The 115,343-nt window shown below is 62.2% G+C and carries 93 protein-coding genes, 1 tRNA gene and 3 pseudogenes (1 of these 97 running past the window's edge); 48 read left to right on the plus strand and 49 right to left on the minus strand.

Going from position 1 to position 115,343, the window contains the following annotated elements:
- Positions 1 to 85 precede the first annotated feature (85 nt).
- Entirely contained in the window at positions 86 to 454 is a 369-nt protein-coding gene (locus NKH05_RS00005; RefSeq protein WP_023719407.1) for a four helix bundle protein, read from the minus strand.
- Positions 455 to 513: 59 nt separating this feature from the next.
- Complete coding sequence (locus NKH05_RS00010; protein ID WP_023719406.1) at positions 514 to 1,947, minus strand: glutamine synthetase family protein; 1,434 nt, start codon at positions 1,945 to 1,947, stop codon at positions 514 to 516.
- Between the two features lie 168 nt (positions 1,948 to 2,115).
- Between NKH05_RS00010 and NKH05_RS00015 the strand changes: the two genes are divergently transcribed.
- Positions 2,116 to 2,832 (plus strand): HAD family hydrolase, encoded by a 717-nt coding sequence (locus tag NKH05_RS00015; RefSeq protein WP_352493833.1) that lies wholly within the window; start codon positions 2,116 to 2,118, stop codon positions 2,830 to 2,832.
- A gap of 32 nt (positions 2,833 to 2,864) precedes the next feature.
- On the opposite strand, the gene NKH05_RS00020 is transcribed toward NKH05_RS00015, so the two are convergent.
- The gene (locus NKH05_RS00020) at positions 2,865 to 3,254 is read right to left on the minus strand and encodes a response regulator (RefSeq protein ID WP_353024833.1); all 390 of its coding nucleotides are present in this window, start codon (positions 3,252 to 3,254) and stop codon (positions 2,865 to 2,867) included.
- A 431-nt stretch (positions 3,255 to 3,685) separates the two neighbouring features.
- Between NKH05_RS00020 and NKH05_RS00025 the strand changes: the two genes are divergently transcribed.
- Positions 3,686 to 4,147 carry a RidA family protein gene (locus NKH05_RS00025; RefSeq protein ID WP_023719403.1) on the plus strand — a complete coding sequence of 154 codons (462 nt, stop codon included), beginning with the start codon at positions 3,686 to 3,688 and terminating at the stop codon, positions 4,145 to 4,147.
- Positions 4,148 to 4,211: 64 nt separating this feature from the next.
- On the opposite strand, the gene NKH05_RS00030 is transcribed toward NKH05_RS00025, so the two are convergent.
- Positions 4,212 to 4,454, minus strand: coding sequence for an SMc00767 family acetate metabolism repressor (locus NKH05_RS00030; protein WP_023719402.1), 243 nt, complete (start codon positions 4,452 to 4,454; stop codon positions 4,212 to 4,214).
- Positions 4,455 to 4,515: 61 nt separating this feature from the next.
- Entirely contained in the window at positions 4,516 to 5,805 is a 1,290-nt protein-coding gene (aceA, locus tag NKH05_RS00035) for an isocitrate lyase (protein WP_023719401.1), read from the minus strand.
- A 238-nt stretch (positions 5,806 to 6,043) separates the two neighbouring features.
- Here aceA and NKH05_RS00040 point away from each other — a divergent pair, with 238 nt between their 5' ends.
- Entirely contained in the window at positions 6,044 to 7,495 is a 1,452-nt protein-coding gene (locus NKH05_RS00040; protein WP_352547849.1) for a helix-turn-helix domain-containing protein, read from the plus strand.
- Positions 7,496 to 7,536: 41 nt separating this feature from the next.
- On the opposite strand, the gene NKH05_RS00045 is transcribed toward NKH05_RS00040, so the two are convergent.
- A complete protein-coding gene (locus tag NKH05_RS00045) occupies positions 7,537 to 8,328 on the minus strand; it encodes a class I SAM-dependent methyltransferase (RefSeq protein WP_352547848.1) in 792 nt (263 codons plus the stop codon).
- Positions 8,329 to 8,529: 201 nt separating this feature from the next.
- Here NKH05_RS00045 and NKH05_RS00050 point away from each other — a divergent pair, with 201 nt between their 5' ends.
- The 5 genes from NKH05_RS00050 to NKH05_RS00070 all read left to right on the plus strand — a co-directional run bounded on the left by NKH05_RS00050 (position 8,530) and on the right by NKH05_RS00070 (position 13,939).
- Positions 8,530 to 9,477, plus strand: a complete 948-nt coding sequence (locus tag NKH05_RS00050; RefSeq protein ID WP_352482382.1) for a DMT family transporter — start codon at positions 8,530 to 8,532, stop codon at positions 9,475 to 9,477.
- Positions 9,478 to 9,833: 356 nt separating this feature from the next.
- Positions 9,834 to 10,934, plus strand: coding sequence for a polyamine ABC transporter substrate-binding protein (locus tag NKH05_RS00055; protein ID WP_353006862.1), 1,101 nt, complete (start codon positions 9,834 to 9,836; stop codon positions 10,932 to 10,934).
- A gap of 72 nt (positions 10,935 to 11,006) precedes the next feature.
- Positions 11,007 to 12,146, plus strand: coding sequence for an ABC transporter ATP-binding protein (locus NKH05_RS00060; RefSeq protein ID WP_023719395.1), 1,140 nt, complete (start codon positions 11,007 to 11,009; stop codon positions 12,144 to 12,146).
- 9 nt (positions 12,147 to 12,155) lie between these two features.
- Positions 12,156 to 13,124, plus strand: a complete 969-nt coding sequence (locus tag NKH05_RS00065) for an ABC transporter permease subunit (protein WP_352547847.1) — start codon at positions 12,156 to 12,158, stop codon at positions 13,122 to 13,124.
- The gene (locus NKH05_RS00070) at positions 13,121 to 13,939 is read left to right on the plus strand and encodes an ABC transporter permease (protein WP_023719393.1); all 819 of its coding nucleotides are present in this window, start codon (positions 13,121 to 13,123) and stop codon (positions 13,937 to 13,939) included. Before NKH05_RS00065 ends, NKH05_RS00070 begins: the two co-directional genes overlap by 4 nt.
- 11 nt (positions 13,940 to 13,950) lie before the next feature.
- Here NKH05_RS00070 and NKH05_RS00075 read toward each other — a convergent pair whose 3' ends face one another.
- The gene (locus tag NKH05_RS00075; RefSeq protein WP_352547846.1) at positions 13,951 to 15,801 is read right to left on the minus strand and encodes an AsmA family protein; all 1,851 of its coding nucleotides are present in this window, start codon (positions 15,799 to 15,801) and stop codon (positions 13,951 to 13,953) included.
- 182 nt (positions 15,802 to 15,983) lie between these two features.
- Between NKH05_RS00075 and NKH05_RS00080 the strand changes: the two genes are divergently transcribed.
- Positions 15,984 to 17,942 carry an acetoacetate--CoA ligase gene (locus NKH05_RS00080; RefSeq protein ID WP_352493839.1) on the plus strand — a complete coding sequence of 653 codons (1,959 nt, stop codon included), beginning with the start codon at positions 15,984 to 15,986 and terminating at the stop codon, positions 17,940 to 17,942.
- A 273-nt stretch (positions 17,943 to 18,215) separates the two neighbouring features.
- Here NKH05_RS00080 and NKH05_RS00085 read toward each other — a convergent pair whose 3' ends face one another.
- Positions 18,216 to 22,016: a PAS domain S-box protein gene (locus NKH05_RS00085; RefSeq protein WP_353024835.1), complete on the minus strand. Its 3,801-nt coding sequence runs from the start codon at positions 22,014 to 22,016 to the stop codon at positions 18,216 to 18,218.
- Between the two features lie 253 nt (positions 22,017 to 22,269).
- Here NKH05_RS00085 and NKH05_RS00090 point away from each other — a divergent pair, with 253 nt between their 5' ends.
- Together NKH05_RS00090 and NKH05_RS00095 are read left to right on the plus strand one after the other, a co-directional pair.
- Positions 22,270 to 22,728, plus strand: a complete 459-nt coding sequence (locus NKH05_RS00090; RefSeq protein WP_352482378.1) for a phasin — start codon at positions 22,270 to 22,272, stop codon at positions 22,726 to 22,728.
- 345 nt (positions 22,729 to 23,073) lie between these two features.
- Positions 23,074 to 23,150: transfer RNA gene (locus tag NKH05_RS00095), tRNA-His, on the plus strand.
- A 44-nt stretch (positions 23,151 to 23,194) separates the two neighbouring features.
- On the opposite strand, the gene NKH05_RS00100 is transcribed toward NKH05_RS00095, so the two are convergent.
- Positions 23,195 to 24,118, minus strand: coding sequence for a LysR family transcriptional regulator (locus NKH05_RS00100; protein ID WP_352547841.1), 924 nt, complete (start codon positions 24,116 to 24,118; stop codon positions 23,195 to 23,197).
- Between the two features lie 137 nt (positions 24,119 to 24,255).
- Between NKH05_RS00100 and NKH05_RS00105 the strand changes: the two genes are divergently transcribed.
- The 4 genes from NKH05_RS00105 to NKH05_RS00120 all read left to right on the plus strand — a co-directional run bounded on the left by NKH05_RS00105 (position 24,256) and on the right by NKH05_RS00120 (position 26,936).
- Positions 24,256 to 25,008 carry an SDR family NAD(P)-dependent oxidoreductase gene (locus NKH05_RS00105; RefSeq protein ID WP_023719387.1) on the plus strand — a complete coding sequence of 251 codons (753 nt, stop codon included), beginning with the start codon at positions 24,256 to 24,258 and terminating at the stop codon, positions 25,006 to 25,008.
- Between the two features lie 90 nt (positions 25,009 to 25,098).
- The gene (locus NKH05_RS00110) at positions 25,099 to 25,827 is read left to right on the plus strand and encodes an SDR family oxidoreductase (RefSeq protein WP_023719386.1); all 729 of its coding nucleotides are present in this window, start codon (positions 25,099 to 25,101) and stop codon (positions 25,825 to 25,827) included.
- Complete coding sequence (locus tag NKH05_RS00115; protein WP_084642712.1) at positions 25,827 to 26,171, plus strand: Atu4866 domain-containing protein; 345 nt, start codon at positions 25,827 to 25,829, stop codon at positions 26,169 to 26,171. Before NKH05_RS00110 ends, NKH05_RS00115 begins: the two co-directional genes overlap by 1 nt.
- Before the next feature lie 510 nt (positions 26,172 to 26,681).
- A complete protein-coding gene (locus NKH05_RS00120) occupies positions 26,682 to 26,936 on the plus strand; it encodes a DUF768 domain-containing protein (protein ID WP_023719384.1) in 255 nt (84 codons plus the stop codon).
- Between the two features lie 61 nt (positions 26,937 to 26,997).
- Here NKH05_RS00120 and NKH05_RS00125 read toward each other — a convergent pair whose 3' ends face one another.
- The 3 genes from NKH05_RS00125 to NKH05_RS00135 form a co-directional block, all read right to left on the minus strand.
- Positions 26,998 to 28,125: a DmpA family aminopeptidase gene (locus tag NKH05_RS00125; RefSeq protein ID WP_023719383.1), complete on the minus strand. Its 1,128-nt coding sequence runs from the start codon at positions 28,123 to 28,125 to the stop codon at positions 26,998 to 27,000.
- 7 nt (positions 28,126 to 28,132) lie between these two features.
- On the minus strand, positions 28,133 to 29,698 hold the full coding sequence (gene xseA / locus NKH05_RS00130; RefSeq protein WP_352682817.1) for an exodeoxyribonuclease VII large subunit: 1,566 nt from the start codon (positions 29,696 to 29,698) through the stop codon (positions 28,133 to 28,135).
- Positions 29,699 to 29,771: 73 nt separating this feature from the next.
- The gene (locus tag NKH05_RS00135; protein ID WP_023716457.1) at positions 29,772 to 30,674 is read right to left on the minus strand and encodes a LysR substrate-binding domain-containing protein; all 903 of its coding nucleotides are present in this window, start codon (positions 30,672 to 30,674) and stop codon (positions 29,772 to 29,774) included.
- 133 nt (positions 30,675 to 30,807) lie between these two features.
- Here NKH05_RS00135 and NKH05_RS00140 point away from each other — a divergent pair, with 133 nt between their 5' ends.
- The gene (locus NKH05_RS00140) at positions 30,808 to 32,235 is read left to right on the plus strand and encodes an MFS transporter (RefSeq protein ID WP_198030444.1); all 1,428 of its coding nucleotides are present in this window, start codon (positions 30,808 to 30,810) and stop codon (positions 32,233 to 32,235) included.
- Positions 32,236 to 32,294: 59 nt separating this feature from the next.
- On the opposite strand, the gene NKH05_RS00145 is transcribed toward NKH05_RS00140, so the two are convergent.
- Positions 32,295 to 33,251: a LysR substrate-binding domain-containing protein gene (locus tag NKH05_RS00145; RefSeq protein WP_023716458.1), complete on the minus strand. Its 957-nt coding sequence runs from the start codon at positions 33,249 to 33,251 to the stop codon at positions 32,295 to 32,297.
- A 178-nt stretch (positions 33,252 to 33,429) separates the two neighbouring features.
- Between NKH05_RS00145 and NKH05_RS00150 the strand changes: the two genes are divergently transcribed.
- Positions 33,430 to 33,720, plus strand: a complete 291-nt coding sequence (locus NKH05_RS00150; RefSeq protein ID WP_023716459.1) for a DUF1127 domain-containing protein — start codon at positions 33,430 to 33,432, stop codon at positions 33,718 to 33,720.
- 176 nt (positions 33,721 to 33,896) lie between these two features.
- On the opposite strand, the gene NKH05_RS00155 is transcribed toward NKH05_RS00150, so the two are convergent.
- The 4 genes from NKH05_RS00155 to NKH05_RS00170 form a co-directional block, all read right to left on the minus strand.
- The gene (locus NKH05_RS00155) at positions 33,897 to 34,946 is read right to left on the minus strand and encodes a DUF937 domain-containing protein (protein WP_352914708.1); all 1,050 of its coding nucleotides are present in this window, start codon (positions 34,944 to 34,946) and stop codon (positions 33,897 to 33,899) included.
- A gap of 103 nt (positions 34,947 to 35,049) precedes the next feature.
- A complete protein-coding gene (locus tag NKH05_RS00160; RefSeq protein WP_353024837.1) occupies positions 35,050 to 36,423 on the minus strand; it encodes a glutamate--cysteine ligase in 1,374 nt (457 codons plus the stop codon).
- Positions 36,424 to 36,627: 204 nt separating this feature from the next.
- On the minus strand, positions 36,628 to 37,362 hold the full coding sequence (locus NKH05_RS00165; protein ID WP_353024983.1) for a 16S rRNA (uracil(1498)-N(3))-methyltransferase: 735 nt from the start codon (positions 37,360 to 37,362) through the stop codon (positions 36,628 to 36,630).
- A gap of 32 nt (positions 37,363 to 37,394) precedes the next feature.
- Positions 37,395 to 38,057: a hypothetical protein gene (locus NKH05_RS00170; RefSeq protein ID WP_353024838.1), complete on the minus strand. Its 663-nt coding sequence runs from the start codon at positions 38,055 to 38,057 to the stop codon at positions 37,395 to 37,397.
- A 74-nt stretch (positions 38,058 to 38,131) separates the two neighbouring features.
- Here NKH05_RS00170 and NKH05_RS00175 point away from each other — a divergent pair, with 74 nt between their 5' ends.
- Together NKH05_RS00175 and NKH05_RS00180 are read left to right on the plus strand one after the other, a co-directional pair.
- The gene (locus NKH05_RS00175; RefSeq protein ID WP_023716464.1) at positions 38,132 to 38,830 is read left to right on the plus strand and encodes a type 1 glutamine amidotransferase; all 699 of its coding nucleotides are present in this window, start codon (positions 38,132 to 38,134) and stop codon (positions 38,828 to 38,830) included.
- A 291-nt stretch (positions 38,831 to 39,121) separates the two neighbouring features.
- Positions 39,122 to 39,262 (plus strand): hypothetical protein, encoded by a 141-nt coding sequence (locus tag NKH05_RS00180; protein WP_023716466.1) that lies wholly within the window; start codon positions 39,122 to 39,124, stop codon positions 39,260 to 39,262.
- A gap of 28 nt (positions 39,263 to 39,290) precedes the next feature.
- Here NKH05_RS00180 and NKH05_RS00185 read toward each other — a convergent pair.
- The 3 genes and pseudogenes from NKH05_RS00185 to NKH05_RS00195 all read right to left on the minus strand — a co-directional run bounded on the left by NKH05_RS00185 (position 39,291) and on the right by NKH05_RS00195 (position 42,094).
- A pseudogene (locus NKH05_RS00185) lies at positions 39,291 to 40,060 on the minus strand (metallophosphoesterase).
- 38 nt (positions 40,061 to 40,098) lie between these two features.
- Entirely contained in the window at positions 40,099 to 41,235 is a 1,137-nt protein-coding gene (locus NKH05_RS00190; RefSeq protein ID WP_023716468.1) for an alpha-hydroxy acid oxidase, read from the minus strand.
- A gap of 55 nt (positions 41,236 to 41,290) precedes the next feature.
- Positions 41,291 to 42,094 (minus strand): FadR/GntR family transcriptional regulator, encoded by an 804-nt coding sequence (locus NKH05_RS00195; protein WP_352482361.1) that lies wholly within the window; start codon positions 42,092 to 42,094, stop codon positions 41,291 to 41,293.
- A 364-nt stretch (positions 42,095 to 42,458) separates the two neighbouring features.
- Here NKH05_RS00195 and NKH05_RS00200 point away from each other — a divergent pair, with 364 nt between their 5' ends.
- From NKH05_RS00200 to glcF, 5 genes are all read left to right on the plus strand, one after another.
- Entirely contained in the window at positions 42,459 to 43,742 is a 1,284-nt protein-coding gene (locus tag NKH05_RS00200) for a DUF3422 family protein (RefSeq protein ID WP_023716470.1), read from the plus strand.
- 138 nt (positions 43,743 to 43,880) lie between these two features.
- Positions 43,881 to 45,377 carry an FAD-linked oxidase C-terminal domain-containing protein gene (locus tag NKH05_RS00205; RefSeq protein WP_352493848.1) on the plus strand — a complete coding sequence of 499 codons (1,497 nt, stop codon included), beginning with the start codon at positions 43,881 to 43,883 and terminating at the stop codon, positions 45,375 to 45,377.
- A gap of 223 nt (positions 45,378 to 45,600) precedes the next feature.
- Positions 45,601 to 46,857 (plus strand): FAD-binding protein, encoded by a 1,257-nt coding sequence (locus NKH05_RS00210; protein WP_352493849.1) that lies wholly within the window; start codon positions 45,601 to 45,603, stop codon positions 46,855 to 46,857.
- A complete protein-coding gene (locus tag NKH05_RS00215) occupies positions 46,854 to 47,243 on the plus strand; it encodes a DUF4870 family protein (protein WP_352493850.1) in 390 nt (129 codons plus the stop codon). The genes NKH05_RS00210 and NKH05_RS00215 overlap by 4 nt, the downstream gene beginning before the upstream one ends.
- A 62-nt stretch (positions 47,244 to 47,305) precedes the next feature.
- On the plus strand, positions 47,306 to 48,637 hold the full coding sequence (glcF, locus tag NKH05_RS00220) for a glycolate oxidase subunit GlcF (protein WP_353024839.1): 1,332 nt from the start codon (positions 47,306 to 47,308) through the stop codon (positions 48,635 to 48,637).
- Between the two features lie 12 nt (positions 48,638 to 48,649).
- On the opposite strand, the gene NKH05_RS00225 is transcribed toward glcF, so the two are convergent.
- Together NKH05_RS00225 and NKH05_RS00230 are read right to left on the minus strand one after the other, a co-directional pair.
- Positions 48,650 to 49,570 (minus strand): bifunctional 5,10-methylenetetrahydrofolate dehydrogenase/5,10-methenyltetrahydrofolate cyclohydrolase, encoded by a 921-nt coding sequence (locus NKH05_RS00225; RefSeq protein WP_352493852.1) that lies wholly within the window; start codon positions 49,568 to 49,570, stop codon positions 48,650 to 48,652.
- Between the two features lie 273 nt (positions 49,571 to 49,843).
- A complete protein-coding gene (locus NKH05_RS00230; protein ID WP_352482354.1) occupies positions 49,844 to 50,578 on the minus strand; it encodes a L,D-transpeptidase in 735 nt (244 codons plus the stop codon).
- Between the two features lie 222 nt (positions 50,579 to 50,800).
- On the opposite strand from NKH05_RS00230, the gene NKH05_RS00235 reads away from it, so the two are divergent.
- Positions 50,801 to 51,436 carry a DNA-3-methyladenine glycosylase I gene (locus NKH05_RS00235; protein ID WP_352482353.1) on the plus strand — a complete coding sequence of 212 codons (636 nt, stop codon included), beginning with the start codon at positions 50,801 to 50,803 and terminating at the stop codon, positions 51,434 to 51,436.
- Positions 51,437 to 51,440: 4 nt separating this feature from the next.
- Here the strand turns inward: NKH05_RS00235 and NKH05_RS00240 are convergent, their stop codons facing one another.
- Positions 51,441 to 51,695, minus strand: a complete 255-nt coding sequence (locus NKH05_RS00240) for a hypothetical protein (RefSeq protein WP_352493854.1) — start codon at positions 51,693 to 51,695, stop codon at positions 51,441 to 51,443.
- A 210-nt stretch (positions 51,696 to 51,905) separates the two neighbouring features.
- Between NKH05_RS00240 and hisS the strand changes: the two genes are divergently transcribed.
- From hisS to NKH05_RS00270, 6 genes and pseudogenes are all read left to right on the plus strand, one after another.
- A complete protein-coding gene (gene hisS, locus NKH05_RS00245) occupies positions 51,906 to 53,468 on the plus strand; it encodes a histidine--tRNA ligase (protein ID WP_352482351.1) in 1,563 nt (520 codons plus the stop codon).
- A gap of 178 nt (positions 53,469 to 53,646) precedes the next feature.
- Entirely contained in the window at positions 53,647 to 54,762 is a 1,116-nt protein-coding gene (locus NKH05_RS00250; protein ID WP_353024840.1) for an ATP phosphoribosyltransferase regulatory subunit, read from the plus strand.
- The gene (gene hisG / locus NKH05_RS00255; protein ID WP_353024841.1) at positions 54,759 to 55,460 is read left to right on the plus strand and encodes an ATP phosphoribosyltransferase; all 702 of its coding nucleotides are present in this window, start codon (positions 54,759 to 54,761) and stop codon (positions 55,458 to 55,460) included. Before NKH05_RS00250 ends, hisG begins: the two co-directional genes overlap by 4 nt.
- 498 nt (positions 55,461 to 55,958) lie before the next feature.
- Entirely contained in the window at positions 55,959 to 57,725 is a 1,767-nt protein-coding gene (locus tag NKH05_RS00260; protein WP_352852443.1) for an AMP-binding protein, read from the plus strand.
- A gap of 82 nt (positions 57,726 to 57,807) precedes the next feature.
- Entirely contained in the window at positions 57,808 to 58,911 is a 1,104-nt protein-coding gene (locus NKH05_RS00265; protein ID WP_353024842.1) for a calcium:cation antiporter, read from the plus strand.
- A gap of 196 nt (positions 58,912 to 59,107) precedes the next feature.
- Positions 59,108 to 60,144: pseudogene (locus NKH05_RS00270) on the plus strand (IS110 family RNA-guided transposase).
- A 659-nt stretch (positions 60,145 to 60,803) separates the two neighbouring features.
- Here the strand turns inward: NKH05_RS00270 and NKH05_RS00275 are convergent.
- Positions 60,804 to 61,277, minus strand: a complete 474-nt coding sequence (locus NKH05_RS00275) for a methyltransferase family protein (RefSeq protein ID WP_353024843.1) — start codon at positions 61,275 to 61,277, stop codon at positions 60,804 to 60,806.
- 21 nt (positions 61,278 to 61,298) lie between these two features.
- Positions 61,299 to 62,192, minus strand: a complete 894-nt coding sequence (locus NKH05_RS00280; protein WP_023716485.1) for an NAD(P)/FAD-dependent oxidoreductase — start codon at positions 62,190 to 62,192, stop codon at positions 61,299 to 61,301.
- 114 nt (positions 62,193 to 62,306) lie between these two features.
- On the opposite strand from NKH05_RS00280, the gene NKH05_RS00285 reads away from it, so the two are divergent.
- Entirely contained in the window at positions 62,307 to 62,954 is a 648-nt protein-coding gene (locus NKH05_RS00285) for a TetR/AcrR family transcriptional regulator (RefSeq protein WP_023716486.1), read from the plus strand.
- Positions 62,955 to 63,275: 321 nt separating this feature from the next.
- The gene (locus tag NKH05_RS00290) at positions 63,276 to 63,878 is read left to right on the plus strand and encodes a cupin domain-containing protein (RefSeq protein WP_023716487.1); all 603 of its coding nucleotides are present in this window, start codon (positions 63,276 to 63,278) and stop codon (positions 63,876 to 63,878) included.
- 890 nt (positions 63,879 to 64,768) lie between these two features.
- On the opposite strand, the gene NKH05_RS00300 is transcribed toward NKH05_RS00290, so the two are convergent.
- Both NKH05_RS00300 and NKH05_RS00305 read right to left on the minus strand, forming a co-directional pair.
- On the minus strand, positions 64,769 to 66,025 hold the full coding sequence (locus tag NKH05_RS00300; protein WP_353024845.1) for a coiled-coil domain-containing protein: 1,257 nt from the start codon (positions 66,023 to 66,025) through the stop codon (positions 64,769 to 64,771).
- Positions 66,026 to 66,389: 364 nt separating this feature from the next.
- On the minus strand, positions 66,390 to 67,298 hold the full coding sequence (locus NKH05_RS00305) for a hydrogen peroxide-inducible genes activator (protein WP_353024846.1): 909 nt from the start codon (positions 67,296 to 67,298) through the stop codon (positions 66,390 to 66,392).
- 148 nt (positions 67,299 to 67,446) lie between these two features.
- On the opposite strand from NKH05_RS00305, the gene katG reads away from it, so the two are divergent.
- Positions 67,447 to 69,645 (plus strand): catalase/peroxidase HPI, encoded by a 2,199-nt coding sequence (gene katG, locus NKH05_RS00310; protein WP_353024848.1) that lies wholly within the window; start codon positions 67,447 to 67,449, stop codon positions 69,643 to 69,645.
- A gap of 77 nt (positions 69,646 to 69,722) precedes the next feature.
- On the opposite strand, the gene NKH05_RS00315 is transcribed toward katG, so the two are convergent.
- Complete coding sequence (locus NKH05_RS00315; protein ID WP_023677138.1) at positions 69,723 to 70,400, minus strand: MIP/aquaporin family protein; 678 nt, start codon at positions 70,398 to 70,400, stop codon at positions 69,723 to 69,725.
- A gap of 348 nt (positions 70,401 to 70,748) precedes the next feature.
- Here NKH05_RS00315 and NKH05_RS00320 point away from each other — a divergent pair, with 348 nt between their 5' ends.
- From NKH05_RS00320 to guaA, 4 genes are all read left to right on the plus strand, one after another.
- On the plus strand, positions 70,749 to 72,038 hold the full coding sequence (locus tag NKH05_RS00320) for an RsmB/NOP family class I SAM-dependent RNA methyltransferase (RefSeq protein WP_353024849.1): 1,290 nt from the start codon (positions 70,749 to 70,751) through the stop codon (positions 72,036 to 72,038).
- Positions 72,039 to 72,183: 145 nt separating this feature from the next.
- Positions 72,184 to 72,642: a PaaI family thioesterase gene (locus NKH05_RS00325; RefSeq protein ID WP_292654248.1), complete on the plus strand. Its 459-nt coding sequence runs from the start codon at positions 72,184 to 72,186 to the stop codon at positions 72,640 to 72,642.
- A gap of 27 nt (positions 72,643 to 72,669) precedes the next feature.
- Positions 72,670 to 73,320: a 5'-methylthioadenosine/S-adenosylhomocysteine nucleosidase gene (locus tag NKH05_RS00330; RefSeq protein WP_353024851.1), complete on the plus strand. Its 651-nt coding sequence runs from the start codon at positions 72,670 to 72,672 to the stop codon at positions 73,318 to 73,320.
- A gap of 86 nt (positions 73,321 to 73,406) precedes the next feature.
- Positions 73,407 to 74,969 (plus strand): glutamine-hydrolyzing GMP synthase, encoded by a 1,563-nt coding sequence (guaA, locus tag NKH05_RS00335; RefSeq protein WP_352482341.1) that lies wholly within the window; start codon positions 73,407 to 73,409, stop codon positions 74,967 to 74,969.
- A 262-nt stretch (positions 74,970 to 75,231) separates the two neighbouring features.
- Here guaA and NKH05_RS00340 read toward each other — a convergent pair whose 3' ends face one another.
- On the minus strand, positions 75,232 to 75,804 hold the full coding sequence (locus NKH05_RS00340; protein ID WP_352547813.1) for an NADPH-dependent F420 reductase: 573 nt from the start codon (positions 75,802 to 75,804) through the stop codon (positions 75,232 to 75,234).
- Positions 75,805 to 76,211: 407 nt separating this feature from the next.
- Between NKH05_RS00340 and NKH05_RS00345 the strand changes: the two genes are divergently transcribed.
- A complete protein-coding gene (locus NKH05_RS00345) occupies positions 76,212 to 76,445 on the plus strand; it encodes a hypothetical protein (RefSeq protein WP_023716496.1) in 234 nt (77 codons plus the stop codon).
- A gap of 159 nt (positions 76,446 to 76,604) precedes the next feature.
- Here the strand turns inward: NKH05_RS00345 and NKH05_RS00350 are convergent, their stop codons facing one another.
- Positions 76,605 to 77,735, minus strand: coding sequence for an aminopeptidase (locus tag NKH05_RS00350; RefSeq protein WP_352855335.1), 1,131 nt, complete (start codon positions 77,733 to 77,735; stop codon positions 76,605 to 76,607).
- A 264-nt stretch (positions 77,736 to 77,999) separates the two neighbouring features.
- Here NKH05_RS00350 and NKH05_RS00355 point away from each other — a divergent pair, with 264 nt between their 5' ends.
- The 3 genes and pseudogenes from NKH05_RS00355 to NKH05_RS00365 form a co-directional block, all read left to right on the plus strand.
- The gene (locus NKH05_RS00355) at positions 78,000 to 78,659 is read left to right on the plus strand and encodes a L,D-transpeptidase (RefSeq protein WP_352482339.1); all 660 of its coding nucleotides are present in this window, start codon (positions 78,000 to 78,002) and stop codon (positions 78,657 to 78,659) included.
- Positions 78,660 to 78,669: 10 nt separating this feature from the next.
- Positions 78,670 to 79,182 carry an OmpA family protein gene (locus NKH05_RS00360; protein WP_352482338.1) on the plus strand — a complete coding sequence of 171 codons (513 nt, stop codon included), beginning with the start codon at positions 78,670 to 78,672 and terminating at the stop codon, positions 79,180 to 79,182.
- A gap of 1,142 nt (positions 79,183 to 80,324) precedes the next feature.
- Positions 80,325 to 80,450: pseudogene (locus NKH05_RS00365) on the plus strand (LysR family transcriptional regulator); the annotation flags it as partial.
- A 106-nt stretch (positions 80,451 to 80,556) separates the two neighbouring features.
- On the opposite strand, the gene NKH05_RS00370 reads toward NKH05_RS00365, so the two are convergent.
- The 4 genes from NKH05_RS00370 to NKH05_RS00385 form a co-directional block, all read right to left on the minus strand.
- The gene (locus NKH05_RS00370; protein WP_023716502.1) at positions 80,557 to 81,369 is read right to left on the minus strand and encodes an SDR family NAD(P)-dependent oxidoreductase; all 813 of its coding nucleotides are present in this window, start codon (positions 81,367 to 81,369) and stop codon (positions 80,557 to 80,559) included.
- Between the two features lie 164 nt (positions 81,370 to 81,533).
- Positions 81,534 to 82,037: an SRPBCC domain-containing protein gene (locus NKH05_RS00375; protein ID WP_352547369.1), complete on the minus strand. Its 504-nt coding sequence runs from the start codon at positions 82,035 to 82,037 to the stop codon at positions 81,534 to 81,536.
- 3 nt (positions 82,038 to 82,040) lie between these two features.
- Positions 82,041 to 82,640: an NADPH-dependent F420 reductase gene (locus NKH05_RS00380; RefSeq protein WP_502913230.1), complete on the minus strand. Its 600-nt coding sequence runs from the start codon at positions 82,638 to 82,640 to the stop codon at positions 82,041 to 82,043.
- A gap of 158 nt (positions 82,641 to 82,798) precedes the next feature.
- The gene (locus NKH05_RS00385; RefSeq protein WP_292208972.1) at positions 82,799 to 83,533 is read right to left on the minus strand and encodes an SDR family NAD(P)-dependent oxidoreductase; all 735 of its coding nucleotides are present in this window, start codon (positions 83,531 to 83,533) and stop codon (positions 82,799 to 82,801) included.
- A 268-nt stretch (positions 83,534 to 83,801) separates the two neighbouring features.
- Between NKH05_RS00385 and NKH05_RS00390 the strand changes: the two genes are divergently transcribed.
- Complete coding sequence (locus NKH05_RS00390; protein WP_353024853.1) at positions 83,802 to 84,698, plus strand: LysR family transcriptional regulator; 897 nt, start codon at positions 83,802 to 83,804, stop codon at positions 84,696 to 84,698.
- Positions 84,699 to 84,900: 202 nt separating this feature from the next.
- Here NKH05_RS00390 and NKH05_RS00395 read toward each other — a convergent pair whose 3' ends face one another.
- The 5 genes from NKH05_RS00395 to NKH05_RS00415 all read right to left on the minus strand — a co-directional run bounded on the left by NKH05_RS00395 (position 84,901) and on the right by NKH05_RS00415 (position 92,473).
- Complete coding sequence (locus NKH05_RS00395; RefSeq protein WP_353024854.1) at positions 84,901 to 87,126, minus strand: mechanosensitive ion channel family protein; 2,226 nt, start codon at positions 87,124 to 87,126, stop codon at positions 84,901 to 84,903.
- A 422-nt stretch (positions 87,127 to 87,548) separates the two neighbouring features.
- On the minus strand, positions 87,549 to 88,631 hold the full coding sequence (locus tag NKH05_RS00400) for an adenylate/guanylate cyclase domain-containing protein (RefSeq protein ID WP_353024855.1): 1,083 nt from the start codon (positions 88,629 to 88,631) through the stop codon (positions 87,549 to 87,551).
- Between the two features lie 3 nt (positions 88,632 to 88,634).
- Entirely contained in the window at positions 88,635 to 89,126 is a 492-nt protein-coding gene (locus NKH05_RS00405) for a Rab family GTPase (protein ID WP_352482333.1), read from the minus strand.
- 16 nt (positions 89,127 to 89,142) lie between these two features.
- Positions 89,143 to 91,800 (minus strand): OmpA family protein, encoded by a 2,658-nt coding sequence (locus NKH05_RS00410; RefSeq protein WP_353024856.1) that lies wholly within the window; start codon positions 91,798 to 91,800, stop codon positions 89,143 to 89,145.
- 7 nt (positions 91,801 to 91,807) lie between these two features.
- Positions 91,808 to 92,473, minus strand: coding sequence for a DUF3450 domain-containing protein (locus tag NKH05_RS00415; RefSeq protein WP_352482331.1), 666 nt, complete (start codon positions 92,471 to 92,473; stop codon positions 91,808 to 91,810).
- Positions 92,474 to 92,883: 410 nt separating this feature from the next.
- Here NKH05_RS00415 and NKH05_RS00420 point away from each other — a divergent pair, with 410 nt between their 5' ends.
- The gene (locus NKH05_RS00420; protein ID WP_352482330.1) at positions 92,884 to 93,015 is read left to right on the plus strand and encodes a glycosyltransferase; all 132 of its coding nucleotides are present in this window, start codon (positions 92,884 to 92,886) and stop codon (positions 93,013 to 93,015) included.
- A gap of 78 nt (positions 93,016 to 93,093) precedes the next feature.
- Complete coding sequence (locus NKH05_RS00425) at positions 93,094 to 96,066, plus strand: trifunctional glycosyltransferase/class I SAM-dependent methyltransferase/polysaccharide deacetylase (protein WP_353024857.1); 2,973 nt, start codon at positions 93,094 to 93,096, stop codon at positions 96,064 to 96,066.
- A 304-nt stretch (positions 96,067 to 96,370) separates the two neighbouring features.
- On the opposite strand, the gene NKH05_RS00430 is transcribed toward NKH05_RS00425, so the two are convergent.
- Positions 96,371 to 97,051, minus strand: a complete 681-nt coding sequence (locus NKH05_RS00430) for a redoxin domain-containing protein (protein WP_023716514.1) — start codon at positions 97,049 to 97,051, stop codon at positions 96,371 to 96,373.
- Positions 97,052 to 97,070: 19 nt separating this feature from the next.
- On the minus strand, positions 97,071 to 100,370 hold the full coding sequence (locus NKH05_RS00435; RefSeq protein ID WP_353024858.1) for an ATP-binding protein: 3,300 nt from the start codon (positions 100,368 to 100,370) through the stop codon (positions 97,071 to 97,073).
- Positions 100,371 to 100,649: 279 nt separating this feature from the next.
- Here NKH05_RS00435 and NKH05_RS00440 point away from each other — a divergent pair, with 279 nt between their 5' ends.
- Entirely contained in the window at positions 100,650 to 101,744 is a 1,095-nt protein-coding gene (locus tag NKH05_RS00440; RefSeq protein WP_352482327.1) for a branched-chain amino acid ABC transporter substrate-binding protein, read from the plus strand.
- An 80-nt stretch (positions 101,745 to 101,824) separates the two neighbouring features.
- Positions 101,825 to 104,296, plus strand: a complete 2,472-nt coding sequence (locus tag NKH05_RS00445) for an adenylate/guanylate cyclase domain-containing protein (protein ID WP_352590478.1) — start codon at positions 101,825 to 101,827, stop codon at positions 104,294 to 104,296.
- Positions 104,297 to 104,845: 549 nt separating this feature from the next.
- On the opposite strand, the gene NKH05_RS00450 is transcribed toward NKH05_RS00445, so the two are convergent.
- The 3 genes from NKH05_RS00450 to NKH05_RS00460 form a co-directional block, all read right to left on the minus strand.
- Complete coding sequence (locus NKH05_RS00450; RefSeq protein WP_353024859.1) at positions 104,846 to 106,231, minus strand: hypothetical protein; 1,386 nt, start codon at positions 106,229 to 106,231, stop codon at positions 104,846 to 104,848.
- A 208-nt stretch (positions 106,232 to 106,439) separates the two neighbouring features.
- Entirely contained in the window at positions 106,440 to 106,964 is a 525-nt protein-coding gene (locus tag NKH05_RS00455) for a GNAT family N-acetyltransferase (RefSeq protein WP_023716519.1), read from the minus strand.
- Positions 106,965 to 107,038: 74 nt separating this feature from the next.
- Complete coding sequence (locus tag NKH05_RS00460) at positions 107,039 to 107,866, minus strand: hypothetical protein (RefSeq protein ID WP_353024860.1); 828 nt, start codon at positions 107,864 to 107,866, stop codon at positions 107,039 to 107,041.
- Positions 107,867 to 108,070: 204 nt separating this feature from the next.
- On the opposite strand from NKH05_RS00460, the gene NKH05_RS00465 reads away from it, so the two are divergent.
- The gene (locus NKH05_RS00465; protein WP_352493869.1) at positions 108,071 to 109,486 is read left to right on the plus strand and encodes an adenylate/guanylate cyclase domain-containing protein; all 1,416 of its coding nucleotides are present in this window, start codon (positions 108,071 to 108,073) and stop codon (positions 109,484 to 109,486) included.
- Between the two features lie 37 nt (positions 109,487 to 109,523).
- Here NKH05_RS00465 and NKH05_RS00470 read toward each other — a convergent pair whose 3' ends face one another.
- The 5 genes from NKH05_RS00470 to NKH05_RS00490 form a co-directional block, all read right to left on the minus strand.
- Entirely contained in the window at positions 109,524 to 110,003 is a 480-nt protein-coding gene (locus tag NKH05_RS00470) for a class I SAM-dependent methyltransferase (protein ID WP_352493870.1), read from the minus strand.
- A gap of 202 nt (positions 110,004 to 110,205) precedes the next feature.
- Positions 110,206 to 111,387 (minus strand): ABC transporter permease, encoded by a 1,182-nt coding sequence (locus NKH05_RS00475; protein ID WP_352482321.1) that lies wholly within the window; start codon positions 111,385 to 111,387, stop codon positions 110,206 to 110,208.
- Complete coding sequence (locus NKH05_RS00480) at positions 111,384 to 112,382, minus strand: ABC transporter permease (protein ID WP_023716523.1); 999 nt, start codon at positions 112,380 to 112,382, stop codon at positions 111,384 to 111,386. The genes NKH05_RS00475 and NKH05_RS00480 overlap by 4 nt, the downstream gene beginning before the upstream one ends.
- A gap of 2 nt (positions 112,383 to 112,384) precedes the next feature.
- A complete protein-coding gene (locus tag NKH05_RS00485; protein ID WP_023716524.1) occupies positions 112,385 to 114,283 on the minus strand; it encodes an ABC transporter substrate-binding protein in 1,899 nt (632 codons plus the stop codon).
- Positions 114,280 to 115,343, minus strand: the 3' portion of a protein-coding gene (locus tag NKH05_RS00490; protein WP_353024861.1) for an ABC transporter ATP-binding protein. The gene runs 832 nt beyond the window's last position; only the last 1,064 of its 1,896 coding nucleotides appear in the window; its start codon lies beyond the right edge, outside the window; its stop codon occupies positions 114,280 to 114,282. Before NKH05_RS00490 ends, NKH05_RS00485 begins: the two co-directional genes overlap by 4 nt.

Consider the following 115,343-nt stretch of genomic DNA (forward strand, 5'->3'; position numbering starts at 1 on the left):
GTATTTGCTGCTGAATGTGTAGTAGGGGAGTAGGGCAATATGGCAGTAGGGCAGTAGGGCAGTAGGGCAGTAGGGCAGTAGGTGTCTATTCAGCCGACAGCTTGCGGATGAGAAGCCGCAAGAGCTTTCCTACGCTCTCGCTGTGAGGCATTAATGATTCGACTGCCTCGCGAGAGGTAATTCCAACCCGTTGCGCGATTAGAAGGTGTGTCTCCAGTTCCTTGAGTGATCCCTGGGCGATCCTGAGAAACTGCTGGTAGGAAGCTCGGCTTTCTCGGCCGTAACCCTCGGCGATGTTGGCTGGCACAGACGTTGCTGCCCGACGCACCTGACCCGTCAGCCCGTAGAGCTCGTCCTTCGGCCAGGTCCTTGTGACTTGGGAGATTGCAACCGTTAGGTCCATGGCTTGCTGCCAGACGATCAGATCCCTGTACGATGCGATCTTGTCCGTCATCCTTGCCCTACTGCCCTACTGCCCTAACTGCCCTACTGCCATATTGCCCTACTCCCCTACTACACATTCAGCAGCAAATACTCCCGCTCCCATGGGCTGATCACTTCCATGAAGGTCTCGAATTCCGCCCGCTTGATCGCCGCATAAGTCGCTGCGAAGGATTTGCCGAGTAGGGCGCAGAGTTCCTCGTCGGCCTCGAACAGGTCGACGGCTTCGAGCAGGCCGCGCGGCAGGTCGATCTCATCCTCATTGGCGGTCGTCAGTACCGGCGGATCGGCCTTGATCTTATTGGTCATGCCGATCAGCCCGCAAGCGAGCGATGCGGCCAGCGCCAGATAGGGATTGGCGTCGGAGGAAGGAATGCGGTTTTCGACGCGCCGCGCTGCCGGGTCGGAGCGTGGCACGCGAAAGGCCGTGGTGCGGTTGTCGTAGCCCCATTTGTTGTTGACCGGCGCCGAGGCCGCCTGCGTCAGCCGCCGGTAGGAATTGACGTAGGGCGCAAACATCACCAGCGCGTTCGGCACATGTTTCTGCATGCCGCCGATGAAGTGGAAGAAGGCCTCGGTCTCCGAGCCGTCCTCCGCGGAAAAGACGTTCTTGCCGGTCTTCTTGTCGATGATCGACTGATGGATATGCATGGCCGAACCGGGCTGCCCCTGGATCGGCTTGGCCATGAACGTGGCATAGATCTCGTGCTTCAGCGCCGCCTCGCGGATGGTTCGCTTGAACATGAACACCTGGTCGGCGAGCTCGATCGGATCGCCGTGACGCAGATTGATTTCGAGTTGGCCGGCGCCCTCTTCGTGGATCAGCGTGTCGATCTCCAGGCCCTGGCTTTCGGAGAAATGATAGATGTCGTCGATCAGTTCGTCGAATTCGTTGACCCCGGCGATCGAATAGCCGGCGCCGCCGCCGATCGGCCGTCCGGAGCGCCCGACTGGCGGGGTCAGCGGGTAGTCCGGATCGGGGTTCTTGCGCACCAGGTAGAACTCGATCTCGGGCGCCACCACAGGTCTCAGCCCGCGTCTGTCATAGGCGGCAAGCACGCGCTTCAGAACGTTGCGCGGTGTGAACTCGACCGAGCGGCCGTCCTGGTGGACGAGGTCGCAGATGACCGCCGCCGTCGGGTCCTCCTCCCACGGCACCACCGTCAGCGTCGAGAGGTCAGGCATCAGCTTGAGGTCGCCATCGTCCTCCGGATAGTGGAAGCCGTTGCCGTCCTCCGGATAACCACCCGAGATCGTCGTCATGAACACCGCCGAAGGCAGGGCAAGCGAGGTGTTGGAGGTGAACTTCTTCGACGGCATCATTTTGCCGCGCGCAACCCCGGCCTGGTCGGGCGTGATGCATTCGATGTCTTCGATGCCGCGCCATTCCAGCCAGGCGCTGACTTCCTTCCAGTTCTTGACGCCACGTTGGTTTTTCACGAAGGCAGGCGTGCGGGCGCGTCCTCCGCGGCTCGACGGACGGACTTCCTTTTTTGCAGGCGGCATCAATCACCAGATTTGTTGCAGATTGTGGAGTATAGCCGTTGCCGGCGACCAAAGGGAAGGGGAGCCGGCTGGCGTGCGCCTCGATTACCGGGGGAACACAACGACTTCCGGATAAAAACATCCTGGTCTAGGGTCGGCGTCCCGCAACGCCGCAATTGAAGACGCCGAATGCAACACAGCCGCAAACTGACGACGATCGGCTTCGACGCCGACGACACGCTGTGGCAGAACGAACAGTTCTTCCGCATGACCGAGAAGCGCTTTGCCGCGCTGCTCGCCGACCACGCCGAGGAGGACTGGATTTCGGCAAGATTGCTGGAGGTCGAGAAGCGCAACCTCGCGGTCTACGGCTTCGGCATCAAGGGATTTACGCTGTCAATGATCGAGACGGCGATCGAGGTCACCGAAGGCCACGTGCCTGCCTCAACCATTGCCGAAATTCTCGCCGCGGGCCGCGAGATGCTCAGCCATCCGATCGAGCCGCTTCCCTATGCGCGCGAGACCGTGGAAAAGCTGGCCGGCGCCTACCGCCTGGTGCTGATCACCAAGGGCGACCTCTTCGACCAGGAACGCAAGCTCGCGCAATCCGGACTGGGCGAGCTGTTCCATGCGGTCGAAATCGTCAGCGACAAGAGCGCTGCCACCTATAGCCGGATCTTCAGCCGTTACGGCGATGGCCCGGAAAAGGGCATGATGGTCGGCAACTCGCTCAAATCGGACGTCGTGCCGGCAATCGAAGCCGGCAGTTGGGGCATCCACGTGCCGCATGAACTGACCTGGGTGCTGGAGCATGTCGAGCCGCCGGTCTCAGCACCGCGCTTTCGCCAGATAGCCAATCTCGGTGAACTGCCGGGCCTGATCGAGCGTATCGGCGAGATTGATTGATCAGGTCTGCAGTCGACGCGTCGCGATAGAGGTCAGTTGCGGCCGAGCCCGACCAGCCGGTCGATCACCGGCTGCAGCCGTTCGGTGGTGATCGGCTTGACGACCACCGCATCGATGACGCTCGACAGGCCCAGGGTCTCCGGAGTGCCGGCCTTGACTGAGAGCAGGATCACCAACGGAAGCGATTTGCCTGACGCCCTTCGCAGCGCATCGATGCCCGACAGCAAGGCGTCGCAGTCACCGTTCTCCGCTCCGCCGTCGAGAACGACAGTGCCGGGAATCAGCGCGTGCAAGGCCTTTGCCGCGGTTTCGGGAGTTTCCGAGATCGGTTTGAGGCCGGACCGCTCAACGATCTTTGAAACCACGACCCGGTTGATCGGTGATTTTCCGACCACCAGCACCCGCGAGAAATCTGGGAGCATCCGCGTCTCCACGCCCCGGCTAACGAACGCCGCCTGCTTTGCAGTCTCGATTTCGCGATTCGCTGGGCACATGGCGGGGCAGGCCGTTGTTCAGTGTTTCAATGCAGGGTTGAAACTTGAGAGGTAATTGGCGTGAGATCGCTGCTCATGTCAAGCTGAAATGGCATATCAGGAGAATATCGCAAGAAACATTAAAATTCAAAATAAGTGCTTTTCTTTGCCGCCGCTCGAAAGGAGAAGTCGCCATTACAACTGGGCAGGCTTCAGCGAAGTTTGGCTGTGCAGCGCGAACGCATCAACTCGCAGCCGTAGCCGGATTGAAGCAGGTTGGATGAAGGCGAGGCAAGTCTGTCGCGAGCTTGTCGCATCGCCTCGCTGGACTATCCTTCCTCGTTGGCTAAGCACGTCTCTTTGAGCGACGGGAGATGACAATGGAACTCGTGACTCATAAGAAATTTAAAAACGGCCGGTTGATGCCATGGGGAAAGGGTACGGTCGTTACCGGCGCAAAGGGGTTTGTCTACCTTTCCGGAAATACCGCGACGGCCGAGGACTACGATCCGATCGGCAAAAGCGGCGGCGGCGCCATTGGCGACGCGGCAGCACAGTGGCGCGCAGTTCTCACCAACATCAAATCAGATCTGGAGGAGCTTGGCAGCGCGCTCGAGCATCTCATCCGGCTGACCTTCTTTGTTAAGGGGCCATTTCCCGATGGCGGCGTTCTGAGCTCCCCCAATTTCCGCTTGGACGTCTTGGACGAATTCTTTGCGGTGCACTGCCCGAAGCACTGCAGCTACAACAACCCGCCGCCCTCGGAAGTTATTGGAGTTGCAGCGCTTGCTCAGTCTGATCTTGTCATTGAAATCGTTGCATTAGCAGCTCTGCCGGACTAGGCAGAGCCGCAGCCTGCGAGGTGCGATAGCATGCGTTCAAAAAGGCGCGGTGCGGTAGAATTCATTAGTCGTGGCTCCGCTGTGTGACGATGACCGGGATCAGCAGATCGCCCCAGTTGCCATCGCCGCCATGGTGACGTGCCGAGCGCACCAGTTCGACCGAGACGCCGGCCTCGACCGCCTTCATCACCGACTGATTGAGCCTGTGCAGATCGTTCGCCAACATGCGAATGGTCGCCTGCTGGTCGACATTCATGCTGGTGGCTTGCTCTTCGGCCCGTTCCTTGACGCGGCTTATCGATGCCATTGGTCTTCTCCTTGTGTTGTCATGCCCGTTTGGGCGTTCCCTCTGTTTGTCTGCTATTCCGCTATTCCGCTGCCGGCCTGAATTGGGCGTGCTCGGTCGATCCATGCATGGCCGTTGTCGAAGACTGGCCACCGGTGATCGCCATCGAGACGGCGTCGAAATAGCCGGTGCCGACCTCGCGTTGGTGCTTGGTGGCAGTGTAGCCATTGGCTTCCGCGGCGAATTCCGCCTGCTGCAGTTCCGAATAGGCAGCCATCTGCCGCTCCTTGTAGCCGCGGGCGAGCTCGAACATGCCGAAGTTGAGCTGGTGGAAACCGGCCAGCGTAATGAACTGGAACTTGTAACCCATGGCGCCGAGTTCCTTCTGGAACTTCGCAATCGTCGCGTCGTCGAGATTCTTCTTCCAGTTGAAAGACGGCGAGCAATTATAGGCAAGCAGCTTGCCGGGATGGTGCTTGCGCACACCCTCGGCAAACGTCCTGGCCTGCGCCAGATCGGGCTTGGAAGTCTCGCACCAGATCAGGTCCGCATAGGGCGCGTAGGCGACGGCGCGGGCGATGCAGGGCTCGATGCCATTGCTGACACGATAGAAGCCCTCCGCGGTGCGGCCGGCGCCATAATCGACGAAGGGCTGGTCGCGCTCATCGATGTCGGAGGTCAAGAGCTGTGCCGCTTCCGCATCGGTGCGGGCCACGACCAGCGTCGGCGTGCCCATGACGTCGGCGGCAAGCCGCGCAGCGTTGAGGTTGCGGATGTGTGCAGCGGTCGGGATCAGCACCTTGCCGCCGAGGTGGCCGCATTTCTTCTCCGAAGCCAGCTGGTCCTCGTAATGGACGCCGGCCGCACCCGCCTCGATGAATGCCTTCATGATCTCGAAGGCGTTGAGCGGCCCGCCGAAGCCGGCTTCGGCATCGGCGACGATCGGCGCGAACCAGGTGTCGACCGACAGCCCCTTGCCTTCGGAAGTCTCGATCTGGTCGGCGCGCTGCAAGGTGCGGTTTATGCGCTTGACCAGTTCGGGCGCCGCATTTGCGGGATAAAGCGACTGGTCCGGGTACATGGCGGAAGCGGTGTTGGCATCGGCGGCGACCTGCCATCCCGACAGATAGATCGCTTTCAGCCCGGCCCGCACCTGCTGCATTGCCTGGTTGCCCGACATGGCACCGAGCGCGTTGACGAAATCCTCTTCATGGATGAGCTGCCACAGCCGGTTTGCCCCCATTTCGGCGAGGCTCTGCCGAATCTGCACCGAGCCGCGCAGCCGTCTCACGTCCTCTGGCGAATACGGCCGTTCGATGCCATCGAAGCGCCCTTGGGGCGCCGACGGGACAAGGTTGTAAAAATCGGTCATTGGTCACTCCAGGCTGGCTTTAATGCCGGTTTCGGAAACGCCGTACAGAAGGAATATGTGCGCCGTGTGCGTGACATCATTTACATGTCGGCACTAGGCAAGCGAGACAAACTCCGAAATTGGCCATGAAATAAGAGAAAACCTGTGTTGTATTTGACTGATGAGAGCTGTAAATTTGTCATGATTGTAAACGCCGCCATGCCATCAGCGGATGTAAATTTTTGTCAAGGACAGTCGATTGGCCGACCATAAAATCTTTGCCGGGCCGCGCATTCGTCGCATCCGCAACGCCAAGGGCCTGACCCAGACGGCGATGGCCGAAGGGCTCGGCATCTCGCCGTCCTATCTCAATCTCATCGAGCGCAACCAACGGCCGTTGACGGTGCAACTGATCCTGAGACTGGCGTCCGTCTACAAGGTCGACCCACATGAATTGCAGGGCGAGGCGAGGGGTTCGGTCGCCGATTTGAAGGAAGTGTTTTCAGATCCGTTGCTGGCCGGCGAACTGCCAGGCGACCAGGAACTCATCGAGCTTGCCGAGGCGGCGCCCAACGCTTCCGCCGCTGTGATAAAGCTGTTTCGCGCCTATCGCGAGCAGGCCGCGCGGCTATCCGATCTCAACGAGCTGCTCGCGCGTGAGGGCAAAGCCACCGCACTCTCCGGCGCCCGGCTGCCGATCGACGAGGTGCATGAGATTTTCGAACGCCGGCCGAACCATTTTACCGCGCTCGAAGAGGAAGCCGAGGCATTCACGTCGGTGCTCGATCCCGGCGACGATCTGTTCAGTGCGTTGAAGGCTTGGCTGCGGCGTGAATTCGGCGTCGTCGTCAAGGTACTGCCGGTCGCCACCATGCCCAACTGGCGCCGTCGCTATGACCGTCACTCGCAGCGCCTGTTCCTGTCCGAGCGCCTGTCGCCATTCGATCAGTTGCGCGAGGTGGCGATGGAGGCCTGCCTGATCCGCATGAGCGTTGCTGTCGCTGCCGAAATCCAGGCGCTGAAGCTGACCACAGACGAAGCCCGCCGGCTCGCCCGTTTCGAACTCGGCCGCTATGCCGCGCACGCGCTGATGATGCCCTATCAGCCTTTTCACGCCGCTGCGGTCCGCGCCCGCTATGACATCGACATGTTGCGGTCGCGCTTCGGCGTTTCCTTCGAGCAAGCGGCGAACCGGCTGACCACGCTGCAGCGGCCGGGTGCGTCGGGCGTGCCATTCTTCATGCTCGAGGTCGACAGTGCCGGCAATCGCTTCCGCAAGGCGGGCAGCCACGGCTTTCCGCAAAGCCGCTTCGGCGGCGGCTGTCCGAAGCTGCCGGTCCATACCACCTTCGGCCAACCCGGCCAGATCCTGGTCGAGGCCGTGGAAATGCCAGATGGTGCGGCGTTCCTCTGCATCGCCCGCACGCTCGAAGGCCCGCAGGGCTCGTTTGCCGAGCGACCGCGCCGCACCGCGCTGCTGCTCGGCTGCGACATCGGTTTTCGCGATGAGATCGTCTATGGAGCAGCGTTGCCGGGGCCGGCCGCCATCGGCAAGGCCGGACAGAACGCCGCTGTGTCGGCTACGCCGGTCGGCGCTGCCTGCCGGCTGTGTGAACGCATCGGCTGCCTCGCCCGCGCCGAGCCACCGGTGACACGCCCGCTCGGCCTCGACGAAATGGTGACGGGACTGTCGGCGTTCGATTTTCAGTGACGGCAAATCAGAGTTGCCGGGGATCGTGCCGCGGGCGCATTCTATCGGCTACCGCTGCCTATCAGAACGTCCATTTCAATCGTCAGCGGCTCTCCAGGGCTCGGCGACGCTAGCCCGCGCCAGACCTCCTCGCGCACGATGTGCTTCATATCCGGAGGGAGCTGGACATACTCCTGACCGCTCAATGTTGCGCCCTTGGCGATGCCGCTGAAATAGTCGTCGAAGGACGAGAACTTGATGGGCCGCGTTTCGAGCTGGACGTCAATCTTTCGAAACCCGGCGCGATAGAGCAAATCATGCAAGCATGTGGCGTCGGGGACGGAGAAGAAGCGATTTAGCTTTTCAGCTTTCTCAGGGGCATGGCGGGCGATTACCGCACCTATTCTGGCGAACAACGAACGCTCTGGCGTCGTTGTCACGCTAACTGCAGTCCAGCCGTTGGGGCGCAGAACCCGGCGAAATTCCGAAAGCGCTCCAAGCTGGTCCGAGAAGAACATGAGCCCAAGCTGACAGGTCACTGTGTCGAACCGACGGTCCTCATAAGGAAGCGCGTGAGCGTCGAACGTAGCGAGGGTGATTGGCTGGTCTTTCAAATTGCGTTTGGCGGATTCGAGCATGGCCGGCGAGATGTCGCCGCCAATCACGGCGCCGGAAGGGCCTACAATGATGGCAGCGGCTTGCGCTGCCGCTCCGGTGCCCGTTGCGACGTCGAGCACGCGATGGCCAGGCGCAATCCGTGCTGCCTTCAGCAAGGACGGGATAAACGAGTTCGTCGCACGGGCGAACAACTCGTCATAGCCAATCGCCGCCGTTTTGTAGAATGGCTCATCCATGGGGGCGCCCTATACATTTGCACCGTACGTCGAGCATGGGGCGTCTGTCGATGATCGGGCATCTCTGTGCACCTGTCGGTGCGCCAAATGGAACACGATGCTGGATCACTCCCCATCCCCGTCTTTGCGTTACGCGATTAAGGCACGTTTCTGTCGTCCGCTTTGCATCGTGCCGCCTCGAAACCGCCGACAGTCGTAATCATGACCGACATATCATCACCGCAGATCGCCGTTTCGCCTCCGCGAAATGAGGAGCGTATCGGTTTCCTGCTGGTGTTCCTGTCGGCGCTGATGTGGAGCCTCGGCGGTACCATTGCCCGTTTCATCGATGCCGGCGACAGCTGGACGGTGGTGTTCTGGCGCTCGGTCTGGGCCGCCGCCTTCCTGCTCTGCTTCATGGTCTGGCGCGACGGCTGGCGTGGCACGCTGAAGCTGTTTCGCGGCATGGGCCTGGCCGGCCTTGCGGTGGCGTTTTGTTTCGCCACGGCGTCGACCTCTTTCGTCGTGGCGCTTGCATATACCACCGTCGCCAACATCCTGTTGATGCAGGCCGGTGTGCCGCTTCTGGCGGCGTTGTTTGCCTGGGCGCTGTTTCGCGAGCGGGTGGCCGTGGCGACCTGGCTGGCGATCGCCGCCGTCATTGCTGGCGTCGCCGTCATGGTCTCGGAATCGCTCGATGGCGCCGTATCGCCGATCGGCGATGGGCTGGCGCTGCTCATTGCCGTTATGTTCTCGATCGCAACCGTCATCACGCGCCGCTTTGCCCATGTGCGCATGACTCCGGCGACGTGCCTCGGGACGATGCTGGCGGCCGCCTTCGCGGCATCGCAGGCGTCGGCACTGGGCGTTTCCAGCCACGATATGGGCTTCCTTTTTGCCTTCGGCGTGGTCAATCTGGGGCTCGGCCTCGCCTTCTTCGCCACCGGCGCCCGGCTTGTTCCGGCCGCCGTGGCGGCGCTACTCGGCACGTTCGAGCCGATCCTAGGCCCGATCTGGGTTTGGCTCATTCATTCCGAGGTGCCGTCGGCGCGCACCATCGTCGGCGGTGCGGTCGTCATCACGGCGCTCCTCGTCCATATCGGGCTCGAATTCAAGCGCCAGACGCGGCCGCAGCGGGCGGGCGTCACCGGTGTGCCTTCGCCTAATTGATGCAGCGCGCGCGCCAAAGCGAGATGGACCATTGACAATGTCGCAGCCGCGCGGGCAGGCTGCGATCACGGCAACAACAAGACAGGCGTATCTTGCCAAGTCTCCATGCCGGCTGCATCGAGGCCGGACAACATCGTCGTCTCCCTGCGCGCGCCGTAGCGAAAGCTTCTGACGGCGCCGCAACACCACCAGCGCCACGCCAAGTCTTCACTGTCGCCTCGTCGCCGAACCATAATGGCGCCGGCAATTCGCGCTTGTCGCCTGCCTGCAAGCTCAATACCCTGAAGCAAATGCCCAGCCGGGCGCACGCCGCGACGAGCTGGCGACGGACGGAACACTCATGAAAGGAGAATAGCATGACCCGCAAAGCGCTCTGGCTTTCGGCGACTTCGGCGTTTCTGGCAGTTTTTACCTTGGGCGCGCATGCCGAGGACCGTGTCGTCAATGTCTTCAACTGGTCGGACTATATCGACAGTTCGATCATCGACGACTTCACCAAGGAAACCGGCATCAAGGTCGTCTACGACACCTATGATTCCAACGAAATTCTCGAAACCAAGCTGCTTGCCGGTGGTAGCGGCTACGATGTCGTGGTGCCGACGGCAAGCCCGTTCCTGGCCCGTCAAATCCAGGCCGGGGTATATCAGAAGCTGGACAAGTCGAAGCTGCCCAACCTTTCCAATATGTGGAACGTGGTGATGGAGCGGGTTGCGAAGTTCGACCCCGGCAACGAATACTCGGTCAACTACATGTGGGGGACCACAGGCATTGGCTACAACACCGAGAAAGTGAAGGAAGCCCTCGGCGTCGACAAGATCGACAGCTGGGATGCGGTCCTGAAGCCGGAGAATATCGCCAAGCTCGCCAATTGTGGCGTGTACTTCCTGGATTCGCCTACAGACATTTTTCCGACTGTGCTGAACTATCTTGGCCTCAAGCCTGACTCGACCTCTCCTGACGACCTTGCCAAGGCCACAGATCTCATGCTGAGCATCCGGCCATCTATCCGCAAATTCCATTCGTCGGAATACATCAACGCGCTCGCCAATGGCGACATCTGCGTGGCTGTCGGATTTTCGGGGGATCTCTTCCAGGCCCGCGACCGTGCGGCGGAAGCGAAAAAGGGGGTCGACATCGCCTACACGATTCCAAAGGAAGGTGCGGAAATGTGGTTCGACGAAATGGCGATCCCGGCCGATGCACCGCATGTCGCCGAGGCACACGAATTTCTGAACTACATGATGAGACCAGAAGTTATTGCCAAATCCACCAACTTTGTCTTCTACGCCAATGGCAACAAGGCCTCTCAGCCGCTCGTCAGCAAGGAGATCCTTGATGACCCGGGCATTTATCCGGATGACTCGACGCTGGCCAAGCTGTTCACTGTCGGTCCATATGACCCCAAGACGCAACGTCTCGTCACCAGATCGTGGACCAAGGTCATCACGGGACAATAGTGATCTGACGCGACCCCGGTGGCTGACTGCCGGGGTCGTTTTTCAGGGGCAGAATCAGGCACGGAGTGGGACATGAAATCGCTTGGCAGCATCCGCAGGGATTTCGCGCCATGGAACGATCCGAATGCCAAGCCATACATCCAGTTCGACAACGTCACCAAGAAGTTCGGCGACTTCACTGCCGTCAACAATCTGTCGCTGACCATCTTCGAACGCGAATTCTTTGCCCTGCTCGGGGCCTCGGGCTGCGGGAAATCGACGCTGCTCAGGATGCTTGCCGGCTTTGAGGAACCGACCGCCGGCCGTATCCTGCTCGATGGCCAGGATCTGCGCGGCATCCCGCCATATCGGCGGCCGGTCAACATGATGTTCCAGTCCTACGCCTTGTTTCCGCACATGACGGTCGAGAACAACATCGCGTTCGGCCTCAAGCAGGAAGGCATGGCCAAGGCCGATATCGACAAGCGCGTCGCCGACATGCTGAAGCTGGTCAAGCTCGAGCAGTTCGCCAAACGCAAGCCGCACCAATTGTCGGGCGGCCAGCGCCAGCGTGTCGCACTGGCCCGCTCGGTGGCCAAGCGGCCGAAAGTCCTGCTGCTCGATGAGCCGCTTGGCGCGCTGGACAAGAAGCTGCGCGAGGAAACGCAGTTCGAGCTGATGGACCTGCAGCAGAACCTTGGCCTCACCTTCGTCGTCGTCACCCATGACCAGGAAGAGGCGATGACGATGGCCGACCGCATCGCCATCATCGACAAGGGCGAGGTGATGCAGGTGGCGACGCCGGCCGAGGTCTACGAGGCGCCGGGTTCCCGCTTCGTCGCCGGCTTCGTCGGCAATGTGAATATGTTCGACGGCAAGATCGCGGCTGGCGAGGCCGGCAGCGCAAGCATCGACGCCGGCAACGGCATCACCATCCGCACCGAAAATGCCGGCCGTGCCGCCGCCGGAACGTCCGTTACCTTTGCTATCAGGCCGGAGAAGATCAAGGTTTCCTCCACGAAACCGGCTGGTGCCGTCAACGCCATCGAGGGCGAGGTCTACGACATCGCCTATCTCGGTGACATGACCATCTATCACGTCAGGCTGGATGACGGTCAGGTGGTGCGGGCGAGTACCATGAACGCGGCACGCATCACCGAGGATCCGCTGACCTGGAACGACCGCGCCTGGGTTTCCTTCCGACCCGACGCCGGCGTCGTGCTGACACGGTAGGGACTGATCATGTCCGCTGTCACTGCCGCAACAAGCTCCTCGGCAAGCGCTGCCGGCAAATCCGCCTTGGCCAGGCTGGGAGCGGCTTTGCTTAGCCGTCTCGTCATCATCATCCCCTACCTTTGGCTGCTGTTCTTCTTTCTCGTCCCCTTTATCATCGTCTTTAAGATTTCGCTGTCGCAGACCGCGATAGCCATGCCGCCCTACACGCCGGTGCTCGATTTCCGCGACGGCGTTTCCGGGGTTGTCGCGTGGTTTGGCGCGCTCAATTTTGACAACTACATCTGGCTGACGCAGGACGCGCTCTACTTCAACGCCTATGTGACGAGCGTCATCGTCGCCGCCATCTCGACGGTCCTGACGTTGGTGATCGGCTATCCCATCGCCTATGGCATGGCACGCGCTCCGGCGACGATCCGCCCGACCTTGCTGATGCTGGTGATCCTGCCGTTCTGGACCTCGTTCCTGATCCGTGTCTACGCCTGGATCGGCATTCTCAAGCCCGAGGGCCTGCTCAACGAGTTGCTGCTCGCCACTGGCATCATCAGCCATCGGCTGATCATCCTCAACACCTACACGGCGATCTTCATTGGCATCGTCTACTCCTATCTGCCGTTCATGGTCCTGCCGCTCTATTCGGCATTGGAGAAGATGGACAATTCGCTGATCGAGGCCGCCAAGGATCTCGGCTGCCCGCCGACCAGCGCCTTCTGGAAGATCACCTTCCCGCTGTCGCTGCCCGGCGTCATCGCCGGCTGCCTGCTGGTGTTCATTCCCGCCGTCGGCGAGTTCGTCATCCCCGATCTGCTCGGCGGCTCGCAGACACTGATGATCGGCAGGACGCTGTGGAGCGAATTCTTCGGCAACCGCGACTGGCCGGTGTCGTCTGCCGTTGCCGTCATCTTGCTGCTGCTGCTGATCGTGCCGATCATGCTCTTCCAGCGAGCCCAGGCGCGTGCCCAGGAGCAGGACCTATGAACGCTACCTGGAGCCGCTTCAACATCGTTTCGATCGTGCTCGGCTTTGCCTTTCTCTACCTGCCGATCGTCCTGCTCGTCGTGTTCTCTTTCAACGAGTCGAAGCTGGTCACCGTCTGGGGCGGCTTCTCGACGAAATGGTACGTGTCGCTGTTCCACAATCAGGGTCTGATGGACGCCACCTGGGTGACGGCGCGCGTCGGCGTCATCTCGGCCACCGTGGCGACCGTGCTCGGCACTCTGGCGGCGCTCACCCTGACGCGCTACACGCGCTTTCGCGGCCGGCTGCTGTTTTCCGGCATGGTGTTTGCGCCGCTGGTCATGCCGGAAGTCATCACCGGCCTGTCGCTATTGCTGCTCTTCGTCGCTGTCGGCTTCGACCGCGGCTTTCTCACGGTGACGCTTGCCCACACCACGCTGACCATGTGCTTCGTCGCTGTGGTGGTCCAATCGCGCCTGATCACGTTCGATCGTTCGCTGGAAGAAGCCGCGATGGATCTCGGTGCGCCGCCGGTAAGGACCTTCTTCCAGATCACGCTGCCGGTCATCATGCCGGCGATCGTCTCTGGCTGGATGCTGGCCTTCACGCTCTCGCTCGACGACCTGGTTATTGCCAGCTTCACCTCGGGGCCCGGCGCCACGACGCTGCCGATGAAGATCTACAGCCAGGTCCGCCTTGGCGTGACGCCGGAAATCAACGCGGCGTGCACCATTCTGATCGCGATCGTCGCAGTTGGCGTGATCATCGCTTCGCTCGCAAACAAACGCCGCGAGGTGCAGCGCCAGCGCGACGAGCAGGCGGCGCAGCGAGGTTGAGTTCCTGCTGCTTACTCGCCTGAAACACCGCGACTTATCGGCGAGATGAACGGCGTGCTCCAGGTGCCGCCGACGAAGAACGACGACTGCTTGGGCGCTTGGCCGTTCGTCTGCGTGGCAGCCGGGCTCGGCTGGACGATGCCGCCGGACAGCGCCAGCCCGCGTCCGGCATAGGATGCGATGCCGGAAAGCCAGATCTTGTATTGCGCGGAATTCACCTCGGCCTTGTCGATGCGCGCCACGCCGTTCGAAACGCTCGCCTTGAGCTCGGCCCCGTCGATCGGCAGCGTTCCGTCCGAGACGTCGTCAAGCGCAAAGAATCCACCCTGTTCGGTGTGCTTGAGGAACGCCGGCAGGTTAAGCCGGCTCAGCGCACCCGCGCCGAAGGTCGCGGACAGCGAGCCATTGGCGTTTTCGAAAATGGAGTCCCAGGTTCTGCCCGGCCCCTTGAGGATGACCGAAACGGTTCCGGTGCCGATCGGCACCAGCCGCGTCATCCCGGCCGCGGTGCCGAAAGCGCCGCCGTCGATGTCGGAAGCAAGCAGCCGGATCTCGACTTCCGTGCCGGCGGGCTTGCGGTCGAAACGGACGCTGCTTTGGACGTTGCCGCCAAAGGCGGATGCATCGGAGATGTCGAAGACGGCGAGGCCGTTCTTGACCTGGGCGGTGGCGGCGACGTCGGCAAGCTGGATTGCACCTGCCGTGGCATGCGCGGCGGACAGCCTGAGATCGAGATTGATCCGGTCGGCGAAGCTTGTGTCGATCTCGCCCGGGCCGGCGGCGCCGGCGGATGGTACGGGGGTAAAGGCGGAGAGAAACGATCTGAGGTCGAGCGTATCGAAGGCAAGTGTGCCGGAGATCACCGGCAGTGCCTCGCCGTAGGTGAAGTCCAGCGCGCCCATTCCGGGGTTGTTGTCGAGGGTCAGGGCCGTATTTTCGAATTTGATGCGCCCGGCCGTCGCCGTGATCTTGCTTGAAACCGAGATCGAGCCGATTGCCGCACCGGGCGCGATGCCGGCCTGCGACCATTCGAGCACGCGTCGCAGCGAAGGTGCGGCAAATTTTGCCTGGCCGTCGAAATAGCCGTTCTCCGACATGCTGGCCAGCCCGTCGAAGGAAAAGCTGGCCGGCGCCGCCTTGAAGGAAAGCGTGACCGGTGCTGCGCCGCCGCCAAACAGCACAAGCGGGTTCGGCGATGCGGCGTCGACGGAAACGCTTTCGCCGCGCCATATCCCGGTCGCCGACAGCGTCGCATTGCTGTTCATCGCGGCCCAATTCGCCTGGCCGCTCAGGCTGCTCAATATCTCCTGGTCCTTGCCGCCGATGGCGGCGACCACGCGGCCATCCCTGAACTCGACTGTGCCGAACGGATCTGCCGGCAGCTTGCCGAGATCCGGCTTGGCGGGATTTGTGTTGATCACCGCGCGGGCAGCATCGATCGAACGCGTAATGCGCCCGCCGCTCGGAATCGCAGGCAGGAAAAACCCGCTCGCGGTACGCTGAACCCTGATCGTCGGTCGCACCAGCCGCGCCGTCGAAAACACCACGTCGCCACGCAGCGCCGCCATGGCCGAGAGGTCGACCTCGACCCGTTCGGCCTCGATCACAGGCGGTGCATCCGTCTCTGTCCATTGCGACAGCGTCACGTCGCTCAGGATCGCCCGGAAATTCGGCCAGACCTCGATGCGCGGCGCGCCGTCGATGGTGACCCTGAAACCGCTCCAGGCGCTCATTTCCCACGCGATGCGGTCACGCACGATACGGGTCGAGGCGATCAACGGCAAGGCTGCAACGACCAGCGCGACGACGGTGACGGCTGCGCCGATCGCCCATATTCCGCGTCGGATCAAAGGTGATGGCATATCGCCCCGTATGCTTCCATTCCGACAAAATCGCCCGACGGGTGTAACCGACGGCTGACGCATTTCAAGTCTTTATGGCCCGGCGATGGCATTTGCGCACACCCTGACCGGCGCGGTCCAACAAAATCTTGCTCTGCTGCATCGCGATATGCATAAGCGATGCAGCCTGCGGAGGAACAATGATGGCCGACGACGCACCGCTCTGGATGCCGACGCAAGAGCAGATCGACGCAGCGCCGATGACCGCCTTCATGAACGCCGCGGCGAGCAGGGCCGGCAAGGCTTTCTCCTCCTATGCCGACCTGCATCGCTGGTCGATCGATGACCGCGAGACCTTCTGGAGCCTGGTCTGGGACTTTTGCGGCATCGTCGGCGACAAGGGCGAACGCGTGCTGGTCGATGGCGACAAGATGCCCGGCGCGACCTTCTTCCCTGACGCGAAGCTGAACTTCGCCGAGAATCTTCTGAAGAAAACCGGGCTTGGCGACGCAGTCGTCTTTCGCGGCGAGGACAAGGTCGAGCGGCGGCTGTCCTGGAACGAGCTGCATGCGCTGACCTCGCGCCTGCAACAGCTCTTCCTGTCGCTCAAGGTGAAGAAGGGCGACCGCATCGCCGCGATGATGCCGAACATGCCGGAGACCGTTGCGGCGATGCTGGCTGCCGCCTCGATCGGCGCCGTCTGGTCGTCCTGCTCCCCAGATTTCGGCGAGCAGGGTGTTCTCGACCGGTTCGGCCAGATCGAGCCTGTCGTCTTCATCGCGCCGGACGGCTACTGGTACAATGGCAAGGCGATCGAAGTCGCCGACAAGATCGCGGCTGTGGTGGCGAAGCTCGCCACCGTGCGCAAAGTCCTGATCGTCGATTATCTCGGCACGTCGACCGACGTCGCGGCAACCATCGGCAAGGCGGCTGCGCTGGAGGAGGCGCTGTCACCCTTTGCCGCCAGGCCTGTCAGTTACGAAAGGCTGCCGTTTTCGCATCCGCTCTACATCCTGTTTTCGTCAGGCACGACCGGCATCCCCAAATGCATCGTCCATTCAGCCGGCGGAACGCTGATCCAGCACGTCAAGGAAGAGCGGCTGCATGCCGGCCTGCTCGACGGCGATCGCTTCTTCTATTTCACCACCTGCGGCTGGATGATGTGGAACTGGCTGGTGTCGGGCCTGGCGTCGGGCGCCACCTTGCTGCTCTATGACGGCTCGCCTTTCTACCCGGACGGCAATGCGCTGTTCGACTTCGCCGATGCCGAGAAGATGACCTATTTCGGCACCTCGGCCAAATTCATCGATTCCGTGCGCAAGGCCGGCCTCAAGCCGATCCACACGCATGATCTTTCCAGTGTGCGCACCATCTCCTCGACCGGCTCGCCGCTGTCGCCGGAAGATTTCCGTTTCGTCTATGAAGGCATCAAGAAGGACGTGCATCTCGCCTCGATCTCCGGCGGCACCGATATCGTCTCCTGCTTCGTGCTCGGCGTGCCGATCGAACCGGTATGGCCCGGCGAGATCCAGGGACCCGGCCTCGGCCTTGCGGTCGACGTCTGGGACGATGATGGCCGTCCGCTTCGCAAGGAGAAGGGGGAGCTCGTCTGCACCAAGCCGTTTCCGGCAATGCCGATCGGCTTCTGGAACGACCCTGACGGCAAGAAATACGAGGCCGCCTATTTCGAGCGCTTCGACAATGTCTGGTGCCACGGCGATTTCGCCGAATGGACCGCCCATGGCGGGCTGATCATCCATGGCCGTTCCGACGCCACGCTCAATCCGGGCGGTGTTAGGATCGGCACGGCGGAGATCTACAATCAGGTCGAGCAGATGCCGGAAATCCTCGAAGCGCTATGCATCGGCCAGGATTTCGACAATGACGTGCGTGTCGTGCTGTTCGTACGGGTGGCGGCCGGCGTCGAACTCGATGCCGAGCTGGAAAAACGCATCCGCGCGAAAATCCGCACCGGGGCGAGCCCGCGCCACGTGCCGGCCAAGATCGTCGCCGTCGGCGATATACCGCGCACCAAATCGGGCAAGATTACCGAGCTCGCGGTCCGCGACATGGTGCATGGCCGCGCCATCAAGAACAAGGAAGCGCTCGCCAATCCCGAAGCGCTCGAGCTGTTCCGCAACCTGCCGCAGCTTGCCGACTGAGCATGGAGCCCGGGCTGGGAACCGGGGTCATGGTTAACGAAATGTCTCCGCGGAATTTACCTAGATTTCATGAGTGGTACACATTGGTAAATTTTCCGGCGTGCCGGTAAGGATTTGTTAAGGCCCGGCATCGATAGTCGTGCGTAACTTGAGGGAGAAATCCCGTTCCTCTTAGCCCCCAGAGGATCTGATTCGCTCAAGCCCCGTTGTGACAGCAATTCTATCATTCAAGGCGTCCCATTGGACGCCTTTTTTCTTTGCGCAGCCATAGACCTAACCGGCCAGCACGCGGGTCGAGGGGAAGGCGACTTCGACCAGGGTTCCCTCGCCGGGCGTCGAGTTGATGGTGAACCGGGCACGGTTCGCTTCAACCATCGCCTTCGTCAGCGGCAGCCCGAGACCGGTGCCGTCGCCGCGGCCGCGCTTCAGCGCGTTGATCTGCTTGAACGGCTTCAGCGCCTGCTCAATCTCGGACTGGCTCATGCCGATGCCCGTATCGCGCACGCGCATGACGACGTCGCCGGAAAGCTCATAGGCCGTCGACACGATCACCTGGCCGCCGGCCTGCGTGTAGCGGACGGCGTTCGACAGGATATTGAGCGCGATCTGCCGCACGCTGCGCAGATCGGCCACCACTTCCGGCAGCCGCGAGGCGAAGCTGGAGCGGATGATGACGCGTTCCCGGTTGGCTTGCGGCTGCATCATCGCAACGGTTTCGGCCAGCGTGTCGTTGAGCGACACCGCCTCGTAGGCCATCTCCTGCTGGCCGGCCTCGATTTTCGAAATGTCGAGCAGGTCGTTGACCAGATCGAGCACGTGGTTGCCCGAACGGTTGATGTCGCGCAGATAGTCGCGATAGCGATCATTGGCCACCGGCCCGAATTTCTCGTCCACCATCAGCTCGGAAAAGCCGATGATGGCGTTGAGCGGCGTGCGGATCTCGTGGCTGATGCGGGCCAGAAAATCGGTCTTCTGCGACGAGGCGCGTTCGGCGACCGCGCGCGCCTGGGTCAGGTCCTCTTCGGCGCGCTTCCACTGGGTAATGTCGCGCACCACCGCGCAGAAGCCGCTGTCGTTGGGCAGCCTGCCGATGGTCATGAACAGTGGGATGAAGCGCCCCTGCGCCTCGCGTCCGATCACCTCGCGGCCATCGTTCATCACGCTTGCAACGCCGGGCTCCGACAGCCCCTCGAGATAGTCACGCGCCGCGCGCTGGCTTTCGATCGCAAACAGCGAGACGAACGGTTTGCCGGTCACCTCGTCGCTGTCGAAGCCGAACAGCGCTTCCGCCGGACGGCTAATTGAACGGATCGTTCCGTTACGGCCGATCAGCACGACGCCGTCGGTGGCGGTGTCGATGATGGTGCGCATTTCGGCAATGCGTGCCTTGAGCTCGGAAACATCCGGCTGCGTTTGGTCGTCGGCGGCGCCATGTGGAATGGCTACTGCTTCGTCGCCGGAACGGCGTACGACCAGCATCAGCGCCTTGCCGTTTCCCCAGGGGACGGAGCGTAAAATCGCGTCGATCGGAAACTCCTGACCGTCGCGCGTCTTCAGCCGTAGAGCGCGGTCGCTGCCGTCGGAACTGCCGTCGTCGGCATAAGGGTCGGCAAACAGCGCGCCGAGCCCGCCGGCCTCGTCCAAGGCATTGAGCGTCGCATAGCCGGTCAGGCCGAGGAATTCGTCGTTCGCGTAGTGCAGCTGGTCGCCGGAATGGATAAGCACCGGCACTGGCAGCTTGCCGAGGATCGAGGTATCCGGCCCCTTGTTGTCCTCTCCGGCAAACGCCGACGGCACGAAGCCGTCGAGTTTGAGCGGTGGTGCCAGCGGCCGCCCGACGGGCGGCGCCGAGCCGGCATCGCCGGCTGCGGCTTCGTTGTCATCGGACCAATCTTCGCTGTCCTCGGCGTCGCGGAAGTCTTCCGCCGTCATGCTGTCGTCGTCTTCGCCATCCCGCGGCGCTTCGGCGCCGATCGTTCGACCTTTCGTGCTGGGCTCAACGCCTTCCTGCGCTTCATCGCTGGGTTCGCGGTCGGCATAGTCGAGCAGCGATCCGGAAACAGGGCGTGTGACGGGTTCGCCGGCTTGCGCCTCTGCTGCCGTCTCGTCGGGTTGCTCGCCGTCGAGCCGGGCAAGATCGTTCTGGTCCTCGGCATCGGCCTCGGGCGGTTCGGCCGCCTCGCTTTCCGGACTTGGCGCCGGCATTTCACCCTTGTCCGTCGGACCGGCTTTTTTCAGCTTTGGTTCGTCGGCCTTGCCGGCTGCCTCAACTTTGGTCGCGGTCTCCGCAGCCGGCTTTGGCTTCTCGGCGCTGGGCTGTTCGTCTACCGGCTTTTCGGCCGGGGTGCTGTCCTTCTTGAGACGCTCGCCAATCTCGCGAAACGCGCTGCGTTCCAGCGTCGACAGGCCCTTGTCGTTGGCCGGCTGCCGGTGCTCGGCCAGCCGGATCACCTTGTCGGCAAAGCGCCGCTCGGGCTTTGGCACGATGGTCAACGCCGGCACTTCGCCCCGGAACGGATCGGCGGCTTTCGGTGTCTCGGGGGCAGGTTCAACGGCTTCGGGCCCGACCGCGGCAGGCTTCTCCTCGGCGACAAGGGCCATGCCGGCCGCGTCGGGATCGATCACCGCATCGCTGCTGCGGGCGACGCCGAAACCGCGAAAACCTTCGAAAACGCGGCTGCGGCTGTAAACCGGGAGCGCCGCCAGATCGACGGGTATCTTCAGATCGGTGCCGGCGACCGGCCACAGCACGGAGCGGCCGGACCAGGTGTCGCGCCGTTCGAGCAGGCCGGCGATCTCGCCTGAAGCATCGAGGCCGTAGGCGGCCGAAACGTCGCCGAAGCGGCGGCCGATCACGTCGGCGGCGGGCTTGCCGACGAGTTCGGCAAATTCCGGCGACAGGGCACTGAACCGGCCCTCTGCGTCGGTACGCCAGACGAAACGCATGGGCGCGGCCGTACGATCGATCACGCGGCCGCGGCCCTGGGGCGGGGAAGCGGCTTTGATCGCTTGTGTGGCGCTTTCCTGCGGGGCGTCCAGACCGGCCTGCGAAGCGGCGGGGCTGGCTGGTGTCTCGACTTCGCCGGGCACACCTGCCCCGGGCGGGACCTGCGTGTCGTCGCCCGCATTGAAGTACCAATGGTCATGCTGCGTCGGCGTTTCGCCAGCCGTGTGCTGATTGTCGGCCCCCGAAACCTGCTTGGCTGTGTCGGCAGGCTCGTGCTCCGTCGATGCGGAGCTGCCTTCGATCGCGGCACGGTCGATCTCCGCCGCGCCGGTGTTGGTGATTGGCGGCTCGGCGATTGGCTGCTTGTTGTCCTGGTCCGTTGGCTGGGGAAGACCGCTCGGCGCCGCTGCTGCCTCGCTGCCGGGTTCCGCGACGGCGCGCTCGCCAACAGGGGCCCCGCCGTCAAGCCGGTCCTCGTCGATCACCACCAGCAGGTGCCGCTCGTCTGTCAGACGGGCAAGGCCTGCCGGATAGGAGCTGGATCCGCCGGGAACCAGGCGCTTGACGATGCGGTCGCTGTCGTTCGCCACGTCGGCGACAAGCGCGGCCAGCGTCTCAGGCCGGATGCCGAGCGACGAAAAGCCGTCCGACGCGGCGTCGATATTGCCCTTGGCATCGACAAAGGCGATGTAGTGGCCGTCTTCGGTAAAGCCGCTGATGGCGCGATCGGCGATCTCGGCCGCGCTGCGCGAGCCGGTCTGCGCCGCCGGCAACGCCAGCATGATTGCTTCCTCGCCATCGGGCATGGTCACCGCGCTGGCCAGGAAACCAACCGCCCGGCTGGTCAGCCCGGTAGCCAGGCGGACCGTGATGGCACGGTCGCGGCCGATCCGCGGAAAACCGCTGGTTGCCATGATCTGGCGCCTGGCGATCAGCGGCAATCCTGCCGAAGCGCCGATGATGGCTCCGATGTCCGGATAGCCGAATACCGCCGCGCCGGGGCCGTTGGCCCATATCACTTGCTCGAGATCTGCCGACAGAATGGCGATCGCGTCGCCGGCGGCGAACCGCAGGCGGACCGCGTCGAGCACGGCAACATCGAGGAAGGAGTAGTTTTCAGCCGGCATGCGCTTGGCGACCCTCACAGAGCGGGCAATTTGCGGTTAACGCTTTGTTAATAAAAGCCGACGGCGCGAAGGTCCACAAGTCATAGCGTGCAACCAGCGGAATCTCTAGGCGCGTGGTTAACGTCGCGAAACAAATAATCAATGGTGCGATGCAACAAACATGTTGCAATGCACAAAATTTGCCTTTATATTGCCACGATAGATGAACGAGACGGCTTTCTGTCAAAGCCGCTGCCGCTGAAAAGGATGGAAAATGTCCAGGACCAAGACCGCCGACACGATCGAAAACGTTGAATTCCCAAGCTTCGACGCTTCCAAGGCCACCGATCAGATCCGCGCCTTCGCCGAAAAGGGCGTCGAGCAGTCGAAAGAGGCCTATGCCAAGCTGAAGACCGGCGCCGAGGAGACCCAGAAGGCTCTGGAGTCGACCTACGAGACCGCCAAGACCGTTTCCAGCGACCTGTCGCTCAAGACCATCGCCGCCCTGCGCGCCAATGCCGAGGCCGGCTTCTCGCATTTCGAAGCCCTGATTGGCGCCAAGTCGCTGTCGGAAGTCGTCGAGCTGCAGACTGCGTTCCTGCGCAAGCGCGTCGAAATGACCGTTGAGCAGGCCAAGGACTTCCAGGCGGTTGCTGCCAAGGCGGCTGAGGACGTATCCAAGCCGATCAAGACCGCCTTCGAGAAGGCCGTGAAAGAAATTAAGATCGCCTAATATTTGCACACAGTTTGACGATGCATCAAAAGGTCGCATTTCGTCAGACAAATAGATGTGCGATATAGCGGTTTAAGCGAATACCCGGCGGGTGGAACCTCCTCCCTCTGCTCACTGGGATAACCAGCCAGCACCTCCTCCCGCTGGCTCGTAACAGGAAAAGGCCGGCACCTCCTCCCGCCGGCCTTTTCTTTGTCCGGCGAAAAATGACGCGATGCCGGAGCGATCTTTTGCTTTGCCAAAAGCCTTGAATTAAACTCCGATAGCCCGTATGGACGCATCGCCGAACGACAGAGCGGGTCCCGGAGAATGAACGTTCCGTCTGGATATCGCTCGGGCAAGCGTGCCGTTGTAGCTCAGATGGTTAGAGCGCCGGATTGTGGATCCGGAGGTCGCTGGTTCGATCCCAGCCAACGGTACCATTCAGCTTTCAGCCAGGTTTCTGACCAATAGCGCCAAGCGATCTCTACGACCCTGGCGCGGTCACCTGCGATCCCGCCTGACGCGCACCGCGCAGGTGATCCACAAGGGCTCTCAGCTTCGGCGCGATATTCCGTCGGCTGGGAAAATAAAGATAGAAGCCCGCAAACGGCGGAAAATAGTCGTCGAGGATTGGCACAAGCTCGCCGCGGTCGATCCAGGGGCGGAATGTGTCCGCCATGCCGAACGTGATTCCGGCGCCTGCAACGGCCAGCCGGATCATCAGCCACATGTCGTTAGTGGTGATCTCGGGCGCAACCGCCACGTCGAACTCGCGCCCGTCCTCGCCAAACTCCCACCGATAGGGCGAAACTCCCGGCGCCGGCCGCCAGCCGATACAACGATGAGCCACAAGCTCGCGCGGATGGGCGGGTGCTCCGAACTTTTCGAGATAGCGCGGGGCGCAGACGGCCATCTGTCGCTGATCGCCCGATACCGGCACGGCAATCATGTCCTGCTCGATCACTTCGCCGAGCCTCACGCCCGCATCATAACCTTCGGCAACGATGTCGAATTCCTCGTCGGTGACCACGATATCCAGATGCACCTCGGGAAATCTTTCTGCAAAGGACGCCAGCAACGGCCCTGACAGAAACGTCTCCGCGATCGACGAAACCGCGATCCGCAGCCGGCCGCGTGGGCGGTCCAGAAACTCCGTGGTGGCTTCGATTGCCGCGTTCACGTCGGCGATCGCCGGTGCGACGCTCGCCAGCAGGCGCTCGCCCGCCTCGGTCAGATTTACGCTGCGTGTCGTGCGCTGCAGCAATGCGATGCCAAGGCGCTGTTCAAGCCTGAGGACGCTCTGGCTGACCGCCGAGCGCGTCACGCCCAGCCGGTCTGCCGCAGCGCGGAAATTGCGTTCCTCGGCCACTGTGACGAAGACGGCAATTGCATTGAGATCGATGTCCATTAGTTAGCTAAACTTACCATCGAGGTTACCAGCGGGCGGGTTATCGCGACAATGCCATGGCTCTATCTCTGTCGCAATGGCAAGAAAGGCTTGATCCTCCCGATCAAGCCGATGCCGGATGACCAAGGAGATAACCCATGACATCACTGCCTTCCTCCTGGAACCTGGATGGAAAAGTCGCCCTCGTGACGGGCGCGGCACGCGGCATCGGCCGCTGCACGGCGGAGCTGCTGCGTGCCAGGGGTGCCCGGATCGTGGCAAGCGATCTCAGCGACACTGTACGTGAATTGGAAGCCGAGGATGTGGCAACCCTGGTCGGTGATGTCGCTGACGAGGCTCTGGCCAGACGCTCGGTCGAACTCGCGGCGAAGCGCTTCGGACGACTGGACATCGTCGTGAACAATGCCGGTCGCACGCTCAACAAACGCCTGACGGAGACCTCGGTCGACGACTATGACCGCATCCTGCAGATCAATGCGCGCGGCAGTTTTGTCACCGCCCGGGCTGCGGTGGAGTTGATGGCCGCCGGCGGTGGTGGCGCGATCGTCAATGTCTCGTCGATCTCGGCCGTCGCGGCCTTCGAGACGCAGGCGGCCTATGCATCCTCCAAGGCGGCAGTCGCACAGCTGACCAAGGTGATAGCGATCGAATACGGGCGCATGGGCATTCGCTGCAACGCCGTTGCCCCTGGCGTGATCGAAACCGACATCATGGAAGGCGTGGTGGAGAATGGCCGGGAGATGCTGCGCAGCTTCGGCGATGCGCATCCAATCGGCCGGATCGGCCAGCCGCAAGAAGTTGCCGAGGCCATCGCCTTTCTTGCCTCGCCGGCGTCCAGCTTCATCACCGGGGCCCTGCTTCTGGTCGATGGCGGCTACACCGCCCAGTGACCCCCAATAAAGCTAGCGCACTGCGGGAGCTCACCCGCACGCCATACTTCACATCGTGAAAATAATCACAGAACCAAAAGGATTATCTCGATGGCCATGAACAAAGTTGTTCTGATCACCGGTGCCTCCAGCGGCATCGGTGCTGGCATCGCCCGCGAACTTGGCGCGGCAGGTGCAAAGCTGATGCTTGGCGCACGGCGCACCGACCGCCTTGAAGTCCTCGCAGCCGAAATCGAGGCAGCTGGTGGAATCGTTCGCGTACGAGCGCTCGACGTCACCAAAAGGGCGGATGTCGCAGCATTCGCCGATGCTGCGCGGGCCGAATGGGGCCAGGTCGACGTCATCGTCAACAATGCGGGCATCATGCCGCTCTCGGCCATGGCAGCCATGAAGGTCGACGAGTGGGAGCTGATGGTGGACGTCAACATCAAAGGTGTTCTGTACGGCGTCGCGGCGGTGCTGCCGGAGATGACGGCACGCGGCTCCGGGCATATCATCAGTATCGGTTCCATCGGCGCACTGGCCGTCTCGCCCACGGCTGCCGTTTATTGCGCAACGAAATACGCTGTCCGCGCGATTTCCGATGGGCTCCGCCAGGAGAGTGACGATATCCGCGTAACCTGCATTCATCCTGGCGTGGTGGAAAGCGAGCTGGCCAACACGATCTCCGACGAAGCCGCTGCCGCCGCCATGAAAACCTGGCGTGCTATTGCCCTGCAACCCGATTCCATCGCCAGGGCAGTGCGCTACGCAATCGAACAGCCCGACGATGTCGATGTCAACGAGATCGTCGTGCGTCCGACGAAGGCGGCGCATTGATGCGATCCACTTTGGCCGCAGTGCTTACGGGTATTGCCGTTGCTGTAGCCCCAACCGGCCTGACCCTTCCTTCAACTCCAATCCTTGCGGAGGAATCAATGACGCGCCAAGATCACCCCTATGTCGGAATGTGGGTCACCGAGGATCGCCATATCAGGCACGAACTCCTGCCGAACGGCCGTTATGACGAAGCGCGCGGTGACCGCGAGAGCGCCTATCGGGGACGCTATGAAGTGCAGGGCAACCACATAGAATACTGGGACGATACGGGCTTCACCGCGGACGGTGAGTTCGTCGAAGGCGTTCTCTATCATGCCGGCATGATCCTTTATCGCCAGCGGTAGAGAGCCACCCTGAGACAAGCAATTCAGGGTTCCACAAGACGCTATTGCATGCCTTGCATGAGGCGCTCGGCAGTTTGCACCACAAGGCCCGCCACACCACATATCTCCCAGCAAGCGCGGCGGAAAGAAGCAGGATCGCGGGCAGAGTCGACATTGCAAATGGTTGTCACTATATAGCGGCGGCTTTGACGGCTCGCCTTTTACGTGGTGCCGGCGAGTGCGCGGTAAATGTGCTAGCTATTGTGTTATCTATTGTGATCTAAAACGGCTTGAAAACCGAAAAAAAACAAATAGAAACAATAGCGCGGGTCGAACGAGTTTCGTCGAGAGAATCAGTCCTCAAGAACCAGAACGTGCTCCTTGAACCCACCATTCCCTTCAGCTCTGTGGACCTCGGACAAGTTCGGCTTGCCGGGCGAAGCCGACTCGGCTCGAATGGCAGCACGCATCTTTTCGAAGATGCCGACGTTTATGATTACCAATCGGCATAGCCGCTAGGGAAACAGCAGTATGAGTGAACACGCGATCGAGTTCTTGCGCGGGTGGATTGGCGAAAAAGTCCATTGCCAGCCCTCGCCAGCCAGAATCGAGAAGCAGGCCGAGACCCTCGCCAGGGAATGTGCGGCCAAAGCTGCCGAAGCCGGCATACCCCTGGAGGATATCCAGGAAGAGGTCGGCGACATTCAGGAGCTCATTGCTTCGAGGCTCGAAGAGGCGGCCGAGGCCGATCAGGACGAGCAGAATTCCAACAAGCCTGCCGGCTGACGGATCGCCCCCGGCAAAACCTGCCGGGCGATTATTGCCTGTCTGATGCAGTTGCGCGGTCTTATCGCCGCGCAGCCTTGCCAAATCTCTCCTCGAGCCATGCTTTCGGCAACGCCGGCACGAAATTGCCGTCGCGCCCGGTCATGTCATCATTGGCGACCAGCGCGTTGAGGATGGCTTCCTCCACGCTCTGAACGACGGCGTCGAAGAACGGGTTGATGTCGGCATCCGGTATGTAGCCGGCGCTGACCAGCTTGCCGGCGGCGCCGCGCGCCGCATCGGCATTGGCCGTGCTGACGGCGAGAAAAATATCGCCGGATGAATTGTATCCATAGCCGCCGGTCAGCGCGACGCCGAGCGGCACGCGTTTCGCCAGTCTTTTCAACTGATGCGGCATGAATGGCGCATCGGTGGCGACGATCGCGATGATCGAGCTCTTTTCCGCTCGCGGCGTGTTGTCCCGGATCGCCGGTTCGGCGAGTTCCGCTCCGGCCCTGACGCCACGCACGACAAGGTTCCGCCGCGCACCGAAATTCGACTGGACGAAGCAGCCGATCGTGAAACGCTCTCCGTTCCAGTCGACGCTGCGCGAGGATGTGCCCGATCCCGCCTTGAAGCCAAAGGTGATCATGCCGGTGCCGCCGCCGACGCTGCCCTCTTCGATCGGCCCGCTTTCAGCCGTCTCGAGCGCCGAAAATACATGCTCGAAGCTCACATGGTGGCCGTTGATGTCGTTTAGAAAGCCGTCATAAGTCTCGCCCGCTACCGGCAGTGCCCAGGCGCTGTCGAGCGATTGCGGCAGCACCTTCTGCATCCAGCGCAGCGTTGCGTCGCGGCTGACGCCGCAGGAATGCGTGTTGGTGATGGTGATGGGAAGATTGAACGCTCCGAGTTCCTCTATCAGATGCGAGCCGGTCAGTTCGCCATTGCCATTGGCGCTGAACACGCCGGCGAACGCCGGTACGGCCAGTTCGCCCCTGGGCCGTGGCAGGATCGCGGTCACGCCGGTGCGTACTGGACCCTTGCCGACAACGAGCGGCCCGTCCCCTGAGATCAGCGTGGTATAGCCGACCGTCACGCCAGGCACATCGGTGATGGCGTTGAAGCGGCCCGGCGTGCCATCGAATGGGATCGCGAAGGCGCGGGCGCGCGGTTTGCCCGAGGGCGTCGCAAGATGAGGGTCGGTCATTTCTTCCTCAGAAAAGCGAACCTTGGCCGCCCGGCGCCTTGAGCTTGGCCGCGGGCTTGGCAACCGTCTTCGGCCGCGCCGTGCCACTGATGGCGACTGCATCCGCGGTGCCGTCGGCGAACTCCAGCGAAAGCGCCATTCCCGACACCACGTCCGCCGCATGCTTGACCACCGCGCCGTCCACATCCTTGACCAGTGCGAAGCCCCGCGCCAGCACGGCCTTGTGCGAGAGCGTCGCCAGCAACCGATCGGCCTGCGTCAGTTTTCCACGCAGACGGTCCAGTCGTCTCGAAATCGCGTGGTCCTGCCGTCGCGTCAGGGCCAGCAGGGCATCGCCTTGCAGTTTCTGCCGCCTCGCGATCGGCGCCGGTGACAGTCTGGCCGCCGTGCGCGAAAACCGCGCCCGACGCTCGCGCACGATGGCAAGGAACGCCGCTTGCGCACGGGCGAGGTCGCGGCGGATCAGCGTGCGGGCTTCGTTCATGCGCCGCGACAAGGTGGCCGGCGTCAGCCGCTGCCCCAGAAGCCTGGCCCGCTTGCGCTCGACGCTGACCGACAGCGCCCGGCCAAGCCGGCTCGTCGCCTCGTCGAAGCGCCGCCGCGGCAGCGCCAGCAACTGGTCGGGCGAGGGCAGCGCACGGGCGGCCGCGCGCGCCGCTTGCCGCTTGCGTTCGAAATTGCGCGACACCGCGGTCTTCAACCGTGCGCTGAGACCGGCAAGCGTCGCTTCGAGGTCGACCTTGACCGGCACGGCGATTTCGGCGGCGCCCGTCGGCGTCGGCGCCCGCACATCCGCCGCCAGATCGACCAGCGTCCAGTCGGTCTCGTGGCCGACGGCGGAAATCAACGGAATGGCCGAAGCGGCGACGGCCCGGGCGAGCGCTTCGTCGTTGAAGCCCCACAGATCCTCCAGGCTGCCGCCGCCGCGTGCCACGATCAACAGGTCGGGCCGCGGGATGGCGCCGTCCCATGGCAGTGCGTTGAAGCCGTTGACGGCAGCGGTCACCTCCGCTCCTGCCATTTCGCCCTGCACCCGCACCGGCCAGACGAGCACATGCAGCGGAAAGCGGTCCTTGATGCGGTGGATGATGTCGCGGATGACGGCGCCTGTCGGCGAGGTGACGACGCCGATGACGCGCGGCATGAAGGGCAGCAGGCGCTTGCGGCCGGCGTCGAACAGGCCTTCGGCCTGCAGCCGGCGCTTGCGCTCTTCCAGCAGCGCCATCAGCGCGCCGGCACCGGCCGGCTCAAGATTGTCGATGACGATCTGGTAGTTGGACTTTCCGGGATAGGTGGTCAGCCTGCCGGTGGCGATCACCTCCATGCCTTCCTCTGGACGGAATTTCAGCCGGCTCATCGTGGTCTTCCACACCACGGCGTCGAGCCGCGCGCGATCGTCCTTCAGGCAGAAATAGGCATGGCCGGAGGAATGCGGCCCGCGATAGCCGGAAATCTCGCCGCGCACCCGTACATTGCCGAAGACGTCCTCGACCGTGCGCTTCAGCGCGCCGGAAATCTCGCTCACCGTATACTCGGTGGCGTTGGTGCGTGATTCGGATGCTGTGTCGCTCATCGGCCGATTGGGGGACGGTTGTTGGCCGCCGTCAAGGCGCCTGTATCCGGCCGCGTGTCATAACGCGATCCCATCATCTCGCTACGGCCAAAAATTCGGCAGCCAGATAATCGCTGAACGCTCGAACTGCCGGCAACAGGCTGCGCCCCGAAGGCGACAGCAAAGTGATCCCAGCTTCTCCCGCCGTCCATTGCGGCAGGATGCGTTGCAATATGCCATTGCCTGTTTCGGCCTGGCAGAAATAGGCCGGCAGCGCCACGATCCCCAGGCCCGCAATGGCAGCCTGTTTCAGTGTTCCCAGATCGTCGCTGCGCAAGCGCGCCGTGAGCGGCATCAGGACAGTCTCGCCGCCGATATTGCGCAGATTCCAGACCGCCCCGCCGGTCAGCCCGTTCAGTGCGAGGCCGCCATGGTCGGCAAGGTCCTGTGGGCTTGTCGGTGTGCCTGCGCCGGCAAGATAGATGGGTGCGGCGAAAAGATGCCAGGGCGTCGGCGCGAACCGACGCTGGATCAGGCTGGAATCGGGCAGCGGCTCGACATGGCCGCGAAGCGCAAGGTCAAACCCCTCGTCGACAAGATCCACATACCTGTTGGTCGCGTGCTGGATGATGTTTACCTTGGGAAACGTTAAAAGGAACCGGGGTAGCAATTCCGCCAGGAACGACTGCGCCATGCCGATCGAGCAGGTGAAGCGGACCGTACCGCTGGGCTCGGCCAGTCGTCGCGCCGCGGCGCCTTCGGCCGATTCCGCCTCGACCAGCATTCCCACAGCAAACTGATAGACCTCCTGGCCGATATCAGTGACGGCGAAGCTGCGGGAGGTTCGCTGGATAAGACAGACGCCCAGCTGTTTCTCGAGCTCGATGATGCGCCGGCTGATGTTGGACTTTGATCGTCCAAGCGCGTGGCTTGCGGCAGTGAAGCTCTGTTTCTCGACCACCTTCGCAAAATAATAAAGATCGTTCAGATCCAGCACAGTCGCACATCGTTGCCAATAGAGGACGATGCTTCCAGTTCTATGCCATTTTGGCTGTTTCGTCCAGATATTACCTTGCCAATTGCCGCGCTGATCAGCGGGTGCTGGGCTCCATTTGGAAAAAGGAATAGGCATGACCGACCAGTTGAATATGAGCCACCACTCGAGCGTGGCTGACGTATCGGCCCGACCACGGTTTGGTCTGGTTTTGACATTGCTGGCTTTTGCCCAGCTTATTATTTCGATCGACTACAATATCGTTTTTGTCGCTTTGCCCGAGATCGGCCTGGGCCTCGGCTTCTCGGCGCAGACCCTGCAATGGGTCGTGAGTGCGTATGCGGTTGCGTTTGGCGGTTTCCTCTTGCTTGGAGGCAGGGCATCCGACCTGCTTGGGCGTCGGCGAATGTTCGTTTTCGGGCTTGTCCTCTACGCAGTGTCTTCGCTGGTCGGCGGTTTCGCCACGACGCCTCAGATCCTGATTGCCGCGCGCGCCGTGCAGGGCTTGGGCGGCGCTTTTCTTTTCCCGGCCACCCTGTCGCTGGTCAACACCACCTTCAGCGAAGGTCGCGAACGCAATATCGCTTTGTCCGTATGGGCCGGCTCTGGTGCCGGGGGCATGGTTCTGGGCTCGTTGCTTGGCGGCGTGCTGACCCAGGCATTCGGCTGGGAGGCGGTGTTCTTCGTCAACGTGCCTTTGGCCGGCATCGCGATCGTGGCGGCCTTTCCGGTGATTCTAGGAGACAGCGGGTACCAGTCAGGCGGCAAGTTCGATCTGCCGGGCGCATTGACGGCGACGGTCGGTACCACCCTGCTCGTTTTCACGCTCGTCCAGGGTCCAGAGTACGGCTGGGCCTCACAGGGTATTCTGGTCAGCGCTGCCGTTGGGATCCTGTTGCTGGCGCTCTTCGTGGCCATAGAGGCGCATAGCCGCGACCCGTTGCTGCCGCTGCGGCTGCTGGCCAACCGCAACCTCAGCACCGGCGTCGTCACCACATTCCTGTTCACCGCCACGTTCGGTTCTTTGCTCTATTTCCTGTCTTTCTACTTCCAGACAGTGCAGGGCTTCGGCGTTCTGCAGACTGGTTTCGCCTTCATGGTCCCGATGTTGGCCGTCTTGTCGGGCAATGCGCTGAGCGGTCGGATGGCGACCCGTCTGGGTACACGAAACACACTCGTCGTCAGCCTTGCGATCGGCGCGATTGGTACGGCGGGCCTGGGCATGGCCATGTCGGCGGACAGCACTTATGCCGACCTGGTCCCCGGACTGATTGTCTTCAGCCTCGGCGGCGGCATCACCTTTCCAACAATGTTCGCAGCCGCAGCCAAGGGCGTTGCCGCGCATGAGCAAGGCATCGCCTCAGGCATTGCATCCACGGGTCAGCAGGTCGGTAGCGCGGTGGGGCTGGCTGTCCTGGTAGCCGTTGCAAACGCCGGCACCGGCGGTTTGACAGGAGAAGCGCTGCGCGTCGCTACCGCTGAGGGTGTGCGGATGGCCGTCTATCTCGCCGCTGCCGGTACCGCGGCGATGATCCTCGTCGCACTGAATTTCCGTCGTCATTGAGCCCTAACTTGCATCGGCTCCGCGGTGGCAGGCCCCATGGCGCTATGAGACACGAAGCCCTACCAGCCCGGCAGGATCTGGTTCGGCTTGGTCCGCTTCATCTTCGCGAAGGCGAGGGCGGCGAAATCGAACGTGCCGGTCTCCTCGCCGAGCGGCACGGAAATATTGTCGAGGCTTTCCGAAATATGGCGGGCGAGCGCGTCGACGATCTCCGGCCGCGAGGTCTGGCCGCGCATGATGCCGATGCGGCAATCGGGCAGGGCGCCGAAACCGTCGGCCTCGCCCAGCACCCGCATGCCGGGCCGCAGCGCGCATTCCGGCAGCACCGAGATCGCCAGGCCGGAAAGCACCGCCGCGGCGATAACGGTGGCCGAGAAGCTGGTGAACAGGATGCGGTAGTCGCGGTTCTGCTGGTCGAGCACGTCGGCGGCGGCCCGCCGCCAGATGCAGTTCGGCCGGCCGAAGGCCATCGGCAGGATCGGCTGCTCATGCGTCGCATGATTGGCCGAGGTAACCCACAGCAGCGGTTCGCGCCGCACCACTTCCGATTGGCCGCGCGCGTCATTGTGCGTCACCAGCGCCAGGTCGAGATTGCCGCGCTTGATGTGTTCGACCAGTCCCGGCGTCGGTTCGCAGATAACGGTCAGTTCGACATGCGGGTTGGAACGGGCAAACCGCGCCATGATCTCGGGCAGGAAGCGATCGGCATAGTCGTCCGGCGTGCCGATGCGGATGGTGCCTTCGAGCCGGCGGTCGTCGAAGGCGGCCAGTGTTTCCTTGTTGAGATAGAGCAGCCGCCTTGCGTAGGAGAGCAGTCTGTCGCCTTCCTCGGTCAGCCGGTTGGTGCGGCCGTCTTTTTCGAACAGCGGCTTGCCGATCCGCTCTTCGAGCCGCCGCATCTGCATCGACACCGCAGACTGGGTGCGATGCACGGCTTCCGCCGCGCGGGTAAAGCTGCCGGTGTCGACAATCGAGATGAAGGTCTGCAACTGATCGAGATCGAGCGGCGCTTTCATCGGTCTAATCCATCATTGATGTTGATGCTAAAGATTAGAAACATTCGTTGGATTAATCAATCGCGCCGTGGCAAATTCCGACTGTCCACATGAAGGCATGTGAATCGAAGCCGGAACGGCCGCTGTCGCCAGCGCCCGATCGACTGGTTTCGCTCGTTCGAATGTGAAGGAGACCGACATGGCTACGTTTGATTTCGCTACCGAGACCTCGCGCATCACCTCGCGTCCGGCCGTTGCGACGCGCGTGGCCAATGCCGCTGCCAATGTTTACCGCGCCTGGAAAAACCGTCGCGCCTTTTATCGCCTCGGCGAGATGTCGGATGCCGAGCTCGCCGACATCGGTCTGACCCGCGCCGACCTGCACGTCGCTGTCGGTGTGCCCTTTGGCCGCGATCCGACCGAGAGGCTTCGCGTCATCGCGGTCGAGCGCGCCGAAACGATCGAGGATATTGCCCGCAAGGTGGCCTGATCGCACAAATTCGCGATTTTGGTCGCATTGAACCTTTTTGAGGCACGAAGCCACCAAGTTACGCAGGCTCCCCACTCCCTGCCGGATCCCCCCGGCCAGCCTGCGCGCTGCCCGGTCCTCCCAGGACCGGGCTTTCTTTTTTGGGCGGCACTGATGATTGGATGCCGGTGTCTAGTCTACCGCCGGCCCATACCCTGCTTGAACTGGTCGAAGATCGACTCCATGCCTTTCTGGTAGTCGTCGCGCTGCTGGGCACCCGTCTCGAACATCTTGCCGAACAGGTCGTCGAACGGATTTCTCGGCCTGCCGCTCGGATTGGCCTGCGGCTGCGGCGCCTGGGGCTGCGGTTGTTGCGCACCACCGCCGAACATGTCCTGCAGTACTTTGCCGAGCGGATTGTCACCATAAGGGTTCTGTGTCTGCTGGGGCTGGTTCTGCGGCTGCTGCGGCTGTTGCGCGCCGCCGCCGAACATGTCCTGCAGCACCTTGCCGAGCGGATTGTCACCATAAGGGTTCTGTGTCTGCTGCGGCTGGCTTTGCGGCTGCTGCCCGCCGCCGAACATGTCCTGCAATACCTTGCCGAGCGGGTTGTCGCCGTAAGGGCTCTGCGTCTGTTGCGGCTGCTGTGCGCCGCCGAACATATCCTGCAGCACCTTGCCGAGCGGATTGTCCGCTGGGCCTGCAGGCTGAGGGGCCGGCGCCTGGCTGCCGCCGCCCGCTTGCCGCATCATCTGCTCGATGAGTTCGCCGAGCGGATTGCCGCCGCCGGGCCCACCCCCTGCCGCATGCATCTGTCCGCCTAGCTGGTTGGTGGTCTGCTTGAACAGCCCGCCCATCATCATCGAGGCGATTGCCGGCAGCATCTGCTGCAGGACCTGCTGGCTGACACCGCTCGCTTGCGCGGCCTGGCTGGCGACGGCGCGTGACAGATCCTTCGAGCCGAACAAATGCCCCAGAATTCCGTTGCCTTCATCGAGACCCTGCGGTGAGAAGGCCCGGCTTGCATCCTCGAAATATTTGGCGTGCTGGCCGCTGGCCATCGCCGTCATGAAGGAGCCGAGCCCGTAAGGGTCCGCTGTGTTGCGCTTCAGCCCCTGCGAAAAGGCCGGCAGCAGCGCCGCGACCGCCGCCTGCGTCTGCTGCTGCGAAAGCCCGAACTGCTGGGCCAGCGCCTGCATGCCGTTGCCGTTCTGGGCCTGTGCCAGAATATCGAACAAGGAAGGCATTGTTTTCTCCTCCGGGAAAATCCTCGTTTGGAGAAGCCTAGTTCGTTTCCATCACTGATTGAAGCGAATTTGCCGGACCGTGGCTCATGCGGATAGCGAAGCGTTAATACGCGTATTCCATGAACACCGGCTCGATCGAGCCGCCCCAGCGTGTGTGGTAGGCCGACAGCATCTCTTCGGCGCTGGTCGTGCCGCGCGCGACGACCTCGTCCAGCGTGTTGAGGAACGAGGTCTCGTCATAGCCGTCGCGGTTCTTGCGGTCGCGGTTCTTCAGTCCCATGCGCGAGATGACGAGCACGTCGCGGGCGATCTCGCGCAACGTCGTGTTACGGAAGGGCGCCGAAATGCCCTGTTCCGGCACTGCGTTGCGCATTGCCAGCACTTCGTCATAGCTCCAGCTCGAGGTCAGCGCCTCGGCCGCGTCGAGCGCAGCCGCATCGTAGAGCAGCCCGACCCAGAAGGCCGGCAGCGCGCAGATGCGCCGCCACGGCCCGCCATCGGCGCCGCGCATTTCAAGAAAGCGCTTCAGCCGCACGTCGGGGAACAGCGTCGACAGATGGTTCGCCCAGTCGCCCATCGTCGGCAGCCCGTCCGGCAGTTCGTTACGGGCAGCACCTGCCATGAACTGGCGGAAGGTGATGTGCGTCATGTCATGGTACTGGCCGTCGCGGATGACGAAATACATCGGCACGTCGAGCGCCCATTCGACGTAATCGGCAAAGCCGAAATCGGGCGAGAAGCAGAATTCGAGCAGGCCGGAGCGCCGGTTGTCGGTGTCGCGCCAGATCTCGCCGCGCCAGCTCTGCAGGCCGTTCGGCCGACTTTCGGTGAAGGGCGAGTTGGCAAACAGCGCCGTCGACAGTGGCTGCAATTTCAGCGACACCTGCATCTTGCGGCGCATGTCGGCTTCGCTCTCGAAGTCGAGGTTCACCTGGATGGTGCAGGTCCGGTACATCATGTCGAGGCCCTTGGTACCGACCTTGGGCATGTAGCGGGTCATGATCTCGTAGCGCGATTTCGGCATTTTCGGCGTCTCGGCCAGCGACCATTTCGGGCTGCCGCCAAGGCCGAGAAAACGAATGCCCATCGGTTCGGCGATCTCGCGTACCTGCGCCAGATGCGCATTGCCTTCGCGGCAGGTCTGGTGGATCGTCTCCAGCGGCGCGCCGGACAGCTCGAACTGGCCGCCGGGCTCCAGCGAGATCGCGCCCTGGCCGGTCGGCTCGACCAGGCCGATGATGCGGCCGGCATCCATGATCGGGTCCCAGCCGAGTTTGTCCTGCATGCCTTCGAGGATGGCGCGGATACCGCGCTCGCCGCCATAGGGCACCGGCGCATTGCCGTCGATGTAGAACGGGAATTTCTCGTGCTCGGTGCCGATCCGCCATTTGTCGCGCGGCTTGTTGCCTTCGGCCAGATGCTCGACGAGTTCGTCGACGCTTTCTATCGGCCGGAAATCGGTAGTATCGCGCGCCATAACAGCCCTCCGCACATGACCCCGAAAATCGGCTTCGATTTTCGGAAAGGATCATGTGCCCAATCAATATGCTACAGCGTCCTTTGCGCGCCCGAAAGGACGCGCTGCGCTGCAGAGCGGCCGGACGACCGCCGGCGCTAGATGGACGAAATGTCAGTAGCCGATCAAGCGAAAAATCCTGAGCCAGAGGGTAACGGGAATTGATCACCAATCGCCGATTGTCGCCTGGATCAGCGCCAGTGCCGCCACCGCCGCCGTATCCGCTCGCAGGATGCGCGGCCCGAGCGGAATGGCGGTAACGAAGGGCAGCGCTCTCAGCATCCCGCGTTCCTCGTCGGAAAAGCCGCCCTCCGGCCCGACCAGCAGCGCGAGCTTGTTCTCCCGCACCGCCTGCAATGCCGGCAGGGGATTGTTGGTGGCGGCATCCTCGTCGCAGAAGATCAGCCGCCGCTCACGATCCCAGTTGCCGAGCAGGCGCTCGAATTTTTCCGCTTCGCGCACATCCGGTACCGCCAATATGCCGCATTGTTCGGCCGCCTCGACGACATTGGCGCGCAGGCGCTCGATGCCGGGTCTTGCCACTTGCGTATGCTGGGTGATGACCGGCTGCAGGGTGCCAGCGCCCATCTCCACCGCCTTTTGCACGAGGTAGTCGAGCCGTCCTTGCTTCAGCGGCGCGAAGCAATAGACGAGATCGGGCAGTGGCGGCTGCGGCCGCTGCAATTCCAGCACCTTCAGGCGCAACGCCTTCTTCGATTTCGCGGCGATCGCCGCCGACCATTCGCCGTCGCGGCCGTTGAACACCAGAATTTCGGCGCCTTCGCCGAGCCGCAGCACATGCGAGAGATAATGGCTCTGCTGCGGGCCGACGTCGAACTCGGTATCCGGTCCAAGCTCGTCCGGTACGAACAGCCGCTGCATCTTGTAATTGGCGCGCATCGCGGAGGAATGCGGCAACGTCACCCTCGGCGTCAAGCCTCGGCCGAAGGATGCCAGACAGGCTCGTAGCCTTGCTGCAGCACCGAAACAGTTGTCGCCGGCGTGAGCATGTGGATTGGACCGTCGGTAAAACCGCCGAACCCCACCGGTTCGCGATAGCCGCCGAAACTCCAGGACAGCGCGGCGCCGTCAAACAGGGCGTACGCCCTGTTTCCTGACGAGATCATCGTGCCGTCCGGCAAGTCCGCAAGCGCCTCCGGTTCCAGTCTCGGCGCCGGTCCGCCCGATGCCAGGCGCTCCTTGTGCAGGCGCTTGTCGAGTTGCGGCGCGCGCGGCTCGGCAATCCCGAAGGCGTCGCCGAAGCGCTGGACAAAATCCCTGGCTCGCTCGCGCCGGCAGAAAAAGCACGGCCGGTGCCCGGCCGCCAGCGCCGTCACCTCGTCGAGGAAAAACAGTTCGGTCCAGCCGGCCTTGCCGCCCAATTGGTCGTCGCTTTGCCGGTTGCGCCCCATCGGCTCGCGCCGCACATTGCGGAATTCGCAGACGCAGATGATCCAGGCTTGCAGCGCCCAGCGCTTCTTCAACAGCGTTCTCGTCTCGGCGTCGTGAATGATGCCGCGATTGCCCATGAACAGGCCGCGGTCCGGCACGGCATGGATGGCGCCGAACGGATCGACCCGGTTTTGCAGTGGCATAGGCGTTCCTTGTTGGCTGCGATGCTGGCGCCATGATATCGCTCGCTGCATCTATTTCATGTCAGCAGGTTTCGATGCGGGTCTTGGTCGTCCAGAACTTCGACAATGAGGGCCTTGGCCAGATCGGCGCGGCGCTTGTCGAGGCCGGCGCCGATATCGACCTGCGCCGGCCCTATCGCGGCGACGCGCTGCCGCAAGATAGCGGCGGGCATGACGCCATGGTAGTGCTCGGCGGCGCCCAGAATGCACTGGACGACGAGCTCTGTCCTTATTTTCCGGGCCTGCTCGACCTGACGCGCGATTTTGCCGAGAGGGATCGCGCGGTGCTCGGCATCTGCCTTGGCGGCCAGTTGGTCGCGCGCGCCTTTGGCGGCGAGAACCAGATCGGCGGTGCCTCGGAGTTCGGCTGGCACGAGGTCGCGCTCACCGCGGCCGCGAACGCCGATCCGGTGCTCGCCGCCTTGCCCGAAAAATTCCCGATCTTCGAATGGCACGACGACACCTTTGTCTTGCCTGAGAGGGCCGTGCGGCTGGCCGGCAACGCCGTCGCCGAGAACCAGGCGTTCCGCATCGGCCGCGCCGTCTATGGCTTCCAGTTCCATTTCGAGGCCGACCGGCCGATGGTTCGCGACTGGAGCACCTCCTTCGCACCGCTGATTGCCGAGCGGCATCCTGAATGGGCAGGTCGGCTCGACGATGAAATGGCCCGCAACGGACCGCAAGCCGATGCCGCCGGCCTGGCCATCGCCCGCGCCTGGGTGGCGACGATCTGACGACTCATACAGCCAACGTTGCCTATTTGGCGACGTTGCATATTTGGCACGCGGCGCCAAATCCGCCGGGGATAACGCGTTTCATCCTTGGCCTGTGTCAATCCGCTAGCCTAAAAGGCGCCGCTCTGCATCTTCCGTGCAACCGCGATGAACCTATCCTGTGACCCGCGCGACACACCGCCGATACAGAACATGCCTAGAAGCGCGAAACCGTCAGACATTTGCGACGAATTTTGCGTTTCAACGCATTGGTAACCCGCTCGTGCATAGATGCAGGAAGCTCAACAAGAGATGACGTCCGTGAAAGCAGCCTTTTTGTCCTTTGCCATGTTGTCGGCCATTGTCTTGTGCGGCCTCGGCATTTATTCCGCCGACGCAGCCAACAACCACAATGCCGTCGACGGCTACGGCGTCACCGCCGCGCTTCGCTAGACCCTCTGCTCATAACCCCACGCCTTCCCTAAGCCCGCTCACCCGTGACTGTCAGGATATGCTTGTCCGCGCCGTCCACGACGAGCGCGGTGAGGTTTCCCGACTGCCAGGCGAGGGTGTCGACATTGACGCGGTTGCCTGTGATCTCGGCTTGCGCACCGGCGTATGGCCGTGCACCACGATCTTGGGATGAAGACCGGTGTGATCGTGGAAGACCTCGCGAATCCAGATCAGGTCCTGCGGGCTCTGGCTTTCCAGCGCAATGCCGGGCCGGATGCCGGCATGGCAGAAGAAGAAATCGCCGAACGTCACTGAAAAGGGCAGCGAGCGCAGGAATTCGACATGGTTCTGCGGCACCGCCTCGACCAGTGCGGCGTGCCCTTGCCGCAATGCCGCATCGGCGCGGCCAAACCAGGCGCTGCTCCCACCGAGTGACACACCATACGACAGCGCCGTCTGGATGCCGCCATAGCGCATGAACAGCCCGTCCGGATCGGGGACATCGAGAAAATCGAGAAAGCCGAGATCATGATTCCCGGCCAGCATCAGGTGACGCGGATCGCGTTTTTGCGCGTCGATCAGGAAATCGATGACGCCTTTGGAGTCCGGGCCGCGGTCGACATAGTCGCCGAGATGGATCACGCGCCAATCGGCCGACGGCCTTTGACCGAGCTCCGCCTCGATCCGCCGGTGCATGGCGGCCAGCAGGTCGAGCCGGCCGTGCACATCGCCGATCGCATAAAGGCGCATGCCTTGCGGTCCGCGCGCCTCATAAAAATTGATGCCGGGCTCCGTCAATGCCTGCGTCGCCTCCGTGATCATGCTGTCACGGGACTTTAGCGCCGAAGCTGATCCTTGCCCATGTCGGTGACCAGACGCTTTCCGCACAGTGCCAGCGTTATGTCCATCTCCTTGCGGATGATTTCCAGCGCCTTGGTAACCCCTTCCTTGCCGAGTGCGCCGAGGCCGTACAGGAAAGGCCGGCCGATATAGGTGCCCTTGGCGCCGAGGCACAGTGCTTTGAGCACGTCCTGGCCGGAACGGATGCCGCCGTCCATATGCACCTCGATCGTGTCGCCGACGGCATCGGCGATCTCTTCGAGCGCCATGATCGATGACGAGGCGCCGTCGAGCTGGCGGCCGCCATGGTTGGAAACGATGATCGCATCGGCACCCGACCTGGCCGCCATCATCGCATCTTCCTTGTCGAGAATGCCTTTCAGGATCAGCTTGCCGCCCCAGCGCTCCTTGATCCAGGCGACGTCCTTCCACGACAGATGCGGATCGAACTGCTCCTTCGTCCACGACGAAAGCGAGGCGAGGTCGCCGACGCCCTTGGCATGGCCGACGATGTTGCGGAAGCTCCGGCGCTTGGTCCCGGCCATGCCGACGCACCAGCGCGGCCTTGTCGCCATCTGCCAGAGGTGCTTCGGCGTCATCCGCGGCGGCGCCGAAAGCCCGTTGCGGATATCCTTGTGGCGCTGGCCCAGGATCTGCAGGTCGAGCGTCAGCACCAGCGCCGAACATTTCGCCGCCTTTGCCCGGTCGATCAAATCGAAGACGAAATCCTTGTCGCGCAGCACATAGAGCTGGAACCAGAACGGCTTCCTGGTCACCGACGCGACATCCTCGATCGAGCAGATGCTCATCGTAGACAGCGTGAACGGCACGCCGAATTCTTCCGCCGCCTGCGCCGCCAGCATCTCGCCGTCCGGATGCTGCATGCCGGTCATGCCGGTCGGCGCCAGCGCCACCGGCATCGCCACCTTCTCGCCGATCATGGTCGATTCCAGCGAGCGGTTGTCCATGTCGACCAGCACGCGCTGGCGGAACTTGATCTTTTGGAAATCCTCTTCGTTGGCTCGGTAGGTGCTTTCGGTCCAGGCGCCGGAATCGGCGTAGTCGAAGAACATCTTCGGCACACGGCGGCGCGCCAGGTCCTTGAGGTCGGCGATGGTGAGGATGCTGCTCATGGATCTTTTTCCGCTGGTTCTTCGCTGGTTCGTCGTTGAATTTTCTGGCCGCGGCCTACGGCTGTTTTCTTGCCGGCTCGCCATCACCGGGCTCGGAGCGCTGCCTGAGCCTCAGCCGCGACACGCGCTGCCAGTCGCCGCTGCGCTCGGCCTCGGCCATCGACCGTTCGACATAGGAGATGTGGTCCATCGCCGCCTGCCGCGCCGCGGCCGGATCGCCGGCCTTGACCGCGGTGTAGATTGCCCGGTGCTGCGAAAGCAGCGCCTCGCGCGCACCCGGCACGCTGAACACCAGCCGCCGGTTCTGGAACACGCCTTCCGACAGCAGCCGGTAACAGGCGCGCAGCGTGTGCAGCAGGATGATGTTGTGCGCGCATTCGCAGATCGCGTGATGGAACTCAACGTCGATTTCCGCCTCGTCGTCGAAATTGCCGGTCCGGTGCGCCTCGTCCATCCGTGCCATGATGCGGTCGAGCAGCGCCAGATCGTCCGATGTGGCGCGCCGCGCCGCATATTCCGCCGCCACCGCCTCGATCTCGCGGCGGTACTCCAGATAGTCGGTCACCGCCTTGCGATGCATCGAGATCAGGTCGGCCACCGGCTTCGTGAACAGCTGGCCGATGACGTCGGCGACATGGGTGCCGCCGCCTGGCCGTGTCGTCAATAGCCCGCGCCCTTCCAAGGCTTTCAAGGCATCGCGCAGGATCGGCCGCGACACCTCGAACTGGCGCGCCAGCTCGCGCTCGCCCGGCAGCCGGTCGCCGGTGCGCAGCACGCCTTCGAGGATCAGGCTCTCGATCTGCTGCACCACCTCGTCGGCAGTGCGCGAATGCTCGATCCGGGAGAAAATGTCGCTCAAACGGGGTGCCTGGGGGTTGAACCGATGTCGCGCAAGATAAAGCCAGCGTCGCCAACTGGTCAAATTATTTATCCAATTCGCCCGGCCGGGTCGGTTTCACAGCCGCGGCTTCATATCACCTTCTGCTAAACTGGCTGTTTGCGTCCCCTGGCGATTGCCTCTAGAGCAATTCCAGGAAAAGTGTGAAACGGTTTTCCGTCCGGAATTGCGCAGAATCAAAGGGATAGAGCGGTTCGGCGTTTCCGTGAAACGATAAAACCGCTCTAGAGGGACATCATTGCCAAAGGGCTCAGAGAAGCCCGGGGGACCAGCCGTGCCAGACGCCGACCCGTCCAATCTCGAATTCCAGCTGCGCGCCAAAGCCATGGGCGGCAGCGTCATGGGCTTTCCGGCGCATGAAGGTCGGCCCGGCGCGCTCGGCGAGGTCCACGCCCGACCGCATCCGCTGGTCGAAAAGCCGCGCGTGCTGGTGCAGCTTTCCTTCATGACCGAAGGCGGCTCGAGCGTCGATCTGGCAGTGCTTTCGGAACTGTCGCAGCGCCTTGGTATTGCCGCGCCCGACCGCCATGCCCGCCATCACGCGATGAAGTGGGGCAAGGGCTCGCTGCGCTGGGAACGGCACACGGAGTTCTCGACCTATCTCTGGGAAGGGCCGCTCGCCGAAAACGGCAGGGGGCAAGAAGATACCCCCTTCGGCAACGGGTTTTCGCCGCCGGGCACGGTGATTTCCGGCATCAGGCTCGAAATCCGCAAATGGACACCGGCGAACGAGCGGCTGATCGCCGGCTTCGACCCGACCAGCCTGTGCTATTCGCTGGTCGAGCGCGGCAACGCGGCCATCGTCACCGATTTCCGCCAGGATGGCGACGGCTTGACCCGCATGCTGGTGCTCGATCGCGGGCTGACACCGGCGCGCACCGGGGCGCTGTCGCAGCGGCTGATCGATATCGAGACCTACCGCACGCTGGCCATGCTTGGGCTGCCGCTGGCGCTGATGCTTTCGGGGCGTGCCCGCCGCATCGAGGACAGGCTGGCCCAGACCACGCTGGAAATGAAGGTCGCCGAAACCCGCGACAGCCAGACCTTGCTGGCCGACCTGACCGAACTTGCCGCCGAACTGGAGGCGGATGCCGCCTCCAGCCTCTACCGGTTCGGCGCCAGCCGTGCCTATGACGGCATCGTCGGCGAGCGGCTGGAGGCGCTCGAGGAAGAAGCCGTGCCCGGCTACGACACCTGGGGCGGGTTCCTGCAGCGGCGCGTCGCGCCGGCCATGCGCACCTGCCGTTCGGTCGAGGAGCGCCAGGCCAATCTGTCGCGCAAGCTGACCCGTGCCACCACGCTGCTGCGCACCTGGGTCGACGTCGAGGTCGAGAAGCAGAACCGCGATCTCTTGGCATCGATGAACAATCGCGCCCGCCTGCAATTGCGCCTGCAGCAGACGGTGGAAGGGCTGTCGGTCGCCGCCGTTTCCTACTATGTCGTCGGCCTCATCGGCTACGTCGCCAAGGGCGCCTCGATCTTCGGCCATGCCTTTGCGCCGGAAATGGTCACCGCCGCCTCGGTGCCGCTCGCCGTCCTGCTCGTCTGGTGGGGCGTGCGCCGTGTCCGCCGCATGCACTCCGAACCGGGCAAGCAGCCGGGCGAGTAGTGTGGGGCGCGCAGCGGCAGATTGCCGCTGCGAAAGGCTGTCCCGGCCATAGGCCCGCGATCCCGGCCAAAGCGGCATTTGCAACCGATAGCCGTCGCTGGTAAAAGATTTTTACCAGTCGGTCGAAGGAGGCTGTCGATGTCCGGTCTTGCGATGCCGAAACCAGACGACGCCACGCTGCGCCGGCGCGATGAGATCGTCGCCGATATGCGCATCATCGTGCCGGGCGAGGGCGTCGTCGACGCAGCCAATGCGATGCGCGCCTTCGAGAGCGATGGGCTCACCGCCTACCGGCAATTGCCGCTGGTCGTGGTGCTGCCGCAAACCGTGGCGCAGGTCTCGCGCGTGCTGAAATATTGCAGTGACCGCAATATCCGCGTCGTGCCGCGCGGCTCCGGCACCTCGCTCTCCGGCGGCGCGCTGCCGCTGGAAGACGCGGTGCTGCTGGTGATGAGCCGCTTCAACCGCATCCTCGAGATCGATTTCCAGAACCGCATCGTCGTCGCTCAGCCCGGCGTCACCAATCTCGGCATCACCACCGCCGTCGAGCAGGAGGGCTTCTATTACGCCCCCGATCCATCCTCCCAGATCGCCTGCTCGATCGGCGGCAATGTCGCGGAAAATTCCGGCGGCGTGCACTGCCTAAAATACGGTCTCACCGCCAATAATGTGCTTGGTATCGAGATGGTGCTGATGAATGGCGAGGTGGTGCGCCTCGGCGGCAGCCATCTCGACGCGGAAGGCTACGACCTGCTCGGCGTGATGACCGGCTCCGAAGGATTGCTCGGTGTCGTCACCGAGGTCACCGTCCGCATTTTGAAGAAGCCCGAGACGGCGCGTGCCCTGCTGATCGGCTTCCCGACCAGCGAGCAAGCCGGCCAATGTGTCGCCGACATCATCGGCGCCGGCATCATCCCGGGCGGCATGGAGATGATGGACCGCCCGGCCATCCACGCCGCCGAGGATTTCGTCCAGGCCGGCTATCCCCTGGATGTCGAGGCGCTGCTGATCGTCGAGCTGGACGGGCCGGGTGTCGAGGTCGACCATCTGATCGGCCTGGTCGAAGCCATTGCCTATAGGAACGGCTCGACCACATGCCGCATTTCGCAATCGGAGCAGGAGCGGCTGAGTTTCTGGGCCGGCCGCAAGGCAGCCTTCCCGGCGGTCGGCCGCATCTCGCCCGACTATTACTGCATGGACGGCACCATCCCGCGCAAGGAATTGCCGCGCGTCCTCGCCGGCATGCGCGAACTGTCGGAGAAATACGGGCTCGGCGTCGCAAATGTCTTCCACGCCGGCGACGGCAATCTGCATCCGCTGATCCTCTACGACGCCAACGTGCCGGGCGAGCTCGACAAGGCGGAGAGTTTCGGCGCCGACATATTGCGGCTCTGCGTCAAGGTCGGCGGCGTGCTGACCGGTGAGCACGGGGTCGGCGTCGAGAAGCGCGACCTGATGCCGGAAATGTTCAACCAGATCGATCTCGACCAGCAGATGCGCGTCAAATGCGCCTTCGACCCCAATCACCTGCTCAACCCGGGCAAGGTATTTCCGCAGCTGAGGCGATGCGCGGAGCTCGGGCGGATGCACGTGCATCGCGGGCAGCTGGCATTTCCGGACATTCCGAGGTTTTGAGGGGTATGTTGGCGCTTGGACACCCCCCTCTGTCCTGCCGGACATCTCCCCCGCAAGGGGGGAGATTGGCTGCTTCAACGTCCTGCTCGCCTTCAAGCGTTGATGGTTGGCGAAAGCCTAAGCGACATCCGATCTCCCCCCTTGCGGGGGAGATGTCCGGCAGGACAGAGGGGGGTGGGAAGGATCGCGGCTTCTCGTCATTTACGACTGGTGGTTCTGCCGCATGACCACCTTCACCCCGACCACATCAGCGGAAACCCTCTCCACCATCGCCTGGGCCGCAGCGGAAGACTCGCCGCTCGAGATCCTCGGCCATGGTTCCAAGCGCGGCATCGGCCGGCCGCAGCAGAGCGAGCATACGCTCGACCTGTCGAACCTGTCCGGCGTCACGCTCTATGAGCCGGCCGAACTGGTGCTGTCGGCGAAAGCCGGCACGCCGCTGGCCGCGATCGAAAGCCTGCTTGCCGAAAACGGCCAGCAACTGGCCTTCGAGCCGATGGACTACGGCCCGCTGCTCGGCGGTGAACCAGGACGAGGCACGATCGGCGGCGTGCTGGCCGCGAACCTTTCCGGCCCGCGGCGGCTGAAGGCCGGGGCTGCGCGCGATCACATCCTTGGCATCGCGGCCGTTTCCGGCCGTGGCGAGGCCTTCAAGTCGGGCGGCCGTGTGGTCAAGAATGTCACCGGCTATGATCTGTCCAAGCTGATGGCCAACAGCTGGGGCACGCTGGCGGTGTTCACCGACGTCACCTTCAAGGTGCTTCCCGCTGCCGAGACCGAAGTCACGCTCGCCATCCGTGGCCTGCTCGACGATCATGCCACCGCCGCCATGGCGCTGGCACTGGGTTCCAGCGCGGAGGTGTCGAGTGCGGCCCATCTTCCTGAACGGGTCGCCGCGCGGGTCGCCGGCGGCAGTCTCGGCAGCGATGCGGCGACGCTGCTGCGCATCGAGGGTTTCGGCCCGTCGGTCGCCTACCGCATCGCGGCGCTGAAAGACCTGCTGAAAAACGCCGGTCCGCTGCAGGAGATTTCCGGTTCGGTCTCGTATTCTGTCTGGCGTGACATCCGCGATTGCGCGCCGTTTGCCGACGGCAGCGAAAGGCCGGTGTGGCGCGTCTCGATGGCGCCGTCGCAGGGCCACCTTATGGTGCTGGAGCTGCGCATGCAGGCCGCGGTCGATGCCTTCTACGATTGGCAGGGCGGGCTGATCTGGCTGCGCATGCAGCAGGACGATCCAGAGGCCGGCCTGTTGCGCGGGCTGATCAGAAAATATGGCGGCGGCCATGCGACGCTGGTGCGCGCAACCCCTTCGCACCGTGCCGCCGTGCCGGTGTTCGAACCGCAAGCGCCGCCGCTGGCAGCTTTGTCGGCGCGGCTGAAGGCCGAATTCGACCCGAAGAATATCCTCAATCCCGGGCGTATGGCGCCGGGCGCAGGCTCTGCTACTCTCGCCCCAGCAACCGAGGGAGGAGCGCAATGAGCGATGCAGGCCAAAACGGTACGTCACGCCAGACCGACCGCTGGCTGGAGCCCGGTCCGACCAACGCGCTGGTCATCTATATCCTCTATCTCGCCGGCCTCGTTATCGGCGTCAGCGGCATTGTCGGCATCGTCCTGGCCTATATCAACCGCGGCAAGGCCGGCGGCTTCGTCGAAAGCCATTACGCATTCCTGATCCGCACCTTCTGGATCGGCCTGCTCTATGCACTGATCTCGGCGCTGCTGATGGTCGTGGTCGTCGGCGTCGTGCTGATGGTCGCTGTCGCCGTCTGGTTCATTGCCCGCTGCATTCTCGGCCTGCAGGCGCTGCAGCGCGGCGAGGCGGTCAAGAACCCGGAAAGCTGGTTCCTCGGACTACGAGCATGATCCCAAAAAGCGGATACCGGTTTTGGGAAAAGATCATGCTCAAACGGTAAGGATTCGTTTACGTGCAGACCTCCTTCTCGCTTGCCCAGCTTGCCGATCCGCATGTCGCGGAATCGGAAAAGATCCTGCGCAAATGCGTGCATTGCGGCTTCTGCACCGCCACCTGCCCGACTTATGTGACGCTCGGCAACGAACTGGATTCGCCGCGCGGCCGGATTTACCTGATCAAGGACATGCTGGAGAACGGCCGTCCCGCAGACAAGGAGATCGTCACCCATATCGACCGCTGCCTGTCCTGCCTCGCCTGCATGACCACCTGCCCGTCTGGCGTCAACTACATGCATCTGGTCGACCACGCTCGCGCCCATATCGAGGAGACCTACAAGCGTCCGCTGGCCGATCGCCTGACACGCGCCATGCTGGCCTTCGTGCTGCCTTATCCCTCGCGCTTTCGCGCGGCGCTCAAGCTGGCGAAGCTCGGCCAGCCATTCGCCGGCCTGTTTGAGAAAATCCAGGCCTTGAGGCCGCTGGGCGCCATGCTCAAGCTTGCACCGGCGTCGGTCCCGGCAGTCTCGCCGATGGCTTCGCCGGGCGTCCATGCGGGGCAGGGCGGCAAGAAAAATGGCCGCGTCGCCATCCTCACCGGCTGCGCGCAATCAGTGCTCGATCCCGGCATCAACGACACGGCGATTTCGCTGCTGACCCGGCTTGGTGTCGAGGTCGTCGTCCCGCAGGGCGAGGGCTGCTGCGGCGCATTGGTGCATCACATGGGACGCGAGGACGCTGCCTTGGCGTCGGCCCGACGGAACGTCGACGCCTGGACGCGCGCCATCGAGCAGGGCGGACTCGACGCCATCGTCATCACCGCATCCGGCTGCGGCACCACCATCAAGGATTATGGCTTCATGCTGCGCCTCGATCCTGCCTACGCCGACAAGGCGGCGCGCGTGTCGGCGCTGGCCAAGGACATCACCGAATATCTCGGGAGTCTCGACCTGCCGGAACCGGTGGGTAGACCGGGCACTATCGTCGCCTATCACTCGGCCTGCTCGATGCAGCATGGCCAGAAGATCACCCGCCAGCCGAAGGAGCTTCTGGTCCGGGCCGGGTTCGTCGTGCGCGAGCCGCGCGAAGGGCATCTCTGCTGCGGTTCTGCCGGCACCTACAACATCCTGCAGCCCGGGATTTCGGCGACGCTGCGCGACCGCAAGGTCAGGAATATCGAGGCGACCGGCGCTGAAATCGTCGCCACCGGCAACATCGGCTGCATCACCCAGATCGCCTCCGCCGCCAAGCTGCCGGTGGTGCATACGATAAAGCTGCTCGACTGGGCCTATGGTGGGCCGAAGCCCGAAGGCGTTCGCGAAGACAGGGTGGTTGTCGCGGCCGAGTGATCCGCCAGTCGCCTACTCCGCCGCCAGTCTGTCCGCCGTGCCGTAGGTTGCCTGGTAGCGGGCGCGCTGGCGGCTGAGCGCCACCATCGTGTTGCGCAGCAGGATCGCCACGGTGATCGGGCCGACGCCACCAGGCACCGGCGTGATCCACGACGCGACATGCCTGACGCTCTCGGCATCGACGTCGCCGACGATGCGGCTCTCGCCATCCGGCCCGATTTCCGAATTGATGCCGATATCAATCACGGCGGCGCCCGGCTTGACCATGTCGGCCTTGATCAGCCGCGGCTTGCCGACGGCCACGAACAGCGCGTCGGCGCGGCGTGCATGTGCCGCCACCGAGCGCGTCATGTGATGGCAGACGGTTACCGTCGCGCCTTCGCTCATCAAAAGGAAGGCGATCGGCTTGCCGACGATCTCGGAGTGGCCGACGACCACCACTTCGAGCCCCTTGAGGTCGAGGCCGGTTTCCCTGAGCAGTTCGACCGAGGCAGCGGCAGTGCAGGGCGCCAGGTCGAGCTGGTTGTAGACGATGTTGCCGATTGACGCCGGATGCATGCCCTCGACGTCCTTGAGTGGATGCACCGCCGCCTGCAGCGTCTTGATCGGGATATGCACCGGCACCGGTCGCTGGATGATGATGCCGGTGACGCGCGGGTCGGCGTTGAGGCCGTGGATCGCAGCTTCGAGTTCGCCGGCAGTGATGTCGGCGCGAAAGCGCCTCTCCTCGAAGCCGATTCCGGCCAGCCCCGCCTTGGCGCGCTGGTTGCGGACATAGACGTCGACCGCCGCTGTGTCGCCGACGGTGATCGACACCAGCTTGGGCGGAAAGCCTTCGGCGGTGGCGATCGCCGCGTCCTCGCGCACGCTGGCGATGATGCGTTGGGCAACCGGGCCGCCCTTGAGATAGCGGCTGTCATCGGAGAGGGACATCGAGATAGGGCCTTTGTCTGGAATTTTGGCTGCCACATAGCAAAGGGACGGCGAAAAGGCAGCGCGAAAAGCGAACCGCTATGCCTGTCGCGCGACGTGCCGGCGAAATCTTCGTCAATTCTCGCTGGCGGAAACAAAAAGGGCAGCACGGCTTGCCGCGCTGCCCTTTCGTGACTGGCCGCATCCCCACACGGCCCGTCCCCCGTTGTTTATTCATCTGGCCTCAGAAAGCCAAAGCTAATGTCTTCTAGACCAGATGATTCGTCGCGGCAACTATATCACCACCACCGTTGTTCCGATATTCACGCGTTCGTAAAGATCGACCACATCCTCGTTGCGCATGCGGATGCAGCCCGACGACACCGCGCCGCCGATGGTCCAGGGCTGGTTGGTGCCGTGGATGCGGTATTCGGTCGAGCCGAGATAGAGCGCGCGTGCGCCGAGCGGGTTTTCCATGCCGCCGGCGAGATAGGTTGGCAGATAACGGCCCTTTGCGGCTTCGCGGGCGATCATCACCGCCGGCGGCCGCCAGTCCGGCCAGACGCGCTTGTTGGTGATCTTGTGAGTGCCGGACCATTCGAAGCCCGGCTTGCCGGTGCCGACGCCGTAGCGCCGCGCCTTGCCGTTCTTCTCGACCAGATAGAGGAAATTCTCTCTCGTATCGATGACGATCGTGCCCGGCTTCTGCGGGCCGTCATAGGCGACTTCCTGCGGCAAATAGACGGGATCGATCTGCGGCCGCATCACCATGCGTTTGGCCGGCGCCTGCACCGCTGCGGTGCGCAACTGATCGGGTTCAGCTTGCCGCCGGTAGCGCCGTAGCGGCTGCGCTTCCTGCCGGCTCTGCCGCACGATGCCCGGCGCATGGCCGAGCTGCAGCACCCAGGGCGCCGAAAGGTCGGGGCTGACCACCACCGGCGGCCTCTCGGCATAGCGGTCGTTGGCATTGGCGGCGCCGACGGCAAGCACGGCCGCGGCGCCGAACAGTGGGAACAAGAATATCTTCATCGGATCGCACCTTGATCGTCGAACATGCCGGGGCGCAAAGCCTCCCCGATTTCCGCGACATTGGGCGCGAAGCGGCAACCGAAACATGAATCGGAATGCGTAAAATGCCTGTCTGTCAGTAAACCTTTTGGTGTGGTTACCGCCCGGTTCAGGAATCTGGTAAAGCCGCGGTAAAGGCCGCTTCAAAACGCGTTAACGCCAAGACACGAACGGAATTCCGCCATGGACGAAAAGACAGGTCTGCTTGCTGGTCCCGACGGCATCGCCCGCTGCTTCTGGCACGGCAACCTGCCGGATTATCTGCACTACCACGACCACGAATGGGGCCGGCCGGTCGCCGACGATCGCCGGCTGTTCGAAAAGATCTGCCTCGAAGGCTTTCAGTCGGGCCTGTCCTGGCTGACCATATTGCGCAAGCGCGACAATTTCCGCGAGGCCTTCGCCGGCTTCGATGTCGACAAGATCGCCGCCTTCACCGACGCCGATGTCGAGCGCCTGCTCGGCAATGCCGGCATCATCCGTCACCGCGGCAAGATCGTTTCGACCATCAACAACGCCAAACGCGCCCGCGAACTCATCAACGAGGCCGGCTCGCTGGCCGCCTGGTTCTGGAAGTTCGAGCCCGGCCCGGACGAGCGGCCCGAGATCGTCGACCTCGCCCATCTGCGCGCCAATCCGACGACGGCCGTTTCGGTCCGCATTTCGAAGGAGCTGAAGAAGCGCGGCTGGAGCTTTGTCGGCCCGACCACCGTCTACGCTTTCATGCAGGCGATGGGGCTGGTCAACGACCATCTCGAGGGCTGCGTCTGCCGGGAACCGGTCGAGGCGGAGCGGAAAGCGTTCAGGCGGCCGAAATAGCGGCTCAGGCGCCGCCGGCGCCGGCCAGGAAAAACCCGGCCAGGATGGCCGCCAGCGCGGCGAACACCGGATAGATCACCAGCAGGCCGGTCATCAGCACGTCGCGCATGGTCGGCCCGCTGCGCTGTTGCGCCGCGATCTCGAACGGTCCCGCGATTTGCTTCGTCGTTTTTGACCCATAACCATCGGCCGGCGGTAGCCGGATCGAGGCGTCGCGTGCACCGCTATCGATGATGTCGAACTTCTGTAGCGTGGCCATGGCCCCGAACCCCTTGTTTCGGCGCGCTTATCGGCCCGGATTGTGTCGGCACGATGCCGCGCGCATGGCGCAATTGTTTCAGCTTCTTTTTCTTGCCTTCTCGCGCAGGGGGAGCAAGGAGAAGCGCAAACCCTTGCCTTCTCCGGGCTGCATCGGTAGGACACGCCGACCCGAAATAAGTCACCAATTGCTTAGCAAAGTACCCATCCCATGGCCGACAAATCCGAAAAGATGAAAGCGCGGCTGCCGCGCGGCTTTGTCGACCGCGGCGCCGACGATCTGCGCGCCGTCGAGAAGATGATGGCGACGATCCGCTCGGTCTTTGAGCTTTACGGTTTCGAGCCGGTCGACCAGCCGCTGATCGAATACACCGATGCGCTCGGCAAATTTTTGCCCGACCAGGACCGACCGAACGAGGGCGTGTTCTCGTTCCAGGACGACGACGACCAGTGGCTGTCGCTGCGCTACGACCTGACCGCGCCAATGGCGCGCTTTGTCGCCGAAAATTTCGAGCGCCTGCCGAAGCCCTATCGCAGCTATCGCTCCGGCTGGGTGTTTCGCAACGAGAAGCCCGGTCCCGGCCGATTCCGCCAGTTCATGCAGTTCGATGCCGACACGGTTGGCACGCCGGGCGTCGCCGCCGACGCCGAGATGGCGATGATGATGGCCGATGTGATGGAGGCGCTCGGCATCAAGCGCGGCGACTACGTCATCCGCGTCAACAACCGCAAGGTGCTCGACGGCGTGCTCGAGGCGATCGGCCTCGGCGGCGAGGAGAACGCTGGCCGCCGCCTGCAGGTGCTGCGCGCGATCGACAAGCTGGACAAGTTGGGCGTCGAGGGCGTGCGCCTGCTTTTGGGTGCAGGGCGCAAGGACGAGAGCGGTGATTTCACCAAAGGTGCCGGGCTGGATAATGCGCAAATCGACGTTGTGATCAGCTATTTCACAGTCATGGCGCAGCACGATCCCGAAAAAATTGTCCAGACACTGGGATCCATCAACCCCGGACTCAGCAATCTTGTCGAGGAAAGGAAACTCGAACATCTGGGCATAACGAATGCGTCGTTTGTCGAGGGCCTTGCAGAGCTGGAACAGATAAGAACCATGGTCGCACAAAGCGGCTACGGTGAAGACCGTATCCGCATCGACCCCTCCGTCGTCCGCGGCCTCGAATATTACACCGGCCCGGTCTACGAGGCCGAGCTGCTGGCCGAGATCCCCAATGAGGACGGCCAGATCGTCCGCTTCGGTTCGGTCGGTGGCGGTGGCCGCTATGACGGGCTGATCTCGCGTTTCCGTGGCGAGCCGGTGCCGGCAACCGGCTTTTCCATCGGCGTCTCCCGCCTGATGACGGCGCTGAAGAACCTCGGCAAGCTCGACACGTCTGACGTGATCGCACCGGTCGTCGTGCTGACCATGGACAAGGATACGGAAAGCCTCGGCCGCTACCAGAAGATGGTGGCCGAGCTGCGTGCCGCCGGCATCCGCTCCGAAATGTATCTCGGCGGCGCCGGCATGAAGGCGCAGCTGAAATATGCCGACCGCCGCGGCAGCCCGGTCGCCATCATCCAGGGCGGCGACGAGCGCGCCAAGGGCGAGCTGCAGATCAAGGACCTGATCGAAGGCGCCAAGATGTCGGCCGAGATCGCCGACAACGCCGAATGGCGCGCCGCACGGCCGGCGCAGGTGACCGTGGCGGAAAGTGGGCTGGTTGCCGAGGTGAGGAAGATACTGGCGGCGCAGGCGGCCGACCGGGCGAAAGGTGGCGCGTGAGCACCCCCCTCTGGCCTGCCGGCCATCTCCCCCTCAAGGGGGGAGATTGGCAGCTTCAGCCTCACCGTCTTCTTTCCAACGCTGGAGATTGGCGAAAGCAGGCGCGATATCCAATCTCCCCCCTTGAGGGGGAGATGGCCGGCAGGCCAGAGGGGGGTGCCTCGCGCCCCACATCCCCATGACCTCCCCTGCCATCGCATCCGACATCGCCAGCCTATTCGCCGCGCGCAACACCCATGCGGTCGAGGTCGCTGTGCTGCAGCCGGCCGACCCGTTCCTCGACATGGCCGGCGAGGATTTGCGGCGCCGCATCTTTCTCACCGAGAGCGAGACCGGACAGACGCTTTGCCTGCGGCCGGAATTCACCATTCCGGTCTGCCTCGACCACATTGCCAGCCAGGCCGGCACGCCGCGCCGCTATTCCTATCTCGGCGAGGTGTTTCGCCAGCGCCGCGAGGGCGGCAACGAATTCTTCCAGGCCGGCATCGAGGACCTCGGCGACCGCGACACGGCCGCCGCCGATGCGCGTTCGCTGGCCGATGCGCATGCGCTGCTTTCGCTGGTGCTGCCCGGCCGGGAGCTGGCGGTGACGCTTGGCGACCAGACCATCTTCGAGGCGGTGCTGGCAGCGCTTGGCCTGCCGCGCGGCTGGCGCATGCGGCTGGCCCGCGCCTTCGGCTCGGCGCCAATGCTGGAAGCGGCGCTTGCCGACCTCGCCAATCCGCCGCGCAACAGCCAGCTCGCCGGCGCGGTGGCAGCGCTTGTCCTCGACGGCGATCTGGAGGCTCTTTCGGCGCATATCTCCGGCGGCATGGAAGAGGCCGGCCTGTCGGCAACGGCCGGGCGTTCGCCGTCCGAGATTGCGCGGCGGCTAATCGAGAAAGCCGAACTGCGCAGCGTCCGGCTGTCGAACGAGGCATTTGCGGCGCTGAAGGGGTTTCTGGCGATCGACGTGCCGCTCGATAGCGCCGCCGGGGCGCTCGCAAGTTTTGCCGCCGATGCCGGCCTTTCGCTGGGGACCGCGCTGGAGAATTTTGCAGCCCGCGCCGCGGCCATCGAAAGCCTCGGCCTGCCGATGTCTGAAATCAGCTACGATGCCGCCTTCGGCCGTCCGCTCGATTACTACACCGGCCTCGTCTTCGAGATCGCGGCGCAGGGCGGCGACCGGCCGCTGGCCGGCGGCGGCCGCTACGACCGGCTGCTGACGCTGCTCGGCGCCAAAACGCCGATCCCCGGCGTTGGTTTTTCCGTCTGGCTCGACCGCATCGAAGCGTTGCGGGAGACGGCGCCATGATCACGCTGGCGCTGCCGTCGAAGGGCCGGCTCAAGGAGCAGGCGCTGGAGGTGCTGGCCAAGGCCGGGCTTGCCGTCAGCCTGCCCGGCGACGAGCGCAAATACCGCGCCCGCATCGATGGCCTGGACAGCGTCGAGATAGCCTTCCTGTCGGCTTCCGAGATCGCAGGCGAAATCGGCCAGGGCTCGGTCGATCTCGGCATCACCGGCGAGGACCTGCTGCGCGAAAACCTCGCCGACTGCGAGGCACGCGCCGAAATCATCGCCCGCCTCGGTTTCGGCAATGCCGACGTCGTCGTCGCCGTGCCCGACATCTGGCTCGACGTCGACACCATGGCCGACCTCGACGACGTCGCCGCCGATTTTCGCCAGCGCCATGGCCGGCGGCTCAGGATCGCCACCAAATACTGGCGCCTGACCCAGCAATTCTTTTCGCAAAAGCACGGCATCCAGGTCTACCGCATCGTCGAAAGCCTCGGCGCCACCGAAGGCGCGCCGGCGGCCGGATTGGCCGACATCGTCGTCGACATCACCACGTCAGGCGCGACGCTGCGCGCCAACCATCTCAAGGTGCTCGCCGACGGCGTGATCCTGCGCTCGCAGGCCTGTCTCGTGGCGTCGCGGAAGATGCGCGCTCCGGCCGACGAGGCGATCTTGCGCGATATTGCGGCCAGGATGGCGTTGGTGAACTCGAGTTGACGATTGCGGAGCAGGCGCCGTCGGCCAAGCTGCCAATCTCCCTCCTTGCGGGGGAGATGGCCGGCAGGCCAGAGGGGGGTGCTGTCCCGCCGACCTGTCAGCCAATCGGAGCCTCATCCGTTCCCGGTTGGGGGTGCTGAAGTCGAACTTGGCGATCCTTCGCCCCCCCTCTGCCCTGCCGGGCATCTCACCCGCAAGGGGGGAGATCGGATATCGCCTCGGCCTTTGCCAACCACTAACGTTGGATCCAGCGGTCTAGCCGCGGCACCGACCCGAAGCGATTTTCCTGATGTACAGCAATTTTGTTCTTGCTTTGTGCCGGCAGCTATGCTACTAATCTCGCTATGGTGCCAATTGGCCCCGAACACCCGCCCGCCGTGGCGGGTTTTTTTGTTTTCGGCCCTGACAGGGCGAGTTCCAACCCCAGCCCTACCATCGACGGGATTTCCACCACCCCGCCGGGCTGATAGGCTCGTTCTGTCTGCGGAGGACACGGCGATGCCGATCAATCTCGACGAGTTGAAGAATGCAACCAACCTGCGCGGCAAGCGCGATGGCGGTTCGTTCATTGCGCCGGTTGACGGCACGGCGCATGTCTCCGGTGACCGCAGCGTGCCGTTGCTCAACCTGACCATCCCGGCGCTGTTTGCCGATACGGTCGGCAGATACGGCACGCTCGATGCCGCCGTCTTCGTCGAGCAGGACAAGCGCTTTACCTGGGAGGAACTGTCGGACACCGTCGATGCGCTCGCCGCCGGCTTCCTGGTGCTCGGCCTCGAGAAAGGCGACCGCGTCGGCATCTGGTCGCCGAACCGCTGGGAATGGCTGGTGACGCAATTCGCCACCGCCCGCATCGGCCTGATCCTGGTCAACATCAACCCGGCCTACCGGCTGGTCGAGCTGGAATATGCCTTGAACAAGGTCGGTTGCCGAGCGCTGGTCACCGCCGCCAAGTTCAAGAGCTCCGACTATCTCGGCATGATCGAGACGCTGGCGCCGGAGATCGCCAAGGCGGCGCCGGGCAAGCTCGACGCCAACAGACTGCCGGCGCTGAAGACCGTCATCCGCATGGACGAGGAGAATTCGCCGGGCATGTTCAATTTCGCCGACGTGCTGGCAATGGCCGGGCGCGACGAGCATGACAAGCTGGACCGCATCTCCGACGGGCTGAAACCGGACGACGCCATCAACATCCAGTTCACCAGCGGCACGACCGGCGCGCCGAAGGGCGCGACGCTGACTCACAACAACATCGTCAACAACGGCAATTTCGTCACCGCGGCGATCCGGCTCACCGTCGACGACCTGCTGTGCATCCCGGTGCCGCTCTACCACTGCTTCGGCATGTCGATGGGAACGATGGGCTGCGTCACCAAAGGCGCGACCATGGTTTTCCCGAGCGAGGGTTTCGATGCCGGCGCCACGCTGAAGGCGGTGGCAACGGAACGCTGCACCGCGCTCTACGGCGTGCCGACAATGTTCGTCGGCCTGCTCGATCATCCGGAGTTCGCCTCCTTCGATCTCACCAGCCTGCGCACCGGCATCATGGCCGGCTCGCCATGCCCGATCGAGGTGATGAAGAAGGTGGTGTCGCTGATGCATATGGCCGAGGTGACGATCGCCTATGGCATGACCGAGACCAGCCCGGTGTCGTTCCAGAGCAGCGTCGACGACCCCCTGGAAAAGCGCGTATCGACCGTCGGCCGCGTCCATCCGCATGTCGAGGTCAAGGCCATCGACGCGGAAGGTGCCACCGTCGCCGTTGGCGCGCCGGGCGAGCTCTGCACGCGCGGCTATTCCGTGATGAAGGGCTATTGGGACGACGAGCAGAAGACCCGCGAGGCGGTCGACGCCGACGGCTGGATGCACACCGGCGACCTCGCCACAATCGATGCCGAGGGCTATTGCAACATCGTCGGCCGGGTCAAGGACATGGTCATCCGCGGCGGCGAGAACGTCTATCCGCGCGAGGTCGAGGAATTCCTCTATCGCCACCCCAAGGTCAAGGAGGTGCAGGTGTTCGGCATTCCCGACCCGAAATACGGCGAGGAGCTGTGCGCCTGGATCGTGCTCAAGCCGGGCCAGATCGCCACGGAGCAGGACATCAAGGCCTTCTGCGCCGGCCAGATCGCCCACTTCAAGATCCCGCGCTACATCCGCTTCCGCACCGAATTGCCGATGACGGTGACCGGCAAGCCGCAGAAATACCTGATGCGCCAGGCGATGATCGATGAACTGGGATTGGTGACGCAGAAGACGGCTTGAGCGCGCTTCAGGCTTTCGCAGGGTTCGCAGAAGGGGCTTGCCCAGAAGGGACCTGCAACACGGCTTGCGGAAGGGGCTTGGAATGAGTGGTTTCGCAAGATCGGCGGTTTCCTACGGCATGCCGTTGGCCGCCCTGGCGATGGCTGTCGCGGTCAGGGCCAGCGGGGTGTCGGTGGACGAAGGGTCGCTTGGCACCAGGATATTTATCGGCGCGCTTTCGAGCGCGATCATGTTCACCACCATTTTCGTCGTGCTCGAACACGCCGAGGCGGTGGCTCGGCGTGTTGGCGAGCCGTACGGCACGTTGGTGCTGACCATCGCCGTAACGGCAATCGAAGTGTCGATCATCGTTTCCATCATGCTGCATGGAGCCAACAACCCGACGCTGGCACGCGAGTCCGTCTTCTCGACGGTGATGATCACCTCGACCGGCGTTGTCGGCATGTGTCTGACGTTTGGCGGCTGGCGCCATCGCAAGCAGGCGATCGTCCGCCAAGGGACCAGCGCCTATCTGGCGGTGCTGGTCGCGCTGAGCGTCATGACGCTTATCCTGCCGACCTACACGCGAACCACCGATCCCGGCACGTTTTCGGCGGCGCAACTTGGCTTCGTCAGCGTGCTTTCAGTGCTGCTTTATGCCGGTTTTCTGTTCGCGCAGACTGTCCGCCACCGCGACGATTTCATCGACGGACAAGCACATGGCGCCGCGGCGCAAACCGAGGCCCACGAAAGCATTGCCGCTAGCGCTGTGCTCCTGCTGATCGGGCTGATCGGCATCGTCATGCTGGCCGAACAGGTCGCCGCCAGCGTCGAAGATGCGCTCGTCGCCTATCAGGTGCCCCAGGCCGACGCCATTGTCGGCGCAATGATCGCCGGGCTGGTCTTGATGCCGGAAGCCATCTCGGCGGTTCGCGCCGCCCTCAACAACGAGCTGCAGCGCGGCCTGAACGTCGCCATGGGTTCGGCCTGCGCCACGATCGGCCTGACAATACCGGGCATAGCCGCCGCCAGCCTGCTGACCGGAAGAGGGCTGACCCTGGGGCTGCCGGCGACCGACGTGGTGCTTTTGGTGCTGGCGCTCTTCATCTGCAATGTGAGCTTTAGCACCGAGAGGACGACGTTCCTGACCGGGCTGGTGCACCTGGTGGTGTTTTGCACGTATGTGTTTTTGATATTTGTGCCGTGAGGGCGGTGGGAGGTGGGCGGTCAGAGGCGGATAGGTTAGGAAAACTGCTTGAACGTCTCAATATGGGCCGGTGGCGGTCTGTCCGCTCTTGGTCACCGCTTCTCGAAAGCAGATGAGGTGGATGGCTCCCGCTCCCGGCATCTGAGTGCCACAGTGGGTTTGCTGTCAGGCAACCCGAGCAAAGGAGCCATCCGCCATGCAGATTACCACCGTGGGCCTTGATCTGGCCAAGCGCATTTTTCAGGTTCATGCCGTCGACGCGTCTGGGGGCGTTGTCGTGCGCAAGGCCCTGCGCCGATCGCAAGTTCTGCCGTTCTTCACCAAGTTGCCACCCTGCCTGATCGGCATGGAGGCCTGCGGGACGGCACATCACTGGGCTCGAGAACTGACGGAGCTCGGCCATGAAGTCCGCCTGATGCCACCGTCCTACGTGAAGCCCTATGTGAAGCGCGGCAAGAATGATGCGGTGGACGCGGAAGCGATTTGCGAAGCGGTGACACGCCCGACCATGCGCTTCGTGGCGATGAAGTCGGCCGAGCAGCAGGCGGCCCTGTCGCTTCACCGCACACGCAATCTTCTGGTCAAGCAGCGCACGCACTCGTGAACATGATCCGCGGCCTGTTGGCTGAGTTCGGCATCGACATTCCCCAAGGTTTGGAGCGGGCGCTTAAGCTGGCGCGCCAGATAGCCGCGAAGAAATCCACATTGGACGTACCGGCAATGGCACTGCAGATTCTGTGTATCCTGTGCGAGCAGGTGCTCAACACCCATGCCCGGCTCCAGACCATTGACCGGTCGATCCTTGCCCAACAAAGAACGAATGAAGTGGCACGGCGTCTATCGACCATACCTGGCATTGGCCCGATCGGTGCCACAGCGTTGGCGGCCTCGGTTGCTGATCCGGGTCAGTTCCGCTCGGGTCGAGAGTTTGCCGCCTGGCTCGGGCTGACACCTTCGCAAAACTCGAGCGGCGGAAAGGACCGTCTCGGGCACATCACCAAGATGGGCGACCGGTACCTGAGAAAGCTCCTTGTGATCGGCGCGACCTCCCTGATCCGACGGGCAAGGCATAAGCCCGAGGCTGCGGATCCGCGCCTCCTCGCGTTGCTCGCCAGGAAGCCAGCGCGCGTGGCGAGCGTAGCGATGGCAAACAAGATGGCCCGCGTGGTGTGGGCTATCATGGCGCGCGGCGAAACCTATCAGGCGCGTCATGCTCCGAACCTTGCAGCGTAAGTTGCGCAGAAGACGAGACACTGAAGCAGAAATCAGATCGAGCCGATCGATCGGCTCCATGAGGTTGTGAGAGCGACGCGATGTGATGGCGAGACCCGTCAGGCCGGGAACAGGGACAACCCATGCGATGTCGGAGGCATCATAGCCTGCAAAGCAGATTGGGACCCAGTTCGCTGACCCCATCAGGGCCAGCAGTCTCGAATGGCTGCATCAACAGGCCGGACAGAAGACTGCACCCGACCAACGCGCCATAATGTCGAATTACCTCTTGCATCGCGGGAGCCATCCACAGAAGACATCGGTGTGCGGTGCGTCGACGGCTCATTTTGTGGCGGCAAGCCGTGCAAGACGAGCGTCGGTTGACCATCGGGATCACCACCCTGCAGCGCGTGAAAGGTGCAGTGTGGCAGGTCGAAGGTGACGTGTTCGAACTCCATGTGTGTCAGGCTTCTCCAAGAGCGGTCGGACGAGCGATCCTGATGCTGGCCTCGGTGTCTCTGGTTTTGGACATGTGCGTCTCCTCAGGTGCCGGGTGTACTGCGTCAGCCGGCAGTCGGTTTCCGTGACACCGGCCCGCAACCTTCAGAATATGATAGCTCGCGGCAAGGAAGCCGGTGCTGGTTTATCAGAAGGCCCCGCAGGCGGCAGCGGCGGAATGGTCAGAGCCAGCGGCGAACCTCGGCCTTGTAGCGGCGGTAGTCGTCGCCGAACTTCGCTTCGAGATAGCGCCCCTCGCGGGCGATCACCTGCGTCTGGATCGCGATCAGCACCAACGGGAGCAAGGCGAAGGCGATCGGCCCGTCGAAGCCGATCGCAAGGCCGGAATAGATAAGCGCCATGCCGAGATACATGGGATTGCGGGTCCACCGATAAGGACCGGTCGTTGCGATGAGGGTCGTTGGCTGCGACGGCGGAACGTTGGTGCCTAGCCGCCGGAACAGCCCCGCCGCCGCAAGCATCATCGCCGCGCCGGCAACGAACAGCAGCGCGCCCGTCGCGACCAGCAACCGCCAGTCGATGCCGAAAGAGCGCAGGGTGACGAACCGCTCCGCCGCCAGCCCCAACAGCAGCGCTCCTAGATAGACGAAGGGCGGAGGGAAGCGCACACCCGCGCTGTCCGGTTCGACGGCCATGCTCATCTCCAATCTGTGCTCTCAAACAAGCATCGACTGCTGGGCTGAGATACCCGCCGTCGCGCCCTGCGATATTGCTGTGGTGACCGAAGCCATGGCTGGGTTTGCAAGATCGCCGGCGGCGTACATTCCGGGTATGCTGGTTTCGCGGCGCTCGTCGGCCTTCAGGGCGATGCCGAGGGGCGTATTGACCGTGGCGAGTCCCAGTGATTCATGCAGGCTTGCGGACGGCTTGTTGCGCGGATGCGCGAACAAGATATCGACTGCGACATCGGGGGCGGTATCGAGCTTGACGGTGGCATTGTGGCCCCTGTGGCGGGCGATTTCGGTGATCCGGCCATCAACGACAGGTATGTTGCGGCGCGCCAGATCGGCCCGGATATCGGGTGCAATGTCGTGACCATCGGCGAAGACCGTCAACGTGTCGGTCCAGTCGTGGTACAGCCTGACATAATTGTGCGACGGCGGGCCGGACCAGACGAGGCCCCAATGCTGGCCGGCGACTTCAAAGCCATCGCAATAGGGGCAGGGTACGATGGACGTGCCCCAGCCTTCGGCAAAGCCCGGAACATCAGGCATCTGGTCGGCAACGCCATAGCTCAGGATCAGTCGCAGCGCCCCAAGGCTTTCGCCAGCGCCAGTGAGGACAGAGAAATCGTCGATGGCGCCGGAGACCCTGTCGGCCCGGGCATTGACCAGCCTGATCGTGGGATAGCGCGCCAGCTGCTGCCGCGCTTCGGCCAGGATGTCCAGCGGTGGCTTGTGATCGTGGCCGAGCAGACCATGCGAGTGGCCGGCGAAGCGGTTGCGCGGCAGGCCGGTATCGAGAACGGTGACCTTGCGGCGGGCACGGCCGAGCTGCAGGGCGGCGGCGAGACCGGCAAAGCTGCCGCCGATGATGATGACGTCATCCATGGTGATGGGCTCCGTATGTGGATGAGGGGTTGGCTTGGGCCTGGCTTGCACATTTTTGACACTGCGTGGTATCGTAATTCAAGAATTATGATACTGTCAAGGACTGGAATTGTCGTGACCGAAAACAGCCAGGGCCGGCGCGGCCGGCCCGCCAATGAGGCGCTTGGCCAAACGATAGTCGACGCCGCGTGCGAACTCTTTGAGGAATTGGGTTTTCATGCGACGACATTGGACAAGGTCGCCCAGCGAGCGAAGATATCCAAGCTCAGCATCTATCGGCACTTCGAGAACAAGGAGGCGCTGTTCAGCGCGGCCATCGCGGCCCGCTGCCATCAGTTTGCACCACAGGCCCTTTTTGAAGGCGTCGACGGTTCGGCCGAAGATCAGCTCATGGCGGTGGGATCATCCCTGCTTCGCACGCTGTTGAACCCGGACGTCCGCAGTGTCGAAGCCATGATCATGGCCGACAAGACGAATCAAAAGTCGTTAAGCAAGCTCCATTACGAAGCCGGCCCCGCCCATGTCATCGCCCAAATCGAGGCCCTGTTGCGTCAGTTGCACGCGAAGGCGGTTCTGAACGTGACCGACCCTCTCCGGTCCGCCCGCTTGTTTGCCGCGCTTATCAAAGGATCCGATCTCCTGATTATCGCACGCTTCGATGAGGCGAGAGCAGAGGACGACAACGAAATCGAATCCTATTGCCGGTCGGCCGTCGCCATGTTCATCGCCGCGCACGGTGGCAACGACCACCCGGGCGGATAGCCTAGGAGTACTTGCATGATATTTGGGATGCTCGCATTGACATCAACGCGACTATTATCGTTGGGCAGCGGGCTGACCGGCGGAGTAACCGCTACCACCCCATTCGAGGCCTTAGTGCCGGCTTAGCAGACCGTCAGCTTTCGGGAAGCTGCAATGGTGGTCTGAACGGCAAAAATGCGGGGCAAAGCAGCCATTCAGGATTTGCCGGACCTTGTTGCGGAACCGCCATGGTGCAGATCGCGGAACTCTAACCCTGGCGGAACCAACCGCCACGCAGCCGATTAACCGGCATGGAGCTCCAAACCACCCAAGGGCCACCCCATGAGCATTCTGCAAACCACGAAGAAGGCCGTCGAGCAGGTCACCGGCATCGCCAGGCCAGACAGGCGAGAGGTCGCCGACCTCCTGAGGCCGCGCAAAGCGAATGCATTTCGGTTCAGGGATGACGGGCTGGTGCCCAACCATCCGTTCTGGCCGCTGGTCGTCTATCGCGGCGCCGTGACGCTGCCCGAAGACTTCGATCCGGCGGCTGTCATGGAGGCGCTTTTTGAAGCCAATGGCTGGGGCGATAGCTGGCGCAACGGCATCTACAACTACGTTCACTACCATTCGCGCATACATGAGGTGCTGGGCGTCGCGCGCGGCACGGCCAAGGTTCGCTTTGGCGGCAAGATGGGACGAACGCTGTCGCTGAAGGCCGGCGACGTCGCGGTGCTTCCGGCCGGCACCGGGCACCAGCGTCTTTCCGCATCCGACGATTTTCTAGTCGTCGGCGCCTATCCTCAATCCGGCACCTATGACCTGTGCACGACTGCCGCCTACCATGCCAAGGCGGTCGTAACGATCCCCAAGGTTGGCCGGCCGCGCAAGGACCCTGTCTATGGAAGCAAAGGCCCGTTGCTCGCAGCCTGGGACAGGGACTGAAGCCTTCTTTTCGAAGGGGCTTGCGGGTTGGCTTCGTGGCTCAAACCGAACCTTTGACCAACACCTACGGCGCCACCGACGAAGAAGGGCGCCTTGTAGATGGCGAAGCGGATCGTGCCGCTGTCGGCGTGCGGCAGCTCTGGCAATCAGGCTTGGTGCTATGTTATCGCAGTGACCCTGCCCGACGCATCGAGGCGACAACTGACTTGCGCCTGTCGGACTTCGATGCCACCCTTTCTTGCGTAGTCTATTCGCACCTCGATCGGCGCCGTGCGTGCACCCCGAAGTTGACGCAATGCGCCTGCGCTTACCGCGTGGACACGGACGGCGCCAAGCGGCGTCGCAGCGGCCATGATCGCCGCGCGGCAGGCTTGCACGACCGCAACCGGCGTACCGGGTCTCGCTGTCAGTGGTCCCAGAGATCCAAAGGGATACCCCTTGGTGGAGTCACTCCCACCGGCTTTGGAAGGCCTGAGGACGGGTGGCAGGACGATGGATTGCCTGGCGGTCTTGGCAGGGGAAGGGGCCGTCACTGCAGTCGAACTGTCGGGTGCCGTAGCCGCTTCGTTTTCGGCGGACGGATCGTCGCCCACACTGGCACTTGTGCTTGTGTCACCAACGTTGCCGCTGGCACTAACGCCTGCGTCGACTGATCCGTCATCTGCACCGACCGAAGCTCCAACATTTGCTCCGCCTACGCCGTCGACGCTCGTGCCCGCTCCCACAGATACGCCTTGCGAACCGGCGCTCACTCCAGCACTGACCCCGACACCGCCGGCCCTACCGCCCACACCTGCTTCAAGAGCCGAGGCAGGCCCAATTGTGATCCCGATCGTCAACGCGGCTGCGACATACTTGTTCATTGTCATCTCCCCTGCGGCTTTCGCTCCCTAGTCTTCACTGGCGCGGCTCGAGCTTTTTGATGGCCGTGTTGGAAGCAATGCTGCGGGAAGAGGTATGGTTGCCAGCAGAGCAGTTTGCGGCGACTTTTGGACCTTCACTTTCTGTTTTTTCGGCAAGTCCGGTTCACGGGCTGGTTGGGCGCCCGAATGCGATAACCTACTTGCAAGTGCACTCGCGGGGGTACGTGCTTTCGGCGCGCGCTCCACAGCCGCAGTGCGACGCTTACCCTTGACAATATCAATTGCCTCACGCGCGGCACTGAGGCTGCGGGCTAGACCGATAGCCCGTTCACGCTCTTGGTCCAGCGCGGCACTCAAATCTGCCGAGCTCTGCTTTAAAGCATCGCGTTCCCGGCGAACAATATCGAGGTCACGTACAGCTGAATCTGCTCGTTCGCGTCCCCGTTCGAGTGTTTCTCGAGCCTGCTTTAGAGCGGCCTCGGCCACCTGTCGGTCCCTTATGGCGTTGGCCTGCTCGACGGCTGCAAGATTTGCGCTTTTCTTAAGAGCATCGATAGTTTGGCGAGCCGTGGTAAGTTCTTGTTCCAAGAGCTCAACCTTGTGCCGCTCGTCATCAAGCGCTCGCTTCGCAGCAAGCTGGGAGGCTTCCATAGAGGGGTGCGCTCCAAGCGCGGCAGCCTTCTCGCTGTTCCAGAGACTGGCTTCGGCCCTGTAGCTTTCGATAACGCGCTGCGCCGCCTCCAGATCGAGCGCGAGCGCTTCGTCTGTTCGCTGCTGCTCATTTAGGGCGTGTGCTTGCTGAGCCACCGTGTCTGCCAGTACGTGTGCCTGGGCGCTTAGCTCACGTGCGCCGCGCTGCATAGCGTCCAGCTCCGCTCGTGCTGCGGCCAATTCGCGGCGTAAAGCCTCCTCATGCTCGCCGAGCGGTGTTTGCGCGCCCTCCTTGAGTGTTTTGAGTGCCTGCGCTTCGCTGAGCACCAGCTCTCTAGATATACGGGATCCCAGCGCGCTCGGTTGTGGCTTGCCCGGTTCTTTGCCGACCTCGGTGTGTTCGGAAACCGCGACCGACGAGCTGTCGTTAGCTGTGGTAACCGCTGACGCTTCGGGCGCCAACTGACCATTTGCCGGAGATGCCAACGCCAGAACGAGGCATAACGGAATGAGGGATGGTATGGCGTTGCACCCCCTGCCGCGTATCCCGTGAAGTAAAATCAAGGGCCGTGGTTTAATAAAGGTGAAGTCACAGCGGAGACATTTTGACCTGGTACTCTGCGCATGATTCATCACTGAACCTCACCGATCGCGGCCCTCACCGCTATTGTATTCTCCACTTACTGCACGCCGCGGATGCCGCACCAAAAAGATCAATGCTAGTGAAGCACCCTCGGCAACGCCAAAGCACGGAATTGCGCGCAAAGGCTGTTTCCTATTTCCTTAGTTGTCATCATTCGAACAAACGGAACTTTCGGCTTTCGGGATGACCATCTTCCCTACCCAACGGCTGTGATGCGGCGCAAAGCAGCCATTCAGGTCTGCGAAGGTCGACTTCGAGTCAACACCAGACTAAAAAGGTTGAAGTCGTTCCTTTAGAAGGGGCTTGCGGTCCGCTTCGGCCTAAACCAGGCCATTGACCGACACCCCCCGCCGCTCAAGCCGCAAGCACCGCCGCATCCAGCCCGCGGATGATCTTGGCCAGTTCGACGCATTCGTCGTGGCGGACCTTGTTGCGCCGCCAGGCGAGGCAGATCGTGCGTTGCGGCATTGGTTCCTGGAACGGCACGATCTTCAGATCGGGGATAGTGCTGGCCGGTCCCGCCGCCATTTCCGGGATGAGCGTCACGCCGAGCCCGTGCGCCACCATCTGTAAGAGCGTCGTCAGGCTGGTCGCGCCATAGCTTGCCATTGCCACCGGCCGCACGCTGCCGCAGACGGCGAGCGCCTGTTCGCGCAGGCAATGGCCTTCCTCCAGCAGCATCAGCCGCTCCAGTGCCGGGCTTTCCGGCGGCACCGGCGGCGAGGCGAAGGCGGGGTCGCCGGCCGGGACGGCCAGGAAGAACCGGTCGGAGAACAGCGCCTCGGTGACCAGGCCTGGGTAATCGAGGGGTAGTGCCGCGACGAAGGCGTCGAGCTTTCCCGAAGCCGTGTCCTCGACCAGCGAAGCGGTCACCGCCTCGCGCAATTCGAGTTGCAATGCCGGGAAATGCCGTTTCAGCTTCGGCAGCACATGCGGCAAGAGATAGGGCGCCACCGTCGGGATGATGCCGAGCCGGAAGCGGCCCTCTAGCGCCGGGCGGCCGCGCCGGGCCGTCGCCTCGACGTCGCGGATATCGGCAAGAATGCGCTCGATGCGCGGCAGTAGGGCCTGCGCCTCGTCGGTCATCCGCACCGCCTTGCCGCCGCGCTCGAACAACCGGCAATTGAGCCGCAGCTCCATCTCGGCGATCTGCGAAGAAAGCGCCGGCTGGCTGACGCCGGCGAGTTTTGCCGCACGGCCGAAATGCAGCGTTTGCGCCAGCGCTTCGAAATAATGCATCTGCCGGACGGTCAAGCCAATCATAAGGAAAACCTATCAGAATAAACAGCAAAGGCAATTTGTCTTTATCGGCTGGGCAGGCTAGTCTGGAACCATTCCAGAATGGCGCGGCTGCTGGCCCTGCCCGGAAAATCAACAAAATCCCGGAAAATCAACAAAATCGGAGGCAAAGATGGACGCGAAAACCGACGACAACAGCGCCGGCAAATGCCCGGTCCCACATGGATCGGCCAGGAGGAGCAATCGTGACTGGTGGCCGAACCAGCTTGACCTTGCCGTCCTCCACCAGCAGTCCAGCCTCTCGGACCCGATGGACGAGGACTTCGACTACGCCAAGGAATTCAAGAGCCTCGATCTCGATGCGGTGATCAGGGATCTGCACCAGGTGATGACCGATTCGCAGGATTGGTGGCCGGCCGATTTCGGCCATTACGGCCCGCTCTTCATCCGCATGGCCTGGCACAGCGCCGGCACCTATCGCATCGGCGATGGCCGTGGCGGCGCCGGCGCCGGCCAGCAGCGTTTCGCGCCGCTCAACAGCTGGCCGGACAACGCCAATCTCGACAAGGCGCGCCGGCTGCTGTGGCCGGTCAAGCAGAAATACGGCCGCAAGATCTCCTGGGCCGACCTGTTGATCCTCACCGGCAACGTCGCGCTGGAATCGATGGGCTTCAAGACCTTCGGCTTCGCCGGCGGCCGCGCCGATGTCTGGGAGCCCGAGCAGGACGTCGACTGGGGGTCGGAAACCAAGTGGCTCGACGACGAGCGCTATTCCGGCGACCGCGAACTTCAGGGCCATCTCGGCGCCGTGCAGATGGGGCTGATCTACGTCAACCCGGAAGGGCCGAACGGCACGCCCGATCCATTGGCCTCGGCACGCGACATCCGCGAAACCTTCGCCCGCATGGCCATGAACGATGAGGAAACCGTGGCGCTGATCGCCGGCGGCCACACTTTCGGCAAGACCCACGGCGCCGGCGATGCGTCGCTGGTCGGGGCGGAGCCGGAAGGCGCAGGCATCGAAGCGCAGGGCCTCGGGTGGTCGAGCAAGCATGCCACCGGCATTGCCGGCGATGCCATCACCTCGGGCCTCGAGGTGACGTGGACCACGACGCCGACCAAATGGAGCAACAACTTCTTCGACAATCTGTTCAACTACGAATGGGAACTGACCAAGAGCCCGGCCGGCGCCCATCAGTGGACACCGAAGGGCGGCGCCGGTGCAGGCACCGTGCCGGATGCGCACGATGCCTCGAAGCGCCGCGCCCCGGCGATGCTGACCACCGACCTCGCGCTACGCGTCGACCCGGCCTACGAGAAGATCTCGCGGCGGTTCCACCAGAATCCGGATCAGTTCGCCGATGCCTTCGCCCGCGCCTGGTTCAAGCTGACCCATCGCGACATGGGTCCCGTCGTCCGCTATCTCGGCCCGCTCGTGCCGAAGGAAGAGCTGATCTGGCAGGATCCGATACCGGCAGTCGACCACGAACTGGTCGGCGAACAGGATATCGCCTCGCTGAAGGCGAAGATCCTGGCCTCCGGCCTGTCCCTGTCCGAGCTGGTCTCGACCGCCTGGGCCTCGGCCTCGACTTTCCGCGGCTCCGACAAGCGCGGCGGCGCCAACGGCGCCCGCATCCGCCTGGCACCGCAGAAGGACTGGGAGGTCAACCAGCCGGCGCAGCTGGCCAACGTGCTCGAAAAGCTCGAAGGCATCCAGAGCGAGTTTAACGCCGGGCAGTCCGGCGACAAGAAAGTCTCGCTTGCCGACCTCATCGTTCTCGGCGGCGTCGCCGCGGTCGAGAAGGCGGCGAAAGACGGCGGCCATGACGTCAAGGTGCCGTTCACGCCAGGCCGCATGGACGCCTCGCAGGAACAGACCGATGTCCAGTCCTTCGCCGCGCTCGAGCCGAAAGTCGATGGCTTCCGCAACTACGTCAGGGGCAAGCCGCCGATGTCGGTCGAAGCGATGCTGGTCGACCGGGCGCAGCTGCTGACCTTGACGGCGCCGGAGATGACTGTGCTCGTCGGCGGCTTGCGAGTGCTCGGCGCCAACACCGGCAAGTCGAAGCACGGGGTGTTCACCGACAGGCCGGGCACGTTGACCAACGATTTCTTCGTCAACCTGCTCTCCATGAACACGGTCTGGGATCCGGCCGCCGGCTCCGATGAAGTCTACGAAGCGCGCGACCGCAAGACCAGGGCGGTCAAGTGGACCGGCACCCGCGCCGATCTGATCTTCGGCTCGCACGCGCAGTTGCGGGCGCTTGCCGAGGTCTACGGCTCGGCCGACGCCGGGCAGAAGTTCGTCAGGGATTTCGCCGCGGCCTGGACCAAGGTGATGAACGCCGACCGTTTTGACCTCGCGGCCTGATCCAGCACACGAAGTTCTCGACGCAACAAAAAAGGCGCGGGCCTCGACCCGCGCCTTTTCGTTGGGCCTCCGAAAAGTCAGTCCTTCTCGAAGATACCGGCCTTGGCAACCACGCCGGCAATGGCGCCGCCGATCAGCGGCGCGACGATGAACAGCCACAGCTGGCCGATCGCCGCAGTTCCCGAAAACAGCGCCGGTCCGATCGAACGGGCCGGGTTGAGCGATGTGCCGGTCACCGGGATGATGGCGAAATGCAGGCCGGCCAGCGTCAGGCCGATTACGAGGCCGGCGAAGGCCGTGGTGTGCTTGGCGTTGGTGACGCCGAGGATCACCGTGACGAAGGTGAAGGTGCCGATCAGCTCCCACAGGAAGGCCGAGCTGACGCCCCATTTCGTCACGTCCCAGCCATTGGCGCCGAAGCCGCCGGTGTGGCCGCCGACCTGTCCGGAGACGATGATCCACAGTGCCAGCGATGCGATGATGGCGCCGATGACCTGCGCGATCCAGTAGGGAATGACGTCCCTGGCCGGCATCCGCCCGGCAAGGAACACGCCGAGCGTCACCGCCGGATTGAGATGCGCGCCCGAGATCGGGCCGATCGCATAGGCCGCCGCGATCAGGCCGATGCCGAATGCCAGACCGATACCTTCCTGGCCAAGCGGCAGCGCGCCGCCGAAGCCGCCCGTCACCACCGAAGCCGTGCCGATGAACACCAATAGAAACGTGCCTAGAACTTCCGCCAGATAAGTTTTCATTGCCCTCTCCTCGTATCGACCCGCGGCTCCGCTTTTTTCTGCGACGCGAATCACCGCGCAAAAGAGTATTCGCAACCGCAAAAGTTGCAAAGCAGCGCAGTTGCACCTGCCGGCGTGCTTGTGCTCGCCAGACAAGAACATTAGAGGCTTATAATATATTGATCGAATTATTTGGTTCCGCATGCCGACGCCCGCTTGGTGGCGGCGGCTCGCGATGCACCAACCCACATTCGTCACCCGCCTTGCATGGATTGTCTCGCCGTCGGGGAAACAGACTGTTTCAATCAGGACACGAAAAGCTCTAAGAGCAGGGCCGGATTTTATTTTGCTGAGTAATGGAAGACGACAATGAGACTGGGCGGGCGGCTGGCGGCAGCCATCGAAGTGCTTGACGACATCGGCCGGCGCCACCGGCCGGTGGCCGATGCGCTGAAGGACTGGGGCCTGTCGCACCGCTTCGCCGGTGGCGGCGACCGCGCCGCGATCGGCAACATCGTCTACGACGCGCTGCGCCGCAAACGCTCCGCCGGCTGGCTGCTCGGCGAGGAGAAGCCGCGCGCCATCGGCTTCGGCGCGCTGCTGCTCGAATGGGGCCAGACGGCGCAGTCGCTGAACGAGGCGCTCGAGGGCGACAAGTTCGCGCCGCCGCTGCTGAGCGCCGACGAATTGAAAACCCTCGCCGCTCGCCGGCTCACCGACGCGCCGCCGGCTGTCAGGGCAGACATCCCCGACTGGTGCATGCCGCTGTTCGAGCGGGCGTTCGGCACGGCCTGGGTGGAAGAGGGTGCCGCGCTTGGCACTCGCCCGCCGCTCGACCTCAGGGTCAACACGCTCAAGGCCGATCGTGGCAAGGTGCTGGCGGAATTGGCGGAGACCGGCGCCAAGCCTGCGCGGATCGCGCCGCACGGCATCCGCATCCCGCCGATCGACGGCGACGGCAGGCACCCGAACGTGCAGGCCGAACCGGCCTTCCAGAAAGGCTGGTTCGAGGTTCAGGACGAAGGTTCGCAGATTGCGGCCGAACTGGCCGGCGCCGAGCCTGGCATGCAGGTGCTCGACTTTTGTGCCGGCGCCGGCGGCAAGACGCTGGCGCTGTCTGCGGCGATGGACAATCGCGGCCAGATCTTCGCCCACGATGCCGAGAAGGCAAGGCTGGCGCCGATCTTCGACCGTATCCGCCGCTCGGAAAACCGCAATGTGCAGATCGTCACCAAACCGGCGGAGCTCGCGCCGCTCGGCAAGCATATGGACATCGTGCTGATCGATGCGCCCTGCACCGGCAGCGGCACGTGGCGGCGCCGGCCGGATGCCAAATGGCGGCTGACGCAAAGGCAGCTCGACGCCCGCAAGGGCGAGCAGGAGACGATACTCGATGCCGCCAAGGACTTCGTCAAACCCGGCGGCCTGCTGGTCTACATCACCTGTTCGGTGTTCGACGAGGAGAATGGCGACCAGGTTTCGGCGTTCCGGGACCGCCATCCCGGCTTTGTCCCCGTCGATCACCGCCAGCTTTGGGACAGCCGTTTTGCGGGCCACGAGGCGGCAGTGCGTTTTGGCGCTGCGGGCGGCATTTCGCTGTCGCCGTTGCTGAGCGGCACCGACGGCTTTTATTTCTGCGCGCTGCGGCGGGCTGGCTGAACGGTTGCCGGATGTCGCCGATCTCGCTTCTTATCAGCAGGTTTAGCCAATTGCTGCAGTGCAGCATTTGCGATTGCCTGCCGCCCACCCCTCTGCGATAAATGCCTCTGCAATAAGATTTGTCGAGAAACGAAGGGCGACGGCCATGGCAGCAAAGATCGTTCCTGCTCCCGATTATGAGGACCGCGTCAGGACGTCCTTCGCGCGCCAGAACGCGATGATGACCATTGGCGCCGAGCTGACGCTGGTGACGCCCGGCATCATCGAGATCGAAATGCCCTATTCGGCGGCACTGACCCAGCAACACGGCTTTCTTCATGCCGGCGTCATTTCGACGGCTCTCGATTCGGCCTGCGGCTATGCGGCATTCTCGCTGATGCCGGAAAATTCCGGCGTGCTGACCATCGAGTTCAAGGTCAATCTGCTGGCGCCCGGCCGGGGCGAGCGTTTTCTGTTCCGCGGCTCGGTGACCAAGCCCGGCCGCACCATCATCGTCGCCGATGGCCAGGCCTATGCCTTCGCCACCGACGGCGAGGCCAAGCTGATCGCCACAATGACCGGAACGATGATGACGGTGCTCGGCCGCGACGGTATCGAGGGCTGAGGAACGGGCAGGGGAGGATGGACGATCATGGCCGGCAAGACACCTGGTGAGCTCACCCTGATCTCCGGCAAGTCCGTTCTCTTCGTCATGGCGGCCGAGGCCGAATACGGCCCACACTTGCAGCGGCTGTTCACGCCGCTGCTGACCGGCGTCGGGCCGGTCGAGGCCAGTGTCGGGCTCAGCGCCGAACTGTCCCGGCTGAGGGTCGAAAAGGCGCTGCCGGATCTGGTCGTGTCGCTCGGTTCGGCGGGCAGCCGGACGCTGGAGCAGACGGAAATCTACCAGGCCGTTTCAGTCGCCTACCGCGACATGGACGCTTCGCCCTTGGGGTTCGAGAAAGGCGCCACGCCGTTTCTCGACCTGCCTGTCAGTGTGCCGCTACCGTTCAGGATACCGGGCATCAGGCCGGCGACGCTGTCCACCGGCGCGGCAATCGTCTCCGGCGCCACCTACGAGGCGATCGCGGCCGATATGGTCGACATGGAGACCTTCGCCTGCCTGCGCGCCTGTCAGCTGTTCGACGTGCCGCTTATCGGCCTGCGCGGCATTTCCGACGGGGCGGCCGATCTAAGACACGTCGGCGACTGGACGGAATACCTGCATGTCATCGACGAGAAGCTGGCCGCGGCGGTGCAACTGCTGGAACAGGCGATCGCGTCTGACACGCTGCAGTTTTGACCTGTCCCATGAAGATGCGGATTCGGAGTGAGAGAGACGCCCCGCAACCCATTGCGCCGACTCGTTTCTTTCTTTAAACGCTCGCCATGAAAACAGCCAATCATCCCGACACCGTCCTGATTGTCGATTTCGGCAGCCAGTTCACTCAGCTGATTGCCCGCCGCATTCGCGAGGCCGGCGTCTTTTCCGAGATCGTGCCCTTCCAGTCGGCTGAGGCGGCGTTCAAGCGCATCAATCCAAAGGCGGTGATCCTGTCCGGCGGTCCGGCCTCGACCAGCGACATCGGCAGTCCGCGCGCGCCACAGATCGTCTTCGACGCCGGCGTGCCGGTGCTCGGCATCTGCTATGGCCAGATGGCGATGTGCGTGCAGATGGGCGGCGTCGCCGAAAGCTCCGACCATCGCGAGTTCGGCCGCGCCTTCGTCGAGATCGCCAAGGACAGCCCGTTGTTCGAGGGCCTGTGGGCGCCCGGCCAGCGCCACCAGGTGTGGATGAGCCATGGCGACCGTGTCATCTCCCTGCCGAAGGGATTCGAGGTGCTCGGAAAATCGGAGGGCTCGCCCTTCGCCATCTTCGGCAATGTTGAGCGCAAGATGTACGGCCTCATGTTCCACCCCGAAGTGGTGCACACGCCGGACGGCGCCAGGCTGCTCCAAAACTTCGTCCACAACATCGCCGGCATCGAAGGCGACTGGACGATGCGGGCCTACCGTGAGCACGCGGTCGAGACGATCCGCAAGCAGGTCGGCAAGGGCAAGGTGATCTGCGCGCTTTCGGGCGGCGTCGATTCCTCGGTCGCGGCCCTGCTGATCCACGAGGCGGTCGGCGATCAGCTGACCTGCATCCTCGTCGACCACGGGCTGATGCGCAAGGACGAGGCGGCCGGCGTGGTGGAGATGTTTCGCCAGCACTACAATCTGCCGCTGATCCTGGTCGATGCTTCGGACCGTTTTATCGGCGCGCTCGAGGGCGAGTCGGATCCGGAGAAGAAGCGCAAGACCATCGGCCGGCTGTTCATTGAAGTGTTCGAGGAGGAGGCCGAGAAGCTCGGCGGCGCCGATTTCCTGGCGCAAGGCACGCTCTATCCCGACGTCATCGAAAGCGTCTCTTTCACCGGCGGACCGTCGGTGACGATCAAGTCGCACCACAATGTCGGAGGCCTACCCGCGCGCATGAACATGCAGCTGGTCGAGCCGCTGCGCGAATTGTTCAAGGACGAGGTGAGGGCGCTCGGCAAGGAGCTCGGCCTGCCCGACAGCTTCATCGGCCGGCATCCGTTCCCCGGCCCCGGTCTCGCCATCCGCTGCCCGGGCGGCATCACCCGCGAAAAGCTGGAGATCCTGCGTGAGGCCGATGCCATCTATCTGGATGAGATCCGCAAGGCCGGCCTCTACGACGCCATCTGGCAGGCCTTCGCCGTGCTGCTGCCGGTGCAGACCGTCGGCGTGATGGGTGACGGCCGCACCTACGAATTCGTCTGCGCGCTGCGCGCCGTCACCTCGGTAGATGGCATGACTGCGGATTTCTACCACTACGACATGGCATTCCTGGGCGCCGCCGCCACCCGCATCATCAACGAGGTGCGCGGCATTAACCGCGTCGTCTACGACGTGACGAGCAAACCGCCAGGCACGATCGAGTGGGAGTGAGGAGGGAGTGCGGTGGAGTAGTATCGGATAGCAGAGGACACTCGAGCGAATCCTAGGCCATCGATAGCAGCCGATAGGTTCTAGGCGACCGGCAGATCTGCCGCTGTGTCGGGCGTCTCCCCGCTCTTCGAACGGCGCCCATACCCCGTCGGGCCCACCCCAACCTTCGCGACTTTGTGGCCTTCAAATATTCGGTCGCGCGCTGCTCGAAGAAGTTAGCGCGCGACCAGTTCTCGGCGTCGACCACACGGTCGTAGATCGATTACTGCTCCTTCTTGAACAGGTCCTGGAAGATGAGCTGGCCCCACGTGCGGCCGCGTGCGTGAACCAGCGCGCCACCCTCGCTGAGCTTTCCCAGCTTGACGGGTGCGAACCCGAGTTGTTTGGCCAAGGCCGCCACCGGAGCGGTCGCGTCCTCGTCGTCGCTCGACAGAAAGACGACCCGGTGGCCGCCCTCGACGACCAGGTGATTGAACCCTTTCACGAGCTTGGCGCCGGTGAACGCCTTCGCGACGAAGGCGGAGGACGGGAGACCGTCCAGCTCTTCAGGGACTGGAAACGCGTTCATCGCGTCGATGACCGTCTTGCCTTTCCAACTCGGCAGGACCTTCGCAACCTCGCGATGCTCCCCGAACGGGACCGCCAAGATGATTGTGTCGGCCTCGAGTGCATCCCGCAGCGACTTGGCGACGACCGTGGGTCCAATCGCCCTAGCCTGCGGCGCCAGCGCCTCGGGCGGCCGGCGGCTCGCGACGGTCACGTCGATGTTTTTACGGGCGAAGGCGTGGGCGAGGGCCTGGCCTACCGCACCGAATCCTACAATCGCATAGCTCATAATACTTCTCCGATCCGTGTTGGTCTTGATTCCCCGGCCCTCAACGGCGCTGGGTTATCCGTTTCGCTGCATGGCGACCTTCGCGAGATCTTCGGACTGCCACCCCAAGCGATGCGCGTCATCGGTTCGAATTCCTGAATTGACGCGTAGACGTCCTGCCGTGAACGAGTTCCGCGCGGCCGGACGGTCAGCCGCGCGGCAGGCAAGCCCGGATACTCGAACGTGTGCGTCCAATCCTCCTCACTCGTTCATGTCGACATGGCTTGCGATCTCCGACTCAGGCGGAACCTATGACTCACAACCGACCCCAAGGAACACTGTTGCCGCCCATCTAGCCGTCTTATCGGTATCGGCGAAGCCGCTGATCTGTGCTAAGCCGCCGCCCGAATAGCCAAAGGAGTACACCCGTGAGCGAGCCGACCGTGGCCGAGGCGACCGACAGCATCTATGCATCGCTCCGGGCGAACAATGCCGACATCGACGCACATATCGCGGCGCTCAAAGCAGCGCTGACGCGAGAGGGGATAGAACAGGCGGTGTTTGATCCGGCAAGGCTGGCACAGAACAACCGTTCGGGCCGCAAGCTGATGCAGGCTTATTTTCGGCAGCGCGGCGTGAGCGTGAGGTTTTCGGCCTCGTAGGGGCGCACACTGAGGCGCCACAGCCCGCCGGCAATCATTGTGGTCCAGGACCCCTCGGGGAGTTCAGGCAAGTCCGCTTTTGGCTTCTGTAGGCCGACATGCGTCTTCTGGCCCCGCCGACGTCAAAGTACCTAGGAAATCGGCCGACAAATGGTCAATTCAATCACCTGCGCTGGCTGCCGAGTACATCAGCGACCGATTCGCCGCTTCTGGCCTTCGGATTTGACCGGCCCAATTGCATGTATCTGCCGCCTCGAGCGCTTCGGCGCGGTCAGATTTGTCTAACGCTCCTATCCGTCGAACCGACGCGAAGAACCGTGGATAGTCGCCCGAACACAAATCGAATAAGCGGAGAAACGCAGTCACCCGATCGCTGTAGACGGAAGTCGCGGCGAGCTTTGCGTTGTTGATCGGAGCATCGAACCAGGCGTCATATCCACGGTATCCACCCCAGCGCCTGTCGCGCATCTGTCGGTATCGCGTCCTCAGCCGTTCGATCGCGGCCTTCTTCGCGGCCCACTTCTGCTCAGAAGTAACATCGTCGTCATAGACATGCCTTAGCTCGTCCCGGGTCTGCGACACCAGCACAAGAAATTCAGCTCTGCGCCTCCGGTCGGCTTCGTAACGGCGCAATCCGGCAGTATCGCCGGTCGCGCGCAGCCATTTTCTCACACCCGTTGTTTCGACAGCGACAGCGAACGCTTCGTTGAACGAGGAATCGTCATGCACGTAGACGCGCTGGTGAGCGAGTTCGTGGAATACCAGCCCTGCAAGATACGTTTCATCTTGGCTGAGCATGGTGCTTAGCAGCGGGTCACTTGACCAGCCGAGCGTGGAATATGCAGTGATGCCCGTCACATAGATGTCCAGGCCCTGTCTCTGAAGTTCGACAGCGGTTTCAATCGCAGACCTTTTGGAGAAGTACCCTCGGTACGGTACGCATCCGAACACCGGAAAGCACCATGTTCGTGGCGTCAGCGAGAATTCCGGCGCTGCAAAGATGGCCCATGTCACCGCGTCTCGACCAACGTCAACATAGCTGCGGTAGCTGTTGTTGTCCGGCAGCGCTAGTTCATCTATCGCAAACTGTCGGATGGCGCTCGCCGATGCCATTCGAGCGCGCAATGTCCCAGGGGTCGAAGGATTGTCGATCAGCTCTCCGACATCCTGGCGCGCCGCCATGATCTCCACGTGACCCTTCAAGGATTGTGCGTAGTAGGAAATGCTGGTGCAACCTGCCACGCCGGACATCACGATCATCGCAGCAACCGAACGAAAAGCATGCATCATGCCCACGGCATCGCTCACACTTCCGGATAGGGCAAATGTCGCAACTACGCCCGGTCCCAAACAGTCGCGCCAATTTGGTAAGGTCCTGGAGGGGGTTTAGGTTAGACGTTCGTCCTCGGCAAGATAGTCACAATTCGGTCACTCGCCGCCAAATTGCCGAATGTCCGGACACGGCCGACTTAAGCAACGCAGCATTTTCCACTTTGAGGCGAAATAATTCTCAACTATGGTCCGCCAGGCTTTAGGCATGGGGGAATATTGCCGATGGTTTTATCACGCAGGGGTGTCGTGCTCGGTGGCCTGGCGCTGGTCGCGGTGGGTGCAACCAGCAATATTGCTCAAGCCGCGGCGGCAAAATCCTTTTTCGCCGGTACCGCCAGCGACAACAATTTTGTCTATCGCAAGACCAACTTCGCCAAGATCGACAAGAGATGGCATCGCCAGATCGTCAAGTATTTCAGCAGCGAGCCGGTCGGCACCGTCGTGGTCGATACCCGCCACCACTTCCTCTACGTCATCATGGAAAACAAGACCGCCATCCGCTACGGCGTCGGCGTCGGCAAGGACGGCTTCAAATGGTACGGCCGCGCGACGATCGACCGCCGCGCGCTGTGGCCGCAATGGGTCCCGCCCCCCGAAATGCGTAAGCGCAAGCCGGACCTACCACCCATGGTCGCAGGCGGCGCGTCCAACAATCCGCTCGGGCCGCGCGCGCTCTATTTGCACCGCGACGGCGCCGACACCGGCTACCGCCTGCATGGCACGCTGGAGCCATGGAGCATCGGCACCGACGCTTCCAGCGGCTGCATCCGTATGTTCCCGGAAGACATCATCGACCTCTACCAGCGCTGCCCGATCGGCACCGCGGTGCAGGTCCTGCCGCACATCGCCGACCAGGCGCCCGCTTCCACCACTGTCGAATGATTGGCGCCTCATGAACCGCACGATTGAAAACACGCGCCGGCTGCTCGCCGCCGGCCTGCTGGTGCTGGTCGCATCCTGCTCGACCAGCAACACGCTGGCCCCTTCCACGCCCGACGTCACCAACACCGAGGTTGCCGGCTTCCAGAACGTGCAGCCGGGCAGCGAGGAGGATTTTATCCTCAATGTCGGCCGCCGCACCTATTTCACGCAAGGTTCGGCCGCGCTCGATTCTGTCGCCAAGGCCACCCTCGACACCCAGATCGCCTGGTTAGCAAAGCATCCGCGCTGGCTGCTCAAGCTGCAGGGTTTCGCCGACGATCCCGGCGCAAGTGAAACGGCGCTGTCGCAGCAGCGCGCCGATGCGGTGATGGACTACCTCGCCGCCGGCGGCATAGACCGCAACCGCATGTGGGCCAAGGGCTACGGCAAGGACAGGCTCGTCCGCGAGTGCCCCGACAACGCCTGCAGGTCGCAGAACCGCCGGGTTGTGTCTAATTTGCGCGATGTGAGGGACGAGCCATAGGGCTGCTGTTTTGCTTGTGACCCGAAGCAGAGTCTCACACGCGACGGCGGCATGGCTGCTTTGCGCCTCATCTCAGTCGTTAACCCAAACTCTGCCTCGACTTGAAAGCGGTTGTTCCCACAACTGCAACAGCGGCAGCCAAGCGTCCTTTCTTTTGTGATGATCCCAAGAGCCATTGCTCTGCCACACTACGGCCTTTGGGTTACAGACAGGCGAGTGTGACGCCTGTTGCTTCGGCCTTTCCTGCGGGCTTGCGAACCGCAATATCGGAAGCCGATCGCTCGGTGACCTCCGTCGCCGATTTGGATCAATCAGCGGTTCACAATTTGTTTCGCGTAGGATAATGCCCGATCGTGGGAAATTTTGCGATCGTCACTGAATGAACAACCTTGACCTTTCCGCCACGACTTCGTTCTGAGCGTCAAGCCAGAGTACGCTACCAAGATTGTAAGCGGTCAGAAGAAAGTCGAACTGAGGCGTCGATTTCCGCACCTTTACACGCGCGGCAGCGTCGACTTCTTCCGCACATATCCCGGAATGTATGTGCCGCGGCCGCTGATACTGCGATGTCAGATCCTCGGTCAACCACTGCAGCATATCGCGTACGAGACCCTGGCTTTGACCAAGATGAATTGGAACAACACTCAGTTCGACAACGGAATGCCGATTACTATTGCGACGGCAAGACAGGTGGGGCAGGTGCTGAAGTACCTCGAGACGGGCAGGAGATCGCTCCAAGGTACAGCTTTTACATGTAGAGAATCGGCTCTGACGCTGCGGAAGCGGGCAGCTCTATGTCGGCGAACGAAAGCGATGGAGTGAACACAAACGCCCACTCTGGCTGCGCGAACGGAGGGGAGTGCTGTGGAGTAATATCGGATAGCAGAGGACACTCGAGCGAATCCTAGGCCATCGATAGCAGTCGATAGATTCTAGGCGACCGACAGATCTGCCGCTCTGTCGGGCGTCTCCCCGCTCTTCGAACGGCGCCCATACCCCGTCGGGCCTACCCCAACCTTCGCGACTTTGTGGCCTTCAAATCTTCGGTCGCGCGCTGCTCGAAGAAGTTAGCGCGCGATCAGTTCGTGGAGATGTTTCGCCAGCACTATAATCTGCCGCTTATCCTGGTCGATGCTTCGGAGCCGGTGCTTTCCAACCATGCGGTCGAGCGGCACAATATCACGGCGGTCTGGCCGGAAAGCCGGCGCGCCAATCCCGCTGTGCGCGCCTTCCTCGACCTGTTGCAGGGTGTGTCGAGAAACAGGTGAAGGTCACGGCCAGCATTTGGCCTGAAGACACCGGGCAGGGGAAACTCAGCCGCAGGTGTCGACCGTCCGCTGGTCGGCGCCATTAGCGCCATAACCGTCTCGGCAGCTACGCGACGAAGCGGACCACGCCGCCATCCACCCGCAAAGCCGCGCCGGTTGTCGCCGAAGCCTGCTCCGAGCATGCGTAGATGATCATGTTGGCCACCTCATCGGTGGTCGCGAAGCGTTGGATGAGGGTGGTCGGACGCATCGCCTTCAAGAAGCCCTGTTCGGCCTCCTGCTGCGTGATTCCGTTTGCGTCAGCCTGCTTCGCCATGAAGTCGCCCAGGATCTCAGAGCGGGTAGGTCCCGGCAGGACGGCGTTGATTGTGACACCCGTGCCCGCGACCGCCTCGGCGAGCCCGCGCGACACCGCGAGTTGAGCGGTCTTGGTCATGCCGTAGTCGAGCATTTCCTTAGGGATGTTGACTGCGGACTCGCTACTTACAAACACGACGCGGCCCCAGCCTTTCGCCACCATCCGCGGCAGATAATGACGGGTCACGCGCACGCCACTCATTACGTTCAACTGGAAGAGGCCAAGCCAGTCCTCGTCGGGGATCTTCGCGATGTCCTCGACGCCACTGTAGCTCCGGATGTGAGCCGTACCAACATTGTTCACAAGGATATCGGCGTCCGGCGCCTGCGCGATCAAGGCCTGGGCACCCTCCGCTGTCGCAAGATCGGCGGCGATGCCCGAGATGTCGCTTCCGGGAAAGGCCTGCCGCATCTGCCTCACCGCCTCGTCGACCCGGGTATTCCCACGGCCGTTGACGACGACCGATGCACCGGCACGGGCAAACCCCTCCGCCGTCGCGCGGCCGATTCCGGCGGTGGATCCGGTGACAATCGCCTTGCGGCCCCTGAGTTCAATATTCATGTCATTTATCTCCAAAGGTAGGTGGGTGATCATCCGCCGATCCAGGCTGGAAGCGCCCGTCGTCTGTTGAGTACCGACAATATTCGGGACGAAGGCAGGCCCAGTACTGTTCGGTCGAAAGCGTTGCGGCCCAAGCAACCGGCCAGGCCTTAAGACAAGCCCATTCAACTTGCCCTGCTTGCCACTTCCGCCTCCGCAGCGCGGGCGAGGCTTTCGACCCATTCCTGGTGATAGCGGTAGAGTGCACCGGGATGCTTGCGCCCGAGTTCCTCAAGGAACCAAGGGCCCTGCTGCGTTTCTTCGGTCAGCACATGGCAGCCATCGACCGTAGGAGTGATGACCCAGCCGTGGTACGCGCTCGAGCCGGTCTCGTCGCCATCGACCGTCGTCGCCCACGCGAGCCTGCGGAAGGGTTCACACTCCGTCACGACCAGACTCATCGGAAAGCCAACCGTCACCCGGCTGTATCTGGTTTGAAGCGCCAGTTCCGGCTTGCCGGTCAAGATCTTGACCTGATCTTCGGCGGGAAAGTAGCTCGACCAATTCTCGGCATCGACGAGCAGCTTCCAGACCACTTCAGCCGGCGCCTTCACGTCAATGTCGTTGAGTGCGTAGATGGCCGACGTTTTCGGATCATATCGCTCGGGCCAAATCACATGATCATACATCGATTACTGCTCCTTCTTGAACAAATCCTGGAAGATGAGCTGGCCCCAAGTGCGGCCGCGTGCGTGCACCAGCGCGCCACCCTCGTTGAGCTTTCCCAGCTTGACGGGTGCGAACCCGAGTTGTTTGGCCAAGGCCGCCACCGGAGCGGTCGCGTCCTCGTCGTCGCTCGACAGAAAGACGACCCGGTGCACGCCCTCGACGATCGGATCGGCAGCCAGGGTGGCCGCAATCAGGTGATTGAACCCTTTCACGAATTTGGCGCCGGTGAACGCCTTCGCGACGAAGGCGGAGGACGGGAGACCGTCCAGCTCTTCAGGGACTGGAAACGCGTTCATCGCGTCGATGACCGTCTTGCCTTTCCAGCTCGGCAGGGCCTTCGCAACCTCGCGATGCTCCCCGAACGGGACCGCCAAGATGATTGTGTCGGCCTCGAGTGCATCCCGCAGCGACTTGGCGACGACCGTGGGTCCAATCGCCCGAGCCTGCGGCGCCAGCGCCTCGGGCGTCCGGCGGCTCGCGACGGTCACGTCGATGTTTTTACGGGCGAAGGCGTGGGCGAGGGCCTGGCCTATCTTACCGAATCCTACAATAGCGTAGCTCATAGTGCTTCTCCGATCCGTATTGGTCTTGATTCCCCGGCCCTCAACGGCGCTGGGTTATCCGTTCTACTGTGTGGCGTCCTTTGCGTAGACGTCCCGGCGTTCCATCATGGACACGCTAGTTCCCGCCGGTCAGCCGCTTCCCGCGATCCGCCGCGATTTCAGATGGCCGAGAAGCCTCCGTCGACAGACAACTCCAGCCCATTCACGAAGCTCGAATCGTCTGAAGCAAGAAACAGCGCGGCCGTCGCAATTTCCTCAGGACGCCCCATCTTTCCCCGCGGGATCAGGGATTCGAACATCCGCTTCCCCTCCTCGTCGAGAACTTGGTCCTGCATCGGTGTGGCGATCGGCCCCGGGTGCAGCACGTTCACCCGGATATTCCTTCCCTTCAGCTCGTTGAGCCACCCGCGTGCGAATGCGTGCAACGCCGCCTTGCTCGCCGCATACACGCTGTAACCAGGAAAACCTTTCACCGAAGCAACTGATCCGGTCATGAAGATCGATCCGCCATCGTTGAACAGCGGCAACGCCTTTTGCACCGTGAACAGCGTGCCGCGCGTATTCAGGCCGAAGGTCGCATCGAAATGCTGCTCGGTAATCTCGCCCAGTGGGACGGCTTCGCCCGTGCCGGCGCTCGCATACAGGACGTCGATCTTGCCCTTTTCCCGCTTGACTGTATCGAACAGGCGGTCGAGGTCATCGAGATTGGCCGCATCGCCGCGCACGCCGGTCACGTTCCGGCCGATCAGCTTGACGGCCTCGTCCAGCGCCTCCTGTCTCCGGCCCGTGATGAAAACATAGGCGCCTTCTTCAACGAACCGCTTGGCGCTCGCCAGCGCCATGCCGCTCGATCCACCCGTGATGACTGCAACCTTACCCTCAAGCTTTCCCATGACTTCTCCTTTCGTGGTGTCGGGACAGCATCTGCCTCCGAGAACCTCGAAATGGGTCCGCCGGCGTCAGGTGTTGAGTGCGGAAGCGCGCACATCGGTGGTGCGAAATCGATCCGGCTGGACGACTGAGGCCAGCCGCGACGATCGGCGTCCGCCGTTCGAAATTGGGCCGCGCTCGTGGACATAGGCTATGATGACCGCCCGTACTGCTGTTCGATGTGTTAAATACGGGCTTTGGAAGGCGCACCGCGCGGTGCCGGATTGCACCATGATCGACTGGGATGACGTTCGCTACTTTCTTGCCGTCTCGCGCGGAGGCTCCGTGCGGGCTGCCGCCGAGCGCCTCGGTGTGAACCACTCGACCGTGCTGCGACGCGTCGCCCAGCTCGAGGAACGCCTCGGGGTGCACATGTTCGAAAAGCTGCCTTCGGGCTACCGCCTGACGGCTGCGGGCGAGGAGGTCCTCGAGTTCGCGGACCAGATGGAAGTGTCGTCGCACCTGCTGGAGACGCGCGTCTTCGGGCGCGACCAGAGCGTGCGCGGGCTTCTGCGGGTGACGCTGGCACCGCCCCTCGCGACACACCTGCTCATGCCGGATTTCGCCGATTTCGCGCGTCTGCATCCGGACATCGAGATGGAAATCTTGTCGTCCGGCGAGCTGGCAAATCTGACCAACCGGGAGGCCGACGTCGCGATCCGCGTCGTCTACGACCGCAAAACCCTGCCGCTCAATCTTCACGGCCTGAAGGGACCGGAGCTGTTCGGCGGCGTCTACATGTCTCGCGATCGACTAGCCGCGTGGCGTGCGGGCGCGCCTGATCCCATCCGGTGGATCGTCATAAGCATTCATGGCATCCCGGATTGGACCAGCGAGGGTGAGGTTCGTACCACGGGGGTTCCGTTCAGGACCACGGACGGCGAGGCGCAGATCGTTGCAGTACGGCAAGGGCTCGGGATGACGACACTGCCGTGCTTCGTCGGAGATGCCGACCCCCTACTGGTGAGGGTGCCGGGCACCGACCTGCACATGTACGGAACGCTCTGGCTTCTCACACAGGGGGAGACACGCAAGACGAAGCGCGTGCGGCTCTTCACCGAGTTCGTATCCCGCAGGCTCGCCGCGTACGCGCCGCTTCTCGCGGGACGGTCCTTATCGCGTGACTGACGCGCGGCAGGTAGCCGATGGCGCTGTCTCGAACGTACCGCTGTATCAACTTACGCAGCCCGACGTAAATCTCGGGACGGACTCTGGTTGTAGACTGCCTCGTGACCGTCTTTTTCGTCTTAACGGTTGAAGATAGAAGAGTATCCCTGCCACGGGCGATGCGCGGAAAGCGACGCTGTGACCGGCAGGTGTCACAGCTTTCCTACTCCGGTGTGCTGGCTTTTTTTCTGCGCCGAATAGTGTGCGACTGCGCAACGGCCATTTTCAACTCGGGTGTGATCTCCAACGGCGCATTCTCTGCCCCATGTGGGTTCTGTAGCCCCTGGACCTGGACGGTCGGAAATGGGAGTTCGATGCCCTGCTCTTTGAAGACTTGGCGGAGGCGTACATAGAATTTGCGTTTCATACCGAAGGCGCCTCCCGGTTTGGTTGTGGCCTTGACCCTCAATACGATGCCGTATTCGCCGAACTCCTGTACGCCCTGCATCTTGATCGGGTCGAGCACCCAGTGTTTGAACTCGGGATCTTCCGCCAGTTCGAGGCCGATCCGCTTGATCAGCTTGCGAGCGAAGTCGATATCGGTGTCATAACCAACGGTGATGTTGAATTTGTCGATAACCCAGTCACGACTCTGGTTCTGGACTGCCCCGAGTTCACCGAAAGGTATCGTGAACAGCGGACCACGATGGTGGCGCAGCTTCACCGAGCGCAGCGAAAAGCTTTCCACAGTACCCTTGTAATTGCCCGATGAAATGTATTCGCCGACACGGAACGCATCATCGAGCAGGAAAAACACGCCTGAAATGACGTCCTTGACGATGGTTTGTGCCCCAAAGCCCACGGCGACGCCGACGACGCCAGCGCCGGCGATCAGCGGGCCGATCTGGATACCCAGCGAGGCGAGCATCATAAGCACCGCCATCACGATGATCGATGCGAGCAGAATGTTCTGGAGGATCGGCAAGAGCGTGTGCAGCCGCGCCTGCTGCGGATCGAGGACCGGGACATCCTCGTCGCTGATCACAGGGTGCGGTGTTTCGATGCCCAGCTTTCGTTCGATCAAAGCTTTGATGATCGACCAGCCGAAATCGGCTGCTAGGGCAATGACCACGACATTGACCAAGCCGCGCAATATGAACGTCGTCGTCGTATCGCTGTCCCGCATGGATTGCATGTCCAGACCCCAGACACGTGCGAGAAAGTAAGCCGCCGCCAAGATGAAAATCATTCGGATTGCGCGATCGATGACAGCGATCGTCACCGCCGGGATCGTAGGCCGGCCGACATCTTCCGAACCTGGTCGCAGAACGAAATTAACCCCGCGCTGCGTCATCACGATTGCAAAAGGCAGGAAGAATGCGGCGAAGGTAAACCAGAAGTATGTATAAAGGCCGGCGATGCGCTGCAGGAACAGGACGACGAAATAAGCAGTCAATAGCCATGTCGCTTCCGCGTGACCGATGTGGCGCGCACCGTCTCGCTGCGTTCTTGGCCGACGCCAAATCGCGAGCAGCAGGAGCACCAGCAGCACGAAGTCGGCGCCCAGTGACAGGACCATCATTCCGTCCTGATCGATGCCGAGACCTGGCAAGAGGATAAACGCGGCGCCGAAGAAAGCGAAGACGCCGACGATCCGGGGTAGCCAATAGGAACAATGGTCAGCCGCTTCGTTGGTGATCGGCAAAGCACGAACCTCGACGGCGTTCTCGACGTTCATGAAGGAAGGGACGAGCATGGCCATGACGTACATGCGCACACCCCATGTAACGACTGCCGCCATCAGAAATGTCAGTACAATCTCGCGGATAAGCATTGGCCAGTCGAACAACATGAACGCGCCGGCGCTGCCCAGTGCGAAAGAGACGATCAGCATGCTGGAATAAAGCATGCGACCACCAATCTTCTTGGCTCGCCCAATCGGCGTATCCTTCGGTTGCGCGATAATCCAAAGACGAAATGGACGGGTGAACTTGAACGTTGCCCAAGTGAGTGCCAGGCCGGCAGCGATGAACATCGCAATCAGCACAAATACGGCGGCTGACCCCTTGCTGGACATATCCTCCATCGTCTCTGCCCGAACGCGCGCGAACTGGCCTGGCAGCAAGGGCAAAGTTCGCACGATTCTTTCGATATGATGCCTGATCCCATCAAGCGTCGAGGATGCCATCGTATTCATCTGGCCGGGTGCGGCCACGGCGCCGGACGATGCGTCGGTCGGCGAAGCTCCTGTCTCGGCAGGCGCTCCCGTTGACCCGGCGTCCTGATTTCGCTGTTCGGCCACCCAGGCCTTCACTGATGGATCGTCGAGAAGCTCGAGCAGCTGTTTGACCCTTTCAGGCGGGGCGGTCGCCGGCGCCTGCGCCTGTGCCTGACCTGTCAACAAAAGGGCGATCCCAAAGACGAGCGGCCTGGCAATCAGGGCAAACATCGCAGTCAGGTCTCCGAGACGCCGTGCCAGGCGCGCCAGGTTCCTGGCCCCCAATCGTCGAGTGATGCGTGGCATCGTGCTGTTAACCTTCCGGTCAGATCGGCTAGCAACGACATCTATGTCCGTTGTTGCCCTACCTTGAAGAAACCGATGTTGCGGTGCAAGACGTCATCGTTTCGACCCAGACCGTTACGCCGGGTACTTCGCGGTGTCTACTTAGCCGCCGGGGGAGGGCATTCCGACCTAGGCCCAGCCTCCAGCCGTTATATGAACTGCGCATCCGTGATGCTGGGCGTAAAAGACCCGGCACCAGGATCCCCCAGGCCAGAACGCGTATGCCGCGGTGGGCATCGCCGACCGAGGCTATGTGATGGAAACTGGGCGCATGACCGTGCAGGGAAGAACGATGGCGACGTCAGATATCAGGATCCGATTTCCCCCGGGAGCCGCCACATTCGCACACGACCTGTACCACGCAATTCCGTTTCCGCGAGTGGGTCGCAAGCAAAATTTGGTCCAAGCAGTTGATGAGTTGCATCCGAAATACGGATTTCATCGGGCTCCGCGGACGTTTGGATACGTGCGGCGAGATTAACGGTGTCGCCCCATAGGTCATAGGCAAACCGCCTTTTGCCTATAACGCCCGCCACGATTGGTCCTGAGTGAATTCCAATTCTGAGTCTTATCGGTTCTCCTGCGAAGCGTTCGAGCTTAACCGCCTTCCGCAGTTCAAGTGCATAGTGCGTAAGGGCTTCCGCATGATCGGATCGCGCGGCGGGCAGGCCAGCGACCACCATCACACAATCGCCGATTGTCTTGATCTTTTCGCAGCCGTATCGCTCCGAGAGCAGATCCGCCGCCTTGAAGAAGTAATTTAAAATAGCGAGCGTCGTCACGGCTCCGACGTTCCGCGCCCTTTCCGTAAAACCGACGATGTCGGCAAAAAGCACACTCACCTCTGCGTAGTTGTCTGCAATTTCTTCGTGCGCTTTTAGCCGCTCCGCGATAGACGCCGGAAGAATGTTGAGGAGCAGGGCTTCGGCGCGCTGGTATTCACGCGACAATCCCTCTTGGCTCGCCCTCAACGCCTCGTTCATCGATTGTAATTTCTCGTTGAGTTGACGCTCCCTCTCTTGCAGGAGCGTCATTTCATAAGCCTTCTGTTGAAGTCGCTGCCTATTGTCGCGTTCGGCAGTGGCGTCAAGAAAGAGCAGCCACACGCAGGCATTGTCAGCAAAAAGATGGAGGTCCGCGACACGCCCGCTGGGCAGTTCGACCATGGCCATATGATATGGAAGCTCCGGGCAGGGCAGCAAACCTTCCATGAATTCAAGCTGCTCGGCAACAGGCTTACCTATGCGAACTGATGAGAGTCCGTAATGTTCAACGTTACCGCCCTTCGCAGCTATGCAAAGCTGGGCGTCGATTTTCAGATATGCGACGGAGTGCTCGTTGTCGAAGAAATCGTAAACCCAGCTTCTGACTTCTCGTGGCAATTCATGCATGGTCTATTTGCTAACCATCGAAGCAAGATGACGAAACGCATCATCAACATGTTCACCCGAAAGCGCACTTGTTAGATAGATTTGCCATCCAAGTTGCCTCAGTTCGTTAATTTCACTATCCGATATTGCCCACCGATCGACCAGATCGGATTTGTTGAACAGCAATACAAACGGCATAGCGCCGAATTCCGCCTCGGCCCGCTCGCGCAACGTGAGCGCCACGGCAAGAGTAGCGGCGCGGGTTCCATCGACGACAAGCACGAGCCCGCTCGCACCTCGCACATAGCTGACGCGGAATGAGCCGATATCGTCTTCGCCGGCCAAATCCCACAAAATCAGATCCACGGTTTTGTCCGGGAATGCGACACTCTTCTTGTCGATTTTCACTCCCACCGTGGTCAAGTAGGTTTCGGAAAAGATGCTTTGCACAAACCTGCGAACCAGACTCGTCTTTCCGACAGCGAACCCGCCCAACATGCAGATCTTCTTTTGCAATATCCTGGGCTCCGCCCTAGTGGAAGTTTACCGTAACCGAAACTCTGCGATTGGCCGAGCTCCCGGTTCGGCTATTTTCAGTCTCCGCTGGCTCAAAGGTGCCCGCGCCGCGAACCAAGAGCAATTCCGGATCGACGCCGCGCTTCTTGAGAAGCGCACGAACTGTTTCCGCGCGCGCGGCGCTGATGGACAATTTGGCCGTTTCACGGCCCGTCTCGTCCGAATGGCCGGTCAACATGAACTGTGCTGTTACGCCTGCCTTGCGGGCGTCCTTGGCCAATTGCTTCAACTGATTCGCCAATTTGTCGAGAACCGGCAGTTGCTCTGGTCCCGGTACAGCCTTGCCAGAATCGAAGAAAATGTCGACCGCTTGAATAGCCTCCCTCAAATGAGTGAGTTCCGGAGGGGTCAACTCACGCAGCTCGGAGATTTCTAGAGAGAGTCCGTCCGCGGACAGCTGTTGGGCGGCGACCCGCGCCCGATCTATCCAGGCGGCAGGAGCCTCACCCTGGGCAACGATGCGATCCTTGATGATCGAAAGCCGTACCGAATCCGGCGGACTCAGCGACGCCATCAGCCGCTTCAGCACGAACTTCGGATCAAGGCTCTGATAGAATTGCCACTGCGAATGAACGCGAGCAGGATCGACCCCTGTTCCGGACAGCAGAGCCTGCGGGTTGGCGGCCTGCGGGTCTCTCAGGCCGGAAATATAGAAATGTCCGCCCCTCGCCGTTTGTTGGGCGACGATGATGCCCGCTTGGGCCTCCAGTCGCGACACATAAGTCTGCCAGTGCTCCGCCGCGCGTGCTTCGGGGCTCACATCACGAACCTTGGAGATGTCGAATTCCGGTCCGCCTGCCGAAAGCTGTCGGGCCGCTGCGCGCGCCCGATCTATCCAGGTGTCGGGAGCCTCACCCTCGGCAACGATGCGATCCTCGACGATCGAAAGCCGAACCGATTTCGGCGGGGTCAGCGACACCATCAGCCGCTTCAGGACGAACTCCGGATCAAGGCTCTGATAGAATTGCCACTGCGAATGAACGCGGGCGGGATCGACCTCCGTTCCGGACAGCAGAGCCTGCGGGTCGGCGGCAAGCGGGTCTCTCAGGCCGGAAATATAGAAATGTCCGCCCCTCACCGTTTGTTGGGCGACGATGATTCCCGGTTGGGCCTCCAGTCGCGACACATAAGTCTGCCAGTGCTCCGCCGCGCGTGCTTCGGGGCTCACATCACGAACTCTGGAGATGTCGAATTCCGGTCCGCCTGCCGAAAGCTGTCGGGCCGCTGCGCGTGCGCGATCTATCCAGCGGTCGGAAGCCTCACCCTCGGCAACGATGCGATGATTGACGATCGAAAGCCGAACCGATTTCGGCGGGGTCAGCGACACCATCAGCCGCTTCAACACGAACTCCGGATCAAGGCTCTGATAGAATTGCCAGCGTGAATGAACGCGGGCAGGATCGACCTGCGTTCCGGCCAACAGCGACTGCGGGTCGGCGGCAAGCGGGTCTCTCAGGCCGGCAATATAGAATTGGCCATCGCGCACCTTTTGTTCGGCAACGATGATGCCCGGCTGGGTCCCCAGTCGCGACACATACGCCTGCCAGCGCTGCCCGGATTGCCAGGAAAGAAAGAACCAACCGCCTGCGGGAATCAAAACCAGCAGGACTGCAGCCACTACCAGCCACGGAAATCCCTGGTTTGATTCCTCCTGCTTCAGTTCAACGCAGGTCTGCAACTGCGTCTCTACGCCGGCCAACTGCGAACTGTCGCCGTCAAACTGCTCTAGAGCCTGTGAGCATTCATCATGGATGCGAAGCAATACATCGCGAATTATTTCATGTAATTCCTCCGGCGGATTTCCCCGGATCACCGCAACCAAGGTCGCAAACGGTCCAACTTCCGACCAGAGACGAAGCTCCCCGAAACGAATAGTGTCCAGGCCGCTCTGTTCTTTCTCGTTAAATGAGTCTTTTACAAAATCTTGAATTGCACTAAGCATAGAAGAAATGAGTTGAGGATCTTCGCTAGTTGCATTATCGGCAGTTACATGCGCTATCAAAAGCCCGGAATTGCGATTGATGAGGAAGACGTGTTCCACACGATAGACAAGAGAATGCTTAAGAACAACTTCTGAGAAGCTTGCTCCTGTTCTCCAAGCTTCAAGTCTCCACTTGAGTCCATGCCAGGTAAATATATGTCTTAAAGTTTCATTCAGCGATTGAAAGGTTTGGTCGATCTTTTCGCCGATCGACTTGCGAATAGCCGGCAGAAACACCGGGTACAATATATCCGTAAGCGTACGCGGGCTCTTCTGGATGGACCGTTGCACGGCCCTCTCGACAGCCGGCGCAAGGGCCTCTCCGAGTTGCGCATGAAGCGCACGTGCGGCTGCACTGGGGAGAACGCTCCCCACTGCAGCCGCAAGCTGCTCGGGTTCGTCGAGCAGGTGCGTAACTCGTGAAAGCTCCGAAATTTCGCGACCGACCAGCAACTGGCGAAGCGTTTCCATGCGAGGATCGGCGGTCGGGATTCCGTCGAGACGCGCACGATAGTCCGGATCAACGTTCCGGGCAATTTCGATCAAAAGGCGAGCCAGAGCCTCGCGATCAATCTCTGTATCGTTCGAAGCTGTTCTTTGAGGAAGGCTGATTGGGTCGACGGTTGACGTCAAGTTCCGATCAACTCACTTTCCAGCTACGCTCCGAGTTGCTCTTGCTGCCGACGGGATCCTGATTTAAGCATTTTGCAACCTCGACAAACAGGCCAGCCAAAAGATTTCGGTCGGTCTTGACATTGCCGAGATCGGAAAACATTTTCTCCATCAGCATCTGAATGCTTTCATTCTTTTGCTTGATTTCCTCACGCAGCAAATGGTCGTTTCGATTTATCCGGTCCGCAACTTCGCGCTCAAGCTCGCTCAACTGATCCGACAACGCGCGCACCTGCTTTTCAAGCGCCTGATTTTGCTCGCGAAGATTCCGGTCAATCTCCTTGTCGGCGTCGGCTCGCGCGTCTTTTTCGTTCCGCAATTGTGCCGCAAGCGAGTCGACCTGCTTCTTTGCATTTGACTCGTACATTTCAAGATTGCGCTTGGCCTCGGATTCGACATCCTTGAAGCGCTGCAAGACCCGTTCTTCAAGCTTGGAAAAGCGGCGGTCATAGTCCTGCATCTGGTTGCCGAACAGCAGATCACGTATCTTGTCGACACCTACAGCGTCGCCGGGGGCCCCGCTCTCGCGAGCCTGGCCCGCCATGAAGGTCAGCCCGTTTCCGTCTGCATTACTTATCAGATTTGCGTCCGCTTTATTTGCCGAAGAAGCGGTACTCGAAGATTCCTTGGCCATCCCATGCCCCTTCTTTTGAACATTGTCACAGCGCTAATTTAGCAACTGATAAACATGTCAGCAAAATAGCCAACCCGCAAGCCGGAATCTTCTCGGCTTAAGTCGGTTCGTGCGTCCCCATTCGGGTAGATTTCGACATGGGGGTCGATCCGGATCAGCTTACGCTCCCGTCTCGCCCGCGATCATCTTTTTGCAGATGAAATGCGCGAAAGGAAATGCCCCAGCGCATCGGCCTCAGTTCTAAGCCGTCGGGCATGCGCGCTTGCCATTCGGCCTGTCTTCAAGTCTTTTTCGCCTGCCTCTAATTCGCCCCGATCTTGACAGGGCAGTGCTGCCAGCCGATGCCGTCATCCGGTTTTGACATTCGCCGACTCTTGCCGAAGAAAACGAAAGCTCGATGATCCAGGACAATGCTACCGCAAGGCGGTGTGGTACCGAGGGTCAATGCCGAGCAAACCGTCGGCGCAGCGCTCGCCGGCATCCGCCGGCAGACCTACCAGATACTGGATATAGTCGTGGTAGACGATGGGTCGACGGACTGATTGGCGTCGATTGTGACCTACGCCGAGAAAGATCGACGCATCTTGTGCTACCTTCGAACCAGGCGCGGGTAAGACGGCGTGGCGCATAATCCCTTGGTTTCAATCGTGGTTCCTGCGCACAACGCGGAGGTAACGCTGGCGCGCGCACTCGATTGCCTTCTCGATCAGGAAATTGTGGATTGGGAGGCGATCATCGTCGACGACGCCTCCACGGACCGCACCCCCGCGATCATCGCCGGTTATGTGCAGCACGATGCCCGATTTCGGATGTTGAGCTCATGCGCGCATAGCGCCGCCGGCGCGCGCAATAGCGGGATGGCGACAGCACGCGGCCACTGGCTCATGTTTCTGGATGCGGACGATTGGGTGGATGCCAGCTTCCTTGCTAAAATGCTGGCCGCACTTGAAGCCGCGCCCGATGCGGTCGCCGCCTATTGCGGTTCCCGGCGCGTGATGCCCGATGGCGAACTCACCCCGTCGAGCATCACAACGGACGTTGCGATCCACCCCTTCGAGACATTCGCCCGCCGGTGTGCCATCGCCATTCACGCGCTGCTGGTCGACCGGGAGACAATTGTCGAGTTGGGCGGTTTCGATGTGTCGCTGCGCACCTGCGAGGACTGGGATCTGTGGCAGCGCCTCGCACGTCTAGGCAAAAATTGGGTGATGGTCGACGAGCCGCTCGCTTTCCGTCGGATCAGCCCCAACTCGCTCAGCCGCAATTCGACGCAGATGCTGGCGGATGCGGAAATCGTGATCACCCGCGGTTTTTCTGCTGATCCCAGGGTCAAACACCCAGCATCGGCTCACGCCAATGGAGCGATCGAGGCGAACGGCCGCACCGCTTCCGAAGCACTCGCATGGTTCGCGTTGTGGAACGCCGCGTCGGATTGCGGCTGCGGCTCGGCCTCGATCAACCCGCAGTCCCTGCGCGCGCTCCCGCCAGGACGTAAGTGGGCGCGTGAGATCGCCAAGGTGGTCTTCGATGGCCTTATGGCAGGAAGCCTGTCGGTGCCAGCGCAATTGGCTGCCAGGTGGGACAGGTTCGGCGCATCCCTCACCGAATTGATCATCGAACTCGGCAAGGTCTGGGACGATCCCGTAGCGGGTCGCCGCGTCCAGTATCACCTTGAGCAAATGCTTCTCGACTTCGACGACCTTGCCGCACCGCGCAGACTGGCGCGGACACTCGGAATTCGCGTCGACGCTCGAAATCCGACCTCGATCGAACTTCCGGAAGGAATCGATCAAATTTATGCCTATCTGATGATGGATGGCCAGATCGAGGCTTTCGTACAGTTCGGCGTACTCGGGAAAGTGACAAGGCGTCATTGGACTGAATTGATCCTGAATTTCGTGCCCCCTGAGCGGCTTATGCACAGTGCCGCGCCGCTTGCGAGGCGATCGCCTATGCATGCACCGCAAAAGGGCGTCGGTGCCGACAAGTCAGACATATTTGCAGCCGAGGCATTGTTGTCCATAGCGGGACGCGGGTCTGATCGGGACAGCCATTTCGGCAAACTCGCGGGATTGGCCGCGGAAGCGCAGGCGCTGGTTGGGTCGAGCGCCGAAACTAAAGAGCCTCTTGCAGCGCCGCGCCGTGCACGGGCCGCGGATGGGCACGACAATGATCGCACGTCTTTCTGGAATCGCCATTTCGCGACCGAGGATCCCTGGAACTACGGCTCGCCCTATGAGCAGGAAAAATATGAGCGGCAGCTCGAAATTTTGCCTGCCGGTCCCATCGGACGGGCGCTTGAGCTGGGCTGCGCGGAGGGCCACTTCACGCGTCAGCTGGCGCCGCGGGTGGGCCATTTGACCGCAACTGACATCTCCGCCGTAGCCATCGGGCGGGCGCGCGCGCGATGCGGCGATCAGCCGAACGTTGAGTTCGGCGTACTGGATTTCTCCGCCGACACGCTGCCGGGTGAGATGGATCTGATCGTCTGTTCGGAAGTGCTCTACTACCTGGATGATCTCGCCGAGTTGCGGCGCATCGCCAAAAAACTCGTTGAGGCGTTGGCGCCTGGCGGCAGTTTCATCAGCGCACACGCGTTCGTGCTACGTGACAATATCGAAAGGACGGGCTTCGACTGGAACACATTCGGTGCACAAGCGATCTCAGAGACGCTGGCAGCGACCGACGGCCTCGTCCTCGAGCAATCGATCCAGACCGAGCTCTACCGCATAGACCGCTTCCGCCGCCTGTCACCAGGCGACGTGGCGACGGAACCGATGATTGATCACGTGCCAATCCGCGCGCCCGTCGAAATCGGGGTCGCGCGGAAAATCGTCTGGGGCGGGGCGCGGGCCTTGCGCCGCGACGTCGCACGTAGCGAGCGGCGACAGCGTATCCCTGTCCTCATGTATCACAGCGTCTCCGATGAAGGTCCAGCCGCGCTCGCCCGTTTTCGGCTCACCCCCGCCGCATTCGCCAGCCAGATGGCATGGCTGCGCGCCAATGGCTTTCACGCGATTAGGTCCGAGCAGCTGGAATGGTTCATCGCCAACCGTCAGCCTTTCGTTGGCCGCCCAGTGCTCATCACCTTCGATGACGGCTTCCAGAACTTTGCCGACCATGCCTGGCCGACCTTGCGCGCGAACGACCTGACCGCGGAAGTGTTCCTGGTGACGGACCTGGTGGGTGAAAGTGCACAGTGGGACGCCTACAGTGGCCCGCCGACGCAGCTTATGGACGCCAGGACAGTGCGACGCCTCGCCGGCGAAGGTGCGTTCTTCGGAAGCCATCTGGCGACGCATCGCGCGATCGATGGTCTGTCGAGCTCTGACTTGGCCGCCGAACTCCTGCGCTCTCGTATGTTCATCGAACGGTGGACCGGTCGGCCAACCACGGCGTTCGCGGCACCCTTCTCGGTCACCGACCGACGGCTTGGCAGGCTGGCCAAGGAGTGCGGCTATCGGATCGGCTTCGGCGGCAGACACGGGCCGGCGGACCTCGATTGCGATCCCATCGACCTTCCGCGGATCGAGATTCGCGGGGATCGCTCGCTCGATTACTTTGTTGCCCGTATCGAGGCCGTGCTCGAATGAACGGTGAGCTTGTCAGTGTCATCATTCCCGCTCACAATGCGCAAGATACAATCGACGAGACGCTCCGCAGCTGCGCGCTCTTTCGAGATTGTTGTTGTTGACGATAGCGTTCTGACGGTTGGAAGGGGTGCTGTCGCAGCCACCCCACGATACAGGAGCCATCCACAGAGGACATCGCTAGTCCAGAGGCGACAGAAAGCATTGCCAGGACCGTACATTCTGGCTCGTCGAGGCCAATGTTAGATTTGTAACAAATTGGTTCCGCTTTTGTTCAGTGCCGCGCCCGTTTACCTCGTTCGCAAGTCTATTGGGCCACTTGGGACACGGCTGACATCAGCTCCTGCGGGCTTGGCGCCCCAAACATGTATCGCCCGCCCTCTGGAACCTCCGTGAAGCTCCAGCGGACGATCCCCTGCCGATCCAGTAGGAACTGACCGACCAGTTGTCCGTGTCCCGTTGCCATCATCTGCTCGTCGGCTTCGGTCAGTTCGTAATGGTCCCTCTTATTAAGGATTTCGCTGGCCGCAATGGGGTCCATAGGACCGGGCAACTCGCCTGGTATATCGACCCGCATATCCTTTGCCGCTGCCATCGAGACCTTGTACGGCCAGTTCGTCTCGTTTTGGGTGAATTCGAGATTGGGCAGTCCAAAAGCACGATGTGAAGCGCGTTCAGGGTCGGAGGCCGCAAGCAGATTCGGCATCGGATGGTAGCGGAAATAGAGACGCGCCCGTTCGATTGGCGTGTTGACCACCGTCAGGCTCTCCACGCCCTTTTCGCGCAGCTCCGGATCAAGCCGCGCCTGGGCGGCGATATGGCGCCGGCAAAACGCACAATGCAGACCTCGAAACAGGCCGACCAGCACCGGCTTTTGGCCGCGAAAATCGTCAAGCGCGATCTTGCCTTCCTGGGTAATGGCGTCGAGTATCAAGTTCGGCGCACGGTCGCCCGGTTGAAGCGGTACCAAGTCACTACGCGCGGACATTTTCCACCTCCAACCCCGGCTAGTCGAGAAAAGGCAGCACCACAAGCGCTTCCGGGTCGAGCCCGTGCTGGGCGCATATACCCTGCGCCAGGGAAAAGTAGCGTTCGGCCTCGGCCAGATTGTCGAGGTCGAGATTAAGCGTTGCAAGACCATCATAGCACGGAAACAGCAGTTGGGGTTCGCCCGTTTCGCGGGCAACGTCCAGTGCTTCGTGGAACAAGCCAACCGCCAGCTCCGGACGCCCGTTGCACTGGTGGATCTGCCCAAGCACGATCAACGGCACCGGCAGGTGCTCGCGCTGGTCGAGCGCCCGGTCGATCTCGATGGCCTTCTCGGCAGCAGGTACGCCCTCCGTTGGACAGCGATCCGTGAAAGTACAACAAGCGACCGCCAGATTGGCGAGGAGGCGCGCCTGGAAACCCAAATCACCAATATGGCGCGCCACTTCAAGACCGCGCCGACAGACCTCCATCGCGTGCGCCGGATCGATGGTCGTGTAAAGCACGCCGAGATTGGTGTAGCCGCGGCAGGCCGCGCCCAGTAGACCGGCGGCTTCGGCCAATTCAATGCTATGCTCAACCTGACGCACGGCCTCACGGTTTCGCCCAAGGCGAGCCAGCGCAACAGCCTTGGTATTGAGTGCCTCGGCGGTCACAAGGGTGGCATCACGCCCTACCTCGGAGACATGCTCCGTTGTCAGAGTGCGTACGCAATCCAGCGCCGCGTCTGCCCATTTTGCCGCGAGAGCGTGATCTCCGCTACGGAACGCCTGTCGGCCACGTTCTTGCCAGAGATGCGCCTGCTCGATCGGGGCATCCGCTCCATCGAGGAGCGCTGCCGCTTCAGCATAGCGGGATTCTGCGTCGTCCCGCTTGCCGACGTCCCAGAGCAGCCGACCGATCTTGCGTAAAACTCGCGCCGACGCGACGCGATTGGCCGACTCGCGGTATACCTGCAACACCGTTTCGTAATGGTGGTGCGCGATCTCGCGGCGGCCTGCCGGGCCGCTCAAATCGGCAATGCGCTCTGCAATTGCCAGTTTGAGCGGTGTTTGCCCGATCGCGCCCAACGCAGTCAGTGCTCGCTCGTAGAAACGAAGGGCGTCGTCGTTGGCGTATATCATGCGAGCGCGATCGCCCGCCGCCTGCAGGTAATGCGCGCCCTTCTCCCGGTCGGCGCTCTGTGCGAAATGATGACCGAGCACGGTCAAATCCTCGAGCCGCTCCGGCTTGTCGCCGAACAGTTGCTCCAAGGCAGCTCCGACCCGCCCGTGGATGTCGGTCCGCCGTTGCAGGAGTAAATTCTGGTAGATCACGTCCTGCAGCAATGTTTGCGTAAAGCGGTAGCTTTGCGACGAGACCGAGCCTGATCCGGCAACTTCCTCGATGATTTCCGCATCGCAAAGCAGTTCGCAGCCGGCTTCGAGCCGGCCGGGGTCGGTTGTCACAGTTTTCAGAAGTGTGGCATCGAAGCGCGGGCCGATTACCGCGGCCTCCTGGGCCAACCGGCGCACCTCTTGGGGCAGCCGGTCGACGCGGGCAAGCAACATTGCCTGGATAGTGGCGGGGATGCCGGTTGCGACTTCGCCTGCCACAGTCCGCCATCGCTGGCCCTCTCGCATCAGTACACCGCGATCGATAAGGCCGCGAACGATCTCCTCTAAAAAAAGGGGGTTGCCGCCCGCGCGCTCGAGAATCTGGTCGAGAAGCCCTCCTGCGGAGTTTACCCAGCTCTCGCCGAAAAGCGCCGCCAGCAGGCTGCGTCCGTCATCACTGCTGAGCGGCGGAAGCCTGAGCGCTGTGTGACTGACCCGACTTGAGTCGAGCTGGTCGTTATCCGGCGCCGGACGATGCGTGACCAGCAACATCAACCGCGTGCGCTCCAACCTGTCCATCACGAAACGTAGTGCCTCAAGCGACACGGCGTCGGCCCAGTGCAGGTCTTCGACGACAATCAACAGCGGCGACAACGCAAGCCGCCGTTCGATGATTGTGCGGACTGCGTAGAGAATTTGCCGCCGCAGCTGCTCGGGTTCGACATGCTGCAAGGTGGCATCGGGGTCGCCAAGGCCGAGCACATGGTAGAGCAAAGGCATCAGCCGCTTCGCCTCCTCGCCCTGCAGGCCGAGATCGGTAAGCAAGCCTGCGAGCTTCCCCCGCATTTCGTCCCCATTGTCGTTTTGCATCATCCCGGCAGCGCTGCGCACCACTGCGCCCAAGGCGCCAAATGATTGTTCGCCCAGCGGTGAGCACGTGGCCAGCCGCACGGCGACGTTGCGAAAACGATCCTCGTCGCCGACGCGGGCGACGAACTCCTTCACCAGCCGCGATTTCCCGATACCGGCTTCTCCGACGAGGCGGACGAGTTGGGCCGAGCCGCTGCACGCCTGGTCAAGGCTCGCCATCATTCTACTGAGCTCCGCACCACGACCTATTATCGGCGCACTGAGGCCGAGCGCCTCGAGCCCACGCGCTGCACGCGGCGTCGCAAGCGGTGCATCCAGTCGATGGACGAGCACACTGCCAGCCTTGCCGCGAAACACGACATCACCCAGCGACTCGTAAGAGAAGGCATGCCGGGTCAGTCTGTGAGTGAGCTCGCCTACCAGCACCTCACCCGGTGCGGCCAGCGATTGCAGGCGTTGCGCCGTATTCACTGTGTCGCCGGTCACCGAATAGGATTTGGCGGTGCCGATGCCCAATCCGCCAGTAACGACCGGACCAGTGTTTATGCCGATGTGGAGCAACAGAGGCGAGCCGGAGTGGGGGGTGCTTTCGCCGAGCCGCGCCGTCCGGGCGATCATGTCGAGAGCGGCGCGAAGCGCACGTTCGGGATCGTCCTCATGCGCGACCGGCGCACCGAACAACGCGAGCAGTGCATCGCCGATGAATTTGTCGACGAAACCACCAAAGTTTCGCACGGCCGCCGTCAATTCCTTGAACAGTTTGTTCTGCAGCGCTTGCATGACCTCGGGGTCGAGCTGCTCGCTGAGCGTCGTGAAGCCGCAAAGGTCGGCGAACAGGACCGTTACCGTCCGGCGATCGGCGTCAGAGAAGGGATGCAGCCCTTCTTCGCTTTCGATGTCCGGAAGCATCGATGGAGTTCGAGAAGGCGGCACAATGGTCCGGCTTGGTGTCGGAGCAGGCCGTTCGACGACTTTTGCGGGCGCACCGACGTTTGCCCCACATTTCGGACAGAACTCGAAATCAGGTGCGCAGGGGTAGCCGCAACTGGCGCATGGCACGGGCTGGCGCCTGCCACACCTCGGACAGAAGGCGTAACCGCCCTCAACCTCGAAACCGCAGCCCGAGCAGTCCATCGAACAAGACCTCACTAGAGGCCGTCCCGGCGTGACCTCGCCACGCACTTCACGGCCAGGCTATTCGCAAGGATGCACCGATAGTCGTCGACCGGCAAGCGGGAGCGCAAATGGGCATCGAGCGATCAGTGTGGGTCCGGTGGCAGGGCGCTGCGGGCAGGCATTGTTGAAGGCGCAATAGTTGTCGGATCCGCGAACGCCGCCGAGACAGCCGCGCTTGCCGAAGGGGCTGTCGGCTCTGACGGGATTGGCGTAAGCTACAGTTAAGGGGGTGCACACATGCACCGCATCATCGCCATGGCGATCTTAGTTCTCGCGGCCGCGTTCAGCTCCGCGCGGGCGGAGGTGCTGATTGGGGTTTCATCTGCGATGACGGGACGGCTCGCCTGGTTCGGCGAGCAGGCGCAGCGTGGCGCCGAGATGGCCGTGGCCGACATCAATGCGACGGGTGGCGTACTCGGCCAGCAGATGAGGCTCATCACGGCCGACGACTTCTGTGATCCCGAGCAAGCGGTCGCCGCAGCCCAGAAACTGGTGGGTGATGGTGTGGTGCTCGTCGTCGGGCACTACTGCTCTGGAGCCTCGATCCCAGCATCGAAGGTGTACGAGGCGGCGGGCGTTTTGCAGATTTCACCAGGATCAACCAATCCGCTGTTGACTGAACAAGGCCGCGCCAACGTTTTTCGAGTCATTGGTCGCGACGACACGCAGGGGATCGTGGCCGGCAACTACCTGGCCGAGCATTGGAGCAACAGCAAGATTGCGATCCTTCATGACGGCACCACTTATGGAAAGGGTCTTGCTGACGAGACTCGAAAACAGCTGAACAAGCGCGGCGTAGTCGAAGCGATCTACGAGGAATACACACCCGCGAAGAACGACTATTCGGCCGAGATCGCTGCGCTAGAGGCTGCGAACATCGCCGTGGCATATGTCGGCGGATATCATGCCGAGGTCGCACTCATGGTTCGCGCTGCGCGCGACCGCGGCTACACGGTTCAGCTAGTCTCAGGCGATGGCATGGCGACCGAGGAATTTGCTTTGATCGCCGGCCCCGCGGCTGAGGGTACCCTCTTCACGTTCCCCGCGGACGCTCGCCGAAATCCCGAAGCCGCCTCGGTCGTCGAGCGGTTCCGGGCTGAAAACTTCGAGCCCGCAGGCTACACGCTGCTCAGTTACGCCGCCGTCCAGGCCTGGTCGCAGGCAGTGGACAAGGCCGGCTCACTAGAGCTCCAAGCCGTGATAGCGGCGCTGCGCGGCAATCAATTTGATACTGTGTTGGGCCGTATCGACTTTGACAACAAGGGCGATCTCACGAGCCAAAACTGGGTATGGTACGTCTGGCGAGGTGGAGAGTACGTGCCGGTCGAATAAGGACCGCCGATGCCGTCGCCGCTTGAGACAGCTGATGGAGATCGAGTTAGCTGGACCGTTCAGAGCTATGTGTCGCCGTTATGCTTGAACGCTTCGGCATACGTGGCCGTCTGTTGCTCGCTTTTTTCGGCATCAGCACCTTCGCCGTACTCGCGACAGCGGCCGCTCTCTATGCCTTCCTCCAGGTAGGAGAGGTCGTCGACCGCATCACCAAGGATCGGGTACCGTTGGCGCTCGCGTCCCTCCAGCTGTCGCGCCAGGCAGAGCGGGTAGCCGCCTCTGCGCCCGCCGTACTTACTTCGACCAGCAAAGCTCAGCACGGCGAGGTTTCCGCCGCGGTCGGGGTCGAGATGACGCGCCTCGAGGAACTGCTTGCCGCACTCAAAGGTGCCACGCTTAGCACGGCGGTGGTGGCTGAGATCGAGGCTGCAGTTCTTGGTCTGCGGCGCAACCTCAACGCCCTCGACGACCTTGTTGTCGCCCGCCTCACAGTGGTGGCGCGCAAAGAAGAACTGTTACGCCGCTTGTCGGCTACGACAAATGCAAGCCAGCGTCTTGTGGCGCCCGGTATCCTCGTGATGAATTCCAAGCTCCAGCAATGGCAGGCGGTTACAGCCGACACGTCGCTCGCGCCGGATCGCGGTGCGGCGGCGGCGGCCGACCTGGTCCAGGCAATTGCGGCCTACATTCCGCAGCAGAAAGCGCAGCAGGAGATATCGGCGGTCAATGACGTGCTGGTCAAGACGACGGACGCGCCAACGCCAGACGATCTGACGTTGATCCTGTTTCCGCTGCGCCGGTCGCTCGCCGTTCTCGACACGGTTTCCACCGAGATCGACGAGAGGCTGCGAACCCGTTTCCAACAGCGGGTCGGCGAGTTCAAGGCATTGATCGACGGCGGGAACAGCATCCCGAAGGCGCGCAAGGACGAGCTAGCAGTGCTCGCAGAGGGCGAAAAGCTTCTGGCCGAAAACAATCGGCTGTCGCGCAGTCTCACCGCTGCCGTCGATCGCCTGGTCGCCGCGGCAGACCGCGAGATCACCGCGTCCGGTCTCGAAGCCGCGACGGTCCAGCGCTACGGTACCGGAGTTGTCCTTGGCTCCGCCTTTCTCACCCTCTTGAGTTCCGTTCTGGTTGTCTGGCTCTATGTCGACCGTAGCCTTCTCGCCCGTCTGGGAGAGGTGAGCCAAAGCATGTTCGCAATCGCCGGCGGCGATCTTCGTGCGCCGCTGCCTGCCGCGGGCCGCGACGAGATCGGCCGGATGGCCGAAGCGCTTAGGCTCTTCCGGGACACCGCAGTCGAGGTCGAGGAAAAGAACCTGCGCGATGTCGCTGAGGCGCGCCAACGGCTCATCGATGCGATCGAGAGTATCTCCGAGGGATTCGCGCTGTACGACGGGGAGGACCGGCTTGTCCTCAGCAATAGCCGCTACCGCGAACTGCTCTACAGCGACCTTGCGATCGAACTGATGCCCGGCACGACATTCGAGCACATTATTCGCCGATCCGCTGAGCGCGGCTACATCAAGGATGCCGAGGGGCGGCTCGAGGAATGGGTCGCCGAGCGGCTCTCCCGGCACCGCAACCCAGGCGAACCGTGGGTGCAGCGGCGAGGCGACGGGCGATGGATCATGATAAGCGAGCGGCGGATCACCGCCGGCGGCACGGTCGCGGTCTATTCGGACATCACTGAGCTGAAGCAACGAGAGGAGAACCTCGCAGAGAAATCCACGGCTCTCGAGGCGCTTTCCAACAAGCTGGCCAAATACCTGGCGCCGCAAGTGTACAGCTCGATATTCGCCGGCCGCCAAGACGTTAGAATCGCCAGCCAGCGGAAGAAACTGACAATATGCTTCTCCGATATCGCCGGCTTTACCGAGACCACTGACAAAATGGAATCCGAGGATCTCACCCAGCTCCTCAATCACTATCTGACGGAAATGTCGAAAATTGCTTCGGATCACGGCGCGACGATCGACAAATATGTCGGCGACGCGATCCTGATGTTTTTCGGCGACCCTGAGACGCGCGGCGTCAAGGAGGACGCGCTGGCGTGTGTGCAGATGGCTCTCACCATGCAAAAGCGGATGAGCGAACTTGCCGAAATCTGGCGTGACATTGGAATTGAGACACCGCTGCGCTGCCGCATCGGCATCCATACCGACTACTGCACTGTCGGTAACTTCGGCAGCGAGGACCGGATGGATTACACGATAATCGGCGGCGCCGTGAATCTCGCCTCGCGCCTGGAACAGGAGGCGCCACCGGGGACCGTCCTCATTTCCTACGAGACGTTTGCGCAAGTGAAGAACACGATCGACTGTGAGGAGATGGGGCATGTCCAGGTCAAGGGGATCGCCTATCCCGTCGCCACCTACCGCGTCATCGATCTGAAGGCCAATCTAGCCGGCGCTTGTCACGCCGTTCGAACCGAGCTGCCGCACTTCAGGCTGGAACTTGAACCGGAGCTGATGTCCGCTGACGAGCGTGACGATGCCGCCACTGCGCTTCGAGACGCGCTGGATCGGCTTTCCCACAAGCCCGGGCAGTAGGGCTTGGTTCACAACGACCCTTCCATGGACGCAAGGAGTAGGATGTGGGACGCAGCTTATTGGCGCTGTCGATGCGAAGGCCACAGAACGGTCGCGGTCAGTCTTTGAACTCGGGCGGAACGTCCGCATCGGAGCCGAGACTTAACATTCACGGCATCACTGGCAAGGTCCGGATATGGCGCAAGTTGCCCGTTCCGGGGCGCCGCCTTAAACGGCAAAGTTTGACCCAGAGCGGCCGCTCGGCGTGACAGTGTCGAACGTCCGAAAGCATGATAGAGCAGTCATTGCCGATTTCGAACTCGCTGTGGACGGGTTCCGCAAGGCCGGTGTCGTGCAATGACAGGTGAGGCCATGTCAGGTCAGGCCTTGAACTGCAGACGGCTCTCAGGCAAGCCATATGACTGTCGAGGCGGAAGCCGTCGTCGAAATCCCAAAACGCATCAGCGTCAAGGAAAGCGGCCGGACCAGACGCCAGAGGCTCACCGATAGTCGCCGTCGCTTGCGGTTGCTCACCAGAAAATCAACCTGAAATAAGGCTTGAAGTGAGGCTCAGGTCGGCTTGATCTCTGCCCGGCCGATCTTGCGCCATCGGGCGTTTTCGCGAACCAGTTTCAGGTCGTCGGTCGTCTCGGCAAATGTCCGCAAACGGTATTGTCGGAGCAGGTCCGGGAAGAGCGCCCCTTCCGGCAGGCCGGCAAGCTGCTCCCGGACCGAGATCTTTTCATCGATGACCCGCATGCCCCAGGCATTTTCCCGAACCTCCAGCTCAGCGGCCAGATCGCGCTCTTCCGGCGCGTTTTCGTCTAGCACGGCCAGAAGGATCGAGTGGAAAAGCGCTACATAGCCAATCTGTCTCAGGCCGCCCACGACCCGCACGCGCGGCAATATGGCAAGGACGAGGAACGTCAGGAACAAGTTCGGCAGCAGCACGCCGTCCAGCAGGCCCTGCTTGAGATGCAGCCGCTCGAACGGGATTAAAAGACCATGCGGCCTGTCAGGCTCGATCAGGTGCCCGTTCTCGAGGACGAGCTTGCGCACGCGCTCCTCGCGGATGCCCCAGAAATAGTCCGTGGCATTGGGCAGGAATCTGCCAAACGGGCTCGATGCGGCCTCTTGCAAGGCATGTTCGAGACGCTGGCGTCTTGCGGGTTCAATGAGCAGCCTGGAAAGAAGGCTGCCGTCATGTTCTAGATGCCGTGCCATGGCAGCCGCGGCGAGCCGATCATCGATGAAAACCGGCAGGGCCATGCCGGCACGATCCCAATTGGCGACCAGATCCTCGTTGAGGGCTGTCAGCGCATCGGCGGCGGTTCCAAACACCTTGTCCTGGCTGGCAAGCAGTGTGCCCAGCCAGCGGCTGGCATCCGTTTCATCGCCCACCGCCTCAAGCGCGCGCTTGTTGAGGGAAACGGGACCGGCCACGCAGGCGCTTTTGCGGCACAGTTTGTGGCGCCCGATGCCAAACAGGTTGACCTTGTCGTCGCCGACATCGAGCCATCCCGGCCCCTCCCGGCCAATTGTCTCCATGGTCATCGTCGTTCCCATGAAGCCGAAGAAGGCCGACAGCCCGTTTTCGACCGCGCCGAGCCAGGCAAGCAGGAGGGCATCGAAGGTGATCCGGTCCATCAGAAGCAGGCAGTGCAGGCCGGACTGAATCACCGGTCTGTACTCGAACTCGTCGAGGGTCTTGCCGATCTCGTCAGGCTGCATCATCACACCAAGGCGCTGATGCAAGACTTCGCGCAGGATCGATCGGGCAGCGATCGCCGGGGCCGATGCAGGCCTTGCCACCGGCCGCCACAGATGGCGGGCGTAATCGGAAACCGGTGCATTCCAGTTCTGCTCGATGTCGCGCACGACCTCCGGGCAGAGCAGCGACAGCACAGCCAGAATTTCCACCGGAGGCGTAGGCGTTGGGTCAAGGACGGCGGTCATTGGTCCCGTCTAGCCGCTTGCGGTGCAAACGCCAAGGGAGACCAGACTTGCTGGATGCGGCCGGCCCACACATAGATCGTCAACTCGATCAAGATGGTGTGAGCCGAAATGACCGTCTCCTACGGAGTTCTCCATAAGCAACCGCCTGTTCGCCGACTCGGCACGAATTGTTAGGTTGGCTAAACAGTTAAGGCCAAACCAGCGGATCTTAAAACCGCAGGCGGGCCATGCTCAGGAGGTCGTGGTACTGCCCGTCGGTAAAGCCGGCCTTCACATGCCGGCCTTCGACCTCAAAGCCGTGGCTTTTGTAGAGACGGAGGGCGGGTTCGTTGTCGGCATAGACGGTCAATTCGACCCGCTTCAGGGCGCGCCAGTTGTCGGCTACGTCAAGCAGCGCGCCAAGTATGGCGGAGCCGATACCTTTGCCGACAAAGGCATCGTCAAGGCCGATATTGATCTCGCCGATATGCGAACGGCGCGGCGAACCCTGCACGACCAGGCTGCCATGGCCGACGACCTTGCCGTCCAGCTCGGCAACGATCCAGGTGGTTTCCTGGCCGGACTTGGCGATACGCCGCGCCACCTGCTCCACCATCTCGAAAGGCATCCTGAGCGTGCCCCAGCGGAAGCCCGGCATGTTGAAGATAGCGCAAAGCGCCTCCGCATCGCTTGGCCGGACGGACCGGAGCTGCGGCTGGATTTTCTCGGAGGGTGGCGAGGTCGTGCTGGTCATGGCGTTCCCGGCGAAGGCAATCGGCCCGGTACGATGCACCGGACGTCACCTGAAAATCCAGCCGTCTCTGCAACCTATGATGCCGATTGCGAGCTAAAATACCGGGAGGCGGCGTAGAGTTTGAAGACGCCGCTGATGCCGATCCAGCCGAAAAGGACGAGCCAGCACAATGTCCCGGTCGCTGTCCAGTCGATCCGGTGCACCGCAGCGTCGGTGATGGCGACGCCGAGGATGGCAAGCAGGCCAACCAGAAACTGCGCCAAGCCGAGCACCAGCAGTTCCTCGCGCGGCGCGCTTCTCCAGACCAGATATATACCGCCCGCACCGGCGAGGAAGACGGCGCTGTAGACCTGAGCGTGGAAGGCATCGATCGGCCATGGCCAGATGCCACTGAATGTCAGGGGAAACAGCAACAGGCCGACGCCATAGAGCCCAAGGATCGCGGATTCCGCCGGCATGTAGCCGCGCCATGCGGGATTTAAGGTCACGCCTTTTGCAGAAGGACGGGCCCTGGCCCGCCACAGGAACAGCCCGGATACCGCGACCGAAGCAAGATAGACCAAAAACCACAGCCAGGGCGCTTTGCGCTCGAAGTTGAAATAACCGAGATTGATGAACGAAGCCACCGACACGATCACGGTGAAGATGAAGGCCATGACGAGCACGAGCCTGCCGGGCGACCAGCGATTCCAGACCAGCAGCGCCGCCATCACGACCATTTCGGCGGTGTAGAAGCCACCGAGGAAGCGCGCATTGAACGGCGTGACGGCCCAAGGCCAGCCCGGTTTGACCAGAACAGGCACGAAAAACAGGCCGGCGCCTACGATCAGGACGATGATGACCACCGCAGAGAAAAGGCGCAGGGCCGCGGGAACAAATGGCGGGTTGTTGGATGTCGGCATGGGAGAAAATCCCAAAGATGAATGCTCCATGGACCATCATAGTGCTGCTTGCGGCCGGTGAAAATCCGCCGAATGGAAATTGGACGGTCACCAGGCTTATCCATTCGAATGGCCGTACGATCTGTTTCGAAGTAAGATGGAGCACTCGGACCAAAGACCGGTCCGGTCAACCCGCCTCGGGGCGCATTTTCCGGAACCTGCACGATGAACGAAGCTCAGGATCTGTTCTCGCTTCTGCGACAATCGGCCGATGTCGATCCACAGGCGATCGACGCGATCAAGCGAACCATCGCGGAGGGCGAGGACCGCGAACTTTGCCGCATCAATGCGCCAGCCTTCGCCAGCAAGCATGGCCTCGACGAGGAGCGCGCCATAAGCGCCTTTCTCCATGCGGCGCGGGTGGGCATCTTCGACATTTCCTGGAATGTTCTGTGCCCCGGCTGTGGCGGCGTACTCGACACCAACGCCACGCTGAAAACCCTGCAGAAGGACGAATACACCTGCGCGCTGTGCTCCGAGGGCTATTCGCCCACCCTCGACGAGATGGTCGAGGTGACATTCACCGTCAGTCCCCGCGTGCGCAGGATTGCCGCCCACAATCCACACGAATTGCCGGTGGCGGAATATTTCCGCCAGATCTACTGGGCGTCCGGCGTCGATCTGCCGGAAGAGGATTTCGCGGAAAAGATGGAAGCGTTCTCGCTGGAGGATATCGAGCTTGCGCCCGGTGAAAAGGCGGTTCTGCCCATACAGCTTCCGTCCGAATTCATCATCGTCTTCGAGCCGGTCACCCATTCAGCGCAGTTCATCGACGGGAAGGGCGAACCAACAAAGGAGCGCCGGAGCCTCTCTTTGGCCTTCGACCGCGACCATGTCCAGAACCAGACGCTGGAGATGCAACCCGGCCCGTTGCGCATTTCGCTGGAAAACAGGACCGACACCCGCGTGCTGCCGACGGTCTTCATAGCCGGCCAGGCATTGCATGATTTCCTGGGAAAACGCCGGCCCTTCCTGACCGCCAAGCGCCTGCTCACCAACCAGACATTCCGCGATCTCTATCGCACGGATACACTCGACATTAACCAGCGCCTGAAGATCACCAGCCTGACGTTCCTGTTCACCGACCTGCGCGGATCGACCGAGCTTTACGAGCGGGTGGGCGACCTTTCAGCCTTCGATCTCGTGCGCGTGCATTTCCAGGTTCTGCACGAGATCGTCGCAGCGGAGGCAGGCGCGGTAGTGAAGACGATCGGTGATGCGGTGATGGCGACCTTCGTGACGCCTGATCGTGCGATTGCTGCCGCCCTCAGGATGCGCGATGCCATGCGTACGCTCAACGACAAGAGCGGGCGCGAGGATCTGCTGCTCAAGATCGGAGTCCACGCCGGCCCCTGCATTGCTGTGTCTATGAACGACCGACAGGACTATTTCGGCCAGACGGTCAACATTGCTTCGCGGGTCCAGAACCTTGCCAACGCACAGGCGATCTTCGCCACTCGGGCGGTGGTCGACGACAATCTCACCGCCGATCTGTTGCACAGGAAGGCGCTGACGCCCGTGCCCCACGAGGTCTCGCTGCGCGGCATTGAGCGGGAGATAGCAGTATATACGATCCCCTGAAGGCTTGGCCCCTGAAGATTTGGATCGTCTCGGCCCCTCACACGCGCCTACAGATAAAATAACGATCGGCGGGCACCGAAGGCGGCGGCGGGAGGCGTTGCAACTGCGGATGATCTAACGGCATGCCGCTGACCGCGATGCCGCCGACGCGAAGCAGGCGCGCGGTCAGATCGGGAAGCCAGGTAAGGGTCACTGCATCGCGATCTTCATAGCCAGTGCCGATGTCGGCATGAACAAGAGCGGCGTCGATGCCAATGAACCTGCTCGCGGTCTCGCGTATTTCGCCGAGCACGAGATTTTCCGCTTCGGGAATTGAGCTGGCGTGTGCGGCAAGTGCGCGGTCGAACGCTACGATCCGGCGTCCGGGCAGGCGCTCGCGCAGATGGTGGAACGTCCGGCCATTGCCGAGGCCGAGCTCGAGCACGGGCCCCTCCATTTTCGCCACCTCGGCGCAGACATGATCGAGTATGTCGCGCTGTGCGGTCATCCTCCGGATGAAACTGTCGAGGCGACTCATGTGCGATTGTATGTCCTGAACCAGTCCACGAAATCAACTGCCCCCGACCAGAGCGTTTCGCGGCTGAAACCCGACGCCGACGTGTTAAACCCAGATCGAGTCTTGCCGAGGCGAACGATGAACATTGCAACAAGCGAACAGGCCGCTGGCAAGGACCATACCGGGTCGAGTCGGCGGCACGGCGCGCGGCGGAATAGCGATCTCACTTGTAGGGGTCTGCGGCGTCCCGCAAGCCGTCGCCGAGGAAGTTGAACGCCAAGATGACGAGAATGACGGGGAGCATCGGCAAAAGCAGCCATGGATAGAACGCGATGACGCTGACGCTGCGCGCCTCGGTGAGCAGGATGCCCCAGCTGGTTATCGGCGCCCTCAGGCCGAGCCCGAGGAAGCTCAGCGCCGTCTCGCCCAGGATCATGCCGGGTATGGAGATCGTCGCCGTCGCGATCAGATGCGACATGAAGCCGGGAATGAGATGCCGCCCGATGATGCGGCTGCTTCTGGCGCCCATCAATTGCGCGGCCAGAACGTAATCCTCCTCGCGCAAGGCTAGAAGCTTTGAACGCACGGCCCGCGCCAGTCCGGTCCAGTCGAGCAGCCCGAGGATGACGGTGATGCCGAAATAGATCAGGATCGGACTCCAGGTTATCGGCATGATCGCCGCCAGTGCCAGCCATAGCGGAATGCTGGGGATCGATTGCAGAACTTCGATTATCCGTTGAACGATCAGGTCGAAGATACCGCCGTGATAGCCGGCCAGTCCGCCGATGACAATGCCGAGCAGGAAGCTGAAACTGATGCCGACGAGGCCGATTGTCAGTGAAATGCGTGCACCATAGATGATGCGCGAGAGCACATCGCGCCCCAGCCTGTCAGTGCCCGCCAGAAAGAGCTGGCCGTTTTCGGCAGGACAGACAAAATGCCTGTCACCTTCGATCAGGCCCCAGAACCGGTAACTGTCGCCCTTGCAGAAGAAACGGATCCGCTGAACATCATCCTGTTTCTCGATGTAGTTCCGCTTGAGCGTGTCCATATCCAGCGTCATCTGACGGCCATAGACGAACGGCCCGACGAGCTGGCCGTTGTGGAACAGGTGCACCCGCTGCGGCGGTGAATAGATGTAGTCCATGTTGCGCGTGTGCAGATTGTAGGGCGCCAGGAACTCGCAGATCAGTATCCCGAAATAAAGCGCCGCCAGGAATATGCCGGATATGACGGCAAGCCGGTGCTTCCGGAATTTCCACCACATCAGCCGCAACTGCGACGCCTGAAAGACCTTCGACTGCTCCGGCGTCATCACCTCGACCGACTGCAGGTCAAAGGGCGCGATGGAAACGTAGTGTTGCAGTGGGGCACCCGGAGCGGGCAGCGGCGATTGCGTGTTCATTTGGTGCTGCCGCCTTGCAAACGAATTCGCGGATCAAGTAGCGCCAGCGCCAGGTCGGAAATCAGGACGCCGATGACCGTCAGGAAGGCGAGGAACATCAGGAACGACCCTGCCAGATACATGTCCTGGCTTTGGAGCGCCTTGATCAGCATCGGCCCGGTCGTTTCCAAAGACAGCACGATCGCCGTGATTTCGGCGCCGGAGATGATGGCCGGCAGGATAGAGCCGATGTCTGAAATGAAGAAATTGAGCGCCATGCGCAGCGGATATTTGACCAGCGCCCTGAAGGGATGAAGGCCTTTGGCGCGCGCGGTCACGACATATTGCTTATGTAGCTCATCGAGCAGATTGGCGCGCAGCCGCCGGATCATACTTGCCGTGCCCCCGGTGCCGATGATCAAGACCGGGATCCAGAGATGGGCGAGGATCGACTTCGCCTTGGCCCAGCTCATCGGCTCGCCGAGATATTGCTGGTCCATGAGATGGCCGATGGACGTGCCGAACCAGATGTTGGCGAAATACATCAGGATCAGCGCCAGCATGAAATTCGGAATGGCAAGGCCGAGAAGGCCGAACAAAGTCAGGCCGTAGTCGCCCCAGCTGTATTGATGCGTGGCGGAGTACATGCCGATCGGAAAGGCTATGAGCCAGGTAAAGATGATCGTGACGAAGGAAACCAGCACGGTCAGCCACATTCGGTCCCCGACGACGTCGCGAACCGGCAGCTCATATTCGAAGGAATAGCCGAAATCGCCGTGCAGCATCCCGCCGACCCAGTAGAAGTAGCGAATGACCGGTGGCTGGTCGAAACCATATTCCTTGCGCATCATCTCGATGCGATCGGAATCCACCGCTTCGCCCTGAGCCCGAAGCTCGGCAACATAGCTGTCGAAATAGTCGCCTGGTGGAAGTTCGATGATCGTGAACACCAGTGCCGATATGACCAGCAGCGTTGGAACCATCACGGCGATGCGCCAGACAAAATATCGAAGCACGCTCAGGACTCTCCAAGCCAGAATGTATCCGGCATGTAGACACCGAAATAGGCGGTCGGGTCGTAGCCGTAGAGCGCCTTGTCAGGCAGATTGCGCAGCCGCGAGGACGCCAGAATCGGCTGATGCGTTCCGTTCACCGTGCCGATCGAAAACACCTGATCGGTATAGATCGACAGCATTGAATTCCAGATTTCGGCGCGCTCCGTGGCTTCGGTCGATGCGTTCCAGCGCTTGAGTAAAGCCATCAACTCGACCACAGGCGGAAGATCGGGCGCTTCACCGACCTTGCCATGAGACAAGTAGTGAGCACCCCAGAGCGGCCATTGCAGCTGGTCGTCGACGGTGGGGGCCAGTTGGTACGGGTTCATGTCGGCGGTCGGCACGCCATTGTCGATGCCCGACCACATCGACATCACGATCTGGCCACCAAGCGCGCGGCTGCGGAAGATGTCGCGCTGCGAAGTCCGGATGAACAGCGCGATGCCGATCTTGCGCCAGTGATCGGTGATGAGCTCGAGCGCGTCGGTTTCCAGCGTGCTTTCGCCGGCCGTTTCCACTACGAGCTGCGCCGGGCGTCCGTCGGGAAGTATCCGCAGGCCGTCATCGTCACGCGCCTGAAGCCCGACCTCGTCGAGCAGGGCATTGGCCTGGTCGGGATCATGGGCGACCCAGGCTTTCGCGAATTCCGGCCGGTAGAGCGGGCTTTCCGGCAGGACCGTATCGGCACTTTCCTGCGCCAATCCGTAGAACACAGCCAAATTGATCTCGCGCCTGTCCACAGCGAGCGAAAGTGCGCGGCGCACGCGCACGTCACGAAAAAGGCCACGCCACACCTGGTCGGCACAATTCAGATTGGGCAGCAGCGCCAGCCGCGAACCCTGTGTGCGTTTCCAGAGATGCATCTTCACCGGGTAGCGCTTCTCCGCGTCTTTCAGGAAGGAATAATCGCTGAAGTCAATTCCCATGCATTGCAGGTCGCTCTCGCCCGCACCGGTCTTGGCGGAGATGATCGCCGACGAGCTGACATTCATGACGATCCGGTCAACATAGGGCAGTTGCCGGCCATTCTCGTCTATTCGATGAAAGAACGGGTTGCGCTCGAAGACGAATTGCTCGGCCGGCGGCTTGGTCCGGTTCTGCCAGGGATCGAGCGTCGGCAGTTCCGGGTTCTCCGGGCGATACTGCCGCGACATGCGGATATGCAGGAGCGTCCATTTCTGGGCCCGGTTCTCCTTCATTAGGCCGGCGAGCCGGAATGGATCCTGGTATTTCTTGTGGAACTGCTTGAGATAGGCGGCTGGCAGAACAAGCGATATCGGCGAAGCAGCGGCGAGCTTGGGCAGGAAGTCGGGATTGGGCGCATCCCAACTATAGCGGACCGTCGACGGATCGACGATCTCGAAGCGTGGCGGCTTGCCGTCCGCCAGCAGGGCCGGGGCGAGCCCGCCTTGCGAAAGCTCATCGTTCAGCCAGACATCTTCCCAGCAATAGCGAAAATCCTCCGGCGTCAGCAGGCTACCGTCAGACCATTTATGTCCTTCCCGTATCTTGAAAGTGAAGACACGATCATCCGCTACATCGAAACTTTCGAGAATGTCGGCTTGCAAGTTAAGCTTTTCGTCATAGCCGACCAGGCGAGCGTACCCGTAGATCGTCATCATCCGGATATCTTTCTGGCTGCCGATGATCGTGCGCAGCGTGCCGCCATACTGGCCGGGCTGCCGACCCATCGCAGCGAGATTCAATGCGCGCGGGCGCTTGGGCAGGCGTTCGGCGAGTGCCGGCAGCGCCCTGGCCTTCAGCTGCGGCTGAAGAAATTCCGGCTCCAGATCGCCGGCGCGCAACGTGCCCGGCAGAAATGCCGAAGCCATGAGCCCAAGGACGGTGCGCCGGCTGATCAATGGCGTAGCTCGCTGACATCGGCCGAACGTCGGGCCAGCACGAGGTGGCCGCCGCCAAGATCGAGCGGCAACAGCATATCCTCGTCGCCCTCGTCGCGGAATTGCGGTCCCCATGCGCTGGTGTCGGAAGCGCCGCTGAGCTTCAGCGTCTTGAAATCCATCGGCCTGTCGAGATCGGGGAAAGGTACTGCGGCGACCAGTGAGCGCGTGTAGGGGTGGATAGGTTTCCTAAGCAGAATTTCGCGCGGCGCGAGCTCGACGATACGCCCGCCGCACATCACCGCGATGCGGTCTGCCATGTAGTCCACCACCGCCAGGTTGTGGGATATGAACAGGTAGGTCAGGCCCAGTTCCTTCTGCAGGTCCTTCAGAAGGTTCAGAATCTGCGCCTGGACAGAGACATCGAGTGCCGAAACCGGCTCGTCGCAGATCAGGAGTTCAGGTCCCAGCGCCAACGCGCGCGCGATGCCGATACGCTGACGCTGCCCGCCGGAGAAACTGTGCGGATAACGCTTTATGAAGCGCGGATCGAGCCCGATTGCCTGCATCAGGCTCTTGACCGTGGCGAGTCGGGACGCGGCATTGCCACGTTGATGGATTTCCAGCGGCTCGCTCAAGATGTTCTCCACCGTCATGCGAGGTGAAAGCGACGAAACCGGGTCCTGAAAGACCATCTGGATTTTCGCGCGCAACAGGCGCAGCGCGTCTCCCTCGGCTTCCAAGACGTCGATCGGACCATCGCGGCCGTTAAAGATCACAGAGCCGCCGCTAGGGGTGACAGCCCGCATGAGGATCTTGCTGACGGTAGTTTTGCCGGAGCCGCTTTCGCCGACAAGACCCAGGCACTCACCCCGCCTGATATCAAAGCTCACGCCGTCCACGGCGCGAACAGAGGTTTGATGATCTCCGCCGAACCATCCGGACTTGCGGATCGTGAAGGTCTTTGTCAGATCCTTGACCGACAGCAGGAGGTCGTCCGGCCCCTTCGATGCCGGCGCCGTCTGCTTGCCGAGCAGGTTCTCGACATTCACCGGCACCTCGCGGAGCGCCTGTAGCCTTT

Origin of the sequence: Mesorhizobium sp. M1399, assembly GCF_040317735.1 — a bacterium.
Classification (GTDB): Bacteria; Pseudomonadota; Alphaproteobacteria; order Rhizobiales; family Rhizobiaceae; genus Mesorhizobium.

Bases quoted from the DNA above. Each gene is read 5' to 3' on its own strand.
- NKH05_RS00400 (WP_353024855.1), bottom strand. From the start codon at position 88,631: ATGCATGAATTGCCACGAGAAGTCAGAAGCTGGGTTTACGATTTCTTC.
- NKH05_RS00275 (WP_353024843.1), bottom strand. From the start codon at position 61,277: ATGGCCGTCGAACCGGACAGCGCGGGTGTGCGCTTCCCTCCGCCCTTC.
- NKH05_RS00075 (WP_352547846.1), bottom strand. From the start codon at position 15,801: ATGCCATCACCTTTGATCCGACGCGGAATATGGGCGATCGGCGCAGCC.
- NKH05_RS00055 (WP_353006862.1), top strand. From the start codon at position 9,834: ATGACCCGCAAAGCGCTCTGGCTTTCGGCGACTTCGGCGTTTCTGGCA.
- NKH05_RS00030 (WP_023719402.1), bottom strand. From the start codon at position 4,454: ATGGCATCGATAAGCCGCGTCAAGGAACGGGCCGAAGAGCAAGCCACC.
- NKH05_RS00100 (WP_352547841.1), bottom strand. From the start codon at position 24,118: ATGGACATCGATCTCAATGCAATTGCCGTCTTCGTCACAGTGGCCGAG.
- NKH05_RS00355 (WP_352482339.1), top strand. From the start codon at position 78,000: ATGGTTTTATCACGCAGGGGTGTCGTGCTCGGTGGCCTGGCGCTGGTC.
- katG (WP_353024848.1), top strand. From the start codon at position 67,447: ATGGACGCGAAAACCGACGACAACAGCGCCGGCAAATGCCCGGTCCCA.
- NKH05_RS00290 (WP_023716487.1), top strand. From the start codon at position 63,276: ATGAGCATTCTGCAAACCACGAAGAAGGCCGTCGAGCAGGTCACCGGC.
- NKH05_RS00110 (WP_023719386.1), top strand. From the start codon at position 25,099: ATGGCCATGAACAAAGTTGTTCTGATCACCGGTGCCTCCAGCGGCATC.
- NKH05_RS00230 (WP_352482354.1), bottom strand. From the start codon at position 50,578: ATGAAGATATTCTTGTTCCCACTGTTCGGCGCCGCGGCCGTGCTTGCC.
- NKH05_RS00235 (WP_352482353.1), top strand. From the start codon at position 50,801: ATGGACGAAAAGACAGGTCTGCTTGCTGGTCCCGACGGCATCGCCCGC.
- NKH05_RS00325 (WP_292654248.1), top strand. From the start codon at position 72,184: ATGGCAGCAAAGATCGTTCCTGCTCCCGATTATGAGGACCGCGTCAGG.
- NKH05_RS00475 (WP_352482321.1), bottom strand. From the start codon at position 111,387: ATGAACACGCAATCGCCGCTGCCCGCTCCGGGTGCCCCACTGCAACAC.
- NKH05_RS00020 (WP_353024833.1), bottom strand. From the start codon at position 3,254: ATGCTCCCAGATTTCTCGCGGGTGCTGGTGGTCGGAAAATCACCGATC.
- NKH05_RS00250 (WP_353024840.1), top strand. From the start codon at position 53,647: ATGACCTCCCCTGCCATCGCATCCGACATCGCCAGCCTATTCGCCGCG.
- NKH05_RS00470 (WP_352493870.1), bottom strand. From the start codon at position 110,003: ATGAGTCGCCTCGACAGTTTCATCCGGAGGATGACCGCACAGCGCGAC.
- NKH05_RS00140 (WP_198030444.1), top strand. From the start codon at position 30,808: ATGACCGACCAGTTGAATATGAGCCACCACTCGAGCGTGGCTGACGTA.
- NKH05_RS00375 (WP_352547369.1), bottom strand. From the start codon at position 82,037: ATGTATGATCATGTGATTTGGCCCGAGCGATATGATCCGAAAACGTCG.
- NKH05_RS00370 (WP_023716502.1), bottom strand. From the start codon at position 81,369: ATGAATATTGAACTCAGGGGCCGCAAGGCGATTGTCACCGGATCCACC.
- NKH05_RS00190 (WP_023716468.1), bottom strand. From the start codon at position 41,235: ATGAGCAGCATCCTCACCATCGCCGACCTCAAGGACCTGGCGCGCCGC.
- NKH05_RS00125 (WP_023719383.1), bottom strand. From the start codon at position 28,125: ATGACCGACCCTCATCTTGCGACGCCCTCGGGCAAACCGCGCGCCCGC.
- NKH05_RS00445 (WP_352590478.1), top strand. From the start codon at position 101,825: ATGCTTGAACGCTTCGGCATACGTGGCCGTCTGTTGCTCGCTTTTTTC.
- NKH05_RS00450 (WP_353024859.1), bottom strand. From the start codon at position 106,231: ATGACCGCCGTCCTTGACCCAACGCCTACGCCTCCGGTGGAAATTCTG.
- NKH05_RS00330 (WP_353024851.1), top strand. From the start codon at position 72,670: ATGGCCGGCAAGACACCTGGTGAGCTCACCCTGATCTCCGGCAAGTCC.
- NKH05_RS00240 (WP_352493854.1), bottom strand. From the start codon at position 51,695: ATGGCCACGCTACAGAAGTTCGACATCATCGATAGCGGTGCACGCGAC.
- NKH05_RS00085 (WP_353024835.1), bottom strand. From the start codon at position 22,016: ATGCCGGCTGAAAACTACTCCTTCCTCGATGTTGCCGTGCTCGACGCG.
- NKH05_RS00200 (WP_023716470.1), top strand. From the start codon at position 42,459: ATGGGCGGCAGCGTCATGGGCTTTCCGGCGCATGAAGGTCGGCCCGGC.
- NKH05_RS00415 (WP_352482331.1), bottom strand. From the start codon at position 92,473: ATGGCCAAGGAATCTTCGAGTACCGCTTCTTCGGCAAATAAAGCGGAC.
- NKH05_RS00215 (WP_352493850.1), top strand. From the start codon at position 46,854: ATGAGCGATGCAGGCCAAAACGGTACGTCACGCCAGACCGACCGCTGG.
- NKH05_RS00060 (WP_023719395.1), top strand. From the start codon at position 11,007: ATGAAATCGCTTGGCAGCATCCGCAGGGATTTCGCGCCATGGAACGAT.
- NKH05_RS00080 (WP_352493839.1), top strand. From the start codon at position 15,984: ATGGCCGACGACGCACCGCTCTGGATGCCGACGCAAGAGCAGATCGAC.
- NKH05_RS00380 (WP_502913230.1), bottom strand. From the start codon at position 82,640: ATGAGCTACGCTATTGTAGGATTCGGTAAGATAGGCCAGGCCCTCGCC.
- NKH05_RS00115 (WP_084642712.1), top strand. From the start codon at position 25,827: ATGCGATCCACTTTGGCCGCAGTGCTTACGGGTATTGCCGTTGCTGTA.
- NKH05_RS00050 (WP_352482382.1), top strand. From the start codon at position 8,530: ATGACCGACATATCATCACCGCAGATCGCCGTTTCGCCTCCGCGAAAT.
- NKH05_RS00105 (WP_023719387.1), top strand. From the start codon at position 24,256: ATGACATCACTGCCTTCCTCCTGGAACCTGGATGGAAAAGTCGCCCTC.
- NKH05_RS00165 (WP_353024983.1), bottom strand. From the start codon at position 37,362: ATGCGCGCCAATTACAAGATGCAGCGGCTGTTCGTACCGGACGAGCTT.
- NKH05_RS00465 (WP_352493869.1), top strand. From the start codon at position 108,071: ATGAACGAAGCTCAGGATCTGTTCTCGCTTCTGCGACAATCGGCCGAT.
- NKH05_RS00300 (WP_353024845.1), bottom strand. From the start codon at position 66,025: ATGAATCATGCGCAGAGTACCAGGTCAAAATGTCTCCGCTGTGACTTC.
- NKH05_RS00320 (WP_353024849.1), top strand. From the start codon at position 70,749: ATGAGACTGGGCGGGCGGCTGGCGGCAGCCATCGAAGTGCTTGACGAC.
- NKH05_RS00175 (WP_023716464.1), top strand. From the start codon at position 38,132: ATGCGGGTCTTGGTCGTCCAGAACTTCGACAATGAGGGCCTTGGCCAG.
- NKH05_RS00015 (WP_352493833.1), top strand. From the start codon at position 2,116: ATGCAACACAGCCGCAAACTGACGACGATCGGCTTCGACGCCGACGAC.
- NKH05_RS00090 (WP_352482378.1), top strand. From the start codon at position 22,270: ATGTCCAGGACCAAGACCGCCGACACGATCGAAAACGTTGAATTCCCA.
- NKH05_RS00315 (WP_023677138.1), bottom strand. From the start codon at position 70,400: ATGAAAACTTATCTGGCGGAAGTTCTAGGCACGTTTCTATTGGTGTTC.
- NKH05_RS00065 (WP_352547847.1), top strand. From the start codon at position 12,156: ATGTCCGCTGTCACTGCCGCAACAAGCTCCTCGGCAAGCGCTGCCGGC.
- NKH05_RS00070 (WP_023719393.1), top strand. From the start codon at position 13,121: ATGAACGCTACCTGGAGCCGCTTCAACATCGTTTCGATCGTGCTCGGC.
- NKH05_RS00005 (WP_023719407.1), bottom strand. From the start codon at position 454: ATGACGGACAAGATCGCATCGTACAGGGATCTGATCGTCTGGCAGCAA.
- xseA (WP_352682817.1), bottom strand. From the start codon at position 29,698: ATGAGCGACACAGCATCCGAATCACGCACCAACGCCACCGAGTATACG.
- NKH05_RS00340 (WP_352547813.1), bottom strand. From the start codon at position 75,804: ATGAGCTATGCGATTGTAGGATTCGGTGCGGTAGGCCAGGCCCTCGCC.
- NKH05_RS00435 (WP_353024858.1), bottom strand. From the start codon at position 100,370: ATGGACTGCTCGGGCTGCGGTTTCGAGGTTGAGGGCGGTTACGCCTTC.
- hisS (WP_352482351.1), top strand. From the start codon at position 51,906: ATGGCCGACAAATCCGAAAAGATGAAAGCGCGGCTGCCGCGCGGCTTT.
- NKH05_RS00455 (WP_023716519.1), bottom strand. From the start codon at position 106,964: ATGACCAGCACGACCTCGCCACCCTCCGAGAAAATCCAGCCGCAGCTC.
- NKH05_RS00045 (WP_352547848.1), bottom strand. From the start codon at position 8,328: ATGGATGAGCCATTCTACAAAACGGCGGCGATTGGCTATGACGAGTTG.
- NKH05_RS00180 (WP_023716466.1), top strand. From the start codon at position 39,122: ATGACGTCCGTGAAAGCAGCCTTTTTGTCCTTTGCCATGTTGTCGGCC.
- NKH05_RS00170 (WP_353024838.1), bottom strand. From the start codon at position 38,057: ATGCCACTGCAAAACCGGGTCGATCCGTTCGGCGCCATCCATGCCGTG.
- guaA (WP_352482341.1), top strand. From the start codon at position 73,407: ATGAAAACAGCCAATCATCCCGACACCGTCCTGATTGTCGATTTCGGC.
- NKH05_RS00350 (WP_352855335.1), bottom strand. From the start codon at position 77,735: ATGATGCATGCTTTTCGTTCGGTTGCTGCGATGATCGTGATGTCCGGC.
- NKH05_RS00265 (WP_353024842.1), top strand. From the start codon at position 57,808: ATGAGTGGTTTCGCAAGATCGGCGGTTTCCTACGGCATGCCGTTGGCC.
- aceA (WP_023719401.1), bottom strand. From the start codon at position 5,805: ATGACCGATTTTTACAACCTTGTCCCGTCGGCGCCCCAAGGGCGCTTC.
- NKH05_RS00360 (WP_352482338.1), top strand. From the start codon at position 78,670: ATGAACCGCACGATTGAAAACACGCGCCGGCTGCTCGCCGCCGGCCTG.
- NKH05_RS00205 (WP_352493848.1), top strand. From the start codon at position 43,881: ATGTCCGGTCTTGCGATGCCGAAACCAGACGACGCCACGCTGCGCCGG.
- NKH05_RS00025 (WP_023719403.1), top strand. From the start codon at position 3,686: ATGGAACTCGTGACTCATAAGAAATTTAAAAACGGCCGGTTGATGCCA.
- NKH05_RS00395 (WP_353024854.1), bottom strand. From the start codon at position 87,126: ATGTTTGCCCTGATTGCCAGGCCGCTCGTCTTTGGGATCGCCCTTTTG.
- NKH05_RS00145 (WP_023716458.1), bottom strand. From the start codon at position 33,251: ATGAAAGCGCCGCTCGATCTCGATCAGTTGCAGACCTTCATCTCGATT.
- NKH05_RS00150 (WP_023716459.1), top strand. From the start codon at position 33,430: ATGGCTACGTTTGATTTCGCTACCGAGACCTCGCGCATCACCTCGCGT.
- NKH05_RS00440 (WP_352482327.1), top strand. From the start codon at position 100,650: ATGCACCGCATCATCGCCATGGCGATCTTAGTTCTCGCGGCCGCGTTC.
- NKH05_RS00390 (WP_353024853.1), top strand. From the start codon at position 83,802: ATGATCGACTGGGATGACGTTCGCTACTTTCTTGCCGTCTCGCGCGGA.
- NKH05_RS00460 (WP_353024860.1), bottom strand. From the start codon at position 107,866: ATGCCGACATCCAACAACCCGCCATTTGTTCCCGCGGCCCTGCGCCTT.
- NKH05_RS00155 (WP_352914708.1), bottom strand. From the start codon at position 34,946: ATGCCTTCCTTGTTCGATATTCTGGCACAGGCCCAGAACGGCAACGGC.
- NKH05_RS00210 (WP_352493849.1), top strand. From the start codon at position 45,601: ATGACCACCTTCACCCCGACCACATCAGCGGAAACCCTCTCCACCATC.
- NKH05_RS00225 (WP_352493852.1), bottom strand. From the start codon at position 49,570: ATGTCCCTCTCCGATGACAGCCGCTATCTCAAGGGCGGCCCGGTTGCC.
- NKH05_RS00120 (WP_023719384.1), top strand. From the start codon at position 26,682: ATGAGTGAACACGCGATCGAGTTCTTGCGCGGGTGGATTGGCGAAAAA.
- NKH05_RS00305 (WP_353024846.1), bottom strand. From the start codon at position 67,298: ATGATTGGCTTGACCGTCCGGCAGATGCATTATTTCGAAGCGCTGGCG.
- NKH05_RS00280 (WP_023716485.1), bottom strand. From the start codon at position 62,192: ATGGATGACGTCATCATCATCGGCGGCAGCTTTGCCGGTCTCGCCGCC.
- NKH05_RS00010 (WP_023719406.1), bottom strand. From the start codon at position 1,947: ATGCCGCCTGCAAAAAAGGAAGTCCGTCCGTCGAGCCGCGGAGGACGC.
- NKH05_RS00420 (WP_352482330.1), top strand. From the start codon at position 92,884: ATGCTACCGCAAGGCGGTGTGGTACCGAGGGTCAATGCCGAGCAAACC.
- NKH05_RS00160 (WP_353024837.1), bottom strand. From the start codon at position 36,423: ATGGCGCGCGATACTACCGATTTCCGGCCGATAGAAAGCGTCGACGAA.
- NKH05_RS00385 (WP_292208972.1), bottom strand. From the start codon at position 83,533: ATGGGAAAGCTTGAGGGTAAGGTTGCAGTCATCACGGGTGGATCGAGC.
- hisG (WP_353024841.1), top strand. From the start codon at position 54,759: ATGATCACGCTGGCGCTGCCGTCGAAGGGCCGGCTCAAGGAGCAGGCG.
- NKH05_RS00430 (WP_023716514.1), bottom strand. From the start codon at position 97,051: ATGTCCGCGCGTAGTGACTTGGTACCGCTTCAACCGGGCGACCGTGCG.
- NKH05_RS00260 (WP_352852443.1), top strand. From the start codon at position 55,959: ATGCCGATCAATCTCGACGAGTTGAAGAATGCAACCAACCTGCGCGGC.